The 111431-nt window shown below is 62.4% G+C and carries 114 protein-coding genes and 1 other RNA gene (2 of these 115 cut by a window edge); 87 read left to right on the top strand and 28 right to left on the bottom strand.

Features of this window, described 5'->3' with window-relative positions:
* The 25 genes from JF545_RS00560 to JF545_RS00675 all read left to right on the top strand — a co-directional run.
* A protein-coding gene (locus tag JF545_RS00560; protein ID WP_242520548.1) for a LexA family protein crosses the window boundary here: on the top strand, window positions 1-103 show its 3' end. The gene continues 683 nt to the left of window position 1, outside the view; only the last 103 of its 786 coding nucleotides appear in the window; the start codon falls outside the window, past its left edge; it ends in the stop codon at window positions 101-103.
* A 619-nt stretch (window positions 104-722) separates the two neighbouring features.
* On the top strand, window positions 723-1208 hold the full coding sequence (locus JF545_RS00565; protein WP_206937058.1) for a hypothetical protein: 486 nt from the start codon (window positions 723-725) through the stop codon (window positions 1206-1208).
* A 483-nt stretch (window positions 1209-1691) separates the two neighbouring features.
* Window positions 1692-1874, top strand: coding sequence for a hypothetical protein (locus JF545_RS00570; RefSeq protein ID WP_206937060.1), 183 nt, complete (start codon window positions 1692-1694; stop codon window positions 1872-1874).
* A gap of 85 nt (window positions 1875-1959) precedes the next feature.
* Entirely contained in the window at window positions 1960-2232 is a 273-nt protein-coding gene (locus tag JF545_RS00575; protein ID WP_206937063.1) for a hypothetical protein, read from the top strand.
* Window positions 2229-2480: a hypothetical protein gene (locus JF545_RS00580; RefSeq protein ID WP_206937065.1), complete on the top strand. Its 252-nt coding sequence runs from the start codon at window positions 2229-2231 to the stop codon at window positions 2478-2480. Before JF545_RS00575 ends, JF545_RS00580 begins: the two co-directional genes overlap by 4 nt.
* Window positions 2481-2490: 10 nt before the next feature.
* Window positions 2491-2637, top strand: a complete 147-nt coding sequence (locus tag JF545_RS00585; RefSeq protein ID WP_206937068.1) for a hypothetical protein — start codon at window positions 2491-2493, stop codon at window positions 2635-2637.
* A 63-nt stretch (window positions 2638-2700) separates the two neighbouring features.
* The gene (locus JF545_RS20045) at window positions 2701-2835 is read left to right on the top strand and encodes a hypothetical protein (protein ID WP_277987363.1); all 135 of its coding nucleotides are present in this window, start codon (window positions 2701-2703) and stop codon (window positions 2833-2835) included.
* Window positions 2832-3473 (top strand): AAA family ATPase, encoded by a 642-nt coding sequence (locus JF545_RS00590; protein WP_206937070.1) that lies wholly within the window; start codon window positions 2832-2834, stop codon window positions 3471-3473. The genes JF545_RS20045 and JF545_RS00590 overlap by 4 nt, the downstream gene beginning before the upstream one ends.
* Window positions 3470-4129: a hypothetical protein gene (locus tag JF545_RS00595; RefSeq protein WP_206937073.1), complete on the top strand. Its 660-nt coding sequence runs from the start codon at window positions 3470-3472 to the stop codon at window positions 4127-4129. Before JF545_RS00590 ends, JF545_RS00595 begins: the two co-directional genes overlap by 4 nt.
* 63 nt (window positions 4130-4192) lie before the next feature.
* Complete coding sequence (locus JF545_RS00600; RefSeq protein WP_206937076.1) at window positions 4193-4690, top strand: siphovirus Gp157 family protein; 498 nt, start codon at window positions 4193-4195, stop codon at window positions 4688-4690.
* 231 nt (window positions 4691-4921) lie between these two features.
* On the top strand, window positions 4922-5527 hold the full coding sequence (locus tag JF545_RS00605) for a hypothetical protein (RefSeq protein ID WP_206937079.1): 606 nt from the start codon (window positions 4922-4924) through the stop codon (window positions 5525-5527).
* Between the two features lie 339 nt (window positions 5528-5866).
* Entirely contained in the window at window positions 5867-6187 is a 321-nt protein-coding gene (locus JF545_RS00610; protein ID WP_206937082.1) for a hypothetical protein, read from the top strand.
* Window positions 6184-6402: a hypothetical protein gene (locus JF545_RS00615; RefSeq protein ID WP_206937085.1), complete on the top strand. Its 219-nt coding sequence runs from the start codon at window positions 6184-6186 to the stop codon at window positions 6400-6402. Before JF545_RS00610 ends, JF545_RS00615 begins: the two co-directional genes overlap by 4 nt.
* Before the next feature lie 94 nt (window positions 6403-6496).
* On the top strand, window positions 6497-6844 hold the full coding sequence (locus tag JF545_RS00620; RefSeq protein WP_206937087.1) for a hypothetical protein: 348 nt from the start codon (window positions 6497-6499) through the stop codon (window positions 6842-6844).
* Complete coding sequence (locus JF545_RS00625) at window positions 6837-7142, top strand: hypothetical protein (protein ID WP_206937089.1); 306 nt, start codon at window positions 6837-6839, stop codon at window positions 7140-7142. Before JF545_RS00620 ends, JF545_RS00625 begins: the two co-directional genes overlap by 8 nt.
* Window positions 7135-7410 (top strand): hypothetical protein, encoded by a 276-nt coding sequence (locus tag JF545_RS00630; protein WP_206937092.1) that lies wholly within the window; start codon window positions 7135-7137, stop codon window positions 7408-7410. Before JF545_RS00625 ends, JF545_RS00630 begins: the two co-directional genes overlap by 8 nt.
* 45 nt (window positions 7411-7455) lie before the next feature.
* Complete coding sequence (locus JF545_RS00635) at window positions 7456-7671, top strand: DUF4224 domain-containing protein (protein WP_206937095.1); 216 nt, start codon at window positions 7456-7458, stop codon at window positions 7669-7671.
* The gene (locus JF545_RS00640; RefSeq protein WP_206937098.1) at window positions 7668-8678 is read left to right on the top strand and encodes a tyrosine-type recombinase/integrase; all 1011 of its coding nucleotides are present in this window, start codon (window positions 7668-7670) and stop codon (window positions 8676-8678) included. Before JF545_RS00635 ends, JF545_RS00640 begins: the two co-directional genes overlap by 4 nt.
* An 86-nt stretch (window positions 8679-8764) precedes the next feature.
* Complete coding sequence (locus JF545_RS00645; RefSeq protein ID WP_206937100.1) at window positions 8765-9568, top strand: class II glutamine amidotransferase; 804 nt, start codon at window positions 8765-8767, stop codon at window positions 9566-9568.
* A 158-nt stretch (window positions 9569-9726) separates the two neighbouring features.
* Window positions 9727-11403, top strand: a complete 1677-nt coding sequence (locus JF545_RS00650; RefSeq protein WP_206937103.1) for an AMP-binding protein — start codon at window positions 9727-9729, stop codon at window positions 11401-11403.
* A 246-nt stretch (window positions 11404-11649) separates the two neighbouring features.
* Window positions 11650-15588 (top strand): ATP-dependent RNA helicase HrpA, encoded by a 3939-nt coding sequence (gene hrpA, locus JF545_RS00655; protein ID WP_242520595.1) that lies wholly within the window; start codon window positions 11650-11652, stop codon window positions 15586-15588.
* Between the two features lie 156 nt (window positions 15589-15744).
* Window positions 15745-16872 (top strand): beta-ketoacyl-ACP synthase III, encoded by a 1128-nt coding sequence (locus JF545_RS00660; protein WP_206937105.1) that lies wholly within the window; start codon window positions 15745-15747, stop codon window positions 16870-16872.
* Window positions 16873-17196: 324 nt separating this feature from the next.
* On the top strand, window positions 17197-17967 hold the full coding sequence (locus tag JF545_RS00665) for an MlaA family lipoprotein (RefSeq protein WP_206937108.1): 771 nt from the start codon (window positions 17197-17199) through the stop codon (window positions 17965-17967).
* Window positions 17968-17979: 12 nt separating this feature from the next.
* A complete protein-coding gene (locus JF545_RS00670; RefSeq protein WP_206937111.1) occupies window positions 17980-19173 on the top strand; it encodes a PP2C family protein-serine/threonine phosphatase in 1194 nt (397 codons plus the stop codon).
* Complete coding sequence (locus JF545_RS00675; RefSeq protein WP_206937113.1) at window positions 19160-19669, top strand: STAS domain-containing protein; 510 nt, start codon at window positions 19160-19162, stop codon at window positions 19667-19669. Before JF545_RS00670 ends, JF545_RS00675 begins: the two co-directional genes overlap by 14 nt.
* 265 nt (window positions 19670-19934) lie before the next feature.
* On the opposite strand, the gene tal is transcribed toward JF545_RS00675, so the two are convergent.
* Window positions 19935-20873, bottom strand: a complete 939-nt coding sequence (gene tal, locus JF545_RS00680) for a transaldolase (protein ID WP_206937116.1) — start codon at window positions 20871-20873, stop codon at window positions 19935-19937.
* 242 nt (window positions 20874-21115) lie between these two features.
* Between tal and JF545_RS00685 the strand changes: the two genes are divergently transcribed.
* The 6 genes from JF545_RS00685 (at window position 21116) to pstB (ending at window position 27763) form a co-directional block, all read left to right on the top strand.
* Window positions 21116-22315: a Bcr/CflA family multidrug efflux MFS transporter gene (locus JF545_RS00685; protein WP_206937119.1), complete on the top strand. Its 1200-nt coding sequence runs from the start codon at window positions 21116-21118 to the stop codon at window positions 22313-22315.
* The gene (locus JF545_RS00690) at window positions 22312-23070 is read left to right on the top strand and encodes a sulfite exporter TauE/SafE family protein (RefSeq protein ID WP_347401293.1); all 759 of its coding nucleotides are present in this window, start codon (window positions 22312-22314) and stop codon (window positions 23068-23070) included. Before JF545_RS00685 ends, JF545_RS00690 begins: the two co-directional genes overlap by 4 nt.
* A 258-nt stretch (window positions 23071-23328) precedes the next feature.
* Complete coding sequence (locus JF545_RS00695; protein WP_206937121.1) at window positions 23329-24342, top strand: PstS family phosphate ABC transporter substrate-binding protein; 1014 nt, start codon at window positions 23329-23331, stop codon at window positions 24340-24342.
* A gap of 107 nt (window positions 24343-24449) precedes the next feature.
* Window positions 24450-25706: a phosphate ABC transporter permease subunit PstC gene (gene pstC, locus JF545_RS00700; protein ID WP_206937123.1), complete on the top strand. Its 1257-nt coding sequence runs from the start codon at window positions 24450-24452 to the stop codon at window positions 25704-25706.
* 17 nt (window positions 25707-25723) lie between these two features.
* The gene (gene pstA / locus JF545_RS00705; protein ID WP_206937125.1) at window positions 25724-26890 is read left to right on the top strand and encodes a phosphate ABC transporter permease PstA; all 1167 of its coding nucleotides are present in this window, start codon (window positions 25724-25726) and stop codon (window positions 26888-26890) included.
* Window positions 26891-26953: 63 nt separating this feature from the next.
* Window positions 26954-27763, top strand: coding sequence for a phosphate ABC transporter ATP-binding protein PstB (pstB, locus tag JF545_RS00710; protein WP_206939114.1), 810 nt, complete (start codon window positions 26954-26956; stop codon window positions 27761-27763).
* A 314-nt stretch (window positions 27764-28077) separates the two neighbouring features.
* Here pstB and JF545_RS00715 read toward each other — a convergent pair whose 3' ends face one another.
* Both JF545_RS00715 and JF545_RS00720 read right to left on the bottom strand, forming a co-directional pair.
* Window positions 28078-29247 carry an MFS transporter gene (locus tag JF545_RS00715; RefSeq protein ID WP_206937128.1) on the bottom strand — a complete coding sequence of 390 codons (1170 nt, stop codon included), beginning with the start codon at window positions 29245-29247 and terminating at the stop codon, window positions 28078-28080.
* A 125-nt stretch (window positions 29248-29372) separates the two neighbouring features.
* Complete coding sequence (locus tag JF545_RS00720) at window positions 29373-30557, bottom strand: acetyl-CoA C-acyltransferase (protein ID WP_206937131.1); 1185 nt, start codon at window positions 30555-30557, stop codon at window positions 29373-29375.
* Window positions 30558-30792: 235 nt separating this feature from the next.
* Here JF545_RS00720 and JF545_RS00725 point away from each other — a divergent pair, with 235 nt between their 5' ends.
* From JF545_RS00725 to JF545_RS00765, 9 genes are all read left to right on the top strand, one after another.
* Window positions 30793-31359, top strand: a complete 567-nt coding sequence (locus tag JF545_RS00725; RefSeq protein ID WP_206937134.1) for a TetR/AcrR family transcriptional regulator — start codon at window positions 30793-30795, stop codon at window positions 31357-31359.
* A gap of 402 nt (window positions 31360-31761) precedes the next feature.
* Window positions 31762-33414 carry an AMP-binding protein gene (locus tag JF545_RS00730; RefSeq protein ID WP_206937136.1) on the top strand — a complete coding sequence of 551 codons (1653 nt, stop codon included), beginning with the start codon at window positions 31762-31764 and terminating at the stop codon, window positions 33412-33414.
* An 84-nt stretch (window positions 33415-33498) separates the two neighbouring features.
* Window positions 33499-34266, top strand: a complete 768-nt coding sequence (locus tag JF545_RS00735) for an SDR family NAD(P)-dependent oxidoreductase (protein WP_206937139.1) — start codon at window positions 33499-33501, stop codon at window positions 34264-34266.
* 309 nt (window positions 34267-34575) lie between these two features.
* Window positions 34576-36387 carry an acyl-CoA dehydrogenase C-terminal domain-containing protein gene (locus tag JF545_RS00740; protein ID WP_206937140.1) on the top strand — a complete coding sequence of 604 codons (1812 nt, stop codon included), beginning with the start codon at window positions 34576-34578 and terminating at the stop codon, window positions 36385-36387.
* 311 nt (window positions 36388-36698) lie between these two features.
* The gene (gene siaA / locus JF545_RS00745; RefSeq protein ID WP_206937151.1) at window positions 36699-38759 is read left to right on the top strand and encodes a biofilm regulation protein phosphatase SiaA; all 2061 of its coding nucleotides are present in this window, start codon (window positions 36699-36701) and stop codon (window positions 38757-38759) included.
* Window positions 38747-39277, top strand: a complete 531-nt coding sequence (gene siaB, locus JF545_RS00750) for a biofilm regulation protein kinase SiaB (RefSeq protein ID WP_206937166.1) — start codon at window positions 38747-38749, stop codon at window positions 39275-39277. The genes siaA and siaB overlap by 13 nt, the downstream gene beginning before the upstream one ends.
* Before the next feature lie 15 nt (window positions 39278-39292).
* Window positions 39293-39685, top strand: a complete 393-nt coding sequence (gene siaC / locus JF545_RS00755) for a biofilm regulation phosphoprotein SiaC (RefSeq protein WP_242520549.1) — start codon at window positions 39293-39295, stop codon at window positions 39683-39685.
* A complete protein-coding gene (locus tag JF545_RS00760; RefSeq protein ID WP_206937169.1) occupies window positions 39682-40467 on the top strand; it encodes a diguanylate cyclase in 786 nt (261 codons plus the stop codon). Before siaC ends, JF545_RS00760 begins: the two co-directional genes overlap by 4 nt.
* Window positions 40464-41057: a GNAT family N-acetyltransferase gene (locus tag JF545_RS00765; RefSeq protein WP_206937172.1), complete on the top strand. Its 594-nt coding sequence runs from the start codon at window positions 40464-40466 to the stop codon at window positions 41055-41057. The genes JF545_RS00760 and JF545_RS00765 overlap by 4 nt, the downstream gene beginning before the upstream one ends.
* Window positions 41058-41114: 57 nt before the next feature.
* Here the strand turns inward: JF545_RS00765 and JF545_RS00770 are convergent, their stop codons facing one another.
* Complete coding sequence (locus JF545_RS00770; protein WP_206937174.1) at window positions 41115-42020, bottom strand: cation diffusion facilitator family transporter; 906 nt, start codon at window positions 42018-42020, stop codon at window positions 41115-41117.
* A gap of 81 nt (window positions 42021-42101) precedes the next feature.
* The gene (locus JF545_RS00775; RefSeq protein ID WP_206937177.1) at window positions 42102-42407 is read right to left on the bottom strand and encodes a winged helix-turn-helix domain-containing protein; all 306 of its coding nucleotides are present in this window, start codon (window positions 42405-42407) and stop codon (window positions 42102-42104) included.
* Window positions 42408-42608: 201 nt separating this feature from the next.
* On the opposite strand from JF545_RS00775, the gene JF545_RS00780 reads away from it, so the two are divergent.
* From JF545_RS00780 to JF545_RS00795, 4 genes are read left to right on the top strand one after another with little or no spacing between them, the layout of a single operon-like run.
* Window positions 42609-43148 carry an iron transporter gene (locus JF545_RS00780; protein ID WP_206937180.1) on the top strand — a complete coding sequence of 180 codons (540 nt, stop codon included), beginning with the start codon at window positions 42609-42611 and terminating at the stop codon, window positions 43146-43148.
* 16 nt (window positions 43149-43164) lie between these two features.
* Window positions 43165-43563 carry a cupredoxin domain-containing protein gene (locus tag JF545_RS00785; RefSeq protein ID WP_224852041.1) on the top strand — a complete coding sequence of 133 codons (399 nt, stop codon included), beginning with the start codon at window positions 43165-43167 and terminating at the stop codon, window positions 43561-43563.
* On the top strand, window positions 43560-44399 hold the full coding sequence (locus tag JF545_RS00790; RefSeq protein WP_206937182.1) for an FTR1 family iron permease: 840 nt from the start codon (window positions 43560-43562) through the stop codon (window positions 44397-44399). The genes JF545_RS00785 and JF545_RS00790 overlap by 4 nt, the downstream gene beginning before the upstream one ends.
* 2 nt (window positions 44400-44401) lie before the next feature.
* Entirely contained in the window at window positions 44402-45829 is a 1428-nt protein-coding gene (locus JF545_RS00795; protein WP_206939120.1) for a 4Fe-4S binding protein, read from the top strand.
* 27 nt (window positions 45830-45856) lie between these two features.
* On the opposite strand, the gene bioA is transcribed toward JF545_RS00795, so the two are convergent.
* The 13 genes from bioA to JF545_RS00860 form a co-directional block, all read right to left on the bottom strand.
* Entirely contained in the window at window positions 45857-47131 is a 1275-nt protein-coding gene (gene bioA / locus JF545_RS00800; RefSeq protein WP_206937185.1) for an adenosylmethionine--8-amino-7-oxononanoate transaminase, read from the bottom strand.
* 95 nt (window positions 47132-47226) lie between these two features.
* Entirely contained in the window at window positions 47227-47751 is a 525-nt protein-coding gene (locus JF545_RS00805; protein WP_206937188.1) for a hypothetical protein, read from the bottom strand.
* A gap of 63 nt (window positions 47752-47814) precedes the next feature.
* Window positions 47815-48084, bottom strand: coding sequence for an HPr family phosphocarrier protein (locus JF545_RS00810; protein ID WP_206939121.1), 270 nt, complete (start codon window positions 48082-48084; stop codon window positions 47815-47817).
* A 2-nt stretch (window positions 48085-48086) separates the two neighbouring features.
* Window positions 48087-48968 carry an RNase adapter RapZ gene (gene rapZ / locus JF545_RS00815; RefSeq protein WP_206937190.1) on the bottom strand — a complete coding sequence of 294 codons (882 nt, stop codon included), beginning with the start codon at window positions 48966-48968 and terminating at the stop codon, window positions 48087-48089.
* Window positions 48969-49199: 231 nt separating this feature from the next.
* A complete protein-coding gene (gene ptsN, locus JF545_RS00820; RefSeq protein WP_206937193.1) occupies window positions 49200-49682 on the bottom strand; it encodes a PTS IIA-like nitrogen regulatory protein PtsN in 483 nt (160 codons plus the stop codon).
* 6 nt (window positions 49683-49688) lie between these two features.
* Window positions 49689-49997 (bottom strand): ribosome hibernation-promoting factor, HPF/YfiA family, encoded by a 309-nt coding sequence (gene hpf / locus JF545_RS00825; protein ID WP_206937196.1) that lies wholly within the window; start codon window positions 49995-49997, stop codon window positions 49689-49691.
* A gap of 180 nt (window positions 49998-50177) precedes the next feature.
* Window positions 50178-51590: an RNA polymerase factor sigma-54 gene (locus JF545_RS00830; protein ID WP_206937198.1), complete on the bottom strand. Its 1413-nt coding sequence runs from the start codon at window positions 51588-51590 to the stop codon at window positions 50178-50180.
* A gap of 192 nt (window positions 51591-51782) precedes the next feature.
* Window positions 51783-52508 carry an LPS export ABC transporter ATP-binding protein gene (gene lptB, locus JF545_RS00835; protein WP_206937201.1) on the bottom strand — a complete coding sequence of 242 codons (726 nt, stop codon included), beginning with the start codon at window positions 52506-52508 and terminating at the stop codon, window positions 51783-51785.
* On the bottom strand, window positions 52508-53038 hold the full coding sequence (gene lptA / locus JF545_RS00840) for a lipopolysaccharide transport periplasmic protein LptA (RefSeq protein WP_206937203.1): 531 nt from the start codon (window positions 53036-53038) through the stop codon (window positions 52508-52510). The genes lptB and lptA overlap by 1 nt, the downstream gene beginning before the upstream one ends.
* Before the next feature lie 44 nt (window positions 53039-53082).
* Window positions 53083-53658: an LPS export ABC transporter periplasmic protein LptC gene (lptC, locus tag JF545_RS00845; RefSeq protein ID WP_206937206.1), complete on the bottom strand. Its 576-nt coding sequence runs from the start codon at window positions 53656-53658 to the stop codon at window positions 53083-53085.
* On the bottom strand, window positions 53655-54221 hold the full coding sequence (locus JF545_RS00850) for a KdsC family phosphatase (RefSeq protein ID WP_206937209.1): 567 nt from the start codon (window positions 54219-54221) through the stop codon (window positions 53655-53657). The genes lptC and JF545_RS00850 overlap by 4 nt, the downstream gene beginning before the upstream one ends.
* Before the next feature lie 84 nt (window positions 54222-54305).
* On the bottom strand, window positions 54306-55313 hold the full coding sequence (locus JF545_RS00855; protein ID WP_374107028.1) for a KpsF/GutQ family sugar-phosphate isomerase: 1008 nt from the start codon (window positions 55311-55313) through the stop codon (window positions 54306-54308).
* 33 nt (window positions 55314-55346) lie between these two features.
* The gene (locus JF545_RS00860) at window positions 55347-56288 is read right to left on the bottom strand and encodes a calcium/sodium antiporter (RefSeq protein WP_206937222.1); all 942 of its coding nucleotides are present in this window, start codon (window positions 56286-56288) and stop codon (window positions 55347-55349) included.
* A 247-nt stretch (window positions 56289-56535) separates the two neighbouring features.
* Here JF545_RS00860 and JF545_RS00865 point away from each other — a divergent pair, with 247 nt between their 5' ends.
* The 9 genes from JF545_RS00865 (at window position 56536) to hisD (ending at window position 63578) form a co-directional block, all read left to right on the top strand.
* Complete coding sequence (locus JF545_RS00865) at window positions 56536-57345, top strand: ABC transporter ATP-binding protein (protein ID WP_206937225.1); 810 nt, start codon at window positions 56536-56538, stop codon at window positions 57343-57345.
* Window positions 57342-58124 carry a lipid asymmetry maintenance ABC transporter permease subunit MlaE gene (mlaE, locus tag JF545_RS00870; RefSeq protein ID WP_206937228.1) on the top strand — a complete coding sequence of 261 codons (783 nt, stop codon included), beginning with the start codon at window positions 57342-57344 and terminating at the stop codon, window positions 58122-58124. Before JF545_RS00865 ends, mlaE begins: the two co-directional genes overlap by 4 nt.
* A gap of 17 nt (window positions 58125-58141) precedes the next feature.
* Window positions 58142-58606: an outer membrane lipid asymmetry maintenance protein MlaD gene (gene mlaD, locus JF545_RS00875; RefSeq protein ID WP_206937232.1), complete on the top strand. Its 465-nt coding sequence runs from the start codon at window positions 58142-58144 to the stop codon at window positions 58604-58606.
* A 33-nt stretch (window positions 58607-58639) separates the two neighbouring features.
* Window positions 58640-59290 (top strand): MlaC/ttg2D family ABC transporter substrate-binding protein, encoded by a 651-nt coding sequence (locus JF545_RS00880; protein WP_206937234.1) that lies wholly within the window; start codon window positions 58640-58642, stop codon window positions 59288-59290.
* Window positions 59287-59622, top strand: coding sequence for an STAS domain-containing protein (locus JF545_RS00885; protein ID WP_206937237.1), 336 nt, complete (start codon window positions 59287-59289; stop codon window positions 59620-59622). The genes JF545_RS00880 and JF545_RS00885 overlap by 4 nt, the downstream gene beginning before the upstream one ends.
* Window positions 59623-59883: 261 nt before the next feature.
* The gene (locus tag JF545_RS00890; RefSeq protein ID WP_206937239.1) at window positions 59884-60138 is read left to right on the top strand and encodes a BolA family protein; all 255 of its coding nucleotides are present in this window, start codon (window positions 59884-59886) and stop codon (window positions 60136-60138) included.
* Window positions 60139-60151: 13 nt separating this feature from the next.
* A complete protein-coding gene (gene murA, locus JF545_RS00895) occupies window positions 60152-61414 on the top strand; it encodes a UDP-N-acetylglucosamine 1-carboxyvinyltransferase (protein WP_206937242.1) in 1263 nt (420 codons plus the stop codon).
* Window positions 61415-61488: 74 nt separating this feature from the next.
* Window positions 61489-62139: an ATP phosphoribosyltransferase gene (hisG, locus tag JF545_RS00900; protein WP_206937245.1), complete on the top strand. Its 651-nt coding sequence runs from the start codon at window positions 61489-61491 to the stop codon at window positions 62137-62139.
* 125 nt (window positions 62140-62264) lie between these two features.
* Complete coding sequence (gene hisD, locus JF545_RS00905; protein ID WP_206937247.1) at window positions 62265-63578, top strand: histidinol dehydrogenase; 1314 nt, start codon at window positions 62265-62267, stop codon at window positions 63576-63578.
* A 302-nt stretch (window positions 63579-63880) separates the two neighbouring features.
* Here hisD and JF545_RS00910 read toward each other — a convergent pair whose 3' ends face one another.
* Window positions 63881-65131 carry a Do family serine endopeptidase gene (locus tag JF545_RS00910; RefSeq protein WP_206937248.1) on the bottom strand — a complete coding sequence of 417 codons (1251 nt, stop codon included), beginning with the start codon at window positions 65129-65131 and terminating at the stop codon, window positions 63881-63883.
* Between the two features lie 113 nt (window positions 65132-65244).
* Between JF545_RS00910 and JF545_RS00915 the strand changes: the two genes are divergently transcribed.
* Window positions 65245-66006 (top strand): Nif3-like dinuclear metal center hexameric protein, encoded by a 762-nt coding sequence (locus tag JF545_RS00915; protein WP_206937261.1) that lies wholly within the window; start codon window positions 65245-65247, stop codon window positions 66004-66006.
* Window positions 66007-66177: 171 nt separating this feature from the next.
* On the opposite strand, the gene JF545_RS00920 is transcribed toward JF545_RS00915, so the two are convergent.
* Window positions 66178-66609 carry a YhcB family protein gene (locus JF545_RS00920; RefSeq protein WP_206937263.1) on the bottom strand — a complete coding sequence of 144 codons (432 nt, stop codon included), beginning with the start codon at window positions 66607-66609 and terminating at the stop codon, window positions 66178-66180.
* Window positions 66610-66813: 204 nt separating this feature from the next.
* Here JF545_RS00920 and zapE point away from each other — a divergent pair, with 204 nt between their 5' ends.
* The 8 genes from zapE to JF545_RS00960 all read left to right on the top strand — a co-directional run bounded on the left by zapE (window position 66814) and on the right by JF545_RS00960 (window position 73941).
* Window positions 66814-67980: a cell division protein ZapE gene (gene zapE, locus JF545_RS00925; RefSeq protein ID WP_206937266.1), complete on the top strand. Its 1167-nt coding sequence runs from the start codon at window positions 66814-66816 to the stop codon at window positions 67978-67980.
* Between the two features lie 242 nt (window positions 67981-68222).
* Window positions 68223-68651, top strand: coding sequence for a 50S ribosomal protein L13 (rplM, locus tag JF545_RS00930; protein WP_206939133.1), 429 nt, complete (start codon window positions 68223-68225; stop codon window positions 68649-68651).
* A gap of 13 nt (window positions 68652-68664) precedes the next feature.
* Window positions 68665-69054, top strand: a complete 390-nt coding sequence (gene rpsI / locus JF545_RS00935; RefSeq protein WP_206937268.1) for a 30S ribosomal protein S9 — start codon at window positions 68665-68667, stop codon at window positions 69052-69054.
* Window positions 69055-69745: 691 nt separating this feature from the next.
* Window positions 69746-70345, top strand: coding sequence for a ubiquinol-cytochrome c reductase iron-sulfur subunit (petA, locus tag JF545_RS00940; protein WP_206937271.1), 600 nt, complete (start codon window positions 69746-69748; stop codon window positions 70343-70345).
* A complete protein-coding gene (locus JF545_RS00945; RefSeq protein WP_206937274.1) occupies window positions 70345-71604 on the top strand; it encodes a cytochrome b in 1260 nt (419 codons plus the stop codon). The genes petA and JF545_RS00945 overlap by 1 nt, the downstream gene beginning before the upstream one ends.
* Window positions 71604-72374, top strand: coding sequence for a cytochrome c1 (locus tag JF545_RS00950; protein WP_206937276.1), 771 nt, complete (start codon window positions 71604-71606; stop codon window positions 72372-72374). Before JF545_RS00945 ends, JF545_RS00950 begins: the two co-directional genes overlap by 1 nt.
* 180 nt (window positions 72375-72554) lie before the next feature.
* Window positions 72555-73181, top strand: coding sequence for a stringent starvation protein SspA (sspA, locus tag JF545_RS00955; protein ID WP_206937280.1), 627 nt, complete (start codon window positions 72555-72557; stop codon window positions 73179-73181).
* Between the two features lie 232 nt (window positions 73182-73413).
* Complete coding sequence (locus tag JF545_RS00960; protein WP_206937282.1) at window positions 73414-73941, top strand: ClpXP protease specificity-enhancing factor; 528 nt, start codon at window positions 73414-73416, stop codon at window positions 73939-73941.
* A gap of 130 nt (window positions 73942-74071) precedes the next feature.
* Here JF545_RS00960 and JF545_RS00965 read toward each other — a convergent pair whose 3' ends face one another.
* From JF545_RS00965 to JF545_RS00980, 4 genes are read right to left on the bottom strand one after another with little or no spacing between them, the layout of a single operon-like run.
* Entirely contained in the window at window positions 74072-74662 is a 591-nt protein-coding gene (locus JF545_RS00965) for a BON domain-containing protein (protein WP_206937285.1), read from the bottom strand.
* 12 nt (window positions 74663-74674) lie between these two features.
* Window positions 74675-75268, bottom strand: a complete 594-nt coding sequence (locus JF545_RS00970) for a phosphoheptose isomerase (protein ID WP_206937288.1) — start codon at window positions 75266-75268, stop codon at window positions 74675-74677.
* 46 nt (window positions 75269-75314) lie between these two features.
* Window positions 75315-75695 (bottom strand): YraN family protein, encoded by a 381-nt coding sequence (locus JF545_RS00975; protein ID WP_224908759.1) that lies wholly within the window; start codon window positions 75693-75695, stop codon window positions 75315-75317.
* Window positions 75676-77454, bottom strand: coding sequence for a penicillin-binding protein activator (locus tag JF545_RS00980; RefSeq protein ID WP_206937291.1), 1779 nt, complete (start codon window positions 77452-77454; stop codon window positions 75676-75678). Before JF545_RS00980 ends, JF545_RS00975 begins: the two co-directional genes overlap by 20 nt.
* A 46-nt stretch (window positions 77455-77500) precedes the next feature.
* Here JF545_RS00980 and rsmI point away from each other — a divergent pair, with 46 nt between their 5' ends.
* The 17 genes from rsmI (at window position 77501) to lpxC (ending at window position 96568) form a co-directional block, all read left to right on the top strand.
* Window positions 77501-78355, top strand: coding sequence for a 16S rRNA (cytidine(1402)-2'-O)-methyltransferase (rsmI, locus tag JF545_RS00985; RefSeq protein WP_206937294.1), 855 nt, complete (start codon window positions 77501-77503; stop codon window positions 78353-78355).
* A 32-nt stretch (window positions 78356-78387) separates the two neighbouring features.
* An RNA gene (gene rnpB / locus JF545_RS00990) (RNase P RNA component class A) lies at window positions 78388-78740 on the top strand.
* A gap of 140 nt (window positions 78741-78880) precedes the next feature.
* The gene (rsmH, locus tag JF545_RS00995; RefSeq protein WP_206937297.1) at window positions 78881-79837 is read left to right on the top strand and encodes a 16S rRNA (cytosine(1402)-N(4))-methyltransferase RsmH; all 957 of its coding nucleotides are present in this window, start codon (window positions 78881-78883) and stop codon (window positions 79835-79837) included.
* A gap of 9 nt (window positions 79838-79846) precedes the next feature.
* On the top strand, window positions 79847-80170 hold the full coding sequence (ftsL, locus tag JF545_RS01000; protein ID WP_206937299.1) for a cell division protein FtsL: 324 nt from the start codon (window positions 79847-79849) through the stop codon (window positions 80168-80170).
* Window positions 80171-80223: 53 nt separating this feature from the next.
* Entirely contained in the window at window positions 80224-81891 is a 1668-nt protein-coding gene (locus tag JF545_RS01005; RefSeq protein ID WP_374107030.1) for a peptidoglycan D,D-transpeptidase FtsI family protein, read from the top strand.
* Window positions 81892-81914: 23 nt separating this feature from the next.
* Window positions 81915-83417 carry a UDP-N-acetylmuramoyl-L-alanyl-D-glutamate--2,6-diaminopimelate ligase gene (locus JF545_RS01010; RefSeq protein ID WP_206937305.1) on the top strand — a complete coding sequence of 501 codons (1503 nt, stop codon included), beginning with the start codon at window positions 81915-81917 and terminating at the stop codon, window positions 83415-83417.
* 2 nt (window positions 83418-83419) lie between these two features.
* Complete coding sequence (locus JF545_RS01015) at window positions 83420-84790, top strand: UDP-N-acetylmuramoyl-tripeptide--D-alanyl-D-alanine ligase (RefSeq protein ID WP_206937308.1); 1371 nt, start codon at window positions 83420-83422, stop codon at window positions 84788-84790.
* Between the two features lie 9 nt (window positions 84791-84799).
* Window positions 84800-85882, top strand: coding sequence for a phospho-N-acetylmuramoyl-pentapeptide-transferase (mraY, locus tag JF545_RS01020; protein WP_206937310.1), 1083 nt, complete (start codon window positions 84800-84802; stop codon window positions 85880-85882).
* A gap of 7 nt (window positions 85883-85889) precedes the next feature.
* Window positions 85890-87305, top strand: a complete 1416-nt coding sequence (murD, locus tag JF545_RS01025) for a UDP-N-acetylmuramoyl-L-alanine--D-glutamate ligase (protein ID WP_206937313.1) — start codon at window positions 85890-85892, stop codon at window positions 87303-87305.
* On the top strand, window positions 87302-88546 hold the full coding sequence (gene ftsW / locus JF545_RS01030) for a putative lipid II flippase FtsW (RefSeq protein WP_206937315.1): 1245 nt from the start codon (window positions 87302-87304) through the stop codon (window positions 88544-88546). The genes murD and ftsW overlap by 4 nt, the downstream gene beginning before the upstream one ends.
* Window positions 88543-89628 carry an undecaprenyldiphospho-muramoylpentapeptide beta-N-acetylglucosaminyltransferase gene (murG, locus tag JF545_RS01035; RefSeq protein ID WP_347401294.1) on the top strand — a complete coding sequence of 362 codons (1086 nt, stop codon included), beginning with the start codon at window positions 88543-88545 and terminating at the stop codon, window positions 89626-89628. Before ftsW ends, murG begins: the two co-directional genes overlap by 4 nt.
* Window positions 89629-89710: 82 nt before the next feature.
* Window positions 89711-91141: a UDP-N-acetylmuramate--L-alanine ligase gene (gene murC, locus JF545_RS01040; RefSeq protein ID WP_206939136.1), complete on the top strand. Its 1431-nt coding sequence runs from the start codon at window positions 89711-89713 to the stop codon at window positions 91139-91141.
* Window positions 91138-92064 (top strand): D-alanine--D-alanine ligase, encoded by a 927-nt coding sequence (locus tag JF545_RS01045; protein WP_206937318.1) that lies wholly within the window; start codon window positions 91138-91140, stop codon window positions 92062-92064. Before murC ends, JF545_RS01045 begins: the two co-directional genes overlap by 4 nt.
* 1 nt (window position 92065) lies before the next feature.
* Entirely contained in the window at window positions 92066-92791 is a 726-nt protein-coding gene (locus tag JF545_RS01050) for a cell division protein FtsQ/DivIB (protein ID WP_206937320.1), read from the top strand.
* A 231-nt stretch (window positions 92792-93022) separates the two neighbouring features.
* Window positions 93023-94312 carry a cell division protein FtsA gene (gene ftsA, locus JF545_RS01055; protein WP_206937323.1) on the top strand — a complete coding sequence of 430 codons (1290 nt, stop codon included), beginning with the start codon at window positions 93023-93025 and terminating at the stop codon, window positions 94310-94312.
* A 34-nt stretch (window positions 94313-94346) separates the two neighbouring features.
* Window positions 94347-95534 carry a cell division protein FtsZ gene (gene ftsZ, locus JF545_RS01060; RefSeq protein WP_206937325.1) on the top strand — a complete coding sequence of 396 codons (1188 nt, stop codon included), beginning with the start codon at window positions 94347-94349 and terminating at the stop codon, window positions 95532-95534.
* Between the two features lie 122 nt (window positions 95535-95656).
* Window positions 95657-96568 carry a UDP-3-O-acyl-N-acetylglucosamine deacetylase gene (gene lpxC, locus JF545_RS01065; protein WP_206937328.1) on the top strand — a complete coding sequence of 304 codons (912 nt, stop codon included), beginning with the start codon at window positions 95657-95659 and terminating at the stop codon, window positions 96566-96568.
* 338 nt (window positions 96569-96906) lie between these two features.
* Here lpxC and JF545_RS01070 read toward each other — a convergent pair whose 3' ends face one another.
* Window positions 96907-97374 (bottom strand): DUF721 domain-containing protein, encoded by a 468-nt coding sequence (locus JF545_RS01070; protein ID WP_206937330.1) that lies wholly within the window; start codon window positions 97372-97374, stop codon window positions 96907-96909.
* Window positions 97375-97469: 95 nt separating this feature from the next.
* Between JF545_RS01070 and JF545_RS01075 the strand changes: the two genes are divergently transcribed.
* The 4 genes from JF545_RS01075 to JF545_RS01090 all read left to right on the top strand — a co-directional run bounded on the left by JF545_RS01075 (window position 97470) and on the right by JF545_RS01090 (window position 103004).
* Window positions 97470-97817, top strand: coding sequence for a hypothetical protein (locus JF545_RS01075; protein ID WP_206937333.1), 348 nt, complete (start codon window positions 97470-97472; stop codon window positions 97815-97817).
* A gap of 77 nt (window positions 97818-97894) precedes the next feature.
* Window positions 97895-100621 (top strand): preprotein translocase subunit SecA, encoded by a 2727-nt coding sequence (gene secA / locus JF545_RS01080; protein WP_206937335.1) that lies wholly within the window; start codon window positions 97895-97897, stop codon window positions 100619-100621.
* Window positions 100622-100695: 74 nt separating this feature from the next.
* Window positions 100696-101913, top strand: a complete 1218-nt coding sequence (gene argJ / locus JF545_RS01085; RefSeq protein ID WP_206937338.1) for a bifunctional glutamate N-acetyltransferase/amino-acid acetyltransferase ArgJ — start codon at window positions 100696-100698, stop codon at window positions 101911-101913.
* Between the two features lie 140 nt (window positions 101914-102053).
* Window positions 102054-103004, top strand: a complete 951-nt coding sequence (locus tag JF545_RS01090) for a Nudix family hydrolase (protein ID WP_206937340.1) — start codon at window positions 102054-102056, stop codon at window positions 103002-103004.
* 108 nt (window positions 103005-103112) lie between these two features.
* On the opposite strand, the gene JF545_RS01095 is transcribed toward JF545_RS01090, so the two are convergent.
* Together JF545_RS01095 and JF545_RS01100 are read right to left on the bottom strand one after the other, a co-directional pair.
* On the bottom strand, window positions 103113-104015 hold the full coding sequence (locus JF545_RS01095; RefSeq protein WP_206937343.1) for a carbon-nitrogen hydrolase: 903 nt from the start codon (window positions 104013-104015) through the stop codon (window positions 103113-103115).
* Window positions 104012-105061 carry an agmatine deiminase family protein gene (locus JF545_RS01100; protein ID WP_206937346.1) on the bottom strand — a complete coding sequence of 350 codons (1050 nt, stop codon included), beginning with the start codon at window positions 105059-105061 and terminating at the stop codon, window positions 104012-104014. Before JF545_RS01100 ends, JF545_RS01095 begins: the two co-directional genes overlap by 4 nt.
* A gap of 140 nt (window positions 105062-105201) precedes the next feature.
* Here JF545_RS01100 and JF545_RS01105 point away from each other — a divergent pair, with 140 nt between their 5' ends.
* Both JF545_RS01105 and JF545_RS01110 read left to right on the top strand, forming a co-directional pair.
* Window positions 105202-106443 carry a lipoprotein-releasing ABC transporter permease subunit gene (locus JF545_RS01105; RefSeq protein ID WP_206937348.1) on the top strand — a complete coding sequence of 414 codons (1242 nt, stop codon included), beginning with the start codon at window positions 105202-105204 and terminating at the stop codon, window positions 106441-106443.
* Window positions 106436-107170: an ABC transporter ATP-binding protein gene (locus tag JF545_RS01110; RefSeq protein WP_206937351.1), complete on the top strand. Its 735-nt coding sequence runs from the start codon at window positions 106436-106438 to the stop codon at window positions 107168-107170. Before JF545_RS01105 ends, JF545_RS01110 begins: the two co-directional genes overlap by 8 nt.
* A 195-nt stretch (window positions 107171-107365) precedes the next feature.
* Here JF545_RS01110 and JF545_RS01115 read toward each other — a convergent pair whose 3' ends face one another.
* Window positions 107366-107899 carry a DUF2062 domain-containing protein gene (locus JF545_RS01115; protein WP_206937354.1) on the bottom strand — a complete coding sequence of 178 codons (534 nt, stop codon included), beginning with the start codon at window positions 107897-107899 and terminating at the stop codon, window positions 107366-107368.
* 242 nt (window positions 107900-108141) lie between these two features.
* On the opposite strand from JF545_RS01115, the gene JF545_RS01120 reads away from it, so the two are divergent.
* Window positions 108142-110586 (top strand): DNA internalization-related competence protein ComEC/Rec2, encoded by a 2445-nt coding sequence (locus JF545_RS01120; RefSeq protein WP_206937356.1) that lies wholly within the window; start codon window positions 108142-108144, stop codon window positions 110584-110586.
* A gap of 70 nt (window positions 110587-110656) precedes the next feature.
* Window positions 110657-111431, top strand: partial view of a lipid A export permease/ATP-binding protein MsbA gene (gene msbA, locus JF545_RS01125; RefSeq protein ID WP_206937359.1) — the 5' end (the start) only. Its footprint extends 1121 nt past the window's final position; the window shows 775 of its 1896 coding nt (coding positions 1-775); it begins with the start codon at window positions 110657-110659; its stop codon lies beyond the right edge, outside the window.

Consider the following 111431-nt stretch of genomic DNA (forward strand, 5'->3'; position numbering starts at 1 on the left):
GCCGCTGAACCCGTCCTACCCGGTCATCCCGATCAACGGTAACTGCGAGATCGTTGGGGTGGTGGTCGAGGCAAAGATGAAGCTCCGATTCACGACCCACTAAGCGAACGCGCCGCATCACAAGAATCCGCCGTCCTGGCGGATTTTTTTTGATCCATAATTCCTAAACGTATCAATATCTTACCCCTTAAGAGGCAAAATCATGTGTTTTCCAATGCGCAAAATCATTGACGGAATCAATACGCCTGAGTATTGTTTGAAGCGTGGACAGGGCAGCAGCCCGCCACAGGCCACCTGGCCACGCTCTTTAACAATCTGACCGACCAGCCGCCCGTAGGGGATTGCATCTCCGAGAGGTCGCTGGGAGTACGCCGACCGGGGCTGTCGAAGTACCGGAAGATATTTCAGGCGATGCGTGCCGCAGCTTTCGAGCGTGCGGATCAACCATCCATCGCCAACCTCGCTGGTCGTGCCACTACAAGCTAGGGCACAGGGCTGCACTGCCGGCGTTGTAATGGCCCTTCGAAGGGCGGCAATGCGATTGAGCCGTCTGGAGGGAAGCCCAAGCCCAACACGAGGAATGACCTGATCGCCTGCCATCGCAAGCGGGTGAGACGGCGCGGGTACTGCGAGAGTGCCATCGGGCTTTGCCACGGCAGAGTCAATCCGAAAGCGGTGAATGCGTAGGCTGATGCGCTGGTTATCTGCCGTGACTGACCAGGATGAACCGTAACGAGTCACGTACCGAGAAAGTATCCATGCCGGAGATAAGCACCGGCCACCGCTTTCGGATGACAACGGGAGGGATCATGAAAAAGACGATTACAGCATTTGCCATTGTGACCGCCACCGCTATCGCAGGGTGCTCTGACGACGCTCGGATCGCCAGCCGAAACCTAAGCAAGGCTGCTGACAATTTTGAGATCGAGCGCCGGGTGGTTTTCTACAACGGCATCACCAACCAATACATCCTTGAGGTGACGGGGCGCTGCTCCATCACCGACGAGGGCAACCAGCTAGAGCTGACCTGCAAGACCGGGCCGAGCAGCTACAAGAAGCACTTTCTCGGGCTCAGCGACAACGTGACGTACTTCGCTGAGCAGCTGGATGCGGCAGACGTAAGCGTTTACCACTACCGCGTAACGTTCAAGCCCGAAGCGATCATTCCGGCGATTGATCTACGGACCAGCCTGGACGATCAGGGCTGACAACGGAGCCTAAGAGCGAGGGGGAGTGATGAATACATGGCCGGGCGGCCATTGCCACGCGATGAGCCAGAGTGATCACGAATCATGGAATGCTGATAACTATCCTGGCACCCGACAGCTCTGCTGTGACTGCGACGAGCCGACAGGCCGTTGCGAAGAAGACAGCATCTATGCAGATGACGAGGGTGAGCATGGCCCGCTCTGCGAGGAGTGTTGGGGACGCATCAAGCCCAGCGACTGAGCACCACGCGATCCGCTGCGAAGTGCGGCCCAGCGCCCCGGCAGAGGCTGACAGTATCTGCCCATCGGAGAGGGTTGATGAAAGACTCGTTAGGGTGTCGAGCTAACCAGTGCCCTGTGGGGGCGCTCCTTCACTCAAGTGCCGGAAATGAGCACCGGCCAGCCCTCCCCGATGCACCCGCATCACCATCTGTTCCCTGCATTGCCCGCCATCGAGCGGGCTTTTTTCTTCCAGGAGGTCGCATGACCGCAGACACAGCACGACGCCGCCTCGGACTGCGGCCTCTCATCGGCGAGCACTGGGCCGACAAGATCATCACGAGCGAGCACCGCAAAAAGTGGGCTCGTAAAGAGCGTTACGAGAAGCGCAAACGAATGGCGGCCAAGGGCGTGACGCCGCCTGTCGAGATTTGGAGGGCGGTATGACTCCCAACGATAGCTGGCTCGTCATCGCGGCGGGCCTGATCACTCTGGCCATCATCGGCGCCGCTTGGTGCAGCAGGAGGTGAGCATGAGCTATCAACGCTACGTAGATGCCCGCAGCGATGCGCAGTGGCTGATTACTGCAGCTGGCCAGCCCGACTCGCAGCCAGCGACAGACGCCATTGAGGCGGCGATCACGCATGCCGTTCACACCGGCAGCTTGGGCGATCTGGCCTACGCCCTGGAGCGAGTGGCCACCAGCGAGGGCCACAGCGGGGGCGACAACGCCTATCGGTGTGTCATCGACCTGCTGGCTGATTGGCTGCACGCCACAGGCACACAGGGGAGGGCAGCGGCATGACGTTTATGACCACCGTTGCCGGTATCCCGTGCCGGTGCCAGGTGACGCTCTACAGCCCTGGGGTGCCGATGCGCGCCACTGGATTTGGATTCGGTGACGCTGATCCACCAGAGCCGGAGGAATTCGAGTTCGACATCCTCGACCGCCGCGGTTATCCGGCGGCATGGCTCGAGGCCAAGCTCACCGACGAAGACAGCGACCGACTGCTCGAGGAGTACCGCAGAGAGCGGGACGCCTGGGTGGCATGAGGAGGGAAGCATGCGCGCACTGATTTTGATCACCGTCCTGGCCTTGTCTGGCTGCAGCAGTCAGCCGATTGATCAGGAATTCGGACACCGCCACGGCTATGACGCCATGCGGTCGATGATCCAGTCCACCGGGACGATTCATCACGGGATTGACTGACGAGAAGCCCCAGCCGATGGCGGTCGGACTGGGGCGGATACCAACAGTATCGAGGGTAAGACTATGAGCTACGAACAGGCACTGCAAGCGCTTCGTGAGCAGCGAGAGCGTGGCGAGATCGACGCAGAGCAGTACGAACTGGAGCGCCAGGGGCTGGAATATGCCCATGGCGAGGCTATGAGCGGGAGGGCGTCATGAGCATCGCAACGTTGGTGCTTGGCCAGTCGGGCACCGGAAAGACGGCCAGTCTGCGGAATATGGACCCGAGCCAGGTGGCGCTGATTAAGGCCACAGAAAAGCCCCTGCCGTTCCGATCAGCAGGGTGGCAGCAGGTGACTTCCGACCAGTGGGGCAAGCTGATCCGCACGGCCCAGGTCGCAGTTGATCGTGGGCGGCCGATCATCGTGGTCGATGACTTCCAGTACCTGATGGCCAACGAGTTCATGCGCCGGAGTGACGAGAAGGGATTCGACAAGTTCACCGAGATTGCTCGGCACGCTTGGGAGGTGATCAACGCCCTTTCGGCCCTGCCTGCTCACGTTCGCGTGTACATCCTGAGCCACACCCAGGACGACGATTATGGGCGCACCAAGATCAAGACCATAGGCAAGATGCTGGACGAGAAGATCACGCTCGAGGGCATGTTCACCATCGTGCTTCGCACCCAGGTGACTGATGGGCAATACCAGTTCCGCACCGTCAACAACGGCAGCGACACCGTAAAGGCCCCGATGGGGCTGTTCGAGGCCGAGGTGATCGATAACGACCTCGCCGCGATTGATCAGGCCGTTGTCGATTACTACGGCATTACCGACCAGCAGGAGAAAACAGCATGACGACCGCATTCACCTACAACGAAGACCAGGCTGCCGCCGCTGATGGTGGCGGCAGTGAGTACCTGCTGGAAAGCTGCGTGGTTCGCGGAACGATCACTGCGGCGCGATGGACCATGGCCAACAACAGCCGATCCGAGTTCCTTCAGTTCGACTTTGAAACCGAGAATGGAAAGAAGGCCAACTACATCAACCTGATCTTCAGGGACAGGAACGGACAGCCCTTGCAGTTCGGTGAGGAACGTATCCATGCGCTGATGGGCTGCACTGGCGTGCAGAGCCTGACGCGGGTGCAGAACGGCCAGGAGGTCGCTTGCCCGGAGCTCGCGGGCCGCAAGGTCGCCCTCGCTCTAGAGATTCGCTACTTCGCCAAGAGCGGCAGCGACAAGCCCGGATTTGGCTTCGACGTGAAAGCTATCATGTCCGCGAAGTCTGGCATCACCATTGGTGAGCACAAGGCAGGCAAGGGGCCGGAGAGCAAAGAGTATTGGTCTGCTCAGTTTGCCGCCAATCCTCATGGCAACAAGGCCGCGGTGGAGTCTAAGGCTGCCCAGGGAGGCGGGCAGTACGGAGGATATGCGGCAGATCCATACCAGGGGGCCGGCCACTTGCCGCCGGCCAGCGACGGCGATTCGTTCGACGACGAGATCCCGTTCTGATCCATCAGTGACGCACCACCAGGCCGCCATCGAGCGGCCTTTTCTTTATCCCGGAGACCCATCATGCAAACCCTTTACGACCTCGCCGCCGAACACCAGCAACTCGTTAACCTGGCGGCGGACAACGACGAAGACTTCGCCGCCGCGCTGGCCGACACGCTGGACGCAAACGACCAGCAGATTGACGACAAGATCGAGGCCACCGTAATCGTGGCCCGCCAGCTCGAGAGTGACGCCGAGGCGTGCAAGGCCGAAGCCAAGCGGCTATCGGAGCGCGCCAAGACCCTGGAGCGCAATGCCGGTGCCTGCAGGGAGCGCGTCATGTGGTGCATGGAGAACATCGGCAAGAAGTCGATCAAGCGCCCTCTGTTCACTATCACGCGCCAAGCAGGCCGACAGATCGCCGCCATCGACAGCGTGGACGATCTGCCGGACGACTACCTCGTCACCAAGACCACCACCGCGCCGGACAAGAAGCTGATCCTTGAGCGGCTCAAGGCGGGCGAGGCAGTGCCTGGCTGCCATCTCGACAGCGGCAAGCCGTCGCTCCGAGTTTCCTGAATAAATGCGCCGTGCCCGGTGGCGCCGAATGACCGGAGCCCAGCCCAGGCGGAGGTGGCGATATAACACCGTCAGCCACTCGGGCGCCGTCCTCCCTTGCTATCTGGTGCAAGCCAGACGTGAGTACCGCCGAAAGCGGGAGGCGTCAGGGGTGGCCGGGTGCCGCACGTGAAGCGGCAATTCATCTTCAGCCTCGGCACACGCCGGGGCTTTTTCATGAGGGCGTGAGTTATGGACTTGAAGGCATATCACGTTCAGGAGGACTTCGAGGCCTCTTGCTGCATTGTTTTCGCCACGAACGGTGCATCTGCACGACGACAAGGCGCACTGGAGCTAGGGGTTGAGTGGGAGGACGTCGAGTTCTGTCGACGAGCCCATTGGGCTGACCAGTATGTCGATCAAAGAGAGGTGCCTCCACAGGTGTTGATCGAGCAAGGCTGGAGGGTCACGTGCGGTTGCTGTGGCAACTGGATCGACCAAGACCTGATTGACGAATCAGAGGACGGCTGCGCGCCGGTCTATGTCGGTAGGTGGGCTTATTTCAACCTGTCGCACCATGACCAGATGGTGGCTGATATGAAGGCGCGCTATGAGCTGGAGGCTGCTTTGAAATCAGAGGCAGAAGCACGTTTCCCAGGTGTTGAAGTTGTCCGGCACTTTGATGGCAAGGGCTCCAGCAACTCGCCCGGCGTCACGATGAGGGTGCCCGGCTTAACTGGGACAGTCGACTGGCAGCGCGACGAAAGCTTCGTAACCGTCGAAAGCTTCGTAACCGTCGAAAAACGTGACCTCGAGGCATGGAAGTCTTACCAGTCACGGATAAAGCAGTCCGCATGACACCAGGCGAGTGGATCAACGACATCGAGGTATGGGGCGAGGTCGGCGCCAGGGCTATCGAGCAGGCGCTGGCCGAACGCGAATGGAGGGAGTGGGTATGCAGCGAGTAGACAGACTGCGCGGCCTGGTGTCCGTGCACCAAGAGGTCAGGGTACGGGAAGGGTTGCCGGTGCGGTTCAGCGCCAGGCACGTCGCCGCAAGCCTCACCGCTGTTGTCAGCAACGCACGATCGGTCCGCGTTCCCGAGGCTGCTCAGGAAGCCATACGGCAGTGGCATGACGATGGGCGCATACAGCGGGACGGCACGCTTGACGGGATACCGGCATGGAGGAAGGCGGGATGAGTGACTTCGAACATATTCGGGCCTTCTACCAGGTGCCGGCCTGCGTGGGGCGGCGCGTCATGGTGGATGGGCGGCCAGGAGTTATCGCAGAGGACCAGGGCCATTGCATCGGCGTGCTGTTCGACGCCGACAAGCCAAGCTGCATTTCCAGGTGCCACCCCACGTGGCGGGTGGAATACCACGGTCTGGGGCGTGTACGTCGCATGACGGCCAGCCAGCGTCGATACAAGCGCTACCTGGAATATGGCGATTGCTTCGAAACCTTCCTCGATTTTTGCCGTTGGGACGCGGAGCCCGACCGGAGCTGGAACGCATGAAACTGACACAGCAGCACATCAAGAAGCACCCCGAGAAGTTGGAGCGGTTCGACCGCGTGCGGATCTGGTCTGGCGAGTGGCACATGTGGTGGAGGCCAGCTGGTTGCGGCTACACCGGCGATGAAGCAGAGGCGGGTGTCTATGAGCCGAAGGATGCCTGGGAGTACGTGTCGCACTGCGGCCCCGAGAAGAAGATCAGCCTGGTGGCGGCATGATCGCTGCCATCATTCTCGGCGTGCTGATTATGGCTGGCATTGCGCTGGTCCTGCGAGAAGCGAGGCGGGCGTATAGAGAGCAGAGGAGAAGGTTATGAGCAGCACCTATTGGCAGACTCAATACCAGAGTGCGAGGCGGAAAGTGCAGGAGCTGGAAACCGAGAGGGACGCGCTGGCGGCGCATGTGGAGAAGGCGGCTCAAATCATCGCCCAGTGGGGAGAGCATGAGGTATCAGACAATGACGCTGCTCTGGCTCTCGCCGAGTGGTGTGAAGACATGCCCGCCACCAGCCTCTCCCGCCGCGATGCGCGGATGAAGGCGGAGGCGTTGGAGGATATTACATCCCGGCCGATCTGGTGCACCGTGTATGCCGCCAAAGCAACGATGCTTGAGATCGCAGGAATGCACCGCCAACAGGCCGAGGTAGGTGGCGATGAGTAGGCAGGCCGGGTGGTACTGGGTAAAAGAGGATGCACTCTCCCCGCGGTGGGAAGCGGCGGAGTGGTGCCCGGAGTTCAATGGCTGGAGCGTGTCAGCCAATGAGGAGTGGGTGCGCGACGAGAACCTCTTGGCAGTTGGAGACCGCATCCCAACGCCGGACGAGCCCTGGCAGTGCGTGCCGGTCGAAGCGACCGCCGACATGCTGGATGTTCTCACCCTTGGTCACCTTGTGACGGCGCCGAGGCGATGGCGAGAGGCGCTCGCAGCGGCGCCGAAGCCGGGAGGTATCAATGAGTGATACAGGGCTAACCGGCATCAACCGCGTCCGCCTGGCGACAAACGAGTACGGGAACCCTGACGGGTCTGTGCGGCAGGTCGATCAGATCGAGGTCCACGTGATGGACATGTGGCTGCGCAAGGACATCAACTGCGCCAGAGACATCTACCTCGCCGAACGTTTGGCCGATGAAGCGGGCGTGGTGCTGGAGCATTGTAACCAAACAGATAGCCAGGCTCGCGCCGATGTCCTTCGATGCCTGCCAGGCCTAATGAATCCCGGACCATAACCGCCGCCCACTGAGGCGGCTTTATTTTGCGCAGGAGGTAATGCTATGGGACTGGTATTGTCTCGAGATGAGGTCCGTGAGGTGACGGGCTGCGCACAACGCGAGTCGCAGCGCCGCCACCTTGTCGCCATGGGCATTCCGTTTGCCGTTAGAGCCGATGGCTGGCCGGTAGTGGACCGTCGGGCATATGATCATGTCATGGGCGTCGAGGCGGCCAACGAGGAGCAGCCTGTGGCGAGACTGAATCTGGAGCAGCTATGAAAGGCATGCCGACGCGCTGGGCTTTCAAGCACGGCGCCTACTACTACAGGCCTCGTGAAACCGAGCGCGAGGCATTCGACGGGAAGGCATGGTTTCGCCTTGGGGCGAGCTATGGCGAAGCATTGCGGGCGTTTGCTGATCGCATGGACGTTCAAGCAAGTGACCAGCTGTCGAGCCTAATCGACCGTTACAGCATCGAGGTCATGCCTACCCTGAGCTACAGCGCTCAGTGCAGCTACCGGCAAAGCCTCGACAGGCTGCGTAGAGTCATGGGCGATAACCCTGTCGGCGTTATCGTGCCTCGTGTCGTCTACAGGTACATGGATGAGGTTGCCACCAAGAAGACTATGGGCGTGGCCAACCAGGACCTGAAGGTGCTGAATCGCGTGCTCGACTTTGCTGTCAGGTGGGGTGTCATTGACCGGCATCCAACCAAGGGTGAGGTCAAGGCATACGGAATCCGTGATGGGCTCCGGAAAGCTAGGGACCGATACATTGATGACTGGGAGCTCGCTGCCTGGCAGAGCGTGGCAACGCGACAGCAACGAGCGTTCGCAGCGATCATACTGCTCACCGGCATCCGCAAGTCGGACTGCCTGCGAATCATGGAGAACCACGTCAGCGACGCCGAGTTGTCTGTCAATGTGGCCAAGACGGGCAAGTCGCTGTCGTTTGTAATGACTGAAGCGCTATCGGCAGCCGTGGAGGAGGCTAGGTCGTGCAAGCCCAGGCCTTCCTTGTACCTGCTGCCCAACCACCGCGGTCGCTGCTACGTCAACGACAAAGGGCTGACGCAGACATGGGATGGCCGTTGGGCCGACACCATGAAGCGTGCTCTGGAAGACACGGACCTAGAGCAGACTTTCACACAGCATGACCTGCGCGCCAAGGTGGGTAGCGACGCAGAGAATGATCAGCGCGCCCAAGAGCTTCTTGACCATACTAGTGTCAGCGTGACCCGTCAGCATTACCGTCGCAAGCGTCGAGCAATCAGGCCAGTGAAGTAGTACCCTGTGAGACAGATCAATTATCCTGAGACAGAGAGTCGCACAACTTATGGATTTTAAAGGTGAAATTTGGTGGGAGGAGTTCCATGTGTGAGCTTCTGGGCATGAGCGCCAATGTGCCCACCGACATCTGTTTCAGCTTTACCGGGTTTCTCCATCGCGGCGGTGGTACCGGGCCACATCGTGATGGTTGGGGCATCGCATTCTATGAAGAAGGCGGTTATCGCGAATTTCGCGATCCCCACCCCTCCGTGCATTCACGTATTGCCCGATTGATCTGCGAATACCCGATCAAGTCGCATATCGTGATCAGCCATATTCGTCAGGCCAATGTGGGGCAGGTAAAGCTCGCCAATACCCATCCCTTTGTGCGCGAAATGTGGGGGCAGCCTTGGTGCTATGCCCATAACGGGCAGTTGACGGACTGGCAGCAACTGGAGCTCGCCAGCTATCGACCGGTGGGCTCCACCGACAGCGAACATGCCTTCTGTCATTTATTGGGTGAGCTGCGTCGACACTACCCGGATCCACCCGAGGATCGCCGTGGGCTGTGGCAGACGCTTCATCAGCTTTGCGAGAAGTTGCGTGGCCTTGGTGTGTTCAACCTGCTGCTGGCAGATGGGGAGTATCTGTATACCTTCTGCTCAACCAAGCTGGCGCACATTACCCGGCGCGCCCCGTTCGGCGAGGCGAATCTCTCCGATGCGGATATGGTGGTGAACTTCATCGAGCATACGACCCCTAATGACGTGGTGTCGGTGCTGGCCACCGAGCCGCTGACCGACAATGAAAAGTGGACACGCATGCTGCCGGGTGAGCTGCTGGTCTGGCGTGACGGCGAAATCGTGGCGCGCTTTCTCAGCGAGCTGGACTCCGCAGAGCACGAATAAGCGACGTTAATCTGCCTGGTTTTAAACGAAAGTTTGAATCGGTTGTATTACAGTTTGTTGCGATCCTGGGCTATGGTAGCCATAGTCAAGCAAGCGCTGAATCAGGCGCTGAAGTTCGATAATAAGCAGGAGGCCATGTCCTCCAGTGGAGAACGCCCATGAGTGAGAACGCCGCTGCATCGATCGTCCGGGGGGAGGCTCTGGAAGGGCTTGATGATTACCACTCGGTGATGGACATCTTCCATCGCTCCGTCAAGCGGTATGCCGACAAGGTGGCATTCTCATGCATGGGCAAGTCATTGACCTATGCGGAGCTGGATCGATTGTCCGGTGACTTTGCCGCCTGGTTGCAGAACGAGACCCAGCTGCAGCCCGGTGATCGCGTCGCCATTCAGCTGCCCAACCTGCTGCAGTTTCCGGTTGCCGTATTTGGTGCCATTCGCGCTGGCATGGTGGTGGTCAATACCAACCCGCTCTACACCGAGCGGGAGATGGCGCACCAGTTCAAGGACTCCGGTGCCAAGGCCATCCTGATCCTGGCGAACATGGCCGACAAGCTGGAAAAGGTACTCGACAAGACCGATATCGAGCATGTTGTGATCACCGAGATTGGTGATCTGCACGACTTTCCCAAGCGACCTCTGATCAATTTCGTGGTCAAGTACGTCAAAAAGATGGTGCCTCGTTATTCGTTGCCCAAGGCGATCGGCCTGCGGCAGGTGCTCAAGCGCGGCGCAGCGCTCGAGCACGCGGAGGCGGACGGCAAGCTCGATGATATTGCCGCCCTGCAATACACCGGCGGCACGACGGGGCTGGCGAAGGGGACCATGCTCACCCATCGCAATCTTGTGGCCAATATGCTGCAGGCCAAGCAGATCATCGGGACAGGGCTTGGTGAAGGATGCGAGGTGGTCGTGGCGCCGCTGCCCGTTTATCACATCTACACCTTCACGGTGAACTGCCTGTTCATGCTGGAAGGTGGGAACCATTCCCTGCTGATCACCAATCCGCGTGACCTGGATAACTTCGTCAACGAGCTCAAGAACACCCGCTTCACCGGGTTCGTGGGGCTCAATACCTTGTTCAACGCGCTGTGCAATCGCGACGACTTCAAGGCGCTGGACTTTTCCGACCTGCGCCTCACCATTTCCGGTGGCATGGCGCTGACCAAGGCGGTGGCCAAGCGCTGGGAAGAGGTGACCGGCTGCCCGGTGGCCGAAGGCTACGGCTTGACCGAGACATCGCCGATTGTCAGCTTCAATCCGGTCGAGGCGATTCAGCTGGGGACGATTGGTCGTCCTGTCGCGGGTACCGAGCTCAAGCTGTGCAACCCGGATGGCGGTGAGCCACAGCCGGGTGAACCGGGAGAGCTGTGCGTGCGAGGGCCTCAGGTGATGAAGGGGTACTGGCAACGTGACGACGAGACCGCCAAGGTGATCGATGCCGACGGCTTCTTTCACACCGGCGATATCGCGGTGATTCAGGATGATGGCTACGTGCGTATCGTCGACCGCAAGAAAGACATGATCCTGGTGTCGGGCTTTAACGTGTACCCCAACGAGATCGAAGACGTGGTGGCGGCGCACCCCAAGGTGGTGGAGTCCTGCGCCGTCGGGGTGCCCGACGAGACCAACGGCGAGGTGATCAAGCTGTTCGTGGTGGCCAAGGACAGCACGCTGACCACCGAGGAGCTGCGTAGCTGGTGCAAGAAGGAGCTGACCGCCTACAAGGTGCCCAAGCTGGTGGAGTTCCGTGATGAGCTGCCCAAGACCAACGTCGGCAAGGTGTTGAGGCGCCAGCTGCGCGATGAAGGTAGGGGTGGCGAAGCCGCTTGACCCTCGCTGCAGGGTTGGCAGCGGCCGCTTGAGCGTTACAATAGTGTGTTTTGCGCGCCCTTTGCGGCGACGCCTCCTGCAAGGGATGGCGTTGTCTCGCGAAGGGCGCCGTCGTCCTGACCGGAGCGACGCTCACGCCCACCTGGAGCCTGCGACCCTATCGTGTGTAGTTCGACGTCCACTTCCCAGCAAGATACCACTGCCGCCGCGCGACTCGAACGCCTGAGCTCAGGCCTCGATGAGGTGATGCTGCGCGACCGGCCCGTGTTGACCAAGCGACTGTCTGGCCTGGCGCGTCGCTTGCGCGACGACAAACCCATTGACCGCGGCCTAGGGGAGCTGGAAGCCCAATGGCAGCGTTCCAACCGCACCCTGCAACAGCGCCGCGAGCGTCCAGTGACGCTGGAGTATCCCGAAGCACTTCCCGTCGCCGAGCGTCGGCAGGACATCCTGGAGGCGCTGGCCTCGCATCAGGTAGTGGTAGTGGCGGGCGAGACCGGCTCTGGCAAGACGACCCAGCTGCCCAAGCTGTGTCTTGAGCTGGGCCTCGGTCGTCGAGGTTTGATTGGACACACGCAGCCAAGGCGTCTGGCGGCGCGCTCCGTCGCCACGCGCCTGGCGGAAGAGCTCCAGGTGCCCGTCGGCGAGCAGGTAGGGTATCAGGTCCGCTTCACCGATCAGACCAACGATGACACCCTGGTCAAATTGATGACAGACGGGATTCTGCTGGCGGAAACCCGGCAGGACCCTGACCTGCTGCGCTACGACACGCTGATCATCGACGAGGCTCACGAACGTAGTCTCAACATCGACTTTCTGCTGGGGTATCTGAAGCGACTGCTGTCTCGCCGCAAGGACCTCAAGGTGATCATCACGTCGGCCACCATCGATGTGGAGCGTTTCAGCCAGCATTTTGCGACTCGTCATGCCGACGGCTCTGTCCAGCCTGCCCCTGTGGTGGAAGTGTCGGGGCGTACCTACCCGGTGGAAGTCCGCTATCGCCCCTTGATCAGGGACGCCGAGGACGAAGAAGACCGGTCTCTCAGCGAAGGCATACTCCACGCGGTGGAGGAGATTGAAGCCATCGAGCGGGAAAAGCGCTGGTTTCATGGGCCGCGAGACATTCTGGTGTTTCTGCCGGGAGAGCGTGAGATCCGCGAAACCGCCGATGTGCTCAGGCGTGCCGACCTCAAGAGCACCGAGGTCTTGCCGCTTTACGCCCGCCTTTCCAATGCTGAGCAGAATCGCGTGTTTGCGCCCCATGGTGGACGCCGCATCGTGCTGGCCACCAACGTGGCAGAAACGTCGCTGACGGTGCCAGGCATTCGCTACGTCATTGATCCGGGCCTTGTTCGGATCAGCCGCTACAGCTACCGCGCCAAGATTCAGCGCCTGCCGGTAGAGGCCGTCAGCCAGGCCAGTGCCAATCAGCGAATGGGGCGTTGCGGGCGCGTCGCGGAAGGCGTCTGTATTCGGCTGTATGACGAAGAAGATTTTCTGGCGCGCCCGGAATTCACGGACCCTGAGATTCGCCGTACCAATCTGGCGTCGGTCATCCTGTCGATGCTGTCGCTCAAGCTGGGTGACATCCAGGCGTTTCCGTTCGTCGATCCGCCTGATTCACGTTTTGTCACCGATGGCTTCAAGTTGCTGTTCGAACTGGGCGCGGTCGATGACAAGGGGCGGCTGACGCCGATCGGTCGGCGCCTGGCGCGACTCCCCATCGACCCCCGTCTTGCACGGATGGTGCTGGCAGGCGACGAGCATGGCAGCCTGCGGGAGGTGCTGGTGGTGGTCTCCGCGCTGGCGGTGCAGGACCCGCGTGACCGGCCCGCGGACAAGCGTGAAGCGGCGGACCAGGCGCATCGGCGCTGGCAGGATCCGGAGTCGGACTTTGTGGCTCTGCTCAACCTCTGGCAAGGGTTCGAGACCGCTCGGGACGAACTGTCCGGGAATCGCCTGCGCCGGTGGTGTCGCGATCATTACTTGAATTACCTGCGCCTGCGGGAATGGCATGACACCTTCCGTCAGCTGCGCCAACTGCTGCGTGACATGGATATTCAGGTGCCACCGCCGCGACAGCAGCTACCGGCTGAGTCCGATGAGGCAGACCAGCGCGAGCATGAGGCTCAACGCGCGCAGACCGTTGCCATGCACAAGGCACTGTTGACGGGACTGCTCAGTCACCTGGGGACGCTGAACGAAAACCGGGAATACCTGGGCGCGCGCAATCGCAAATTCATGATCCATCCCGCATCGGGGCTTTCCAAGAAGACCCCGAAATGGGTCATGGCGGTGGAATTGGTGGAAACCTCCAGGCTGTTTGCGAGAACCGTGGCCAAGGTGGATCCCCAGTGGATAGAGCCGCTGGCAGGTCATCTGGTCAAGCGCAGCTACAGCGAGCCTCACTGGGAAATGAAACGTGCTCAGGTGGTCGCCTTTGAGCAGGTCACACTGTTTGGCCTGCCCATCGTCAGTCGTCGCAAGGTGCACTACGGCCCCATCGCCCCGGCCGAGAGTCGCGAGCTGTTCATTCGCCGCGCGCTGGTCGAAGGTGAGTTTCGCACCAAGGGCAGTTTCTTTGCGCATAACCGTGCCTTGATCGACGAGGTCGAGGATCTGGAAGATCGCGCCCGGCGGCGAGACATTCTGGTCGACGAAGAGCAGCTGTTTGACTTCTACGACGCGCGTCTGCCCGAGGATATCGTCAACGGCAAGGGGTTCGAGGCCTGGCGACGCAAGGCGGAGCGTGATGACCCGCAACTGTTGAAGTTCGACCGACAGGCGTTGCTGGCCAGGGACGCCTTGGATGTGACCGGCGAGGCCTATCCGGATGAGCTGGTCATCGAGGGCGTGCGCTATCCCTTGAGCTACCATTTTGCTCCTGGTGCCAAGGACGACGGCGTGACCATGACCGTGCCTGCGGCGATGCTGTCCCAACTGGATCCGGCTCGACTGGAATGGCTCGTGCCAGGCCTGTTGCGCGACAAGTGCATTGCGTTGCTGAAGTCGCTGCCCAAGTCGATTCGCCGTCAGGTCGTGCCGATTCCGGATTGGGTCGACGCTGCCCTGGAGGCGCTGGTACCCGGTCAGGGGAGTCTGACCGAGGCGCTTGCGGACTTTTTGCGGGTCAAGACAGGGGTGCGCCTGACCCAGGATGATTGGCGCTGGGACCAGCTTGAGGATCATCTGGTCATGAATCTCAAGGTGGTGGACCACGCTGGCAAGGAACTGGGGCAGGGCAGAGACCTGCGCGCGCTGGAGCGCCGTTTTGAGCAAGCTGCCAGCGAGGGCGCCAGGGCATTGGCCAAGAGTGTGGAAGAACAGGTCGAACTCACGACCTTTCCCCGCGATGCACTCAGTGAGTCACGGGTGACCCAGCAGGCGGGTATTCGGGTCGAGGCCTTTCCGGCGCTGGTGCCTGGGGCAGAGGGCCTGAGGCTTGAGCTGTTCGACCATCCTGACAAGGCGCGAGAAGCCCATCGCCTCGGCGTGGTCAAGGCCGCCATGGACCTGTGCCCATCGCTGGTCAGGGCCATCGAGCGGACTCAAGGGCTTTCAACTTGTGCTCTACTGTTCGCCAAGGTAGGCAGCAAGCGCGCACTGACGGAAGATGTGGTGACGGCGGTGTTTGCCCAGGTGGTGGCGGTAGATCCACTGCCTCGCAGTGCGGCCGCGCTGGAAGAACGCATCGCCGCTGTCGAGCAGGACATGCTACCCCGTGCCGAGAGCATGGTGGCGGTGCTGGAGCGAGCGCTCAAGGGCCATCTGGCAGTGACCAAGGCGTTGAAGGGCAATCTCAGCCTCTCGCTGGCACTGGTATACAGTGATCTCAAGGCACAGATGCAGCGCCTGGTGCATCCTGGGTTCGTCACGGCGGCAGGACCATGGCTGGAGGCGTATCCGCGCTATATGGAGGCGGCTCTGGTACGTCTGGAGAAGGCCCCAAGGGAGCGTTCTCGGGATCAGATGCTGATGCAGGTGGTGCAGGACTTCGAAGCGAAACTGGACGCCAGGCGTCAGGCGGACAAGCGCGGCGATGTCGAAGATCCTGCGTTGGTGGAATTCCGCTGGTGGATCGAGGAACTGAGGGTGTCGCTGTTTGCCCAGCAACTCGGTACCGCCATGCCAGTCTCAGAAAAACGCCTGGCGAAGCGCTGGGCAGAGCTGACAGGCCGGGCCTGATTCGGTCCGACATGAGCGCCAGCTCGAGTAGTGAGCCAATGACGTTGCTTCGTGCAGGCGTTGGCCGCAACGAGGGAGCGTGACGTGAATCTAAGCGGTCGTTGATAGGCCGCGACAGCAAGGTGGCATGCAAGCTGCCCGATGAAGGAGAAAGGCATGACCCCAGCGAAGGTGCTGATTACCGGCAGCGGACTCTATACGCCGCCAAATGCCATCGATAACGATGCGCTGGTGGCGTCGTACAACGCCTGGGTGGATGCCGAGAATGCGCGCCATCAAGCTGCCATCGACGCCGGAGAGCGGGAGCCGCTTGCCCATTCAAGCAGCGAGTTCATCGTCAAGGCATCCGGTATCCAAAGCCGCTATGTGCTCGATGCCGAGGGCATCCTGAATCCCGAACGGATGCGTCCCCAGTTGGACGAGCGTGCCAATGACGCCCCGGGTATCCAGTGCGAGATGGCCCTTGTGGCGTCCCGTGAAGCGCTGGATAGCGCGGGTGTCGCAGCGGCGGATATCGATCTGGTGATTGTGGCCTGTTCGAACCTTGAGCGCGCTTACCCCGCGGTGGCGGTGGAGCTGCAGCAGGCGCTAGGTGCAGGAGGGTACGCGTTCGACATGAACGTTGCCTGTTCATCAGCGACCTTCGCCATCGACAATGCCGTCAATGCCATCCGCGGCGGGGGCGTGCGGCGCGCACTGGTCGTCAACCCCGAGGTGTGCTCCGCCCATCTCAACTTCCGCGATCGCGACAGCCACTTCATCTTTGGCGATGCCTGCACCGCGCTGGTCCTGGAGAGTGAGGACGTGGCAACCGCTGCGTCCTCCTTCGAGGTGGTCGGTACCCGGCTGCTGACGCGGTTCTCCAATGCGATTCGCAACAATGCGGGTTTCCTCAATCGGGTGACCGACAGCGATCCGCTGGCGGTGGACAAGCTGTTCGTGCAGGAGGGGCGTCGGGTGTTCAAGGACGTCTGCCCGATGGTCGCCGAACTGATTCGAGATCACCTGTCCAGTCTGCAGATCACGCCCTCGTCGGTGTCACGGCTATGGCTGCATCAGGCCAACCGCCATATGAATGATCTCATCGCACGTCGTGTCCTCGGCCACGAGCCTGAGTTGGATCAAGCGCCGATCATCCTTGATCGTTACGCTAATACAAGCTCTGCTGGTTCGGTCATCGCTTTCCATTTGCATCATCAGGATCTCGAACCGGGTGCCTTCGGGGTGGTGTGTTCCTTCGGCGCGGGCTACAGTGCGGGCTGCGTCGTGATTCGACGACGCTGAGATAAGCCCTTGCCAGGACGGCAAAGGTGGAGTGCCGCGGCGACCACCTGGCCCCGATGGCGGTCGCCAACCCCTGGATCCGACGGCGGATGCTGGTAGCGGTCCAGGTGGCTGGTCACAGGGCCCGTAGCGCGACAGTAGAAGACGCAGGGAAACAATAATCGGTAGTGTGCCTCGACGACACGGCATGCTACGGGTGAATGGCAAGCCTGTCTGGCGATGCCACATGCTGTAGGAGGGTGCGCCAGGTCAGGCGGTGATGTCGAGCGCTGGCGCCCTCAAAGTGATGATGGTGACATGGACAGGCAATGGAGGCAGTCGAAAATGAACGCTAATGAATGCGGTGTCCTGAGTAAAAGTGCGCCGAAGGGCGTTGTGGTACTTGCAGCCGCACTGGCGGTCAGTGGATGCGCCAGCAGCGGTGTGAATAGTGAGCCTAACCCGGCGGATCCCTGGGAAGGCTTCAACCGCCGCGTGTTTGCCTTCAATGATGTCCTGGATCGGTATGCGCTGAAGCCGGCTGCTCAGGGCTATCGCTATATCACCCCGGACCCGCTGGAGCGGGGGGTGAGCAACTTCTTCGACAACCTCGGTGAAGTGCGCACGGTGCTCAACAGCCTGCTGCAAGGCAAGCCCGCCAATGCCGGCAATTCGAGCATGCGGTTCTTGATGAACACCACCTTCGGCCTCGGTGGCCTGCTCGACCCTGCCAGCCATGCCGGCTTTACGGCCGATACCGAAGACTTCGGCCAGACACTGGCGGCCTGGGGTGTCGGCGAGGGGCCTTACGTGGTGCTGCCGTTCCTTGGACCAAGCACGGTGCGTGACACGGCAGCGCTGCCGGTGGACTGGTATTCGTATCCACTGACCTATGTGGAAGACGACACCGTGCGCTATTCGCTGCGCGGGCTCGAGCTACTGGACGCCAGGGCGCAGCTGCTTGACCAGGAAGACCTGATTCGTGGCGACCGGTACAGCTTCATTCGAGATGCCTGGCTGCAGCGCCGCATGTTCGAGGTCAATGATGGCCAGCTGGGTGAGGACAACTTCATCAACGATGATTTTGACTACGACGAAGATGCGTTCGCCGAGTAAGGCCGCGTGACCATGCTAGCTGCCAAGCCCCTGATCGGTGTCATCGACCATCCGGGCCGTCATCGCGACGCCCTGGTGGATGCCATTGCACGAGACGGCCTGGCGGTGTTCGCCGCGGCGAGTGCAGCAGAGCTGCCTGAGACGACGGCACTGGTGGTGGCCCATTCGCTGGCGGTGCCGAGTCGCGAGTGGATGACCCTGGCCGAGCGCTGGCCGACTCTGGTGGTGAGCGAAGATCGTCGCGACGACGACCTGCTGAAGGCGGTGGATGCCGGACTGATCGATTACGTGATCGAGCCCCTGCGTCACGCTCACTTGCTGCGGCGCATGATACGTCGGGTGGTCGATGTCAATCGCCTGGCCCGAGAGCGCGAGCAGGACCGGCTGCGTCTGGAAGAGCTCAATGAAAGCCTGGAGACGCACCTGGCCATGCTGCGGCTGGATCAGCAGGCGGGGGGGCAGATTCAGCGGCGAATGCTGCCCGTGCGTCCACAGCAGCTCGGCAGGGTGGGGTGTGACTACTGGTTGGCACCATCGCTTTATCTGTCCGGCGACTTTCTGGATATCCAGGCGTACAATGAGCGGTATACGTTATTCTACTTTGCCGACGTGTCGGGTCACGGTGCTTCTTCCGCCTTTGTCACGGTGTTGCTCAAGTACCTGTTCAACCGATGGCAAGGCGAGTGGAACGGAGAGGCCCCAGAGGCCTTGCCGCCGAGGTGGCTGGCGCAACTGAACCGGGAACTGCTGGATACCGGGATCGGCAAGCATGCCACCCTGTTTGTCGGCGTTATCGACCAGCAGAAGCGTTATCTACACTATTCATTGGGGGCCCAGCTGCCGATGCCATTGCTGAAAACGAGCGAAGGTGTGGTGACGCTGGAAGGAGAAGGCATGCCAGTCGGGCTGTTTCCTGACGTGTGCTACCCGACGCTTGGCTGTGACCTGCCGAGCGATTTTTCTCTATGGCTGTGTTCTGACGGCGTGCTGGAGTGTTTGCCGGGGGCTAGCCTGGAGGCGAGATTGGGCGAATTGCAGCAGCGGGTCGCCAGCAGCGATTCATTGGATACGCTGCGACGAGGCTTGGCCTTGGGCACCTTGTCCAGTGATGAAGAAGCGCTCGCCGACCCCACCTCGGGTCGCGAAGAGCTGCCTGACGACTTGACGATCATGTTGGTGAGCGGGTTTGGCGATGAAAGTGCATGAAGGCCGCCTGAAGGCAGCATTTGATTCTGGTGTGTTCGTGCTCAAGCTGTGTGGCGATGTCCGCCTCACGCTGTGCGCAACACTGGACCATCAAGCCCAGCAACTGGCACAGACGCCGGGGCTGACGGCTGTCATGATTGACCTGCGGGATGCGAGCAATGTGGACTCCACGGCGCTGGGCTTTCTCGCTAAGGTCGCCATGGCCCTGCGGGGCAAGCTCGAACAGTCTCCGACCATCGTGGCCGACAACCCGGACGTCAAGCGCATGCTGGAGGTGATGGGCTTCGGCAGCTTCTTTACCCTGGTCGAACGGCCCATTGCTGAAGTCGACGAACTGCAGGAATTGCCCGAGGTAGCGGCTGATGAAGAAGGGTTACGTCAGCGCATTCTCGAGGCCCATCGTATTCTGATGCGCATGAACGAACACAATCAGGAGCAATTTCAGCCCCTGGTAGAAATGCTCGAAGCGCAGAGCGAGAGCGCGCACAAGGCCTGATGTCGGCGCGTCAACGGGTAGCCTGTTATTCGCAGGGCTGGTGTCGCAGCCCCAGTGTCTAAACGTGAGTCTGGGGCTGGTGTGTTGCCAATTGGCGTGCCCAGGGTGTCACGCAGCCCGGTTTGGTACCAGAACCAGAGCCAGAACCACAAGCGTTTCAGCGTTGAGCCTGCGAGGGCGTAGCTCGACCTGCCGTGGGCCAGCGCCCCGGACTTTCGCTCATGTCCTTGAACGACTTCCGGAGCGTTGGCCACATACGGCCGGATCAGCTGCTGCGCAGGTCAGCGAGCAGGGTTTCCAGCTTGCGCTGATCGGCCATGAACTTGCGAATGCCCTCTGCCAGTTTTTCGGTTGCCATGGCGTCCTCGTTCATCGCCCAGCGGAAGTCGGCCTCGGACTGCGGTTCCGGCGGGCGGGTCTCGGCGTCACTGGCGGTCAGTCGACGAGGCAGGTCGCCTGATGCACTCTGCAGTTCTTCCAGCAGGTTGGGCGAGATCGTGAGGCGGTCACAGCCTGCCAGCGCCTTGACCTCATCGGTATTGCGGAAGCTGGCACCCATCACGATGGTGGAGTAGCCGTGCCCCTTGTAGTGGTCATAGATGCGCTTCACCGACTGAACGCCAGGATCGTTGTCGCCGGAGAAGTCGGCGTCGGGCTGCTGCGCCTTGTGCCAGTCCAGAATGCGGCCGACGAAGGGGGATATCAGGGTGACACCGGCGTCGGCGCAGGCTTGAGCCTGAGCGAAGCTGAACAGCAGGGTCAGGTTGGTTCGAATGCCTTCGCGCTCGAGTACCTTGGCGGCACGAATGCCTTCCCAGGTCGATGCTACCTTGATCAAGATGCGCTCGGCGCCGACACCGTGGCGGCCATAGCGTTCGATCAGTGAGTGAGCGCGCGCCAGGGTCGCATCGGTGTCGAACGACAGCCGTGCGCTGACCTCGGTAGACACATAACCGGGTACCAGCTCACTGATTTCACTGCCGATTTCGACCGCCACCGCATCCAGGGCGTCGTCAATGTCGTTGGCTTCCTTGGCAATCGCGGCCAGACGTGCGCGTCGGTCGTCGTGGCCGGCGGCCTGCAGGATGAGCGAAGGGTTGGTGGTGGCGTCGGTGGGCTGGAAGCGACGGATGGCGTCCAGGTCCCCGGTGTCAGCGACCACGGTGGTCATCGCTTTCAGTTGATCGAGCAGATTATCTGCCATGCAGCTCTTCTCCAATGTCAGAAGGTGTCGGTGGGCTGGTGTTACTGTATCAAGCGGATGAGATTGACAACAGCCGCGAGCGCTGCCGAGCGCGAGGGAGTGAGGCCTTCGGCACATGGCCTGGCCCTGGTGCGACCCACCGGTCGTCGCTGCGGCATATGGGTTGTCCTGTCATCTATCATCGTCTTGCGACGGCGAAACGCCTCGTCGTCTAGACGTCTTTCTATTGTCATGGAGTGTCCGTGTCTTTGAATGCTCGACGAGTGGCGCTGCTGGTCGCCGCCAATACTGCACTTGCCCCCTTTGCGATCGATGCGTATCTGCCCGCCATGCCGGCGCTTGCAGAGACGGTCGGGGCCAGTGTTCACCATACCGAGCTGTCACTCAGCGTTTTCATGGTGGGATTTGCCGTAGGTCAGCTGACCTGTGGCCCTCTGTCGGATCGGATCGGGCGAAAGCCGGTATTGCTGGCAGGGCAGATCCTGTTTCTTATCGCCAGTCTGGTGATTGTCAGCGTCGATTCGCTGACCGAACTGCTGGTGTGGCGGTTCGTCCAGGCGCTGGGGGGAGGGGCGTGTGTGGTCAATTCCGCGGCGATCGTGCGGGATTGCTTCAGTGGCCGCGAAGCCGCCAAGGTGATGTCGACCATGGCCATGATTCTGATGCTGGCGCCTCTGGTAGCGCCCATGGTCGGCAGTCTGCTGTTGTATGTGGCGGACTGGTGGCTGATCTTTGTCTTCCTGGCCGTCTATGCCGCCTTCCTGATGTGGCTGTTGGGTGCCTTTCTGCCAGAGACTCGCCCAGTGGACGCGCCGGTGGCATCGCCACGGCAGGTGCTGCGCAACTATCTCAGTGTGCTGATCGATCGTCGGGCCATGGGCTACATCCTTGCTGTCGCGGCATCCTTTGCGGGAATCTTCGCCTTTGTGACGTCGTCGCCCTTCCTGTACATGGAACACTATGGGCTGTCGCCGGCAGCCTACCCCTTTGTGTTTGGAGCGAATGTCGTGATCATGGCGCTGTCGAATCGCGTCAATATCCGGCTGCTGCGCAGGCGCACCCCACAGCAGAATCTACGGCTGGGCCTGGCGATTCAGCTGGTCGCGGCCTGCGGCTTGATGGCCTTGGTCGCCACCGGACTGGACTCGATCTACACGGTCGTGCCGCTGGTGATGACCTTTCTTGGGGTGGTCGGCCTTATTTCCCCCAACGCCATCTCCTCGCTGCTGGAGCGTTTCAGTCATATGAGTGCCACGGCCACGGCGCTGCTGGGCAGCATCCAGTTCAGCAGCGCCGCACTGTCCGGTGCCTTGGTCACGGCCTTTGAAATCGACTCGGCCTGGCCGATGGTCATCGCCATGGTCACGGTCGCCTTGATCGGGAATGTGGGGCTGCGTGTGCTGGCGGGACGGCCCCCCAAGCTCGATGAGGTGGTGTCGTGATCGATGCAGCATGGAGCTGCCTGCTGCAGTGGTGGGCGCTCAGTGAATTGACCTTTGGTACCTGGCTGTGGGTCGGCGGGGTGCTGGCACTCGGGTGTTTCGTACAGCGCACCACCGGGTTTGGCATGGCGGTGGTCGGGGCGCCACTGATACTGCTGAAGGCTCCCGCCATGGTGCCGGTGGTGCTGGTGGTCTACGGCTTTCTGGTGTCGTGCCTGGTGGTCAGGCGCTATCGTCGCGAAGTGGCGATGGGCGACATCTCCATGGCGCTGGTCGGCAAGGTGCCGGGCACCTTGCTGGGGGTGTGGTTGCTGTTGATCGCTCCCATGGCAACCCTTGAAGTCATGATCGCCGCCATCGTGCTGTTCGCCGTGCTGGTCACCCTGTTCAAGCTCCGCCTGCCGGTCAACCGCAGCTCGCTGTTCGGTGCGGGATTTCTCTCGGGAATCTTTAGCGCCGTCGCGGCGATCGGAGGTCCTCCCATCGTCCTTTTGATGCATGGCATGCCGATGGATCGGTTGAGGGGCAACTTGGCGGCCTTCTTCCTGATATCGTCGCTGATGACGCTGGCAAGCCTTGCCGCCGTGGGCAAGGTGCCGCTGTGGTTGCTGGCGGTCAGCCTGAGCTTTCTGCCGATGGTGTTGGTGGGCCATGGGCTGGGGGCCGCGCTGGCGCCAAGACTGCCGAGACGGCTGTTGCAAGGGGCATCCTTGACCCTATGCGCTGCGGCGGCGATTGGACTGCTGTTGAGCTGATCCCCTCTGATCGCGCCGGCGACAACGCCGCCCGCTGCCGCAAGGCGACGGGCGGCGTTTTTTTAGGGGAGGGCGGAGGAAGTGTGGCGACCGGTGTCTCGGGAGCCGAGACGGAATGTCAGCCGTTGGGACACGCCTGTCAGGTATTGCGTGGTAGGGCATATTGCGTTTCGAGGTGAGCTGTCATGAAGCTGTCATTTTTCTGCGGCATTGTGTGCATCGCGAAGGTTGACCATCTCATCATCAGGAGACTTCTCCATGAATCGCATCCTCAAGACCACCGCTATCGCTGCTGCCGTCATGGGCGTGGTGGGTGTCGCTCAGGCACGTGACCAGGTCCGCATCGTGGGCTCCAGCACTGTCTATCCGTTCGCCAGCTACGTGGCGGAAGAGTTCGGCGCGACTACCGACTTCCCGACGCCGGTCATCGAATCCACCGGTTCCGGTGGTGGTCTGAAGCTGTTCTGCTCCGGCGTGGGTGACGATACCCCGGATATCACCAACGCCTCGCGTCGCATGAAGACCTCCGAGTTCGAGACCTGTGAAGCCAACGGTGTGACCGACATCACCGAAGCCTTCATCGGTTATGACGGCATCGCCTTCGCCCAGTCCGCCCAGAATGACGCCATGGACGTGACTCGTGAGCAGATGTTCCTGGCCCTGGCCGCCAAGGTGCCGGTCGATGGTGAGCTGGTCGACAATCCCTATACCAAGTGGAGCGAGATCGACCCGTCCCTGCCGGATCGCGAGATCGCCGTCTACGGCCCGCCCACCACCTCCGGTACTCGCGATGCCTTCGCTGAGCTGGTAATGGAAGCGGTCTCCGAGGAAATGGACGCCTACGGTGGTGAGGGATACACCGACATCCGTGCTGATGGCGCCTTCATCGACGCCGGCGAGAACGACAACCTGATCGTTCAGCGCCTGGCCGAGAACACAGCGGCCTTCGGCATCTTCGGCTACTCCTTCCTGGAAGAGAACGCCGACACCCTGATCGGCTCCAACATCGACGGTGTCGCACCGACCCCCGATGCCATCGGCAGCGGTGAGTACCCGGTGTCACGCTCGCTGTTCTTCTACATCAAGAACCAGCACGCCGATGACGTGCCGGCGATGTACGAATACGCCAACACCTTCATGAGCGAGCAGATGGTCGGTGACATCGGCTACCTCAAGGGTATTGGCTTGATTCCGGCCCCTGAGGCGGATCGTGCAGAGGCTCGCAGCGTCGTCGAGAGCCAGACTAGCCTCGAGCTGGCCGACCTGAAGTAAGGGACCCGGGTCCCGATCACGCCGGCCGGCATCCTCGACAGGGTGTCGGCCGGTACACGTTCCAGCGAGTATGCGCTCGTTTTGGCACATAACTCCGAGAGACACCCATGCAGACCAATCAACTCCTGGCGATGTTCAGCGGCTCGCTGCTTCTGCTCGGTCTGATCGCCTACTTCCTGGCCCGCGGCAAGGCGGCCAGGGTCCGAGCCTCAGGCACCTCCATGTACGCCCAGCCCGATCAGTACGGCTGGTTCACCGTCATGTCCACGGCGGGTCCGGCTCTGGCGGTAGGCGCTGTCGGTAGCTTTGTGATGCTGCTCGTGGGCGCCGAGATTCCGCCGCTGCTGTTGCTGGCAGGTAGTCTGGTCGTTGCCTGCGCCGGTCTGGTGATCGGTGTCGCCATGGTGCGTCCCGACTTTCACGCGCGTCAGGCGATCGAGCGGGTGATCCGTTTCTTTCTGGCCGGCGCCGCGCTGATCTCCATTTTCACGACCCTGGGGATCCTCTTGTCGATCGTCTTCGAGGCGATCCGTTTCTTCCAGATGCAGAGCTTCTGGGACTTCATTACCGGTACGACCTGGAATCCGGGCGCCAGCTTCCTGGCGGCGGCGGGTCGTGCAGAAGAAGGCGCCAGCGCCGCGCAGTTTGGTTCCGTGCCGCTGTTTGCCGGCACCTTCATGATTACCTTCATCGCCATGCTGGTGGCGATTCCCATCGGCCTGCTGGCTGCCATCTACATGGCCGAATATGCGCCGCCCAAGGTGCGTACCTTCGCCAAGCCGGTGCTGGAAGTCCTGGCCGGTATCCCCACGGTGGTGTACGGCTTCTTCGCTGCCATCACGGTGGCGCCGATCATCGTCGGGATTGCTGGCTTCTTCGGTGTAGAGGCGTCGTTCAACAATGCCCTGGCCCCGGGGATCGTCATGGGCATCATGATCATTCCGTTCATTTCCTCGCTGTCGGATGACGTCATCAACTCGGTCCCCAACAGCATGCGCGAAGGGTCGCTGGCACTTGGCCTGACCAAGGGCGAAATGATCCGCGATATCGTCGTCCCGGCAGCACTCCCCGGGATCATCTCGGCGTCGCTGCTGGCGGTGTCCCGCGCCCTGGGCGAAACCATGATCGTGGTCATGGCAGCCGGCATGCGCCCGAACCTGACGGCCAACCCCCTCGAGGACATGACGACCGTGACCGTGCGCATCGTGGCCGCGCTGACCGGTGACCAGGAATTCGCCAGTGCCGAGACGCTGTCTGCCTTTGCCCTTGGCCTGGTGCTGTTCGTCGTGACGCTGAGCCTTAACCTGGTGTCGGTGATCATGATTCGTCGCTTCCGCGAAAAGTATCGCGTCAACAACCTGTAAGCCGTGGAGCCCAAGCAATGAGACAATCCTTCGACGACATCAGCGCCCAGCTCCGCGCACGCCACCGCAAGTCGGCTCGGCTGAAGTGGATTTCCATGGGGGCACTTGGCCTGGCGGCACTGTTCCTGGTGCTGTTCTTCGCCGACATGCTGGTCAAGGGGCTGCCCGCCTTCCAGCAGGCCAAGATCCAGGTGGAAGTGGACTATTCCGAGCAGGCGAGCCAGATTCCGCTGGCGGCGGTCAATGAGGACGTTCGACCGCTGGTCAGCCGTGGATACCTGCGCCTGATCCCCGGGCGCATGCGTGACAATCCGGACCTGCTGGGAACGACCCGCATGGAGTGGGTGCTGGCAGATGGCCAGGTGGACCAGTATCTCAAGGGACACCACGCCAGGCTCAGCGACAAGGAGAAGGCGGTGGTCGATCGCTTGAAGGAAGAGGGCCGAGCGGAGCTTCCGTTCAACACGACCTTCTTCACCAGCGGTGACTCCAAGATGCCTGAACTGGCGGGTATCGCCTCTGCGGCCATGGGCACGGTGTTGACCTTGCTGGTCACCCTGGCGGTGGCATTCCCCATCGGCGTCATGACCGCGGTGTACCTGGAAGAGTTCGCCCCGGACAACCGCTTTACCCAGTTGATCGAGATCAATATCAACAACCTGGCGGCCATTCCGTCCATCCTGTTTGGCCTGCTGGGCCTGGCCATCTTCATCAATTTCTTTGGCGTGCCACGCTCGTCTCCGGTGATTGGTGGCCTGACCCTGGCATTGATGACACTGCCGGTGATCATCATCGCCACCCGTACCGCTCTGCGCAGCGTGCCAGACTCGATCCGCCACGCCGCCTTTGGCGTGGGATGCTCTCGCTGGCAGATGGTGCGTGACCATGTGCTGCCGCTGGCACTGCCCGGCATCATGACCGGTTCGATCATCGGCCTGGCCCAGGCCATGGGGGAAACGGCGCCGCTGATCATTGTCGGCATGGTGGCGTTCATTCCAGATGTGACCACTTCGTTTACCGACGCAGCGACCGTGCTGCCGGCGCAGATCTTCACCTGGGCGGGTGAGCCGGATCGTGCCTTTATCGAGAAGACGTCGGGCGGCATTCTGGTGCTGCTGGCTGTTCTCATCACGCTCAACGCCACCGCTGTGGTGCTGCGCAAGAAATTCGAGCGGCGCTGGTAAAGCGGCCCCCAAACAGGATACGTTGCCATGAACATGAAAGTTGCCCAGCGCGGAGAGAACGTGATGAAGCAGGATCAGCCCGGCCAGCCGGTCACTCGCAACGACGACGCCAATCATGAGTTGAGCGTTCGGGTGAGAGACCTGGACCTGTGGTACGGCGACTTCCACGCGCTGAAGTCGATCAACATGGATCTCTACCAGAAGAACGTGACGGCACTGATCGGGCCGTCGGGTTGTGGCAAGTCGACCTTTCTGCGCTGCTTGAACCGCATGAACGATCTGATCCCCAGTGTGAGCATCAAGGGTCTGATCGAAATGGACGGTCGCGACGTGAACGAGTCGAAGATGGACGAAGTCGCCTTGCGTCGCAGGGTCGGCATGGTCTTTCAGAAGCCCAATCCGTTCCCCAAGTCGATCTACGACAACATTGTCTATGCCCCCAAGATGCATGACCTGGTAAGCCGCAAGGCCGATCAGGATGAGCTTGTCGAGCGTGCGCTGCGTGACGCGGGCCTGTGGGAAGAGGTCAAGGACAAGCTGCATCAGCCGGGGACATCGCTGTCCGGTGGACAGCAGCAGCGTCTGTGTATTGCACGGGCGATTGCCGTGCAGCCTGACGTGATTCTTATGGATGAGCCGACGTCGGCACTGGATCCGATCTCTACTGCCACCATCGAAGACTTGATGGATAAGCTGAAGCAGCAGTTCACCATCATCACCGTGACCCATAACATGCAGCAGGCGGCACGCGTGGCGGACTACACCGCGTTCTTCCATCTGGGTGAAGTAGTTGAGTACAACGACACCAAGACCATGTTCTCGACGCCGCATACCAAGAAGGCCGAGGACTACATCACAGGCCGCTACGGCTAAACCAGTGATGATGGTAGCTCTGGCGCACTGACCGACCCCGCGTGATCCCGGGAAGACGTCATCAAGCACAGACAAGCGTCAGCAGACCATGACATCCGTGAGGGAGGCCCAGGGGCCTCCCTCATTGTTTTAGGCGATCATGACGCAGTGACGCTCTACGCTATCGTTCTGCGCGGTGATGTCGGTCGGAAGGCATGCACGGTGATGCTCAAGCCATGCGCCACGAGGGAGGCGAGACAGCCACGCCGGTAGAGAAGAGCCTCGCCAGTAGATAGCCATTCCTGTAACCAGCCATGCCCGTCAGGCACCGCCAGTCACGCAGGTCTGGCGACCCCTCGCATGCACAGCAGACCCAGTAGCGGGCCAGGCAGCAGCAGCCACAGCACGGCCACATCCAGGGTCTGCCACAGGCTGGCGCCAAGCCAGATGCCTGGCAGTGTCAGGCTGAAGCCGATGGCGTTCATCACAGACAGGGTGGCACCAATACGTTCTTTGGGGGCTGCACTCGAAGCCAGTGAAGAAAATTGCGCCGAGTCCGCAATGACGCTAAAGCCCCACAGCATCAGCAACAGCATGAGCAGGGCCGGGTTGACGTTGGCCAGCAGGGGGTAGAGTAAGCACAGGCTGCCAGAGGTGGCCAAGGCGAGATTGGCCGCCCTGGCACTGCCGTAATGCCGGCTGTAGGCACCGGCGGCAATACAGCCCAGGGCACCCACCGCGATCACCGCAAAGCTGAGCCAGGGGGTCCAGTGGCTGGCCACCGCAAGTCGTGTTACCTCGCGGCTCACCAGCAGTGGCACCAGCATCCAGAAGGCGTAGAGCTCCCAGCAATGACCAAAGTAGCCCCCGGCCACACGCAGGAAGTGGCGGTCACGAAAGGCCGCCAGCCCGTCGCGCAGCGACGCCCGTCCAGAGGTGTGCGGCAGATGGGGGCCATCCCCCAGCAGGCCGACAGCAAGCCCGCCAAGGACCGCCAGCAGAGACGCCAGCGCCAGGGTCCACGCCCAGGGAAGGTCAAGGGTCGCGCCTCGCAGTAGATGCGGCATGGCCGTGCCCAGGGTCAACATGCCGACCAGCCAGGCCAGCGCTGCGCCGGTGTGCTTTGGGGTCCAGCCGATGACCAGCTTCATGCCCAGCGGGTAGATGCCGGCGAGGCAAAGTCCGGTGGCAAAGCGCAAGGCGACGGCGAGGGCAGGGCTCGAGGCCGCGAGGACGAACGCCAGGTTGATGGCGGCCCCTGCCAGGCTCGAACAGAGAAAGATACGGCTGGCTCGGTGGCGGTCCGCCAGACCGGAGCCCGCGATGACCAAGGTGCCCACGATGAAGCCGAGTTGGACGGCGAGAGTTAGCAGACCGATGTCGGCTTCCTGCAAGCCCAGGTCATCGCGAAGGGATGCGGCAACGCCGTTGACGCTGAACCAGAGCGAGGTGCCACACCACTGGGCCAGTACGATCAGTGGCAGGGCGAGTCGAGAGCGGTCCATCCATGGTTCCTGTTAGGGGAGGCATAGGCCGAAAGCACCTGCGGCGCCTTGGGCCTATGTCGATGAATGACGGGTCACACACATGGGCACGCATGACCGCCTCGTTCTCAGTGAGTGAGGCGGTATCAGTCGATCAGCTCTACCGCGACGGCCGTCGCTTCGCCGCCACCGATGCACAGGCTGGCGATACCGCGTTTGCCGCCCTTGGTGCGCAGGGCATGGATCAGGGTAGCAATAATCCGGGAGCCGGTAGAGCCCACCGGGTGGCCCTGGGCGCAGGCGCCACCGAAGACGTTGACCTTGTCGTGGGGCAGTCCGAGATCATCCATGGCCATCAGCGTGACCACCGCAAAGGCTTCGTTGATCTCGAACAGGTCAACATCGTCGACCTTCCAGTCAAGCTTCTTCATCAGGCTGTCGATGGCCCCGACCGGGGCGATGGTGAACTCGCTCGGATGACGTGAGTGGGTGCTGTGTCCCACCATGCGAGCCAACGGCACAGCGCCGAGTCGATCGGCCGCTGCCCGAGTCGACAGGATCAGCGCAGAGGCGCCATCGGAGATGGAGCTGGCATTGGCGGCGGTAATGGTGCCGTCCTTGGCAAAGGCCGGTCGCAGGGAGCGGATCTTGTCGAGGCGAGCCTGGAAGGGTTGTTCGTCCTGCTCGACCAGACTATCGCCCTGGCGGCTGGTGATGGTCACCGGAGCCATCTCGGCGATCAGGTGTCCAGCCTTGGTGGCCTGCATGGCGCGCTCAAGAGAGGCGATCGCGAAATCGTCCATGCGTTCCCGGTCATAGCCGCGCTCATTGGCCACGTCCTGGGCAAACCCGCCCATCAGGCGACCGGTCTCGGCGTCCTCGAGCCCATCAAGGAACATGTGATCCTTGAGTTCGCCATGGCCAAGGCGATAGCCGCTGCGCGCCTTCGTCAAGACATGAGGTGCGTTGGACATGGACTCCATGCCTCCGGCCAGCATCACCTCGGCCGTGCCGGCCTTGATCAGGTCGTGGGCCAGCATGGTGGCCTTCATGCCGGAACCACATAGCTTGTTGATCGTGGTGGCGCCGCGCTGGTCGGGAATGCCTGCCTGACGCATGGCCTGACGCGCTGGCCCTTGCTTGACGCCCGCCGGCAGAACGCAGCCAAAGATGCCTTCTTCAATGGCGTCGGGGGGAATGGCGGCTCGTTCGATAGCCGCGGCGATCGCGCAGGCGGCCAGTTCTGGAGCGGTCTTGCTGGAAAGAGAACCGAGCATGCCGCCCATGGGCGTACGGGCGGCGGCAAGAAAGACGATGTCGTTCGGGTGCATGGCGTGCCTCCTGTGACCTTGATGGCCTGGCCCGTTAAGGACCGGCCATGACGGTATTGTGGTTGTTGGCTATCGCGAGCTGGCGCCTGCGGAAGACCTTCAGTGTGGCCCAGCCCGGCGAGATGCGCTTGCGGGTCCCTGGCGTTGACAGGATCACTCGGCGTTGACCCTGAGGGTGCGCTATGCTTCCCTCATCAAAACCAAGCAAGCGCTAGTGTAACTGTCGATGAATGTAATGAATGACTCGCCTCGCCGCAAGGAGCTGATCCGCCTCGCTGCCCAGCTGTTTGTCCAGGAAGGCTTCGATCGCACGACCGTGCGCATGCTGGCTCAGGAAATGGGTATCAAGTCGGGTAGCCTGTTCCATCACTTCAGGGACAAGCAGGAAATTCTGGCCGCTGTCATCGAAGAGGGGACGCAGAATGCCTTGACGCTGGCTCGCGCGGCCCTCGACGACGCAGGCTCAGACCCCTTGTCTCGGCTGCATGTCATGGCGCGTGCCCATCTGGATACGCTGTTGACCGATCGCAACGCCCACGTCGTCGCACTCTACGAATGGCGACGTCTGGACGACGCTGCGCGGGATCATCTGACCCACCTGAGGGACGCCTACGAGAGGCTGTGGAACGACGTCATCGATGAGGCCATCGAAGCCGGTCTGGTGGCCGGTGATCGAGCACTGGTCGCGCGTTTTGTGCTGGGGGCACTGAACTGGACCGTGCGCTGGTACGATCCGGACGGTCCGCGCAGCCCAGAGCAACTGGCCGATGAATTGGTCAATATGCTGACCCGCCGGAGCTGAGCGTCACCTTTCCAGCGTCTTGGAGCGCTATCCCGGGGTAGGGGGCTCAGGCGAAAGGCTCCCCCTCCAGTGATCCCCACTCAATGAGTTCATCTCATTGGTCCTCACTCCGTGAGCTCCTTTCAATGAGCGCCTCTGGGTGACTCCCTTCTGTTCACTCGCATTGCCTTTGCTCATCTCCCCTCTTTCGTTGGCATGAGTTTCCCCCTGAATCCTGTCTGCAGCGGCGCTGATATCCTGGCGGCGGTGTCAGGCTAGACGATGGTCTATCCCGGTTGTGCTTGTCACTCCTGTACGAAGGATCTAGTTTTCACCCTAGCGCTTGCTAGGTTTACGCTTACGTCAACGGAATGCTTGGGCCAGGGCAGCGCTCTCCAACAATCACAACGTAAGAGGCACGTCATGAGCCATGCCACACTCCCATCGGCCGAGTCCTATCGCGAGACGTTTGATATACAGCAGGTGATTGACCGCTTGGACGATCATGGTGACGGTTGCCTCAACGCTTACTATGCCTGCTGTGGGCGTCATGTAGCGCAGGGCCGTGGCGAGGTTCTGGCGTTGGTGCACGAAGCACCGGATGGGTCCGTTACACGCCTGAGCTATCGCGAACTGGATAGCCTGAGCGCACGTCTCGCCGCTTGGATGTCGGCCCAGGGGCTGGCAGCAGGGGACCGTATCGCCTGCATGCTGCCGCGCTCGCCCCAGCTGTTGATCGCAGTGTTGGCGAGCTGGCGGCTGGGGGCCGTGTATCAGCCATTGTTTACAGCATTTGGCCCGGATGCCGTGGACTATCGTCTCGGGCGAGCCGATACCAAGCTGGTTATCACCGATGGCGCCAATCGTCACAAGTTTGACGGTCTGGCGTCCTGTCCCCCGGTGCTGGCGCTGGGGGGCGCCAGCGAGGCGCATCCGCAGGATCTCGACTGGGATCACGCCCTGTCCAGTGAGCCATCGTCGGCTACGCCACCGCGCCTTGGCCCTGAGCAGCCGTTCCTGCAGATGTTTACGTCAGGCACGGTCGGCAAGCCCAAGGGGGTTGCCGTGCCGCTCTCCGCGATGCCTGCCTTTGCACTGTATATGGAGCTGGCCGTCGACCTGCGTGGGGAGGATCGCTTCTGGAACATGGCAGATCCCGGCTGGGCCTATGGCCTCTATTACGCGATCACCGGACCCTTGCTGTTGGGCGTGACCACGCATTTTTGCGAGGCCGGCTTCAGTGCCGAAGGCGCACTGGCCTTCATGCAGCGCCATGACATCACCAACTTTGCCGCCGCTCCGACCGCCTATCGTTTGATGAAGGCGTCCGGGCTCTTTGATCAGGCGCACGAGACACTGTCGTTGCGGGCGGCGAGTTCCGCCGGGGAGCCGCTGAATACCGAAGTGGTCAACTGGGTCGAAAGGGCGCTGGGCTGCGCGGTGATGGATCACTATGGCCAGACCGAAACGGGCATGACCTGCAACAACCATCATTGTCTCGACCATCCTAAGCATGTCGGCGGCATGGGCGTGCCAATGCCGGGCTATCGCCTGGTGATTCTTGATGCGGAATATAACGAGCTGCCGCCGGGCGAGCCCGGTGTGCTTGCCGTCGACGTGGCGAGGTCGCCGGCGCATTTCTTTCCCGGCTATACCTGGCAGGAAAAGCATCCGTTTGCCGAGGGCTACTACTTGACGGGAGATGTGGTCATCCGCAACGACGACGGCAGTTTTCAGTTTGCCGGAAGAGATGACGACATCATCACTACCGCAGGTTATCGGGTAGGCCCGACCGATGTGGAAAACTCGGTATTGACCCATCCTGCCGTGGCGGAGTCGGCTGCGGTGGGGCAACCCGATGATATTCGTGGGGAAATCATCAAGTCCTACGTGGTGCTCCGGGAGGGCTTCGAGGCCAGTGATGAGCTTGCCGAGGATATCCGCCAGCAGGTCAGAGAGCGCCTGTCGACCCACGCCTTTCCAAGGGTGATCGAGTTTGTCGATGAACTACCCAAGACCCCCAGTGGCAAGATTCAGCGTTTCAAGTTGAGGGCCGATGCTGCCGCCAAGGCGTGACGCCTGGCGCCATCTTCTGACGCCCCGAGGGAGCCCTCGGGGCGTGTGTTGTCAAGCACGTCTGGTAAAGAGAGAGAACACTTCATGGATATCAACGATGCCACCTTTGTGATCACCGGCGCTGGCTCCGGGCTTGGTGCTGCCTGTGCCAAGAGACTGGTGGCAGCCGGAGCCCAGGTGGTGCTGTGCGACCTCAGTGACAAGATCGACCAGCAGGCCAAGGACCTGGGTGAGAGTGCTATCGCCATGCACGCCGACGTCACCTCAGCAGACGACATGCAGGCGGTGTTCGATGCGGCACGTCAGCATGGCGAGCGCGAGGGGGTCGACGGCGTCATCCACTGCGCCGGCGTGGTCAGCGTGGCCAAGCTGGTGGATCGCCATGGCCTTCCTGCCGACCTGGAGGCCTACGCCCGGACCATCCAGATCAATCTTGTGGGGACCTTCAACGTGATGCGCCTGGCCGCGGCGACGATGGTACACAACAGCCCAGGTCAGGACGGTGAACGGGGGGTCATTATCAATACCGCGTCCGTGGCCGCTTTTGACGGCCAGGTAGGGCAGTGTGCCTATAGTGCGTCCAAGGCAGGGGTGGTCGGCATGAGTCTGCCCGCCGCCAGGGAATTGTCACGCCATGGGGTGCGGGTAATGGCGATTGCCCCAGGGGTATTCGAGACGCCGATGATGGCCGATATCCCTGAGGACGCCGTCGCAGCGCTGTCGCAAGCCGTGCCGTTTCCCAAGCGGCTGGGCAAGCCGGATGAGTTCGCCCGGCTGGCCGAGCAGATCATTACCAACAGCATGCTCAATGGCGAGGTCATTCGCCTGGATGGCGGTATTCGCATGCAGTAATGCGCAGTGTGCCGGCTAGGCGCGGGCGACGGCCGTCTCGTCGGCTGTCACCCACAGGGTGATGGCGTAGCGTCAGTGACCAAGATGCCTGTGGTGCCAGTACGACCGACGACAGGACGGGTGATCAAGGCATGGCTGACCATGGTGCCAGGGACGATCGTGCCATCGACACTCAGTGTCTCTGGGATGCCAAGGGTTCAAACGAACGCTTGACTTGTGGTCGGTTGCGCCGCTATTTTCAAACACATGTTTGAAAGCCCGATGAGCCATGGTGGCACGGGCATCGCCTCGGATCGACAGGAGTGACCCATGCCAGATTATCAGGCACCGCTGCGCGACATGCGCTTCGTGATGGATGAGCTGTTCGACTATCCGGCTCATTACGCCCGCTTGCCCGCTGGCGACGACGTTTCGCCAGACGTGGTGTCTGCCATTCTGGACGAGGGAGCGCGCTTTGCGCGTGAAGTGTTGCTGCCGTTGAATCAGAGCGGAGACAAGCAAGGCTGCCGTCTGCAAGACGGCGATGTAAAGGCCCCCGACGGCTTTCGTGACGCCTATCGTCAGTACGTCGATGGCGGCTGGCCCGGGTTGGCCGCAGAGCCCGAGCATGGTGGCCAGGGCTTGCCGCCGTCTCTGTCGATGCTGTTGTCGGAAATGATCTGTGCAGCCAACCTCTCCTGGGGCATGTATCCCGGCCTGTCTCACGGTGCAGCAGATGCGCTGCGCCATCACGGCACGCCGGAGCAACAGCGGGTCTATCTGACCAAACTGGTGGAGGGCAGCTGGACGGGCACCATGTGCCTGACAGAGCCCCATTGCGGCACAGACCTTGGCCTGATCAAGACCAAGGCTACGCCGGACGAGCAGGGCGGCTACCGCATCAGTGGCACCAAGATCTTCATTTCTGCGGGCGACCACGATCTTTCCGACAACATCGTGCACCTGGTGCTGGCCAAGTTGCCGGATGCGCCGGAGGGTTCCAAAGGCATCTCGCTGTTCCTCGTCCCCAAGTTTCTGCCCGATGCCGCGGGTGAGCCCGGTCAGCGCAATGGCGTGACCTGCGGTTCGTTGGAACACAAGATGGGGATTCACGGCAATGCCACCTGCGTCATGAATTTCGATGGCGCCACGGGGTACCTGATCGGAGCTCCCAACAAGGGACTCGCCTGCATGTTCACGATGATGAATGCGGCCCGGATCGGGGTGGGCATTCAGGGGCTGGGCCTGGCCGAGGCCAGCTTCCAGAACGCGCTGAGCTATGCCCGTGAGCGGCTGCAGATGCGCGCGCTATCTGGGCCCAAGGCGCCGGAGAAGGCCGCGGATCCGATCATTGTGCATCCCGACGTGCGGCGCATGCTGTTGACCCAGAAAGCCATCGCAGAAGGCGGTCGGATGCTGGTGCTGTATACCGCTCAGCTGATCGATGTGGTCGAACAGACGTCGGCAGGGGAAGAGCGGGAGCGCGCCGAAACGCTGTTGGGGTTACTGACGCCCATCGTCAAGGCATTTCTGACCGAGCTGGGCTTCGAGGCAACCAATGAAGGCGTACAGGTCTTCGGTGGACACGGTTTCATTCACGAGTGGGGGATGGAGCAGCTGGTGCGGGACGCCAGGATTACCCGTCTCTACGAGGGCACCACTGGCATCCAGGCCCTCGATCTGCTTGGACGCAAGGTGCTGATGAACCAAGGCGAAAGCCTGAAGGTGTTCACCAAGGAGATCCATCTGTTCTGCAAGGCGGAAGCAGACAACGAGGACATGGCCGCCTTTGTTGCTCCTCTGGCTAAGTTGAACAGTCAGTGGGGCGAACTGACCATGGCGATCGGGATGAAGGCGATCAATGATCGGGAGGAAGTCGGCGCGGCGTCGGTGGACTACCTGATGTATTCCGGCTACATCACCTTGGCCTATCTGTTCGCCAAAGCGGTGAAGGCATCCCGCCAGGCGCTGGCACAGTCGCCAACCGATGCGGCCTTCTACGAGGCCAAGATCCATACCGCCCGTTTCTACTTCGAGCGCCTGTTGCCGCGCACCAGAGCCCACGCCGCGCAGATGCAGTCAGGTGCAGAGAGCCTGATGGGATTGGATGAAGGGGCCTTTGGCCTGGGCTTCGAGCGGTAGTCGTAAACCGTACCGGCCTCTGCGTGTCGTCGCTGCGGTCGGTCAATCGAGCTCTCTCGGTCAGGTGACTGATCGTTGGCGGCGAGCCTGGCTCGCCGCTTTTTTTATCTGTTGTCGATCGACTGGCCAGCGCCTGTATCGGTCTGTGAGTTATCTGATATCAGTGAAGTCATAAACATCAGACTACACTGATAAGCGCGTTCATTAGCGGACATAGGGGTTTCATGGCATGATGCGCCGTACTGCATACTCCTTAAGTGAAAAAGCATGGAAGATTTGTTTCGTCTCTGGATATCTGCCAAGGAGGCACGATGAGCCGGCACCTCGGCCTGGGCGTAAAGTCTCTGTTGATCCCCCTGTTGTCTTTTCTGGTGGCGTTGGCGCCGGTGCTATGGATCGGTAGCCACGCCCTGGAGGACGTCGAGCGCTACTTTGGAGAGCGCTTCGCAGAGCAGTACAGTCAGTTGCATACCCAGCGCATGCTGACCCCGCTGTCGACAGAGCTGGCCCTGGCGAAACGCTTCGGTGATCTGACGGTGACGCGAGAGTGGCTGTCGGATATCGGTAACGAGGAACGCAAGGCACGCTTCTTTGCCGAGTCAGAGGGGTTCCGGGAGCAGTTTGACGGTGACGATTACTTTGTTGTGCACCATGCCAGCGGTCAGTTCTACTTCAACGACGGCAAGATGAGCCCGAGCCGTGATCCGCGCAATATTCTCAGTCGCGATGATCCACAGGACGCTTGGTACTTTCGCATGTTGGATAGCGGGGCGCCTACACGAGTGCAGGTAGCCTACAGCCCTGCTCTGGACACTACCCGGGTGTGGATCAACGTTCGTGTGGATGGCGATGACGGACCGCTTGGCATGGTTGGTGGTGGTCTCAACTTCGAGCGTCTCCTTGCCAGCAGCTTCGATGATCAGCCAGAAGGTGTGTCGTCCTATGTGCTGGGGCGCGGCGGCCAGCTACTGGCGGTGGCCGAAGATGGCCGTTTGATCCCCAGCGACCTCAGCAACCAGAATAATAGTGGCGGTAAACTGGAGGCTGCAGTAGGGGACCCTGAGGCGTTGGCCGAGATGTTGGCGAGCGCACGTCAAGGGCAGAGCAAGGTGGTCATGCGCCTCCTGCCGTGGTCCGGCGAGGAGCGCGTTGTGGCGGTTGGCTACCTGCCAGAGCTCGACTGGTGGCTGGTTTCTGCTATCGACCCTTACGCCACCACCCTGCTGGAAAAGCGCTGGCTATGGCCGTTACTTTTCACTCTGCTGGGAAGTCTGGTGGTGGTTCTGCTGATCGTGGTGATCGCGTTGAGGCGGCTCATCGTCAAGCCGGTACAGAGCCTCAGCCGCTCTGCCCAGGCGCTGGCGAGGGGGCACTACGATGTCGAGCTGGACAGCGACAGGGGCGACGAGATCGGCGATCTGTCCCGGGACTTTCAGCGCATGGCAGACCAGGTCATGGCGCATACCGAAGAGCTAGAGGAGCGTATTCGGCACCGCACGGCGGCACTAGAGCGGGCCAATCATCAGATGAGCGAGGCCAAGCGCCAGATCGATGATTCTCTGGAGTGCGCCAGAGCCCTGCAGCAAGCGATACTTCCCCGCCGTGACCTGACCCAGTGCGCCGGACTCCATCACGGCGTGCTGTGGAATCCGCGGGATGCCGTGGGCGGCGATATCTTCGTCTTCCGCAATGCGGGCCACGGCTACCTGCTGGGCGTCATCGACTGTGCGGGTCACGGGGTTCCAGGGGCGTTGATGACCATGCTGGCACGTGCGGCCTTCGACAACTCCGTGCATCAGGTGGGGCCAGAGGATCCGGCGGCGATCCTGACAGAGATGGATCGTCGTATACGGCGTACCTTGCTTGGCGAGGCCGAGGCCGAGGCCGTTACCCCCCATATGGATGTTGGGTTGGTATGGGTGGAGGCCGACGCGCGACGGTTGACCTATGCCGGTGCCAAGTTGGATCTCTATGTCACCGACGGCAGCCAGCTTCAGGTATTGGCGGGAGGGCGCCGCGCATTGGCTTACAAGCGTCCAGGTGAATATCGTAATCAAACGTTGGAAGTTGCCCCTGGCTGGTCCTGTACCCTGTGCAGTGACGGTTTTCTGGATCAGGCGGGGGGCAAGGATGGCTTCGGCTTTGGCAAGCGTCGCTTCGAGGCCATGCTGATGACTCACGCTGCGCTGACGCCAAGCGCTCAGGCGGCGGCATTCCTGCAAGAGCTCGAGCACTTCCAGGGCGACCAGCGCCAGCGTGACGACATCACATTGCTGTGCTTCCAGCCTGTTGCTGCCACATCAGAGCCGTCAGCTGAGGCGACCACCCACATCTCCCATGGTCTTGATGAGGACACCCCATGGACCTCTTGACGCTACGCGAGCAGTTCGACCAGCAGCGCGTTCTGCTTAGCTTCAATGGCCCGATTTCTCATAGCCTGATCGAAGAAATCGGCAAGGCCATTCGCAATTACCTGAACAGTGAGTCGGCAGAGCCGTCGGCGGCGATGGACGTCTTCTCGACCTACATCGAGATGACGCAGAATATCAGCCACTACGCTATCGCCATGGGCTACGACGACCATCGGGCGACGGCCACGGTGGCCGTTGCGCGCAGTCCAGAAGGGCACTATCAGGTGTCCGCGGGCAACGTGGTCGAGCATGCCGATGGTGAGCGCTTGATGGCTACCGTCGGCGAGCTGAGCGGCCTGGACGCGAGTGAGTTGAAGCGGGTCTACAAGCAACAGCTGAGGAAGCCTCGGGAAGAGGGCTCCCGGGGTGCAGGCCTGGGGCTGATCGACATGGCACGCAAGTCCTGTCAGCCGCTGCGGTCCACGCTCAAGCCGATGTCGGACCAGCAAAGTTTCTTCTGCATTACCGCTACCATTTGACGGAAAGTCATCACCATGATTAACGACCTCGCGATTGACGGAACCCAGTCGACACCAGACATCCGCTCTGACTGGGAAGCCGGGCGCCTGACGATGCGCGGCGACTCGTATCCGGAAAACACCTTCGAGCTCTACAGCAGCGTCCTGAGCTGGGTGGATGCCTACCTGCGTTCCGGCGATAAGCCGCTGTGCGTGCAGCTCGACCTGGTGTATCTCAACACCAGTTCGGTCAAGGCCATGATGGATATCTTTGACCTGATGGAAGAAGCGCATCAGGAAGGCACCGCGTGCAGCGTCGACTGGCGCTACGATGTGCGAAATGAACGCATCGCCGAACTTGCCGAAGAGTTCAAGGAAGATTGCAGTTTTCCGTTCGCGATCACCCCGATCGAGGAAGTCACCCCATGACGGAAAGGGATCGTCAGCTGCTTCGCGACATCGAGGAAATGCTGGCGTCACCGGAGTACTCAGAAAACCCTCTGCGCGCGCCGCTGGAGGCGCTGTACCTGCGGCACACCGATCAGCTCGAGCGGCTGGAGCGTATGGCCGCCATCTCAGATGGCTTTCAGCGGGGTGTGAAGTCGGATCTTACCACCGCCGAGCGGCGGCTCGAGCGCCAGCAGCGGCGCCAGCGCAAGCTGTCGCGCATCGCCGATGGCTATCAGGAGCTGCTGTTCGAGCGTAACCAGACCCTGGAAAGTGAGGTGATGCTGGACCCACTGACCAAGATTCCCAATCGTCGTGGTCTGCATACCGAGCTGCGACGGTTGATGGCGGCCAATCGGCGTCAGCAGAGGCCGTTCACCTTGGCCATGGTCGATATCGATCATTTCAAACGTTTCAATGATGACCACGGCCACGATGTGGGGGACCAGGCCCTGCTGACGGTGGCGCGGGTGCTGAGCGACACCCTGCGCGGCGGCGACATTGTCGGTCGCTGGGGCGGGGAGGAGTTTCTGCTGGCCCTGCCTGGTGCTTCCTTGTGGGCGGCAGAACCTCTGTTTGAGCGGCTGCGCGGCAACCTCAAGGAAACCCGCCTGATCGAGGGCAGTGATCTGACCGTGACGGTGAGTATCGGTGCCGCCGAGCACCGGGGTGACGAAACCTACGAGCAGACCATGAACCGCGCGGATCAGGCGCTGCTGGAGGCAAAGCGCAGCGGTCGCGACCGCTGGCAGGCGGCACCATGAGCCGTCCGTCGCTGGCATCTCTGCCCGTCTCCAGCCAGCTGTGGCTAGAGCCGCTGGCGGCGGTCCACGGTGACGGTATCTGGCAGGCGGTGGAACACAGCCGTGACTCGCTTGGCCCATGGCTGCCCTGGGTGGATACGACCGTATCCCCCACGGATTGTGAGGTCTTTGTCACTGCAGCCATGGCCGAGCGACGACTGGGCATCGCCCGTCATTTCGCCCTGATGGAAGGCACTGAAGGTGGCGGCAGCGAGCTGATCGGGGTGGTCGGCTTCAATCGGATCGTCGAGGGTCACCGCTGGGCGACGATGGGTTACTGGCTGCGGCACGACAGGCAAGGCGCCGGGCGCATGGCAGCGAGTGTGTCTGCGTTGGTGGCCTACGGCTTCAATGAACTGGCGCTGCATCGCCTCGAAATACGCTGTGCCGAATATAACACCCGCAGCCGTGCCATTCCCGAGCGACTCGGGTTCAGGCAAGAAGGTGTCTTGCGCGACTGCGAATGGGTTCGAGGCCGCCCCCTTTGCCACGTGGTCTACGCCATGCTGGCCGTCGATAGGATTCCTGAGGGTCTTACCCCGGCGAGGTAGGAGGGTGACATGGGCATGCCACCCAGCTTTCACGCTGGCTCAGTGCATGATGAAGCGCTATGCCCAGCGCTCCTCAGCGGTAAAGGCCACGATAAACCAGCGTCGCTCCGGCGGAATGCTGAGTCGGCGCGAGATATCCTCGCGAATCTCGTCCATCTCGACCATACCGCGCCCGCTGGCAAAGTGGGGCGCGGTGACAATATGGATTTCAATGCGGTGGCCTCGGCCACTCTTCGCCACATGGCTGTAGTAGTGGCTAAGCCCTTCTCGCTGCATGACCTCGGCCATGGCGGCGTGGACTTCACGATCGATCGCGCTGGGTGCCATCAGGAAAATGTCCTTGGCGGCACGACGGATGATACCGACCGGTACCGGGATGAAGACCAGGGTCAGCACCACCAGTAATGCGGAGTCGACGTAGGGCGTCCAGTGGTCCAACGCGGTGTCCTCCAGCAGCAACGCGATCACGAAGGCGACCAGCAGCGCCCCGGTGATCAGTGCTGCCATCAGCCAGTTCTTTTGATCAATACGCAGAAATTCCGATCTCGCCCGACGATTGATCCTCTTCAGGTAGATGGCCATGGTGCTGCAGATGACCAGTACCGCCACGGCGTAAAGCGTCGCCGCGCCGAAGGCCAGGGCGTGTCCCCCGCTGAGCAGCTCGCGTAGGGCGTTGAGAAACGCATAAAAACAAAGTAGCAGCAGAATCGCGCCATTCAGCGCAGCGACCATGGGCTCAAAGTGCCAGAAGCCATGCTGGAAGCGCTGTGTCGCTTCACGCATGACCAGCCGTGACACCGCCAAGGCCAAGGTCGACATGGCAGCGTCGATGGTCGAGAAGACCCCGTCGAACAAGATCGCTTGTGAGCCGGCCAGAAGGCCAAAGATGACCCCAAGCAGGGCCACACCGAGGGTCGTGATGATCGAGAGGGTCAGCGCCCGCTGCTCAAGTCTGGCATCCATGATGTGAAGTACCGTCAAGTAAGACTGGGTCAAGAACGTAAGAGGAGTGCCAGGATGACGCCGGCTACAGAGTGGGGTGGGTCAGCTCATTGCCGGGTAGCCGAGCGTCTGGCGCAGCCGCTCGGCGTGTGAGGCTAGCCAGGTCGCGTCGATGGGGCCCCAGTCGACGATGCGGTAATGGCCGATATTGTGGGGTTTGCCTTGTTCATGCTCGAAGTGGCATTCGATGTCCAGCTCTTCCAGTGCGGACAGGGTGTCCTGAGCGGTGCGACGTGGCATGCCGGTCGCTGTCGTGATGGCGGGAACCGTATCGACGCCGCTGGCGATGAGGTGGGCGACATATAGCCGACGGTAGAAGCTGGTGCGGGTCTTGCTCAGAGTCGCCATGGAGTGTCTGCTTGATATCACTTAAAGGTGAGTAAGCGTTACCCAATCGTAGGTGTGGTGCAAGTCGTCACGTCTAGTTTGACGCACGTCAGTAGTTGACGACAGGGCCCGACGTACAGTGGCACGGCGCCAAGGGATAATCATTCGTAAATGAAGGTCCCGAGGCGAGCCATCCCTGTCATCTACGCCTTGAGGTTCGTCATGTCCCCACTTGCTCTCCCTGCCCGAGCCTGTTCCCTCGTCGCGGCTGTCGCTTTCGTTGCCGTCTGTTCGTCCGCCTCCGCGCTCGAGTACCCCATCGGAGAGCCAGCCCTGATCAACGGCATGGAGGTGGCGGCGGTGTATCTGCAGCCAGTCGTCATGGAGCCGGCCGGTGCGCTGGTTGCCGGGGATGCCGATATTCACCTCGAAGCGGATATTCACGCCCTGGAAGATAACGCCAATGGCTTTGCTCCCGGGGCATGGATCCCTTTTCTGCATATCGACTATCGCCTGCAGAAGGAAGGTAGCGACAGCGTGATGGAGGGATCACTGATGCCGATGATTGCCAGTGACGGCACTCATTATGGCAGCAATGTGGCACTGGATGGCGCGGGAGCCTATCACCTGACCTTTCACGTGGAAGCCCCGGAGTTGATGCGCCACGTGGACAAGGAGACCGGGGTCGCGCCCTGGTATGCGCCCTTCGACGTCGAGTATGACTTCGTCTATGCCGGCGTCGGCAAGAAGGGCGGATACTGAGAAGGGAACTCACATCATGCTGTTGTTACGTCGTTCACCGTTGGGGGAAGCCCTCGTCAGAGGGCCGTTGGTGGCCCTGTCGCTGATGTCGCTGTGGGCCGTTGCGGGAGAGGGCCTGGCCGAGGGCCTGCCCAGCTATCGATTGACGCTTGATGACGGGCGTCTCGAGCCTACCCCGTTGCTGGTCAGAGCGGGGGAGCGGTTCAAGCTGGAGTTGCACAACAGCGGGGCCACCCCGGTCGAGTTCGAAAGTCGTCGCTTGCGCCAGGAGAAGGTGATGGGCCCTGGCGTCCACTCCTTTGTGGTCATCCATCCGCTCAAGCCAGGCCGCTATGAGTATTTCGATGAATTCCACCTGCCCGAGGCGCAGGGCGAAATCATCGCGGTTGCCCCAGATGAGCAGGCTGCACCATGAATGGAGCGGCCTTCGTGGTGGTGTTTCGTGAAAGCATGGAAGCCATTCTGGTGCTGGGTGTCCTCTACACCTGGCTGGTTCGCGCCGAGCGCCGTGATGCCCTGAGGTGGCTGTGGGCGGGAGCCATGGCGGGCATCGCGCTGGCCATCTCGTTAGGCGCGGCCTTGATGGGCGTCGGCGACGTGCTGAGCGGAGACGCCCAAACGCTGTTTCAGGTGATCATGTCGGCCGTGGCGGCGCTTCTGATCGTGCATATGGCGGCGTGGATGCGGCGTCATGGCGCGACGCTCAAGGGGGTACTTGAGCGCGACGCCCAGCGCTGCCTGGCACCGGTCCGTCAGTGGGGTATCGCCAGCCTGGCGGCGCTGGCGGTCGCCCGGGAAGGCGCCGAGACACTGGTATTTCTCTATGGCATCGGTGTCGCGCAATGGCATCAGGGCACGCGCTGGGACTTTGTCCTGTCCGCCGGCCTGGGGCTGGTGATGGCAGCGCTATGTTTCTGGGCATTGCAATGGACGTCGCGGCGCTTTGCCTGGCGCCTCTATTTTGTGATCAGCGAAGCATTGTTGCTGCTGGTGGCGGCCGGTCTTTGGGTGTCGGCGCTGGAAGGGTTGATCAATCTGGGCTGGTTGCCCGCTGGCATGGATCCGCTCTGGGATACCAGTCAGTGGCTGGACGACGGTCAGGGAGTAGGGGGGATGTTAGCCTCCATCGCTGGCTATCGGGCCTGGCCGCCCTCCACCCTGGTGTTGGGCTACATCGCGTATTGGTGGCTGGTCATCATGTACCTGCAGGTTCCCCTGCGTAGGCAGAGCAGAGATCGGGTGGCATCGTGAGCATGCGTCGCTGTCTGTCCGCATCAGTCAAGCGCGGCGACGATGAGCGCTCGCGCCTGGATCAGCTAGGACATTGGCTGGCCGATCATCGTCGAGCGGTGCTGGGGCTGCAATGGAGCGTCGTGCTGTTCTATGCAGTGTTGCTGCTGATACCCCCCCTGTTGCCGCTGCCCGACTACCAGTCTCACATCTTGGGACACCTTACCGTGTTCGCCGAATTCGTTTTCTGGGGTATCTGGTGGCCCTTCGTGATGGTCAGCATGGTCGTTGCGGGGCGGCTGTGGTGTGGCCTGCTGTGTCCTGAAGGGGCGATATCGGAGGCGGCCAGTCGCGTGGGTCTGGGGCGTGCGATACCGCGCTGGATGCGCTGGGGAGGCTGGCCCTTGGTGGGTTTTGTCATGACCACCGTGTATGGCCAATTGATCAGTGTCTATCAGTACCCGAAGGCGGCACTGCTGGTGCTGGGAGGCTCAACCGTAGCCGCCGCCCTGGTGGGGGTGGTCTACGGCAAGGGCAAGCGTGTCTGGTGTCGTCATCTGTGTCCCGTCAGCGGCGTCTTCGCACTGCTTGCCAAACTCTCGCCGCTGCACGTTCGCACCGAGCCAGCCAGCTGGCACCGCTATGGCCAAAGACGGCGCAGGGGCGAGGTCGCTCGCCAACCGGCTCCAGACTGTCCCGTGCTGCTTCCACTCAAGCAGCTGGACAGCGCCAGTGATTGCCATCTGTGCTCACGCTGCACCGGCTACAAGAGCGCGATTCATCTAGAGCTGCGTGCCCCCGGGGCTGAGGTGATCGCTCCCCCTCCCCAGCGGCCGGCCACCGTGTGGGAGTACCTGCTGGTGGTGTTTGGGCTGCTGGGTGTGGCGGTGGGTGCCTTCCATTGGTCTGCGAGTCCCTGGTTCGTGGCGGCCAAGCAATCGAGCGCGGTGTGGCTCTATGGTCATGGTGCGGGCTGGCTGCTGGATGCCACGGCACCCTGGTGGCTGCTGACCCGCTACCCTGAGCAACACGATGTGTTCAGCCTGCTCGATGGCGCTCTGCTGTTGGGCTATATCGGTGTGACGGCGCTGACCCTGGGAGGCTGGACAAGCGCGCTGCTGGGGTTGGCCAATCTGCTGCTGGGCAGGTGGTCCTGGCGGCGCCTGTGGCACCTGTCCTATGCGCTGATTCCTCTGGCCGGCGGAGGTGTGTTTCTGGGGCTGTCGATGACCACCCTGACGCTGCTGCGTGGGGATGGCTGGCAGCTGCTGTGGGCCGATGATGTGAGAGCGCTGCTGTTGACCCTTGTGGTGGTGGTCAGCGCTTGCTTGAGCTGGGGCCTGCTCGGACGTTACGTATCAGGCATGCGGCGTGGCCTGGCCATGGGGCTGATGGTGCTGGCCCAGGCGCCCGTGGTGGGCGCCTGGTGGTTGCTGTTCTGGGGCTGGTGATGCCGCTATCGCGGGAGTGCGACAGGACTAGGCGGCATCCAGGAAGGGCGCCTTCATGGCGTCGATGATCTGGCGCATCTCCTCGTCGGAGGTGATGTAGGCGGGCATGGTATAAAGCCATCGGCCGAAGGAACGCAGCCACACTCCGCGTGAGCGGGCGATGTCAGCCGCATGGGCAAGAGCGGAGGCATCGTGCACTTCGATGACTCCGGTAGCTCCCAGCACGCGCACGTCAGCGACAGCAGGATGCTGGCGCAGACTGTCGTCGCCGGCCAGCTCGCGGGTCAGGATGGCATTGAGGTGCGAGATCTTGCCCAGGTAGTCCTCCTCCTCGAACACTCGCAGGCTCTCCAGCGCAACCCGACAGGCCAGCGGGTTGCCCATGAAGGTGGGGCCATGCATGAAGGCATGCAGCTGGCTGTCACCGATGAAGGTGTCATGGACGCGGGTGGTGGCCAGGGTGGCGGCATGGCCCAGGTAGCCGCCGGTCAAGCCTTTGGACAGCACCATGATGTCGGGCGTGATATCGGCATGGTCGGCGGCGAACATCTTGCCGGTGCGGCCAAAGCCGGTGGCGACTTCATCGAACACCAGCAGGACATCAAACTCGTCACACAGCGCTCGTGCGCCGCGCAGATAGTGCGGTGACGTCATGTTGAGACCACCCGCCGCCTGCAGCAGGGGTTCCATCAGCAGGGCGGCTATCTCGTGGTGGTGCTGCTCAAGCACGCTGCGTAGCGCCGCCAGATCCGCCTCGACCTGTTGCGCAGTGGCGCCATAAGGCGCCTTGGGTGCCGGCGCGAAGTGGTGTTCGGGCAGGTAGCCGGCAAACAGCGAGTGCATGCCTTCCTCCGGGTCGCACACTGCCATGCAGCCGGCGGTGTCACCGTGGTAGGCCTTCATCAACGACAGCATCCGGCGCTTGCCCGAATGGCCACGCAGATGGTGGTACTGGACGGCCATCTTCATGGCCACTTCCATGCCGACGGAACCGCTATCGGAGAAGAACACGTGCTCGAGTCCGTCGGGTGTGAGTCGCACCAGCTCCCGCGCCAGCTGATCGGCGGGATCGTGGGTCAGCCCGCCCAGCATGACATGGCACAGGGTGTCAGCTTGTTGCTTGATGGCGTCGACCAGGCGCGGATGACCGTAGCCATGAATCATGCACCACCATGAGCAGGTCGCATCGAGCAGAGATTCGCCGGTGTCCAGGGTGAAGCGGGTGCCGCGCCCGCCGACCACCCTGGGTGCGGCGGCTTGTGTCTTGAGGTGGGCGTAGGGGTGCCAGACGGGAGAGGGCATCTCGGCTCCTGAGGGTTTAGTAAACCAAAAATATTTCGTCGAGTTTACCATTGCTCCCGCGGCTCCCACCAGCCGGGTAGGCTCCGTCAGGCTATTCAGGGATGCTGGGCGTCGACGCGCTTGAGGAAACGCTCGAACAGAAAGGACTCCTCGTTCTTGAGGGACCGGCTGAGGCAGTCGATGAACTCCCGGCGTGGATAGGTGAAGACGCGCGGGGCCTTGTAGGCATCCAGATCGATGGCGATGATCGTACCGTCGACCACCAGGAAGTTGTCGGTATGCAGGCCTCGACAGTGAATGCGGTCACGATACAGCGCTTCCAGGATGTCCAGGTAGCGCTCCTGCAAGGCGGGATCATCGAGTACCAGCTGTTTCAGCGCCACACCATGGACGTTGGCGGTGACCAGACGGTAGCGCTGAGCGTCAAGAATGGTGGGCGTGTCGATTCCCAGGCGCTCCAGGCGACGGGCTACGTAGCGAAAGTTGTGTCCCGGGTAGCGGCGAATGCCCAGGCGGTAGCGCCAGCGATCGCTCGCCTTGGGTGTGAAGGTCTTGATAAAGGCATCCTGGTCCGGGTCGTAGTGGACCTCGGTGTACTTGCCAGTCTGGATAAGCTGCATGATGTCCTTTGAAGCGAGGCGAAATCGAAGGGTAGGGCAGGGTCAGCGCAGTGGCCGAGGGCCTTAGGCGTCTTCGTCGAAGCGTGCGACGAACAAGGCCTCAAGGGCGTCGAGCACCGCATCGGCGTCGGGACCTTCTGCTTCCAGGGTCAACACGGTGCCGCAGGGGGCCGCCAGCATCAGCAGGGACATGATGTTGGCGGCATCCCCACAGCGCTGACCGTGGTGCACGGTCACGGAGGCGTCGAACGTCTGACAGCAGGTGACCAGGCGAGTGGCCGCCCGAGCGTGCAGCCCGCGGCGGTTGGTAAGGGTCAGTTCGCGTCTGGCCACGCTCATTGTGCCCCGCTGTCCAGACGACGTTGCTGGCCAAGCTCGCGGTGGCGCAGGCGTATTCTCGGGTGGTCATCGACCAGCGCCGCGGCGATGCTCTCGGCCAGATAGACCGAGCGATGCTGACCCCCGGTGCAGCCTACGGCCACCGTCAGATAACTGCGCTGGCTGGCCTGATAGCGTGGCAGCCAGTTGCGCACCCAGGTCAGGATGTCGCGCTTCATGTCGGCGACGTCCTGATAGTGCTCAAGGAAGGTGATCACGCTTTGATCGCAGCCGTTGGCATCCCGCAGCGATGGCTCCCAGTAGGGGTTAGGCAGGCAGCGTGCATCGAACACGATGTCGGCGTCGGGGGGCACGCCACGCTTGAAGCCAAAGGACTCGATGGTCAGGCTCAGCTGGCCGCTGCGATGATCGGCCACCTGCTCGGCGATGCGTGAACGCAGCTCATGTACGGACAGGCGGGAGCTGTCGATGATCAGATCTGCCAGGTCGCGAATGCCAGACAACGCCTTCTGCTCGGACTCGATGGCCTCGGCCAGGGTCATGTCGGTATTGCGGGTCAGCGGGTGGCGGCGTCGAGTATGGGAGTAGCGTTCCAGCAGAATCCGCGCGTCGCTGGTGAGATAGACGACCTGACAGTCGATGGGACCTTGCTTCAGCGCCGTCAGCTGCGCGGGAAAACGCTCCAGCGCCTCGGGCAGATTGCGCGCATCGACACTGACGGCAATGCGCTGTGAATGTCCATTCTCCAGCTCTTCGACCAGTGACCCCAGCAGCGTCGCTGGCAAGTTGTCGATGGCGTAGAAGCCCAGGTCTTCGAGAGCCTGAAGCGCCACGGACTTTCCCGAGCCAGAGCGACCACTGATGATCACGAGCTGCATGTCCTGTCTCCTTGGCAGGGGGCGATAAGAGGGCAGTTGGTGTCAACCGCGCGGTGACGGCCAGATCACGCTCGATCAGAGCGTACTATCTAGCTAGATGGTAATCAGCTAGATGGCAATCAGCTAGAGGTTAATCAGCGAGATCCCCATCAGCGAGGCGCCATTCTTCAAGGCGCCAGGCAAGGCGTGCGCCATCAAGGCATAGGATCAAGGCGCTTTCGCTGCGTGCCGTCAGCTCGTGGCGTCGCCCGGGGCTTGCTGGCGAATCGCTTCCTGCAAGCGCTCGTGCAGCTCGCGCTGGGACGTCGCGTGGCGCAGGCGATGTCGGGTATCGGCGTCATTCATGACCCCGGCCACCTGTCCCAGCAGGGCAAGGTGAGCATCATCCGCTTCCTCAGGCACCAGCAAGACAAATACCAGGTCCACCGGTTCGCCGTCGATGGCGTCGAAATCAATCGGCTCTGCCAGCTTGAGAAAGCCAGAGATAGGGGCCTTGCAGTGAGGGTTGCGAGCATGCGGAATGGCCACGCCATTGCCGATGCCGGTGCTACCCAGACGTTCGCGGCCGATCAGGCGACTGAAGACTTCCTGGCTATCCAGGCTTGGTGTGTTCTGCGCAATGAAGGTGCTGAAAAATTCCAGCACCCTCTTCTTGCTGCCCCCCGGGACGTCAAATAGCGTGCGCTCGGGGGGGAGAATGGCATCCAATGTCATGAGAGGTCAGCGAATTCCGGCGCCTTGGGCGCGGGCTTGGGATTTTTCCTTGTGCTTGACGAGCTGGCGGTCCAGCTTGTCGGCAAGGGCGTCGATGGCGGCGTACATGTCGCCGTCCTGGGCTTCTGCATGCAGGTCTGCACCGGCAGCGTGAAGCGTACAGGCAGCCTGTTGGCGCTCCTTCTCCACCGAGAGGGTGACCTGCACATTGGTGATGTTGTCGTAGTGGCGCTCCACACGGGCGAGCTTCTCTTGTACGTAGTCACGCAGGGGATCGGTCAATTCGACGTGGTGGCCGGTAATGTTGACTTGCATGACAAGGCTCCTTGCTCTTGCGGGTGGTAGCCCGATTGTAACCCTTTTTCCGATCCTGCAAACCCCCCTGCTTCTAAGCATTAAGACGCAGATGTCGTGCGATATTTCAAGCGCTTGCGCTTTTCATGTAACTGCGCTACGCGCTCTGCTCGCCGCCTGTCTCGAGCCATCTGACCGGGCTCAGCGCAGGCGCTTGCGCTCGCTTGAAGAGGGAATATTCATCGCTTCTCGATACTTGGCGACGGTGCGTCGGGCGACGTTGACACCGTCTTCGGCGAGCAGCTCCACCAATTTGCTGTCAGACAGCGGTTTGCGAGGCGGCTCCTGCTGGACCAGCGACTTGATCATGGCGCGTATGGCAGTGCTGGAATGGGCATCCCCATCCTGGCCCACCTGGCTGGAAAAGAAATACTTGAGCTCGAACACTCCCCGTGGCGTATGCACGAATTTCTGGGTCGTCACCCGGGAGATGGTCGATTCGTGCATCTCCACCTTGGCCGCAATGTCTGCCAACACCAGTGGTTTCATGGCGGCTTCACCCTGCTCGAGGAAGTCGAGCTGCCGCTCCATGATTTCGCGTCCGACCCTCAACAGGGTGTCGTTGCGGCTTGCCAGGCTCTTGATCAGCCAGCGCGCCTCCTGCAGGTGGTCCTTCAGAAACTGGTTGTCCTGGCTCTTGTCGGCCCGTCGGATCAACGCCGCATAGTCGGGTTGAATGCGCAGGCGTGGCATCGCCTCAGGGTTCAGCTCGACGCGCCAGCCTTCTTCGGTGTGGCGGACCACCAGATCGGGAATGACATAGTCGTTGTCGCTGTCGCCGTACTGGCTGCCAGGCCTAGGGTCGAGGCCACGGATCAGTTCGATGACATCGTCCAGCTGCTCTTCGGTCAGGCTCAGGCGGCGCTTAAGCAGACGACGATCACCGCTGGCCAGCGCCTCGAGAAACTGGCGTACCAGTCTTCCCGCCTGGGGCAGAAGGGGGGTGTCACGCGGCAGGCTGTCCAGTTGCAGCTGCAGGCATTCGCGCAAATCTCGGGCAAATACACCGGTAGGTTCGAATTGCTGCAGCCTGGCCAGCACCGACGCCACGTCCTGCAGGGGCGGGGCAGCAGCGTCGTCATCGGCCAGGCCCTGGGCGATATCGTCAAGGTGTCCCACCAGGTAGCCATCGCCGTTGACCGCGTCAATCAGGCACTCTGCGATGCGCCTGTCATTATCATTGAGGTCCAGCAGGGCCAGCTGCCAGCTAAGGTGGCCATGCAGGGATTGCCCGCTGGCCTGGCGCTCGAAGTCGGGCGCCTCGGCGCTGCCGGCCGGGGCGGTGCCAAGGTCTTGATAGGTATCGGACCAGTCGCTGTCGACCGTTAGCTCGGAGGGGATCTCGTCGGCCCAGTCATCGTCCTTGCTGTCCTTGACCTGCAGCTCGCCGAATTCATCCTCCAGCTCGAGCATCGGGTTGGCCTCGAGCGCCTGCTGGACTTCCTGGCGCAGGTCCAGCGTGGAAAGCTGGAGCAGGCCAATAGCCTGTTGCAGCTGAGGGGTCATGGTCAGCTGGGTGCCGATCTTCAGCTGCAGTGACGCCTTGAGGGCCATGATGTGACTTCCGTTCGTGGAGCTGAAAAGCCTTACCCTAACGGCGGGTCAGGTACCATGCAAGCTTCTTGCCAACTTGTGGGCGGGGCGCGGCGCGCAGGGCTTGCTGTGCTCCGCATGCGCGTCAGTGCAAGGTCGAGCGGGCGCCATGAAGACCCTGCCAACATAGCGGCCCGGCAGCGCCCATGGTGGTTAAAGGCGAAAGTTTTCGCCGAGATAGACTTCCTTGACGCGCTGGTTGGCAAGGATCGACTCGGCACTGCCTTCGGCGATGATCTGGCCGTCGCCGACAATGTAGGCGCGGTCACAGATGTCCAGCGTCTCGCGCACGTTGTGGTCGGTGATCAAGACGCCGATGTCACGAGCCTTGAGCTGGCGAATGATCGACTTGATCTCGCCGACGGAGATCGGATCCACCCCGGCAAAGGGTTCGTCGAGCAGAATGAAGGCGGGTTCTGTGGCCAGGGCTCGGGCGATCTCGACCCGACGTCTTTCCCCGCCGGACAGGCTCATGCCCGGGTTGTCGCGAATGTGGCTGACATGGAAGTCTTCGAGCAGTTGCTCAAGGCGCGCCTGGCGACCTTCCCGGTCGAGGTCCTTGCGGGTCTCGAGGATCGCCATGATGTTGTCGGCTACGGACAGCTTGCGGAAGATGGAGGCTTCCTGTGGCAGGTAGCCAATACCCGCCAGTGCCCGCTGGTGCATGGCCGCGCGGCTCAGGTCGTCATCGTCGATGCTGATGGTGCCAGCATCCGCCCTGACCAGTCCGACGATCATGTAGAAGGAGGTGGTCTTGCCTGCGCCGTTGGGGCCCAACAGGCCCACGATGCTGCCCTGTTCGATGGACAGGCTGATGTCCTGGACGACGCGGCGCTTCTTGTAGCTCTTGGCCAGATGGCGAGCGTGGAGAGTCTTCATCAGTTTCCTTGGCTTTCCGGCTCGAGGGTCATGCGAATGCGCTGCTGGCCGTCGACACCCTGTGCGCTGGAGCGAGCCTGGACGACGCGGCGATCCAGAAAGTACTCCAGGTAGGCGCCGTCGAAGGTGTCATTGGCCTTGTGCAATTCCGCCTGGTCGATGAGTTCCATGCGGCGCTCGGCAACATGGTAGACCACCTTCTTGCCCCAGCCCTTGACCACCGGCTCTTCCGGCGAAGGCTGCTGCTCCAGATAGGCACGGGAGCCAGTCGCCGTGGCGCGGGACAGCTGACCCTGGTCGTTGCGCTGAATTTCCACACGCTCACCGGTCAGCAGCATGCTGCCCTGCTGAATACGCACATCGCCGGTATACACCGCTGTGCCTGCGCGGTCATCCAGGTCCAGCTGGTCGGCCTCTACCTGAATGGGGGCGCTGCGGTCGCTTTCCAGCGCCAGAGTGACGGTGCTGGTGGCGACGCTCGTCAGGCCCAGGGCCAGGGCGAGCAGTAGCGCGGGACGGGGACGCATCATGGAAGTGACTCCTTGTTAGGGCTCGGGCTGAGAGCGGCTCTGGCTTATTGAGGCTCTGGCGGATGATAGCCGGTGACATTGTCGGTCAGACGGGCGGTATTGTCATGGATCCAGGCATCGAAGCGCTCGCCTCGCATTTCCTGGGGGGGCTGACGCAATACCGCAGGCGTCTCACTCCAGGCGTGGCCTGAATCGCTGTCATAGACCAGCACCTCGGTATCCAGCTGCCAGCGCTCGGCAGGGGCCTCGAGGTGGGCATCTCCGGTCAGTGTCAGAGGGTTGCCGTCCGGGCCAAGTTCGCCGTCGGTGGCAGTGGCGATCCACAGGCGGCCGCTGTCATCGACAAGCTCCATGTCAGGTTGGTCGACGCGGGTGATGTCATCCAGCGGGGTGTGCACCAGACGTGGGGTCGTGATGCGTTGATGGGGCGCACCCTCGGTGTCGAAGCGCGTCAGGGTGGCATCGATCAGGTAGTAGTCCGGCTCGCCGGCCTGATCGTCGGTGATCAGGTCGGGCACAGTGCCGTCCCGCGGGTCGAGCAGGGCCAGACCGCCGCCCAGCACCAGCAGCAGGATGACCAGCCAGAAACGGAAGCCGGGCCGCAGTGAGCGCCATGTCATATCAGGGGTCCGTCCTTCAGGTAGCTGTCCACCACGCCGTCGAGTCGCCCTTGGGCAGCCAGCAAGGTATCCGTGATGTCGCGCACTGCGCCATGGCCGCCGTCGCGCTCGGTGACCCAGCGGGCGCGTTCGCGAATGTAGAACGGGGCGCCTGGCACGCTGATGCCCACGCCACAGCGGTCAATGCACGGCAGGTCGGGCAGGTCGTCTCCGCAATAGGCCACCTCTTCCAGTGACAGCGACAGCTCGGCGCACAGCGATTCCAGCGCCGGCAGCTTGCGTTCGACACCTTGCTGGACGTGCTGGATGCCCAGCGCCTTGGCGCGCTGGGAGACCATGGGTGAACTACGCCCGGTGATCAGAGCGACGTCGATTCCCGCGCGCCTGGCCAGCTTGATACCGTGGCCATCAAGGGTGTTGAAGGCCTTCAGTTCTGTACCGTCGGCATGAAAGATAAGCTGCCCATCGGTCAGCACGCCGTCCACATCCAGCGCCAGCAGCTTCACGCGGCCAAGTCGTTGCACCAGGTCAGGGGAGAGTGAGGCAAGTGGGTCGTGGGCCATCATGGCGATCCTTGATGTTGAGTGGGCAGAAGGAGTGACGGCAGCTGCCCGGCGGTAGCGCCCGGAGTGCCGCCAGGCCAGGCGTCAAATGACACCTGCTGCCAGCAGGTCATGCATGTGTAGCGCGCCAACCGGGCGCTGCTGGTCATCCACCACCGCCAAAGCGGTGATGCGACTGTCTTCCATCAGCTTGACGGCTTCCGCCGCCAGGGTGTCGGGACGGATGCGCCGTCCGGGACTGGTCATGACATCGTCCACGCTCAGGGTGCTGAAATCCTGGTGGCGGTCAAGGGTTCGGCGCAGGTCGCCATCGGTATAGACGCCCGCCAGGGTGCCGTCATCGGCCACTACGCAGGTGAAACCGAGGCCCTGGCGAGTGATCTCGAGCAGAGCATCTCTGAGCGGTGAGCCAGTCGCCACGACGGGAAGTCTGTCGCCGGTATGCATCAGGTCTGCCACCGTCAGCAGCAGGCGTTTGCCCAGGCTGCCACCGGGGTGGGACAGCGCGAAGTCTTCCGCGGTAAAGCCGCGGGATTCAAGCAGTGCGACGGCCAGGGCGTCACCCAGGGCAAGCGCGGCCGTGGTAGAGGACGTGGGGGCGAGATCGAGCGGGCAGGCCTCGCGTTCGACGCCGGCATCCAGATGGGCCTCGGCGTGGCGCGCCAGGGTCGACCCGGGCCTGCCGGTCATGCTGATCAGCGGAATGCCCATACGCTTCAATAGAGGCAGCAAGGCGGTAACTTCGGCAGTCTCGCCGGAATTGGACAGCGCCAGGACCACGTCACCTGGGGTGATCATGCCAAGGTCGCCATGGCTGGCTTCACCGGGATGAACGAAGAACGCCGGGGTGCCGGTGCTGGCCAGAGTGGCGGCGATCTTGCCGCCGATGTGGCCGGATTTGCCCATGCCTGTCACCACCACCCGTCCTTGGCAGGCCAGGATCAGCGTGCAGGCGCGCTCAAAGGCCTCATCGAGGCGCTGAATCAACGCATCGACCGCGTCGCGCTCCAGTTCCAGCGTGCGTCGGGCGATAGCGCGAACATTGATGGGTGTCGAGGGCGACGCCCCGTCGGGAAATTTGGTCATGGCCATGATTGTTGCCGTTTACCACCGTTGTCACAAGGGTCAGGCTGTCAGGGAGGTACCCAGCCAGAACAGATAGAAGGCGTAGCTGGCTGCCAGCAGCGCGCCGACGATGCGTCCGACGCGCCCGCGGCGCTGCCACAGCAGGATGGCCGCCAGTGCCAGCGTCAGGCCGAGCATGACCGGAAAGTCGCGCCCCGCGGCGTCAGGGTCGGTGGCCCCCGGTGCCAGCAAGCCAGGTACGGGCAGCACGGCCAGCATGTTGAACAGGTTGGAGCCGATGACATTGCCGATGGCGAGGTCGTGGTGACGCTTCAGGGCGCTGGCAACACAGGCGGCAAGCTCGGGCAGGCTGGTGCCGATAGCGACGACGGTCAGGCCAATGACCAGCTCGCTCACCCCGAAGGAGCGTGCCAGCTCGGTTGCGCCCCAGACCAGCCCGCGGGAGCTGGCGATCATCACCGCCAGGGTCACGACCAGCCAGACAAGGGCCTTGCCCAGCGCCATGCCGGGGATCTCGCCGGCGACGTCCTGTTGCCCTTCGTCTGCGCGAAACAGCCACCAGATGCTGAACACCAGCAGGGCCAGCAGCAGGGCCGCGTCGACGCTGTTCAGCTGGCCATCGGCCAGGGCATAGCCGGCCAGTCCGGTCGCGCCCAGCAGTAGTGGCAGTTCGCGACGAACGATGCTGAAACGCACCGGAATCGGCACGACCAGGGCGGTCACGCCCAGTACCAGCGCGATGTTGGCGATGTTGGAGCCGAGTGCATTGCCGGTAGCAAGGTCAGGCGTGCCATCCAGTGATGCCATCACCGACACGACGATCTCCGGGGCGGAGGTGCCGATGGAGACGATGGTCATGCCGACCAGCATGATGCTCATGCCGGCGCGATACGCGGTTGCAGCGGCCGCGCCAACGAAGCGATCGGCGCTCCATAGCAGGCCAACAAGACCAAGAGCGACAGCGACGAGCGGTAACAACATGCGGACAACCTGATGGTGAATATCGAGGGCGCCCATTGAACCCTGCCAACATCCTGCGCGCAAGCGCGCAGCCGCTGCACTGGCGTGGCATGTTTCAGTTAAGATACGATGTTCGAAAACCGAGCGCATGGCAACGCGCTCTATCATGTTTCCTGGTTCCATGGTCGTGGCGGAGCCCGTCTGCGTTTTGCAGCGAGCGAGGCAGCGGCGTTTGTTTCATGGCGACCATCATTGTTTGGGGACTGCGATGACGGCTTCCTCCTTGGTGGAGGTGGAGAACCTGCATTTCACGCGCGGCGATAGAGATATCTTTCGTGGCGTGGATCTCTCCATTCCCCGCGGCAAGATCACGGCCATCATGGGCCCCAGTGGTACCGGCAAGACCACTCTGCTGAAGCTGATCGGCGGGCAGCTGGCGCCGAGCGCCGGCAGGGTGCTGATCGACGGGCACGATGTGCACCGACTGTCGCGCAAGGATCTATTCCAGATGCGGCGACGCATGGGCATGCTGTTCCAGAGCGGTGCGCTGTTCTCCGACCTTAGCGTGTTCGAGAACGTGGCGTTTCCCCTGCGCGTGCATACGGATCTTCCGGAGAGCATGGTGCGCGATGTGGTGCTGATGAAGCTCGAAGCGGTCGGGCTGCGTGGTGCTCGCGATCTGATGCCTTCGGAGCTGTCTGGCGGGATGACGCGGCGAGTGGCGCTGGCGCGTGCGGTGGCCCTCGACCCTGAGCTGATTCTGTATGACGAGCCATTCGTCGGTCAGGATCCGATCTCGATGGGTGTGCTGGTTCAGCTTATTCGTCGTCTCAACCAGGCTCTGGGCTTGACCTCGGTGGTGGTCTCCCATGATATCAAGGAGACCTTGTCCATTGCCGATTATGTCTATGTGGTAGCGGACGGAAGAGTCATGGCCCACGGTACGCCCGCTTCTCTGGACGTCGAGCAGGACCCCCGCGTCAGCCAGTTTGTGCATGGCGAGCCGGATGGGCCTGTCCCGTTCCATTACCCGGCCAATGATTTCTATGACGATATTCTGGGGCAGGAGGAAGCATGATCGAGCGGATCAGTCGCCTTGGGCGGCGTGGCTGTGACCTGCTCGAGGCAGTGGGCCGGGCAGGGCTATTTCTAGCGCAATCGATGTTTGGCCGTCCCACCATGGGGGGCATCAGTCTGTGGATTGCCCAGGTCTACATGGTCGGTGTGCTGTCGCTGGCGATCATTCTTGTATCTGGCCTGTTTATCGGCATGGTGCTGGCGCTGCAGGGCTACACCATTCTGGTCGACTTTGGCGCGGCGGATGCGCTGGGGCAGATGGTCTCCCTGGCCTTGCTTCGCGAGCTGGCGCCGGTGGTGGCGGCACTGCTGTTTGCGGGACGCGCGGGGTCAGCGTTGACCGCCGAGATTGGCCTGATGAAAGCCACTGAGCAGCTGACCAGCATGGAAATGATCGGCGTCGATCCGCTGCGTAGAATCGTGGCGCCCAGACTGTGGGCTGGCTTTGTCTCGCTGCCGCTGTTGACCATCGGTTTCAGCGTAGTGGGCATCTATGGCGGTTATCTTGTCGGCGTCGAGTGGCTGGGGGTGTTCGAGGGCTCCTATTGGGGCAACATGCAGGCCAGCGTCGGGTTCTTCAACGACATTGGCAACGGCATCGTCAAGAGCCTGATGTTTGCCTTGGTGGTGACCTGGATCGCCGTGTTTCAGGGTTACGACCTGATCCCGACCTCCGAAGGTATCTCGCGGGCGACCACCCGGACCGTAGTGTATTCCTCCCTGGCCGTACTGGGCTTGGATTTCGTGTTGACCGCCGTGATGTTCGGCGGGCTTTCCTGATTTTTCGGAGACTGCCCATGAAGCGCAGCAAGACAATGGAATTGAGTGTTGGCCTGTTCATGCTGGCCGGCATATTGGGCCTGGTGTTCCTGGGGCTCAAGGTCAGCGGGCTCGACCTGCAGCGCGCCGACGACACCTTCGAGCTACGTGCCAACTTCGCCAACATCGGCGGTCTCAAGCCGCGGGCGCGGGTGACCATGGCGGGCGTTACCGTGGGTCGGGTCGAGAGCATTGACCTGAATACCGAGTGGTATGACGCCGAAGTCGTGATGTCTCTCGATAACGAACTTTCCGGCATGCTGCCGGACGACAGCACGGCCGCCATCTTGACGTCCGGCCTGCTGGGCGAGCAGTACATCGGTTTGTCCGTCGGCGGATCGCCGGAGATGATCGAGGACGGCGGTGTCGTGCGAGACACTCAGTCCGCGCTGGTGCTAGAGGAACTCATACAGCAATTCGTGTCCAACCTGACGAAAGACTGATCCGGCAGTTTCCGGACTGACAAGGAGGCTTCAATGACCCGTTCTCTGCACGCCATGGTTCAGCTGCGGCGCTGGATGGTAGCGCTGATGATGGTGCTGGTCAGCTTGCCCGCTCTGGCCCAGCAATCTCCCGAGCAAATGATTCGCGACAGCATCGATGGCTTGATGGGCAAGATCGATGGCCGTGAGTCGTACTATATGGAGCACCCTCAGGAGCTCAAGCAGGTGGTGGACGATAGCCTGCGCGGTGTTGCCGACTTTCGCTACATAGGCGCCAGCGTGATGGGGCGGTACTTCAACAACGCCACCTCGCAGCAGCGCTCTCGCTTCGTCGACGTCTTCAAGCAGACGCTGCTGGATACCTATGCCAAGGGCCTGGTGACGTTCGAGTATGACTCCATTCGGGTGCTCGACAACCAGTCGGCGGCTCGCTACGAGGATCAGGCCAGCGTCGACATGGAGGTGGTGGCGACCGATGGCACGGTTTACCCGGTCAGCTACACGCTGCGTCAGTCCAACGGCAAGTGGCAGGTGGTCAATGTGATCGTCAATGGCATCAACCTGGGCCTGACATTCCGCAATCAGTTTGACCAGGCGATGCGCCAGTACAACCGCGACTACGACGCAGTCATCAACAACTGGAGCCCCGACGTGGGTGTCGACGAGCTGGAGCGTGGTGCGTGAGCGTATTGATCGAAGTGGCGTCGGCCCGGTTGCTTGAGGACGAAGGCACCCTGAGGGTCTGCGGCAAGGTCAACTTCGAAGGCGCTGCCGAAATGGCGGAAGCAGGGCGTGAGTGGCTCGAAGAGCGGGCGCAGGGCTCCCCCGTGTGTCTCGACCTCAGTGAGGTCGAGCACGTGTCCAGCGCCGCGCTGACGATGATGCTCGAATGGGCGCGAACCATGCGTCGCGCAGGACTGTCGTTGAACAGCATCAAGCTGTCGCCTCCGCTATGGCAGTTGACGGAGCTTGCGGGGCTCGACGATCTATTGCCTTCGACCTGCGCACGCGCCTGACCGCTGTCGTCACTATCGTGCATGCCGCGCCCCCGAATGCGATGCGTATTCGGGGGCGCGCTGCTTTCGGAAGTCATCAGCGACAGGCTCCGTCGTGCCGTAGCCGGCTTGACCGCCGGCGGCACGTACCGAGCCTGGGGAAAGTGTCTACGTCATCGCCAAGCGCGTCGCTTTTCTTTACCATATGCCCTTTGTGTTTTTTCGGGCGCGGCGCACCCTCGTCGGCGCACCGTGTCTTACGCCAGTTGAAGGAGCAGGGGCATGCAACCCAGCGACGTTAAAGCGCTGCTCGAGAGCCGAGTCGACGGCTGCGAATTTCATATCCAAGGTGAAGGCTGCAACTTTCAGGTCATCGCCGTGGGCGAACGCTTCGCCGGACTGACGCCGGTCAAGCGTCAGCAGGTTATCTACGGCGCATTGTCAGAGGAAATTGCCTCTGGTGCCCTTCACGCCGTCAGTATCAAGACGTTTACCCCTTCCCAGTGGCAATCGGCCGCTGAGAACACTGGAGCCTGATGGTAGCGCCCGCATGGACAAATTGATCATTACCGGCAACGGACCCGCCGAGGGCGATGTCTGGGCCAGCGGTGCCAAGAACGCGGCTCTGCCGATTCTGTGTGCCACCTTGCTTTCCGAAGAGCCGGTAACCATCGGCAATCTTCCTCATCTTCAGGACATCACGACCACGCTTGAGCTGCTTGGCCATATGGGCGTGCAGGCCGTGATGGGCGAGAAGATGTGTATCCAGCTCAATGGGGCTCAGGTCAGCGATTGTCATGCGCCCTATGAGCTGGTCAAGAAGATGCGTGCATCAATTCTGGTGCTGGGTCCGCTACTGGCCCACTTCGGCAAGGCGGATGTGTCGCTGCCAGGTGGCTGTGCGATCGGCTCGCGTCCGGTGGACCTGCATATTCGTGGCCTGGAAGCCATGGGTGCCGACATTCGGGTCGAGGGCGGCTACATTCGCGCCAGCAGTGATGGACGGCTGAAGGGTGCCACCATCTTTTTCGATGTGGTCACCGTCACCGGCACCGAGAACCTGTTGATGGCGGCGACGCTGGCCGAAGGTACCACCATTCTGGAGAACGCCGCCAAGGAACCCGAGGTGGTGGATCTTGCCGAGTGCTTGATCAAGATGGGTGCGCGTATCCGCGGTCATGGAACCGACACCATCGTGATCGAAGGTGTCGAGCGCTTGCACGGGGCGCATCATGATGTGATGCCTGACCGTATCGAGACCGGAACCTTCCTGGTGGCAGCGGCGTTGAGCCGAGGTCGCGTCAGGGTCCGGCGTACCCGTGCGGACATCCTCGAGGCGGTGCTGGCCAAGCTTGAAGAAGCCGGTGCCAAGATCACCACCGGGGACGACTGGATCGAGCTGGACATGCAGGGGCGGCGACCGCGAGCCGTCAATATCCGCACCGCGCCTTACCCGGCTTTTCCCACCGACATGCAGGCCCAGTTCGTGGCCATGAATGCCGTTGCAGAGGGTTCCTCGCGGGTGGTGGAGACGATCTTTGAAAATCGCTTCATGCACGTACAGGAACTGAACCGCATGGGCGCGAACATCGCCCTTGAGGGAAATACCGCGGTGATCACCGGCGTCGAACGTCTGTCTGGCGCCCCGGTAATGGCCACCGACCTGCGCGCCTCGGCGTCGTTGGTCATCGCTGCGATGATGGCAGAAGGTGAGACCCTGGTGGACCGGATCTACCATATCGACCGCGGCTATGAGTGCATCGAGGAAAAGCTGCATCTTCTGGGTGCACGCATCAAGCGCGTTCCAGGTTAATGCGTTGGCGGGGGCGCCCCCGCCCCACGCGCGACACGCCACCTCGACATCCATCCCGACAACCGGGCGAGATCATGAGTAAGCAATTGATAGTGGCGCTCTCCAAGGGGCGCATCCTCGACGAGACCCTGCCGTTGCTGGCCGATGCGGGCATTCGTCCGGCGGAAGACCTGCGCAAGAGCCGTAAGCTGTTGTTCGACACCAACCTGCCGGACGTCAAGCTGGTGGTGATTCGAGCCACCGACGTGCCCACCTATGTCCAGCTTGGGGCTGCCGACCTTGGCGTCGCCGGCAAGGATGTGCTGCTTGAGCATGGGGCTGAAGGGTTGTACGAGCCGCTGGACTTGAACATTGCGCGCTGCAAGCTGATGACGGCAGGCATCCAGGGGGCTGAGCCTGCTCGGGCCAGGCGCCGGGTGGCGACGAAATTCGTCAATGTGGCGCGACGTTACTATGCCGAGCAGGGTATCCAGGCAGAGGTGATCAAGCTTTACGGGGCGATGGAGCTGGCGCCGCTGATGAACCTTGCCGACGAAATCGTCGATATCGTCGATACCGGCAATACCCTGCGTGCCAACGGCATGGAGCCCAGGGAGCTGATGGCGCATATCAGCACCCGTTTGGTGGTGAACCAGGCCTCGATGACGATCAAGCATGATCGGATCAAGCCGTTGATCAAGCGCCTGAGTGATGCGGTGGACGCGCGTCGGCAAGCCGCTGGCTGATCGGCGGGCTTGAGCGCCGGGATCAGGTGGTATGCCCCTGCTGACACGGTGGCAAGTGACGTGATAAAGCGTGACACGAAGGCGGGTGAGAGAAGGTGGTTGGACAAGACTGCGGAGATGACCAGATGGCCCAGCAAGCGCCGATAGTGGCAAGACTTTCGACCAGTGATGGCGATTTCACAGCGCGGCTTTCCGAGCTGCTGGCGTGGGAGGGGGTATCCGACCATCAGGTGCAGCAGACGGTCAGCGATATCATCGCCCAGGTACGCGAACAGGGTGATGAGGCGCTGGTAGAGCTCAGTCGGCGCCTGGATCGTCTCGAGGTGTCGAGCATGTCTGAGTTGCTGCTCGGGCCGGACCGCCTGCAGGCGGCCTACGACGGCCTGGAGAGCACTCAGCGAGATGCGTTGACCACCGCTGCCGATCGCATCCGCCGCTATCATGAGCGCCAGAAGCCAGAGTCGTGGCAGTACACCGAAGCCGATGGCACCGTGCTGGGGCAGAAAGTCACTCCGCTGGATCGTGCTGGCGTCTACGTGCCTGGTGGCAAGGCAGCGTATCCCTCATCGGTGTTGATGAATGCGGTGCCTGCCAAGGTGGCGGGTGTGGGCGAAATCGTCATGGTCGTTCCTACCCCGGATGGCGTGGTCAATGACCTGGTGCTGGCAGCTGCCCATCTTGCTGGGGTCGACAAGGTGTTTACCCTGGGTGGCGCCCAGGCGGTGGCTGCGCTGGCCTACGGCACGGCCAGCGTGCCCAGGGTCGACAAGATTGTCGGGCCAGGCAACATCTATGTCGCCACCGCCAAGCGCGCGGTGTTCGGGCAGGTCGGCATCGACATGATCGCTGGCCCCTCGGAAATCCTGATCGTCTCGGATGGCAAGACGGACCCGGAGTGGCTGGCCATGGATCTGTTTTCCCAGGCCGAGCACGACGAGATTGCACAGGCGATTCTGGTCAGCTGGGACGAACAGCACCTGGCCGAGGTAGAGCAGGCCATGCAGCGCTTGCTGCCCACCCTGGAGCGGGAAGAGATTGCCAGGGCGTCTCTGGCCAACCGCGGTGCGCTGATTGCCTGTCGTGATGAGGCGGAAGCGATTGAGCTGATCAACCGCATTGCCCCCGAACACCTTGAGCTGTCGGTGGAGAAGCCGGAGCTGATGGTCGACCAGGTGCGGCATGCGGGGGCGATCTTCATGGGACGTCACACGGCAGAAGCGCTGGGAGATTACTGTGCTGGCCCCAATCACGTGCTGCCTACCTCCGGCACGGCCCGCTTCTCCTCGCCGCTAGGGGTCTACGACTTCCAGAAGCGGTCGTCTCTGATCCAGTGCTCGCCAGAAGGGGCGTCAGTACTCGGTGAGACGGCGTCGGTGCTGGCCCGGGGCGAGTCGCTGACGGCTCACGCGCGCTCGGCAGAGTATCGCATCAAGCGCTGATCCTGGCGTCCAGGCAGGCGCTGCTCTGCTTGGTGGTAGAACGCAAAAGGCCCGGAATTTCCGGGCCTTTTGTGTTCTTGGGCGTTGTTGCCTGGGCGTTGTGGTCAGAGCTTTTTATCAACGTCTTGTTGTCAGCGCTTTGGAGGGGGCAGGGCGCCCTGGGCAGACGCTGGGGCTGTTCCAGGGGCGGTCCGCGCGGTTCTCCACAACGAATTTTCCACAGCGGCCTTTCCACGTCCGGCCCAGATAGCGACTGCCCGCACTGGAGGTTCAGAGAGCAGAGGGGTGCCGGCAAGCCCCCGTCAGTTGTCGGTGGCGGTTTCCTCATCCTGCAAGGCCTGTGACTGTGGTGTGGGGCGCTCGCCGACTTCCAGCGTGACGTTCAGTCGCTGACCCTTGCGTGCGACGCTGACGCTGAGTTCGGTTCCCGGTGCAACGGCGGCGATATCGCTCATGGTCCGCCGGGGGTCGATAACGGCGCGTCCGTCGACCTCCAGCAGCACATCCCCGGGCTTGAGACCCGCCTGATCGGCAGGGCCGTCGGAGACGACGCCGGCGATGATGACCCCAGCGGGGACCTGCAGTCCGAAGGAGGTCGCCAGCTCCTGGTTGAGCTCCTGGGCCTCGATGCCGAGCCAGCCGCGGATCACGCGACCGTGGGTCACCAACTCATCCAGGATGCTGCGTGCCAGATTGGCAGGGATAGCGAAGCCGATGCCCTGGGAGCCTCCGGAACGCGAAAAGATGGCGGTATTGATGCCGACCAGTGCCCCTTCAGGATTGACCAGGGCGCCCCCGGAGTTTCCTGGATTGATAGCCGCGTCGGTCTGAATGAAATCCTCGTAGGCATTGAGCCCCAGATGACTGCGTCCTGTGGCACTGATGATGCCCATGGTAACGGTCTGGCCTACTCCAAAGGGATTGCCGATCGCCAATGAAACATCGCCCACCGCCACTTGGCGTGAGTCGGTCAGCTCGATCACGGGCAAATCGTCGAGATCGATCTTGAGCACCGCCAGGTCGCTTTCCGGGTCGGTGCCAATGACCTGGGCCAGTGTCTCGCGGCCATCGCGCAGGGCCACCTGTACCTGGTCCGCGCCGCTGATGACGTGGTGATTGGTCAGGACGTAGCCGTCGGCGCTGACGATAACGCCAGAACCCAGGCTCGACAGCATGCGCTGACGGGAAGGGACGTCATTGTTGCCGAAGAACTGACGGAAGAAGGGGTCCGACATGAGTGGGTGTGTGTCGCGCTCGACCACCCGAGACGAGTACACATTGACCACCGCGGGCGCCGCTTTTTCGACCGCTTCGGCGTAGCTGACCGGTCCGCCCTCGCGGCTGAGGGGCGCTGCCTCGCGCACTTCTGGCGCGGGCCGCGGGGACGTCGTCGGCTCGACCGAGAGGGGTTGTTCGGGTGGGGTCAGTACCGGCGGCGATGTCAGCGTGGAGGGCGTGCGGCCCAGTCTCTCCGGGAAGGCATTGATCAGCACAATGGCCAGGAGGATGCCGATGAGGACTGGCCAGAAATAGAGGGAAAGGGTGCGTCGCATGCGGCGGAGGTCCTTGTTTGGCGGTCGCGGGCTGGCGAGGCGGTGCGTACAATGTGCGGCATTGTAGCATCGCTGAGGTGATGCTTGTCTGGACCTGCTTCAGGAGAACCTGCATGACGCAACGTGATGAGCTGGTGGCGGCCTGTGACCAGCTGCTGAATGTGTCCCGCTTCAAGGACTACACGGAGAATGGCCTGCAGGTCGAGGGCCGTGCCAGCGTTACCCGGGTCATGTCAGGCGTGACCGCATCCCAGGCGCTGGTCGACGAGGCAGTGCGCTGGCAGGCAGATGTGCTGCTGGTGCATCACGGCTACTTCTGGAAGAACGAGCCGGTGGCGATTACCGGCATGAAGCGCAAGCGGTTGGGTGCGCTGCTGGGCAGTGACATCAATCTGCTGGCGTATCACCTGCCGTTGGACGCTCACCCTGAGCTTGGCAATAACGCCATGTTGGCGCACCGACTCGGCCTTAGCGTGGCGGGCACCCTTGATGCCCCCATGGGGGAAGGGTTGCTGTGGCACGGGCAATTGAAGCGTCCGTCGACGATCGCTGAGCTGGCTGGGGCAGTGGGTCAGGCGTTGGCGCGGGAGCCCTTGTTGGTCGAGGCACCGTCCCAGGCGCCGGTCAGTCGGGTCGCCTGGTGCACCGGTGGTGCGCAGGACATGATTGCTCAGGCAGCGGCGGCGGGGGCCGAGGTCTTTATCTCGGGTGAGATCTCCGAAAGAACCACGCATATGGCCCGAGAGTTGGGTATCCACTACTTGGCGGCAGGCCACCATGCCACCGAGCGTTATGGGGTCGAGGCGCTTGGGGAGTGGTTGAAGCAGCGCTTCGGGGTGGAGCACCGCTTTGTGGATATCGACAATCCTGCCTGACGCCATGTCGTAACAGGAAAGATAGCAAGGGATGCGCTGCATAAGCGTCTGGGTGGACCATGTGGTGCGGGCCCGGCGTCACCCTCGGCTGATGTCGACAGCCCTGCGCAAGAGCCCGCATTATGCGGGCTCTTGCTGTTATGCGGGCGGGAGTGCGGTTAGCAGCTAGGGTCAGAAACGAGGCGGACGCGGCTCGTCCTCATTGGCGCTGCGCAGGCCGAAGTCTTCGGACAGTGTGCCACGGTTGCCGTCGGCGTAATCGCGAGGAATCGATAGATCTTCCTCGGCGGCAGCGGTGGGCTGCACGGTGTTCTCCTGGCTGATGGCCGTGCTGCCCAGCTGTTGGGCGGAGTCATGCAGCTGGCGGTTCAGTGCCTGTGCGTCCTGGCAGACTTTTTGTGTCAGCTGCTCCATGCGCTGAAGGTGCTCATCAACACCGTCCTTCCACTCGGTCAGCTGGCGTTCGCGTTCGGTCAGCTTGAGGCGCATGCGCTGGGCGCTTCGGGCGCCACCATTGAGCAGGTGGTAACCCAGTGCGCCGAGGCCGATGCCTGCCACCAGGCAAGCCGCTGCCAGGATCATGTTGAGGTTGCTTGGTTCCACTTGGTTCTCCCTGAGCACTTTCTGACGGCCGGGCGTCTCGCCCCGGGCGTCGGGCCATTATAGAGGCTTTGTCTCATAAAGGGTCAATGCCGTGTCCTGACCGTGGGCCCCGCCTGGGTGGTTCCGCTCAGCACGGCGGTCCTGCCATTCTGTCGTGGTCTGCGTATAATGCGGCTCCGAACTTGTTGACAGCCAGGACGCTACATGAGCTCTTCTGTGTCGAGCGCAGGCCGCCCAGAAACCCCGCAGGAACGCTATCAGCGTGATCTGCAGCGCGCTGATTTTACCGAAGACGCCGCCCAGGCCAACGCAGTGGCGCAGCTGCAGCGGCTGTATGACGAGCTGGTCGCGGCGCCGACACCGCGAGCACCTCAAGCGGCGCAGCGAGGTCTGACATCGCGTCTCAAGGGATTGTTCGGGCGTGACCAGGCGCCGGAGAAGCCGCCGGTGCCCGACATTCGCGGTCTGTACTTCTGGGGAGGCGTCGGCCGCGGCAAGACGTATCTCGTCGATACGTTTTATGAGGCCTTGCCCTTTCCGCAAAAGATGCGGACGCATTTCCACCGGTTCATGCAGCGCGTCCACAACGAACTCGACCATTGCAAGGGCGAGAAGAACCCGCTGCGGCTGGTCGCCGGCAAGTTCGCGGAAGAGGCGCGAGTGATCTGCTTTGACGAGTTCTTCGTCAAGGACATTACCGATGCGATGATTCTGGCGAATTTGCTGGAAGCGCTGTTTGAGCGGGGGGTGGTGTTGGTGGCCACGTCCAACATCGTCCCTGATGACTTGTACAAGGACGGCTTGCAGCGGGCCCGTTTCCTGCCGGCGATCGACTTGCTCAATCGCCACTGTGAGGTGGTCAATGTCGATTCAGGCGTGGACTACCGTCTGCGTGCGCTGGAGCGGGCCGAGATCTTCCATCATCCCCTGGACGATGCGGCAGATCAGGAGCTTGAGCGCAGCTTTCGCGAGATCGCAGGCCAGGAGGGTGAGCATCAGGTGCCCGTCGAGGTCAATCATCGGGTTCTGCATGCCCGTCGTCTTCACGAGGACGTTGTCTGGTTCGACTTCCTCGAGCTATGCGACGGACCGCGCAGTCAGAACGATTACATCGAGCTGGCGCGCGAGTTCCACACGGTGCTGGTGTCCTGTGTGCGCAAGATGGACGGTGCCACCGACGATCAGGCTCGCCGGTTTATCAACATGGTCGACGAGTTCTATGATCGCGGCGTGAAGCTGCTGATGTCGGCTGAGGTGGAGGCCGAAGCGCTGTATCACGGGGGTAAGCTCGAGTTCGAGTTTGAGCGAACGCTGTCGCGGCTGCAGGAAATGCAGTCACGTGAGTATCTGGCCTTGCCGCACAAGCCGTGAGCCAGTGTCGTTGGCTGTCAGGAAAAGACCCCGCTGGAGAAACAGAGGGTGACGTCGAGCGTGTGGTTGTGTAGAATGCGCGCTCGCTCGACCGTTGTGCCGACACCCCGGTGGGTTGTGGTGTCGGGCAACCAAGAAAAATAGGGATGATCTCTGCACGGTGCTGCCTGGTGTCGCGAGTATTCAAGCGCTATCAGGAGAAGAGCCGGGAGATCCAACACATCGAATTGGTGATTTCATCCATGAAGACGTTCAGTGCTAAGCCGCAGTCCGTCCAGCGCGACTGGTATGTCGTCGATGCCGCGGACAAGACGCTCGGTCGTCTGGCTACCGAAATTGCTCGCCGCCTGCGTGGCAAGCACAAGCCGGAATATACTCCCCATGTGGACACCGGTGACTACATCGTCGTCATCAACGCCGAGAAGGTGAAGGTGACTGGCAACAAGGCCAGCGACAAGATGTACCACCGTCACACCGGTTACCCGGGTGGCCTGCGCTCCATGACCTTCAATCAGCTGATCGACCACGCTCCTGAGCGTGTCATCGAAGGCGCCGTCAAGGGCATGCTGCCGAAGGGCCCGCTGGGTCGTGCCATGCACGCCAAGCTCAAGGTCTACGCCGGTTCCGAACATCCGCACGCTGCCCAGCAGCCGCAAGAACTGAACATCTGAGGGAATCTTCGCCATGACACAGCAGTATTACGGTACCGGGCGCCGCAAGACCTCTACCGCGCGCGTCTTCCTGAAGCCGGGCACCGGCAAGATCACCGTCAACAGCCGTGACCTGAACGAATACTTCGGCCGCGTTACCGGTCGCATGGTGGTTCGTCAGCCGCTGGAACTGACCGAGACTCTCGAGCAGTTCGACGTCTACGTCACCGTCAAGGGCGGCGGCGGCAGTGCCCAAGCTGGCGCTATCCGTCACGGCATTACCCGTGCCCTGATGCAGTACAACGAAGACTTCCGCAAGCCGCTGCGCGCAGCTGGCTACGTCACTCGTGACGCACGTGAAGTCGAGCGTAAGAAGGTCGGTCTGCGCAAGGCGCGTCGTCGCCCGCAGTTCTCCAAGCGTTAATCGATACGCTTGCCGATCGCACAGCGCCCGGGCCAATGGCCCGGGCGCTGTCGTTTTCGGATGCGGTTTTGGCGCGTGTGCGCGTGGCGTCTACGTCGGTAGCGAGCCCGAATTTGCTCCCAGGGGCTGTCGCTCCGTGCGTTTCTCGTGTCCTCTCTGCGTCTCCCGCTTCTTGTCGCTCTTCTTGTGCTTCTTCTTGTGTCTCTTCCTTTTATCCCTTCCTGTCGCTTTTTCTCTAGCTCGACCTCTGATGGTCTCCTTGCGCTGCCCCCTTCTTGCTAGCGTGCCTCCCTCTTGGTTTCCAGTGCGCTACCCCTTTTACCACGCTGCGTCTGCCGCGAGTGCTGTACTCGGCCAGGCCGGGCGTGTGCCTGGCGTGTTCCGCGATGCGACCGTTGGTGACGGGGCTCCGGCGGTGACTTTTGTGCTGATCCGCTAGCCGTCCTGTGAGGCTGGAGTTGCGGCCTTGATGCGCTTGAGGCCCTTCTTTTGCCGCAGGGCGCTCGGGCACATCGTCATAAAGTTGTTCCATGTCAAATGTATGGGGCTTGCACGGGGTGTCTTGCCCGGAGGTCTTCTTGTGCGGGTGGGGGGGATTTCCTAACATACAAGCCACTTGTATCCGTGGTCACGGACATTCAAGGGACCGTGAAAACAACAACGGATAAAGTCTGATGGGAGAAACCAGATCATGGCAGACAACGGCGTGAACAAGGGGCGGCGCCGTTTCCTCGTGGGTGCTACCTCCGTGGTTGGGGCGGTCGGCACTGTCGGGGTAGCGGTTCCCTTTGTGGCATCCTGGCAGCCGAGTGCCAGAGCGCGGGCGGCAGGGGCTCCCGTTCAGGCGGATATCTCGAAGCTCGAGCCGGGGCAGAGAATGACCGTCGAGTGGCGCGGGCGGCCTGTATGGGTCATCAATCGCACTCCAGAGATGATTGAGCGCACCGAGGCGCTGGGAGAAGACGTGCTGGCCGACCCCGAGTCTGCCAAGCCGCAGCAGCCCGGCTATGCCGGAGGCCATTTGCGCTCCATTCGACCTGAGATCGGGGTGCTGGTAGGGATCTGTACGCACCTTGGCTGTTCGCCGCTGTTCAAGCCCGAACCCAATGCCGAAGGGGTGGGGGTAGTAGACTGGCCGGGCGGCTTCTTCTGTCCTTGCCACGGTTCGCGTTTTGATCTGGCGGGCAGGGTCTTTCGCAACGTTCCCGCTCCCGTGAACCTGGAGGTTCCGCCCTATTACTTTGTCAACGAGTCGGTCATCGTGGTCGGTGAAGACGGGGAGGGTGCGTAATGGCAAATCCCAACAAGGCCAAGGCCGAGCGCGGTCTCATGCGCTGGATCGACGATAGATTCCCGGCGACCCAGATGTGGCAGGAGCATCTGTCAGAGTACTACGCGCCCAAGAACTTTAATTTCTGGTACTTCTTCGGATCCCTCGCTCTGCTGGTGCTGGTCAATCAGATTCTGACCGGCGTCTGGCTGACCATGAGTTTCAACCCCAGCGCCGAGGGCGCCTTTGCCTCCGTCGAATACATCATGCGGGATGTGGAGTACGGCTGGTTGATCCGCTACATGCATTCCACCGGCGCCTCGGCATTCTTCCTGGTGGTCTATCTGCATATGTTCCGTGGTCTGCTCTACGGCTCCTACAAGGCGCCCCGTGAGCTGGTCTGGATCTTCGGCATGGCGATCTATCTGGCGCTGATGGCCGAGGCTTTCATGGGTTACCTGCTGCCCTGGGGGCAGATGTCCTACTGGGGCGCTCAGGTCATCATTTCCCTGTTTTCCGCCATCCCCGGTATCGGTCCGGACCTGGCCCAGTGGGTACGCGGAGATTACTTGATCTCCGGGATTACCCTGAACCGCTTCTTTGCCCTGCACGTGGTGGCGCTGCCGATCGTGATCCTGGCATTGGTGGTGCTGCACATCATTGCTTTGCATGAAGTGGGCTCCAACAATCCTGATGGCATCGACATCAAGGCCAAGAAGGATGAAACCGGCAAGCCGCTGGACGGGATACCCTTCCATCCCTACTACACGGTCAAGGACATCGTGGGTGTCGCCGTGTTCCTGTTTGTCTTCTGTGCGGTGATCTTCTACTTCCCCGAAGGTGGCGGGTATTTCCTCGAGAAGCCCAACTTCGAGCCGGCGAATCCCTTGAAGACCCCGGACCATATCGCTCCGGTCTGGTACTTCACGCCGTTCTACGCCATCCTGCGCGCGATTACCTTCTCGCTGTTCGGTCTTGATGCCAAGTTCCTCGGTGTCATCTTCATGGGCGCAGCCATTGCGGTGCTGTTCGTGCTGCCCTGGCTTGACCGCTCGCCGGTGCGTTCCATTCGCTACAAAGGCTGGATCTCGAAGATCATGCTGGTGCTGTTTGCCATCAGCTTCGTGATTCTTGGTGTGCTTGGGGTATTGCCGCCCACGGCAGGCCGCACGTTGCTCGCCCAGGTCTGCACGGTGATCTACTTCGCCTTCTTCCTGTTGATGCCGATCTATACCCGGCTGGAGAAGACCAAACCCGTTCCTGAAAGGGTGACTGGCTAATGAAAAAGCAACTGTTCGCACTGCTCTTCGCGCTAGTCCCCATGGCCGCCTTGGCCGCGGGTGGAGAGGGGGTGCATCTGCGCAGCATGTCGCCGGACCTGGAAAACCAGGCGTCTCTGCAGAGCGGGATGAAGCTGTACGTGAATTACTGCATGGGCTGTCATTCGCTCGAGTACCAGCGGTTTTCACGGGCTGCAGAAGACCTGGATATGCCTCAGGTTCTGGTCGAGGATAATCTGATCTTTTCGCCGGATCTCGGCTACAACGATCAAATGCACAAGGCCATGAGCGCCGAGGATGCAGAAGTGTGGTTCGGCAAGGCGCCACCCGACCTGACCTTGGAGGCAAGGCTGCGGGGCACCGATTGGATCTACACGTACCTGCTGAGCTTCTATCGCGACAGCGAGCGGGCGACCGGGGTGAATAATGTGGTGTTCCCGTCTGTGGGCATGCCCAACGTGCTGGAGCCTCTGCAGGGGGTTCAGGAGCAGGTCTGCGCGGCGTCTGATCATGCGGTAGGCGACGCCGAGCTGGACCCGCTGACGGGCAAGTTCCAGTCCTGCGAGACGCTGCAGATTACCTCGCCCGGCAGCATGGAGCCCAAGGAGTTCGAGCAGGCCGTGTATGACCTGACCAACTTCCTTGCCTACGTCGGCGAGCCGTCCAAGCTTCATGCCCAGGCGCTGGGCCCCAAGGTGCTGATCTTCATATTTTTGTTCGGCATCGTGGCGTACTTCCTCAAGCGTGAGTATTGGCGCGACATTCATTGAGGCAGTGGCGGCACGGCGGGCGTATGGGAGACCATGCGCCCGCCGTGCGTTGTGCGCTATGATGTGTCGCCCCGTGTGGCGAAAACGCTCGCGCGAGGGTGAAAGATGTCCCCTTCTTGCCCCCCGTACAGGGGGTTGTCGTGTTATCATCCCGGCTTGAACTGATGCGAGGATTGTTTCATGGGTGTAGTGGCCAAGCGGTCGTCGATGATCTTCTATTCCGGTGGCGAGGACCATTTCAGTCACCGTGTGCGGATCGTGCTGGCTGAAAAGGGCGTCGCAGTGGATATTGTCGAAGTGACTGACGACAAGCATCCCGAGGAGCTTGCGGACCTGAACCCGTACAACAGCGTGCCGACGCTGTTGGATCGTGACCTGGTGTTGTACGAGTCCAAGGTCATGATGGAGTATCTGGACGAGCGTTTTCCGCATCCGCCGCTGCTGCCGGTCTACCCCGTTGCGCGTGCTCAGAGCCGTCTTTGGATGCACCGCATCGAGCGCGAGTGGTGCCCGATGGTCGATCGCATCCTGTCCGGCAGCAAGAAAGAAGCCGACAAGGCGCGTAAGGAGCTGCGGGAGAGCCTGATAGGGATCTCGCCGATCTTCGAAGACATGCCGTTCTTCATGAGCGAAGAGTTCACTCTGGTGGACTGCTGCCTGGCGCCGATTCTGTGGCGTTTGCCCGCGCTCAACATCGAGCTGCCGGAGAAGCAGGTGCGTCCGTTGATGAGCTACATGGAAAAAGTGTTTGCTCGTGATGGCTTCCGCGCTTCTCTGTCCGAAGCCGAGCGCGAAATTCGTCCCTGAAGGCAACCTGCCCGGTGAGAGTCGGTGCTGGGTGGCGACGCGCCGTTCGGGGCCGCGAGCGGTCCCGAAAGAATGACGGCGAGAGCGCTGCGGCCTCTCGCCTTTCTGCATGTTGCCGCGGTGCGGCTGCCTGGTTGCAGGCACGGAGTACGTCCAGCGTGGCGACACCCCGGGTAGCCGGCCTCGGTCGGGACGATCCGAGTTCCCATTTGCCAACCAAGAGGGCCAAAGTATGAAGTCCAGTCGACCCTATCTGGCCAGGGCGCTCTATGAGTGGCTGCTGGATAACGAATTGACCCCCTATATCGTCGTTGATGCCGAGTACGACAATGTCGAGGTGCCGAGACAGTTTGTCCAGAATGGACAAATCGTGCTGAACCTTGGCCCAAGTGCAGTGCGTGACCTGCATATGGGCAATGACATGATTCGGTTTTCCGCGCGTTTCAGCGGCAAGTCAGAGCTCCTCTTTGTTCCCATCCCTGCATTGATCGCGCTGTACGCTCGCGAAAACGGTGTGGGCATGGTGTTTGGTCATGAGCCTGAGTTGCCGACGGATGAGGCCAACGATGTCGATGAGGCGCCTGTGCTTGAGAGTGTCAAGCGCCCACAGGCAGACGCCGAGCCGTCGGACCAGAACGCTGAGTCCAGTGGCGAGGAAGAGCTGACCTCGGCGGCAGAGGCTGACGAGACCGACGCCAAGAGTGATGGGCAGGCGAAGCCTCCGCGCAAGGGGCGGCCATCGTTGCGGGTCATCAAGTAACGCTGGGGCTCACCCCCGGTAGAGCGCTGCGCTGTCACCATGGTGTGGGTATCAGGCGGTAGCGCTGGCCTTATCGTCAAAAAAACGGCGTCCCCATGGGGACGCCGTTTTTTTCGCGGTGTCGGCAGCATCAGTCGATGTAGTCGAATACCTTGACGATGCGCTCCATTCCGCCCGCGTTGGAGACAATATTTACCGCGCGGTCCGCCTCGGCGTGGGTAACCAGTCCCATCAGATAAACGGTGGCGTTTTCCGTCACCACGGTGATTCTTCCGGAGTCCACCTGATCGCTGGTGGCCAATGCGGTGCGTGCCTTGGTGTCGAGCCAGGCGTCATTGAGGCGCTGGCTGGTGGGCAGGTTTGCTGCCACGGTCAGTTCGTTGTGCACGCGGCGCACGTTGCGCACTTGGCTGACCACCTCTTCGGCGCGCTGCTTGAGTTCAGCACTGGGCACCTGGCCGGTCAGCAGGACCACGCCGTTGTAGCTGTCGACGTTGATACGGGCGTCGGCCAGTCGAGCATCGGTGCGTCCCAGGTTGTGAGCCGCCTTGGTCTCGATGCTCTCGTCTTCCACCGTGGCACCCAAGGTGCGTTCGCCGTAGTCCTCGTCAATGGTGCCGGGGTTGGTCACCGAGGTGACGGTGGTGCATCCCGCCAGGGCAACGGAGAGCAGCAGGGCGGCCAGCAAGGGGTGTGTGGGACGGGTGTGGGGTTGTTTCATGATATTCACTCGTTACTCGCTTGCACCAAAAAGTTGTTCGTCGATCAGATCGCACAGGCAATGGATGACCAGCAGGTGCACCTCCTGGATGCGCGCCGTGGACGTCGCTGGGACGCGAATCTCGCAATCATCCTGTCCCAGCAGCGAGGCCATGTTGCCGCCGTCGCGGCCAGTCAGGGCCACAACGGTCATGTCGCGATCATGGGCCGCCTGGATGGCCTGGATGACGTTGGCGGAGTTGCCGCTGGTAGAGATGGCCAGCAGCACGTCGCCGGGCTGTCCCAGGGCGCGAATCTGCTTGGAGAAGACCTCGTTGTAGCTGTAATCGTTGGCAATGGAGGTCAGCGTCGAGGTGTCAGTGGTCAATGCCAAGGCTGGCAGGCTGGGACGTTCGCGCTCGAAGCGGTTCAATAGCTCAGATGAGAAGTGCTGGCTATCACCAGCGCTGCCGCCATTGCCGCAGGCCAGGATCTTGCCGTCGGTGACCAGGCACTGGACCATCATCTGGCTGGCTACCTCGATGAACGGAGGAAGCACTTCGCTGGCATAGGTCTTGGTGTCGATGCTGTCGTTGAATTGTCCGAGAATTCGGCTCTGGAAATCCATGCTGCCTTCCTGGTCCATGGGGGCATCCGCGGGGACGCCCGGTGTGTCAGTTCGCTTCGAATGCATTGGCCAACCACTCGGTCTCAAGCTGTGGCGGGGCGCCGGTGATCGCCAGAACATCGAAGCGGCAGGGACATGATAGCCCGTTGTGCTGCAGATAAAAACGCGCCGCCCGGACTAGGCGGCGCTGCTTGGTCGTCGTGATGGTTTCCGCGGCCGAGCCGTGGCGGGCGGTGCGGCGATGGCGAACTTCCACGAAGACCAGGGTGTCGCCATCGCGCATGACCAGATCGAGCTCTCCTCCCGGAAAGCGCTGGTTGCGCGCTACCGGGAGCAGGCCTTGCTGCTCAAGCCAGTCTTGTGCGTAGCGCTCGATGGCCTGGCCGCGCTGAACGGCGTCCCTGGGGTCAGGGGGTCGCATTGTCATTGCTGGCGCCAGCGCTATCGCCGAGTCCGTCGCTGAACACCGGGGCCGGCACGCCGTCGCTGAACTGTGCCCATGGCAGCTCACGGTAGATGCGGCCGTCACCTGTGGTGCTCAGGGTGCCGGTAGCGCCCTGAATCCGCGAACCAGGCAGTGCCTGGATCTGGGGCATGCGACGAGCCAGCTCATAGGCGTCGACGCCCATGGCCATCAGGCGGAACATGGAGGGTGATCCTTGTTCCTTGAGTTCGCGGTAGCTGTCGTAGTAAGGCAGTGCCTCGGCGCCGCCCACCGCTGCGTCGGGGATGTTCCAGGGAATATCGGCGAATTGAACGCCGTTGAGGTCCTTGTCGAGGCGCGGCTGAGGGGAGCCTTCGTACAGGTGGGACGTCGCGTATACCGGCAGGTTGGAGGCCGAATAGTACTCCATGGTCGGCGGAACCTGGCGCGCGTAGTCTGGTAGAGCCAGCAGGAACAGCATGTCCGGACGCGGATTGCTGATGGCGCGGCGGGTGCTGTCGGTGGCCGGCGCCCCCGGGTTGTAGCGAACCGCGGTGGCAATGTCGCCGCCGAGCTCGCTCCAGGTGTTCCAGAAGGCTTCGCCAACACGCTGCCCCCAATCGTTGTCAGGCACCAGCATGGACGCACTGCGATGGCCATCCTGCCAGCCCCGGCGAGCCGCCTGGCGCGCTTCGTCTTCGGCAGACAAGCCGTACTCGTACAGGTTCTTGGTCTGGTTGGCGGCGGATTGACCGTAGTTGAGGGCCAGAGTGGGCAGCGGCAGCTCGGCCCGGCTTTCCAGCTGAGTCACGTCGCTCTTGTCGAGCGGACCGATCACCACCTGGGCACCGCTGCTCTGGGCCTGCTGGTAGAGTTGGTCGAGGCTTGCGCTGGAGGCATCCAGGAAGCTCAGCTGGGCACCGTTGCCGCCACCGTTGACAACGTTGGACTGCTGGGTGCGGATGCCTTGCTCGATGGCGTCGGCAACTCCCGCCAGCGGGCCGGATTCAGGCAGCAGGACGGCGATATTCTGCACGCTCTGGCCGCGCAGTTCGCGTAGCTTGCCAATCTGGCTGGGCAGGCGGCGATTGGCCGGGTGGTCCGGGTTGGCGACGCGCCAGTCATCAAGGCGGGCAAAAAGCCCCTGGATGTCGCCGCCGCTGCTGTTGACCAGGCGGGTCAGCTCCAGCCAGCCCGTCACGATGGCGTTATCGGGCTGGGACAGGGCGTCCAGTTGGCGGTTGTTGAGCGCGCTGAGCTGGTCCCAGATGGCGTCGTTGATGTCTTCCCGGCCGGTATCGCTCTGCACCTGCATCAGCGCTCGGGCTGCCTCCTGGGGCTGGCCCAGCTGACCCAGGGCGAGTCCCTGGCGCAGGCGCAGCAGGTTGGCATCGTCGCTTGCCAGCTGCAGGTCATCCAGCACGCCAGCCGCCTTGATCACCGCCTGGGGGTTGCCCTCGCTGTCACCCAGCTCAGAGAGCAGCATCGCCCAGTCACGCAGGCTCTCGCCAGAGAGCTGGCTTGCGTCCAGGTTGTTCAGCACCTCGAGCGCCTGGGGGCGCCGCCCGGAGCGTGCTAGGATATCGCCCGCTCGCAAGCGGGTCTCGGCGGCTTCTGTGCCTTGTTGCTGTGCGGCCTGAGCAAGAAGCTTATCCGGGTCGTCATCCATGGCCCGTTGCACGATGCTTGGTGTGAAACTGCAGCCGGCCAGAGAGATGGCCAGTACAGCAGCGGCCACGGGGCCGCGAGTCAAAGTCCTCATGAATCCTTCCTTGTCCGTGTTCCGGATGGCAGCCCAGGGAGCCAAGATGTCAGAAGTGAAAGCCGGTTCATTGTACGTGGTCGCCACGCCAATTGGGAATCTGGAAGATTTGAGTCCGCGAGCAGCGGCGGTGCTGGGGCGGGTGGCCCTGGTAGCTGCAGAGGATACTCGGCACAGCGCGCGCTTGATGCGCCACCTCGGTGTCGCGCCTGCGATGGTCTCCGTGCATGACCATAATGAGGCGTCCCGGGTAGAGCTGCTGAAGCGCCGCCTGCTCGACGGTGATGACGTGGCGCTGATCAGTGATGCGGGGACTCCCCTGATCAGTGATCCGGGGTTCGTGGTGGTGCGCGAGCTGCGCCAGCAGGGCTTCTCGATCGTGCCGATTCCCGGTCCCTGTGCCCTGATTACCGCCTTGAGCGCCGCGGGGCTGCCCACCTCCTCCTTTACCTTTCATGGCTTTCTGCCCGCCAAGGGCAGCGGTCGGCGAGCCCGGCTCGAGACCTGGCGCGGCGATACAGGTACGCAGGTGTGCTATGAATCGCCACACCGCATCAAGGATCTGCTGGCGGACCTGGCCGCGTTGCTGGGCGATCGTCAGGTAGTGCTGGGGCGTGAATTGACCAAGACCTTCGAAACCTTCCTCGATGGCACGGCGGCGGAGCTTCTTGCGGTGATCGAGGAAGATCCCAATCAAGCCCGCGGCGAGTTCGTGGTGATGGTGGCCGGAGCGACTGAGGTGGCGTCCGCAGGGCAGGCGGTGGAGGAAGATACCTTGCTGCGAGCGCTTCTCGACGAAGGTGTCGGTGTGAAGCAGGCGGCGGGTGTCGCCGCGCGGGTGCTGGGCGGAGCCAAGAAGACATGGTATGCCAAGGCCCAGTCACTGAAGGACGGGGATTGAGGGGGTGGCGGGGCACTGGTATGCTTGCCGCGGGAGTTGGCCAGACAGTCGCCGCCGCCGCAAGGCGGGGGAGGAAAGTCCGGGCTCCATAGGGCAGAGTGCCAGGTAACCCCTGGGCGGCGTGAGCCGACGGAAAGTGCAGCAGAGAGTAGACCGCCTACGTCTCCTCAGGGAGGCCGGCAAGGGTGAAAGGGTGCGGTAAGAGCGCACCGCGCGCCTGGCAACAGTGCGTGGCACGGTAAACCCCACTCGGAGCAAGACCAAATAGGAACCCGTTGGCGTGGCCCGCGCTGGGTTCGGGTAGGTTGCTTGAGGGCAGTGGTGACACTGCTCCTAGAGGAATGGCTGTCCTCGACAGAACCCGGCTTATCGGCCGACTCCCCCAGATGTTCTGTGCTCGGGCCTGCGGCCCGGGCATTGCCTCATGAATCTGTGCGGCCAGGAGCCCAGTGGCGAGAGAGTTCCACCGCTGACGGCGTCGTTGGCTGGCCGCGCGTTGGAATATCATCGTCGAACGAGAGCTGCATGCCGTCACCCTCCTCAGAAACGTCCGTGCGCGGCTTCGCCCATGAAAGCGTCTTGCTCGACGGTGCCGTCGATGCCCTGGTACATGATGCCGGTGGTACCTACCTGGACGGCACGTTTGGGCGTGGCGGACACTCCCGCGCCATCCTTTCGCGATTGAACGATAGTGGCAGCCTGCTGGCGCTGGACCGTGATCCCCAGGCTATCGCCGAAGCTGCGTCCATCGATGACCCTCGTTTCAGCATTGAGCAGACCGAGTTCGCGCGGCTCAGGGAAGTGGCCCAGGCGCGCGGCCTGGATGGTCGTCTGTCGGGCATTTTGCTGGATATCGGGGTGTCGTCGCCTCAGCTGGATGATCCCGAGCGGGGTTTCAGCTTTCTACGCGATGGTCCGCTGGACATGCGCATGGATCCGACCCAGGGCGAAAGTGCTGCTGACTGGTTGGCGCGCGTTGATGAAGCCGAGATGAGCTCGGTGTTCAAGCGCTATGGTGAGGAGCGTTTTGCGCGACGCCTCGCCAGGGCGGTGATCGAGCGCCGTCAGCAGCGTCCCTTCACGCGCACAGCTGACCTGGCCGAGGTGATCAAACAGGCCCATCCGGCCTGGGAAAAAGGCAAGCATCCGGCCACCCGGGTGTTCCAGGCCATGCGCATCCACGTCAATGGCGAGCTGGATCAGCTTGAACTCGCCCTTGACGCCGCACTCGAGGCGTTGGCGCCGGGTGGCCACCTGGTGGTGATCAGCTTTCATTCGCTGGAAGACCGTCGGGTGAAGCGCTTTATCCGCGACCACGTCAAAGGGGATACCAATGTGCCCAAAGGTATTCCGTTGCGGGATGATCAGATCGCTCGTCGACTGGAATCCGTGGGCAAGGCCTTGAAGGCGAGCCCGCAAGAGGTCGAGGCCAACCCGCGTGCGCGCAGTGCCGTGATGCGTGTGGCGCGCAAGCGCTATTGAGGAAAGCAGATGGCTCAAGGACGACAGGATCTCAACGCCTTTGGCTGGCCGCTGCCGACAGCGCTGTCACCGAGGCTGTTGCTGGTGGCCGCGCTGCTGCTGGCGTGCCTGATGTCGGCGCTTGCCGTCATCAGCGTCAGTCATCAAACTCGCCAGCACTATGCGACCCTTCAGGAGCTCGAGCGAGAGCAGCAGCAGCTGCAGACCGAATGGGGGCAGCTGTTGCTGGAAGAGAGCGCCTGGTCGACTCCTTCGCGGATTGAGCGATTGGCGGTAGAGCGGCTCGAGATGCGCTTGCCGGATATCCATGACATCGAGGTGATTGGGCCATGACCGCGGAGCTCCCTCGGGGTGTGACGCCGCGACGACCTCCGCCCATGGAGCCGATGGGTCGTGCGCGCTACATCGTCATGATGACGCTGATCCTGGTCGGGCTGGGGCTACTTGCCGGACGCATCGTCGACCTGCATGTGATCAATCGAAACTTTCTGCAGGTGCAGGGCGACGCGCGTACCCTGCGCACCGACCCGATACCCGCCCACCGGGGCATGATTACAGATCGCCACGGGGAGCCGTTGGCGATATCCACGCCGGTTGTCACGCTCTGGGCCAATCCCCAGGACCTGCCGGATGACAACATCCAGCGACTGAGGCTGGCTCAGGCACTGGGCCAGGACCTGGATGCGCTCAACGATCGCATCGAGCGGTATAGCGAACGAGAGTTCATGTATCTGCGGCGTCGGATGACCCCAGCCCAGGCCGAGGAAGTGCTGAAGCTGAGGGTGCCCGGGGTCCATGCCCGGGAAGAGTACAAGCGCTACTACCCGGCGGGAGAGGTGATCGCCCAATTGCTGGGTGTGACCAACGTCGACGATCAGGGGCAGGAGGGGCTGGAGCTGGCCTATCAGTCCTACCTGTCGGGAGAGCCCGGCAAGCGCCGCGTGCTCAAGGATCGTCGTGGCCGCCTGGTGCGGGATCTCGAGGTTCTTCAGGAAGCCGAACCGGGCGGCAACCTCACGCTCTCCATCGACCAACGCCTGCAATACATGGCATACCGCGAGCTTAAGGCTGCGGTGGATGAAAACGATGCCGACGGCGGCGTGCTGGTGATGATGGACGCACGCACCGGCGAAGTGTTGGCCATGGCCAACCAACCCTCGTACAACCCTAACAATCGCGCAGGACTGGATCCTCAGGGCTTGCGCAACAGGGCCATGGTGGACGTGTTCGAGCCGGGATCGGTGATGAAGCCCTTGGCCATGTCGGCGCTGCTGGAAACCGGCCGGTTTCCCCCCGACCTGGTGGTGGATACCTCCCCCGGCTGGATGCGCATCGATCGCTACACGATCCGTGACGTGTCCAACAATGGTGCCTTGACCCTGGCGGGTATCCTGCGCAAGTCCTCCAATATCGGCATGGCCAAGCTGACCTTGCAGCTCGATGATCCGGTGGTGCCTGACCGCTACCGCGCACTGGGCTTCGGGCAGGCGCCGGGCACCGGCTTTCCCGGCGAGGCCACGGGCAACATGCCGGCTCCCGCGGTCTGGTCGAGCAGTCAGTGGGCGGCCTTGTCCTACGGTTACGGTCTGTCGGTCACGGCGCTGCAGTTGGCCAGCGCCTATACCTCCATTGCCAATCACGGCGAACGTCTTCCGCCCTCTCTGCTGCGCCTCAGTCGCGAGCCCCAGGGGGAGCAGGTGGTCCAGCCGGACGTGGCTGACCGCGTCCTGGCCATGATGGATGAAGTCGTGGCACCGGGTACCGGCGCTCGCCGGGCCCTGGTTCCCGGTTACAGCGTGGCCGGCAAGACCGGTACCGTGCGCAAGAGCGGCAGTGGCGGTTACGAGCAAAATGCCTACCGCGCGCTGTTTGTCGGCATCACGCCGGTGTCGGATCCGCGGATCATCACCGTGGTCATGATTGACCACCCACGGGGCGACGCCTATTACGGTGGTGCCATCGCCGCGCCGGTATTCTCGCGGGTGGCCGGCAGCGCCCTGCGAATTCTCGACGTACCGCCAGATCGCCCCGATGAGGAGGCCGGTACCCCATGATGCAGACCTCGACGGAGCCTGGCATGACCCTTTCTCTGGCACGCCTCAAGGGCGTGCTGCTGCAGTGTTGGCAAGACCTGCCGCTGACGCAGGACGATCAGGACGAGGCGCTGGCGGTGACGCTCAGCACCGACAGTCGCGAGATCGCCGAAGGCGATGTCTTTATCGCGATCCCTGGCGTGGCGGGCGACGGTCGAGCCTTTGTCGATCAGGCTCTGGCCCAGGGGGCACTGATGGTCCTCGCCGAGGCGAAGGAGGGCCAGCCCAGGGTCGATGGTCGAGTGCTGTGGCTGCCAGAGCTCGCTGACAGGCTCGGCGAGTTTGCTCGCAGCGTCTACCAGGTACCCGACAGCCTGGAGTTGATCGGGGTGACCGGGACCAATGGCAAGAGTTCAGTGACCCATTATATTGCCGAGCTGTCAGCGGCCATCGGTGTCGACTGCGGGGTGATCGGCACCTTGGGTCACGGGCGCCCTGGCGCTCTTGCGCAGGGCATTCACACCACCCCCCAGCCCTTGGCGCTGCAGCGCCAGCTGGGTGAGTTGGCGGCCTCGGGGCTGCAACGGGTGGCCATGGAAGTGTCCAGCCACGCTCTCGAGCAGGACCGCGTGGCGGGATGTCGCTTCCATGCCGCCGTGTTCACCAATCTCAGTCGCGACCACCTGGACTATCACGGCAGCATGGTGGCCTATGCGGCAGCCAAGGCAAAGCTATTCAAGCGTCCTGAGCTCGGGCTGGCGGTCGTCAATGGTGACGATCCTCTGGCGCGATTGATGCTGGCCGGGGTGTCCCGTGATACCCGCGTACTGGCCTGCGGTGAGGCGTCTGACGTGTCGCTGCGAGTGCTGGACGTGGAGCCGCATGCCAGCGGCCAGCGCGCGCTGATCGCGACCCCCGACGAAGAGCGGGTGCTGCAGCTGCCATTGTTGGGTCGCTTCAATCTCGACAACGTGCTGCTGGCGATGGCCAGCCTCTATGGGCTGGGCGCGGGCATCGACGAGCTGGTGGCTGCCGCTGAGCGCTTGACCCCTGTGCCCGGGCGGATGCAGGCCATCCTGCGCGAGCATGCACCGGTGGTGGTCATCGACTACGCCCATACGCCAGATGCCCTGGACAACGCACTGGCAGCGCTCAAGGCGCATCTGCCTGGGCGTGGCAAGCTATGGTGTCTGGTAGGCTGCGGTGGCGACCGTGACAGCGGTAAGCGCCCGTTGATGGCACAGGTGGCTGCCCGTCACGCCCAAGCTGTGGTGATCACCGATGACAACCCGCGCAGCGAGGATCCTGCTGCCATCCGTGAGGCCATGCTGGAGGGGCTGACCGCCGAACAGCGCGCCAGCGCCTGGAATATTGCTGGTCGTGGCTTTGCGATCGCCCGAACGGTGGCGGAAGCGGGTCCCGATGACGTCATTCTGGTGGCCGGCAAGGGGCACGAGACCTACCAGGAAGTGCTTGGCGTCCGCCATGACTTTTCCGACCTGGATGAGGCGCAAGCCGCCCTCGACCAGCGCCCAAGGAGGCTCTAAGCATGCGTCGTGATGAGCTCACCACGCTGTCAGGCGTCTGTCGTGCGCTAGGCCTGTCAGAGGCGGATGTTGAAGACAGCGAGATGGCTTCGATCGTCACCGACACGCGTCAGCTGGTTCCCGGCTCGCTGTTCGTGGCGTTGCGAGGGGAGCGCTTCGACGCTCACGACTTTGTGTCCCAGGCGCGCCAGGCCGGTGCGATCGCGGCGGTGGTCGAGCGCGCGGTGGACGATCCGCTGCCACAGCTGGTGGTGGGGGATACGCGGATGGCGCTGGGGCTGCTGGCCAGAGCCCATCGTCGGGCCTGGAAGGGTCCCATCGTCGCGGTGACGGGTAATAGCGGCAAGACGACCGTCAAGCAGATGCTGGCGACGCTGCTCGGCCGCGCAGGCTCGACCCTGGCGACCCAGGGCAATCTGAACAACGATATCGGCGCTCCACTGACGCTGCTGCGGTTGGCGCCCGAGCACCGCCAGGCGGTGGTGGAGCTTGGGGCCAACCATCTCGGCGAGATTGCCTGGACAACGGCACTGGCCGAGCCCCAGGTGGCGGTGATTACCAATGTGACGGGTGCCCACGTCGGTGAGTTTGGTGGCATGGGACGGATAGCTCAGGCCAAGGGGGAAATCCTGGCCGGGCTGGCAGCCTCCGGGATCGCCGTGCTGAATCGCGATGATCGCTACTTCTCGATGTGGTCAGCCTTGGCGGCGCCGCGCGAGGTCATCGGTTTCGGCTTGACCCGAGAAGCACGCATGAATGCCTCGGAACTGGTCTGTGATGAGCTCGGGCGCTATGCTTTCACGCTGAATTTCGATGGCAGTGTGCTGGGGCGGGTGCAGCTCCCCCTGATGGGCCTGCACAATGTGTCAAACGCTCTGGCAGCCGCCGCAGCGGCCATGGCAATGGGGCTTTCCGGGGAAGAGGTGGTGGCTGGTCTTGCGCTGGTCACCCCGACGGCCGGGAGACTGACGGTCGAGCAGGGGCTGCGTGACAGTCGGCTGCTGGATGACACCTATAATGCCAACCCAGGGGCAGTCAAGGCGGCGATCGATGCGCTGTTGGGTCTGCCTGGCCCTCATTGGTGTCTGCTCGGCGCCATGGGTGAACTGGGAGCCGCGTCCGATGAGCTGCATGCGGACATCGGGCGCTACGCGCGGGAACGCGGTATCACATTTCTCGGCACCCTGGGAGAGGCGGCCAACCCTGCCGCCCAGGCCTTCGGTGAAGGTGGGTGCCATTTTTCTGATCAGGCGGCGATGGTCCGCCACGTGCAGCAACATTTGCCCCAAGGCGCCAGCGTGTTGGTGAAGGGCTCCCGCTCTGCGGGGATGGAGACTGTCGTGGCAGCCTTGCGCCCAGATGTTTCAAGGTGAACCTGATACATGTTGCTTTTCCTGGCTGAAGTGTTGGCGAACTATCAAAGCGCCTTCAACGTCTTTGGTTATCTCACTCTGCGGATGATTCTGGCGACCATCACGGCGCTGGTGCTGTGCCTGTGGTTCGGGCCGCTGATGATCCGCCGGTTGGTCGAACGTCAGATCGGGCAGGCGGTTCGCGATGACGGTCCGCAGTCGCATCTGTCCAAGGCGGGGACGCCGACCATGGGCGGTGCGATGATCCTGATGGCCATGGCGGTGAGCACGCTGTTGTGGGGGGACCTGACCAACCACTATGTGTGGGTGGTGCTGCTGGTGACCCTCGGCTTCGGTGCCATCGGTTGGGTCGACGACTATCGCAAGGTCGTGGAGAAAAACCCGCGGGGCCTGCCTGCTCGCTGGAAGTACTTCTGGCAGTCGGTGATTGGTCTGGCGGCTGCGGTGGTGCTGTACGTGACGGCGGCATCGCCGGTGGAAACCAGCCTGATCCTGCCCCTGTTCAAGGACTTCGTCCTGCCCCTGGGCCTGTTCTATATCCTGTTGACCTATCTGGTGATCGTCGGTGCGTCCAACGCGGTGAACCTGACCGATGGCCTGGACGGCCTGGCGATCATGCCGACGGTCATGGTGGCCATGGGGCTTGGGGTGTTTGCCTATGCCAGCGGTAATGCGGTGTTTTCCAGCTACCTGCAGATTCCGATGATTCCCGGTGCCGGTGAACTGGCCGTGTTCTGCGCCACCATCTCCGGCGCTGGCCTCGGTTTTCTCTGGTTCAACACCTATCCCGCCCAGGTCTTCATGGGCGACGTGGGCGCGCTGGCCCTGGGGGCTGCGCTGGGTGTGGTCGCGGTGATTGTGCGCCAGGAGGTGGTGCTGTTCATCATGGGCGGCGTGTTCGTCATGGAAACCGTGTCGGTCATACTTCAGGTGGGCTCCTACAAGCTGACCGGGCGGCGGATCTTCCGCATGGCTCCGCTGCACCATCACTTCGAATTGAAGGGATGGCCTGAGCCGCGTGTGATCGTGAGGTTCTGGATCATCACCGTGGTGCTCGTGCTGCTGGGTCTCGCAACCCTCAAGATTCGCTGAGGCTGACATGAACGCGAGTCGCTCACGCTTGCCGCAGCACCTGGTGGTGCCGGCGTCGATGACGGTTGTGGTGGGTCTTGGGGTATCGGGGATGGCTATCTGTCGTCATCTGGAGCGCCTTGGCCGAGAGTTCATGGTGGTGGATACCCGCGACGCCCCGCCTGGACTCGATGCGTTTCTGCGTGAGTTTCCCGAGGTGCCGTACCGCCTAGGCCCACTAGCGGGGCTCGTCCTCGATCACGCGCGGGAAGTCGTGCTCAGCCCTGGTGTCGACCCCCATCAGCCGTGCTTTGCAGCCCTTGCCGAGGATCGCCGGGACGATACGGGAGAGCCACGGCTGATCGGCGAGATTGCACTGTTTTGCCGCGCCTGCCAGGCACCGATCGCCGCCATCACCGGCGCCAATGCCAAGTCCACGGTGACCACCCTGGTAGGCGAGATGGCGCGTGAGGCCGGTTGCAAGGTCGCGGTGGGAGGCAATCTCGGTACCCCGGCCCTCGACCTGCTGATACAGGAGCCGTCGGCGGACCTCTACGTGCTGGAGCTGTCCAGCTTTCAGCTCGAGACCACCCCTTGGCTTGGCGCCGAGTCCGCTGCCTTTCTCAACCTGAGTGAGGATCACCTCGATCGCCATGGTGATATGGCGGGCTATCGTCGAGCCAAGCAGCGGATTTTCCGCGGTGCCTCCCATGGGGTCATCAATGCGGAAGACCCTGAGACCTGGCCGCAGTCGTCACTGCCTGCGGTGTCGCGCTTTGGGGTCGTGGATCCCGCGCCCGAGCATGATGACTGGGGCGTGGCAGAGCACCAGGGCGAGCCGTGGTTCATGCATGGCCCGCGCCCGTTGTTTCCGGTTTCCCGCATGCGTCAGGTAGGACGCCATCATCAGGCCAACGCCTTGGCCGCCATGGCCATGGGGTATCGGCTCGGATTTCCGCTGGAGGACATGGCCAGGGTGCTGGAGAGGTTTACCGGGCTTGCGCACCGCAGTGAGTGGCTGGCAACGGTAGGCGAGGTCGACTGGATCAATGACTCCAAGGGCACCAACGTCGGCGCCACGCTGGCCGCCATTGCCGGTCTCGGGCCGACCCTCAAGGGGCGGCTCATCCTGCTGGCCGGCGGTGTGGGCAAGGGGGCTGACTTCAGTCCCTTGGCGCAGCCGCTGGGGCACTACGCACGGGAGGCCGTGCTGTTTGGTCAAGACGCGCCGCAGCTGGCACAGGCGTTGGCCGAGCGGGTGCCGGTGACGCGGGTCGACGATCTACGCGCTGCGGTTGAGCGTGCCCGGCACATCGCCGAGCCGGGAGACGTGGTGTTGCTGTCGCCTGCCTGCGCCAGCCTCGACCAGTTCCCCAACTATCTGGCTCGCGGCGAGGCCTTCCGCTCGCTTGTTCACGCTCTGGCCAATGGAGGCCGTACATGAGTCGCCTGTCCCGAACCCGGCATCGTTTCGGTGTCCTGCGCGAGCACCTGTCGACTCGTGATCACAGCTTTGATGGCTGGTTGCTGGTCGCCACCCTGTCGCTGCTGTTGATGGGTTGGATCATGGTGACCTCGGCGTCTACCGAAGTAGCGACCAGCCTGACCGGCAATGCCTGGTACTTCAGTATTCGACACGGCATCTTTGTGCTGGGTGGCCTGACGGTTGGCGCTCTGGCGCTGCGAGTGCCGCTGGCCTGGTGGAAGGCCAATGGCCCGCTGCTGCTGCTGGTCGGGCTGGTGCTTTTGCTGCTGGTGCTGCTGGTGGGGCGTGAGGTCAATGGCAGCCGTCGCTGGCTGTCGATTCCCGGAGTGCCGTTCAATTTGCAGGCTTCCGAGGTAGCCAAGCTCTGCCTGATCACCTACATGGCCGGTTATCTTGAGCGGTTCTTGCCCCAGGTGAGGCGTCAGTGGGGAGCGTTCCTGCGTCCTCTGGTGGTGGTGGGCGTGGTCGCGGTGCTGCTGATTCTCGAGCCGGATTACGGCGGTGTCGTGGTCATGACCAGCTGTGTCATGGGGATGCTGTTGATGGCGGGGGCGCCCTGGGGGCGTTTCATTCTGCTGTTTATTCTGGTGGGGTCTCTCGGCGCCATCCTGGCGGTGGCCGAACCTTACCGGATGGCACGCCTGACCAGTTTTATCGATCCCTGGGCGGACCAGTTCGCCAGTGGTTATCAGCTGACCCAGGCGTTGATCGCCTTTGGGCGCGGCCATTTGATCGGCATGGGCCTGGGAAACAGCGTGCAGAAGCTGTTCTACCTGCCGGAAGCACACACCGATTTCGTGTTTGCGGTGCTGGCTGAAGAGCTCGGCATGATCGGGGCCATCGCCGTCGTTGGCCTGTTCGCCCTGCTGGTATGGCGGGCAATGGCGGTGGGTCGCCGGGCTGAGCTTGCCAGAATGCCCTTCGCTGCGTACCTCAGTTATGGCATTGCGCTGGTGATTGGCGCCCAGGCATTTATCAATATTGCGGTCAGTACCGGCATGCTGCCGACCAAGGGGTTGACCCTGCCGCTACTGTCCTACGGCGGGTCCAGCCTGGTGGTGAGCTGTGTCATGGTGGCACTGCTGCTGCGGGTGGATGTCGAGACCCGCGAGCGATTGCGCCGGCAGTCTCCGACAGCCAAGCGCGAGTCGGGGCGCAGGGCGCCGAGACGAACCCAGGCTGCAGGAGTGAAGCCGTGAGCGAGCAACAGGGAAGGCGAGCATTGATCATGGCCGGCGGCACCGGGGGACATGTTATTCCCGCACTGTCGCTGGCGCGGGGCCTTCAGGCTCAGGGCGTTGAGGTGGCCTGGCTGGGTAGCCCCAGGGGCATAGAGAATCGTCTGGTTCCGGAGGCGGGCATCCCGCTTCACCAGATCGCTGTCAGCGGCTTGCGCGGTAACGGCGCTGCCGGCTGGTTGTTGGCGCCGGTGCGGCTGTCCCGTGCAGTGTGTCAGGCTCGCCAGGTCATTCGTGAATACGACCCCCAGCTGGTGGTAGGGCTGGGCGGCTTCGCCAGCGGCCCCGGTGGGCTGGCGGCGAAGTGGTGTGGCAAGCCACTGGTGATACATGAACAGAACGCGGTCGCCGGCTTGACCAACCGCGCGCTGTCGCGCTTGGCGCGGCGCGTCTATGCCGCCTTTCCCCAGGCCTTTGGCGGCAGGGCAGAGGTGATCGGCAATCCCGTGCGTGAGGATATTGCCGCGCTGGGCGACACCCTGCGACAGGCCAGCGAGATGCGTGGCCGACGACTGCGCCTGTTGGTGGTGGGCGGATCCCTGGGTGCCTTGGCGCTCAATCAACAGATGCCCGAGGCGCTGGCCTCGCTCCCGGAAGAGATGCGTCCCGAGGTCCGCCATCAGGCGGGGCGCGACAAGGACCAGGCGACCCGCAAGGGCTACGCCGCCAGCGGCGTCGAGGCACAGGTCAGTGACTTTATCGCGGATATGGCGGCGGCCTATGACTGGGCCGACCTGGTGGTCTGCCGTTCCGGTGCCCTGACCGTGGCCGAGCTGGCTGCGGCGGCAAAGCCAGCCTTGTTCGTGCCATTTCCCCATGCGGTGGACGATCACCAGACGGCCAACGCCCAGGCATTGGTCAGCGCTGGCGCGGCGGCACTGATTCAGCAACGAGACATGAACCCGACGTCTCTGGCACAGCGCCTTGAGACGTTGCTTGAGCCCGACACATTGGCGAGCATGGCGAGCAAGGCACGGGCTGAGGCCCATCTGGACGCCGTGGATCGACTGGTAGCGGGCTGTATGGAGACAGGCTTTGAGTAATCAGACCCAAGGGCCGGTACCCGGCCAAGTGACCCCATCTCCTCTTGCCGGACAAGGCCCGGCCCCCGCACGTGGCCTGGGCATGCGCCGGATTCGTCGCATTCACTTTGTGGGTATCGGTGGCGCCGGCATGTGCGGTATCGCGGAGGTGCTGGCTAACCAGGGCTATCACGTCAGCGGCAGCGATCTGCGCCGCTCATCCGTGGTAGCTCGCCTGGAAAGCTGCGGCGCGCGGGTGTTCATCGGACATGCCGCGGAGCACGCCGATGGCGCGGACGTGGTCGTCGTGTCCACCGCAGTGGCCGAGGACAACCCAGAGCTCAAGTGGGCCCACGAACACCGTGTTCCGGTAGTGCGCCGGGCGGAAATGCTGGCCGAGCTGATGCGCTTTCGGCACGGCATCGCGGTCGCCGGCACCCACGGCAAGACCACCACGACGAGCTTGACGGCTACCCTGCTGGGTGAAGGCGGGCTGGATCCCACCTTCGTTATCGGCGGCAAGCTGACCAGTGCTGGCACCAACGCCCAGCTAGGCCAGGGTGACTACCTGGTGGCCGAGGCGGACGAATCTGACGCATCCTTCCTGCACTTGCAGCCCATGGTCAGCATCGTGACCAATATCGATGCCGACCATATGAGCACCTATGGTGGAGATTTCGAGCGGCTGAAGCACACCTTTATCGAGTTTCTGCACAACCTGCCGTTCTACGGCCTTGCAGTATTGTGCATCGATGATGACAACGTGAGAGGTCTGCTGGACCGTATCAATCGCCAGTTTGTTACCTATGGCTTCTCTGCTGACGCTGACTACCGCATCGAGAACTTCGAGCAGAGTGCTGGTGAAGTCCGTTTTACCGCGGTGCGCCCGGGGGATCTTGAAGATCTCGAGGTAAGGCTGGCCATGCCGGGCCGTCACAACGCGCTGAATGCACTGGCCGCGATTGCCGTGGCGACGGATGCCGGGGTCGAGGCTGGCGCTATCCTCCGAGGGTTGGCCGGGTTTGCCGGTGTCGGGCGTCGGTTCCAGGTTCACGGCAACTTCCCTGCACCCCGGCGTGAGGGTGACGGCCAAGCCGAAGCAGACGTTATGCTGGTCGATGACTATGGCCATCATCCCCGTGAAGTGGAGATGGTGATCAAGGCGGTGCGTGATGGCTGGCCCAGCCGTCGTCTGGTCATGGTGTACCAGCCACACCGTTATTCCCGTACACGGGATCTCTACGAGGACTTCGTGCGCGTGCTGTCCAGCGTCGACACCCTGGTGCTGCTCGACGTCTACAGCGCTGGTGAAGCGCTGCTTCCCGGTGCCGACGGGCGCAGCCTGGCCGGATCGATCCGCCAGCGCGGAGAAGTGGACCCGATCTTTGCCCAGGACAAGACGGAGCTGCCGGCGTTGCTGGCCAAGGTGGTCAAGCCTGGCGACATTCTGATCACTCAAGGCGCGGGCGACGTGGGGGGTATTTCCCAGCGACTGGCCGATGCTCTGCTGCAGTTTGATGAGGTGACACTGTGAACCAACACGCGCAATCCCTTGGCCATGTTGTGGTTGTCTATGGCGGCCACAGCGCCGAGCGTGAGGTCTCCCTGAAGAGTGGTGCAGCGGTGCTGGCCGCTTGTCAGCGCCTGGGTCTGAACGTGACCGGCTACGACCTCGCCGACGGCGGCGTCGCCGGGCTTGAGGCGCTGAGCCCTGACCTGGTGTTCATCGCTCTGCACGGCCGGGGCGGTGAGGACGGCTGTCTGCAAGGGGCGCTGGAACTGGCAGGCATTCCCTACACCGGTAGCGGCGTGCTGGCGTCGGCGCTGGGCATGGACAAGATGCGCACCAAGGCGCTGTGGCAGGCGCTGGGGATGCCCACCCCCGAGAGCGTACTGCTGACACCCTCAGCCGACTGGGATGAGGTCGTCGCGAAGCTGGGTCTGCCCCTGGTCGTCAAGCCAGTGCATGAGGGATCGACCATCGGCATCAGCATCGTCAAGAGCCGTTCGGAGCTCGAAAATGCCTATCACGAGGCCGCCAGATTCGACGCCCGAGTGATGGCCGAGCGTTTTGTGAGCGGAGACGAATTTACCTTGTCGGTTCTTGGCGACAAGGCGCTTCCGGCCATTCGCGTCGAGGTGCCCAGCGGCTTCTATGACTATGAGGCCAAATACCTGTCCGACGAGACGATCTACCACCTCCCGTGCGGCTTGAGCGAGGCCGAAGAGACGGCGCTGGGCGAGCTGTGCGTCGCCGCTTTCGAAGCCATTGGTTGCCAGGGCTGGGGGCGTGTCGACGTGATGCGGGACAGCGACGGGCGTTTCTGGCTGCTTGAGGTCAATACAGTGCCGGGCATGACCGATCATAGTCTGGTGCCTCAGGCGGCAGCCCACGCCGGGATGAACTTCGACCAGTTGGTACTGGGGATCATCGATACCGCCAGGGAGCGCGGCTGACATGACCCGACGCGGCTCGTCGCTTGGCATCTTTCTGCTCGTCGTCCTGCTGGGGGCGGGCGGTCAGGCGTTATGGCTATGGCTTGATCGTCCCATCGAAAGAGTGTCCATTGGAGGTGAGCTGCATCATGTGGACGCCTCTTATCTCAAGCGACAATTGGCACCCTTGGTACAGGGCAAGACCTGGCTGTCGGTGGATCTGGAGGCCCTGCGGGAAGAGGCGCTCAAGGTCGGCTGGTTGAAGGAAGTGCGCATTCGTCGCGAGTGGCCGAATGCGCTCACCTTCGAGCTGGAAGAGCAGCGCCCGGTGGCCCGTTGGAACGATGACAAGCTGTTGAATGCCGAGGGCGAGCCCTTCGCCTACGCTCCGGTAGCGCCCCCTGACGGTCTGCCGGACATGGCGGGTCCGGTGGGGGCGGGCGCAGAGGTGCTGGCCTACTTCGCCACCCTGGAGCAGCGCTTGGAGCGGATGGGGCTCGACGTGCAGCAGCTGCGCCTCGAGCCACGCGGTGCATGGCGCTTCCAGTTGGCCAGTGGGGTCTGGATCATGCTCGGGCGTGGCGATCTCGAAGCACGCCTCGGGCGTCTCGAAGCCGCTTGGCGAGGTGAGTTGGGCAGTGTGGCGTCGCACATTCGCTACATCGATCTGCGTTACCCCAACGGGGTCTCCGTGGCCTGGCATGGTGAGACGGAGCCGGTCGATGGGGCCGAATCGTCCAATGGCTGAGCGTCGCCTTTAATCGACAAAAGAACGACGGCGATTAAAAGTGGCGACACTCTTGCTGCTCAAAGACAGGTTTTCGAGGTTTCTTTTGTTTAAATGAGCCCGTATCGTGGAATGAATGAACGTCCTGGGCTGGCCGAACAAGTGCACTTGTTTCTATAATCGTCCCAGGTTTTTTTATAACAGCGGCAGGTTCCAAGGTTACGGAATCCGTTCAAGGAGATTTCCCGGCTCATGGCAGGTCCATCCAACGTGTCCAATATGGTAGTCGGGCTGGATATCGGAACATCCAAGGTCGTAGCGATCGTGGGTCAGCCCACCGACGATGGTGGCATCGAAATCGCCGGTATCGGCTCTCACCCTTCCCGAGGTATGAAAAAGGGAGTGGTGATCAATATTGAGTCCACGGTTCAGTCTATTCAGCGTGCGGTGGAAGAAGCGGAATTGATGGCAGGTTGCGACATTCATTCCGTGTATGTCGGCATTGCAGGAAGCCATATCAGTTCCATGAATTCCGACGGGGTCGTGGCCATCAAGGAGCGGGAGGTCGCGCCATCGGATATTGATCGCGTCATCGACTCCGCCAGGGCCAGGGCTATCTCAGAAGGGCAGCGTGTCCTGCATGTATTGCCCCAGGAATTCGCCATCGACACCCAGGGCGGAATTCGCGAGCCGCTGGGCATGTCCGGTGTGCGCCTGGAAGCCCGTGTTCACCTGGTCACCGCGGCGCTCAATGCGGTGCAGAATATCGAAAAGTGTGTGCGTCGCTGTGGCCTGGATGTGGACGCCATTATTCTCGAGCAGTTGGCGTCCAGTCATGCGGTGCTGACCGAAGACGAACGCGAGCTGGGTGTGTGCATGGTGGATATTGGTGGCGGTACCACCGATATTGCCGTATTCACCGAAGGCGCCATCCGTCATACTGCAGTGATTCCGATTGCCGGTGACCAGGTCACCAACGATATCGCCATGGCGCTGCGCACACCCGCGCAGTACGCCGAGGAGATCAAGGTCAAGTATGCCTGCGCTCTGACTCAGCTGGCCTCCAGCGACGAGATGATCAAAGTGCCGAGCGTTGGCGACCGTCCTGCACGGGACCTGTCACGCCAGTCCCTGGCCGAGGTGGTAGAACCTCGCTACGAAGAGCTGTTCACCCTGGTGCGTGACGAACTGCGCCGCAGCGGCTTCGAGGATCTGGTGGCTGCTGGCGTCGTGTTGACCGGCGGAACCTCGCGCATGGAAGGTGTGGTGGAGCTTGCCGAAGAGATATTTCACATGCCGGTCAGGGTGGCCTGTCCGCAGAATGTGAGAGGTCTCGCCGATGTGGTGCGAAATCCGATTTATTCGACGGGTGTCGGTTTGTTACATTACGCTCTACATGAAGCCCGTCAGGGTCGTGCTCACCAAGGGCAGGGTGGCACCACCTCGGCGCAACCGAGGCGCGAGGACGTCTCCCGGCGTGGACCAGAGGAAAGGATTCCGGCGCTGGAAAAGATAAAAGGCTGGTTCAAAGGAAATTTCTGAAAGGGCCGCTCAAGCGGCTCAGGAGACGGGGCAAATGTTCGAAGTCGTAGATAGCGCGCCCTCAAGCAGCGCGGTCATAAAAGTCATCGGTGTCGGTGGCGGCGGCGGCAATGCTGTCAATCACATGGTCGAGAGCAGCATCGAAGGGGTGGAGTTCATCTGCGCCAACACTGATGCTCAGGCGCTCAAGCGGGTGTCAGCCAAGACCGTTCTGCAACTCGGTGGCGAGATCACCAAGGGGCTCGGCGCCGGTGCCAATCCGGAAGTCGGCCGTCAGGCGGCCATGGAAGACCGTGAGCGCATCGCCGAGCTGCTTGGCGGTGCCGATATGGTCTTCATCACGGCTGGCATGGGTGGCGGTACCGGCACCGGTGGCGCGCCAGTGGTCGCCCAGGTGGCCAAGGAACTCGGCATTCTGACCGTTGCCGTGGTCACGCGCCCGTTCCCCTTCGAAGGTCCCAAGCGCATGCGCGCAGCCGAAGAGGGGATGAAGGAGCTGTCCGAGCACGTCGACTCGTTGATCACCATCCCCAACGAAAAGCTGCTGTCCGTTCTGGGCAAGAGCGCCACTCTGCTGACCGCCTTCAGCGCCGCGAATGATGTGCTGCTGGGTGCGGTTCAGGGGATTGCCGAGCTGATCACCAGTCCGGGGATCATCAACGTCGACTTTGCCGACGTCAGAACGGTGATGTCAGAGATGGGTATGGCGATGATGGGAACCGGTGGAGCCACCGGTGAAAATCGTGCTCGCGAAGCCGCCGAGAAGGCCATTCGCAGCCCGCTGCTGGAAGACATCGACCTTCACGGCGCCCGGGGCATTCTGGTCAACATCACGGCAGGGCCAGATCTCTCCATTGGCGAGTTCAACGACGTCGGTGCCACTGTCCAGGAGTTCGCTTCCCAGGACGCCACCATCGTCGTGGGTACTTCCATCGACATGGACATGACCGACGAGTTGCGCGTTACCGTGGTGGCAGCGGGCCTGGATGCTCAGGTGTCGCGTCAGCAGAAGCCTGCCAGCCAGCAGCAGACTCGACGTCCTGAGGCGCGTCAACGCCCCCAGCAGGGTGCGATCAATCGCAGCCAGGGTGGCGCCGGCGTCGCTGCAGCGAGCAAGCCTGAGCCGCAGGAGTCCGCGCGACCCCAGGCCGAGAAGCGCAAGTCACAAGAGCTCGACGATTATCTGGATATCCCGGCGTTCTTGCGTCGGCAGGCGGATTGATCGAAACGAGCGTAGGGTTTTCCGGGTGCGGGCATCGGAAGGCAAGGTTTTTTTGTTGAAACGTCCGTTCGGTGTTATAGTGAACGGTGTTTCATAACCAACGACTGCCTGGCGACTGCACAATGATCAGACAACGCACCCTGAAAAACGTCATCCGCGCGACGGGCGTGGGACTGCACTCCGGCAAGAAGGTGTATCTTACCCTTCGTCCTGCGCCGGTGGACACGGGCATTGTGTTCGTGCGCACCGACCTCGAGCCGGAAGTTCGCATCCCGGCCCAGGCGATAAACGTCACCGACACTACCCTGTGTACTGCCCTGTCCCAGGATGGTGAAAAAGTTGCGACGGTGGAGCACCTGATGTCCGCCTTCGCGGGTCTCGGTATCGACAATGCCTACGTGGATGTCAGCGCGCCGGAAGTGCCCATCATGGACGGTAGCGCCGGACCCTTCGTGTTCCTGATCCAGTCTGCGGGCATTCAGGAGCAGAATGCGGCCAAGAAGTTCATCCGCATCAAGAGCGAGATCAAGGTCACCGAAGGCGACAAGGAAGCGATCTTCCTGCCCCACAAGGGGTTCAAGGTGTCCTTCGCGATCGATTTCGACCATCCTGTGTTCGAAGATCAGAAGCAGACGGCCATGGTGGACTTTTCCACCACCTCGTTCGTCAAGGAAGTGTCCCGCGCGCGGACCTTCGGCTTCATGCGTGATCTCGAGTATCTGCGGTCCAACAATCTGGCCCTTGGCGGTAGCCTCGACAACGCCATCGTGGTGGATGACTACCGCATCGTGAACGACGGTGGTCTGCGTTACGACGATGAATTCGTCAAGCACAAGGTGCTGGATGCCATCGGCGACCTGTACCAGCTGGGACACAGCCTGATTGGCGAGTTCCGCGGCGTGAAGTCCGGGCATGCGCTCAACAATCAGCTGTGCCGTGCCCTGATCGAGCAGCCGGAGGCCTGGGAAATCGTGACCTTCGAGAGCGAGGCCGAGCCCGCTCCGATTTCCTACGCAGCGCCCGCCATGGCGTGATGTCGCGGGTGGCAGGGTGATGTGAGCGTCCCGCAGATCGCCAGTCTCACCTCGCTTGCCATTGCCTGTTGTTGCCCGTGTCCGTACCCGTGACCTGCATCGACGCCGCCCCCAGGGGCGGCGTTTTGCTGTTTGAGAGTTCCGTGTCGAAGGGAGAGTTCCTTGTCGAAGGGGGCGGGCGAGCAATGCCGCAAACCGAGTGGACGTCACGCGCGTACGTTGCGAGTGTACGTTGCGAGTGCGCGTCGAGCGTGCTTGCCGCGGCTGGTCGCTAGCGCAGTGTGGTAGGTGGGGTGGCCGGTCGATGGGTTCGTTGCGCGGCCGTTGGCGACACGCTGCTAGCGGTCGGAGCGGGCTTCTGCATGGGCGGCCAGCCGTTCGAGGGCACGCTTCAGGCGAGGGTCTTCGATGTCTGCCGCACAGCTCGACAGCTCATCTCCGGCCTCGGCTGGCAGTCGCCTGACCTGTCGGGGGGCGACCTTGGCAGGGCGTACCGGGCGGACCTTGAAGTGAAAGCCGGTGACCGCCTGAAACTCCGGCAGCTGGTGCAGGCTCTCCAGAAGTCGTGGCTGTTCGTAGCGCAGTCGTGTGAGCCAGGCCGCGCCATCGGTGATCAGGGTCAGGCGTCCGTCACGAAAGCCGCCGACAAACAGATGGTCGGCCAGGGGGGCTGTCAGCTCGCTACGCAGGTGTTCCTGGGCACGCTCGATCAGTCGTGCCATGCGCATCAGTCCGCCCAGTTCCCCGCGGCCTCCAAGAAGGCCGGTCATGGACTGGGCGCGGAACCGCTTAACCTTTATACTCATGAGCTTGTGTCTTGGGGTTTCCCAGGATCAATGGAGAGTGTGTCGTTGCCAATGGGTGGCACCGAGACTAGCACGCGACGGAGTTGCCCGACAGCATGACAGCCCTGGAATCACATCGTAGCTGCCCCCGCGAGGCGAGTGCCCGGCGTGTAGCGCGGTGGTGGCTGGCCGGTTTGCTGGTAGGGTGTCTGTTACCGGCGAGCCTGGCGGCGGCCGAGTCGCCCAGAGCGACCGAGCGGCTGGTGCAGATATGTATCATGGCCCCGGCGGTCATACGCGCGCATACCATGCTCAAGGCCTGTCGGCATCGGCTGGCCACTCACCCTCGAGTCTCCCTCACCTATCACCCGGTACGCGCTGATCTGCGCTGGGATACCTTTTATTTGCCTGCGGTCGCTGCACTGGATGTACGCGCGCCAAGGGCTCCCCCTGTCGTTGGCTGACATCAAGGACGTCGTTATTGCTTGAGTTTTCCGATGAGCGGAGAGCTCACTTCAGCCAGTCAATGTCAGGAAGTGTCATGATCAATTCCCTGTTGCGTAAAGTGGTCGGTTCCAAGAACGACCGTGACGTCAAACGTATGTTTCGCCAGGTGCGCGCCGTCAACGAGCTCGAGTCGAGCCTGGAGAGCCTGGACGACGCTGCCCTGAGTGCCCGCACGGCGGAATTCCGTGAGCGTCTGGCCGGGGGCGAGTCGCTGGACGCGCTGCTGCCGGAAGCCTTTGCCACCGTGCGCGAGGCCAGTAAGCGGGTCATGGGCATGCGCCATTTCGATGTACAGCTCATTGGTGGCATGACCCTCAATCGCGGCCGGATCGCCGAGATGAAGACCGGCGAGGGCAAGACCCTGGTAGCCACGCTGGCGGTGTATCTGAATGCGTTGCCCGGCAAGGGCGTGCATGTCGTCACCGTCAACGATTATCTGGCACGGCGTGACGCCAACTGGATGCGCCCTCTGTATGAGTTTCTGGGGCTGTCGGTGGGGGTGATCTACTCCGGCCAGACGTCTGAAGAAAAGCGTGATTCCTACGCCTGCGACATCACCTATGGCACCAACAACGAGTTTGGTTTCGACTACCTGCGCGACAACATGGCGTTTTCGCTGGAGGACAAGGTTCAGCGTGACCTCTACTTCGCCATTGTCGATGAGGTCGACTCGATCCTGATCGATGAAGCTCGCACACCGCTGATCATCTCCGGTGCAGTGGATGAAAACACCGAGCTCTACAAGGTCGTGGATCGCCTGGCCCAGGAGCTTGCTCCGTGCACCGACGAGGAAGATCCCGAGAGCGGCGACTTCACTCTGGACGAGAAGCAAAAGCAGGTAGAGTTGACCGAGGGTGGCCACCATCGAGTGGAGGAGCTGATGCGGGCCCAGGGGCTGCTGGGCGAGGAGGACTCTCTCTACGCCGCGCAGAACCTCAACCTGCTGCAGCACATGCACTCGGCCCTGCGTGCACGACACCTTTACCACGTCGACGTGGACTATATCGTCAGTGACGGTCAGGTCGTGATCGTCGATGAGCATACCGGTCGTACCATGCCCGGCCGCCGCTGGTCGGAAGGCCTGCACCAGGCTGTCGAGGCCAAGGAGGGCGTGACGGTTCAGCGTGAAAGTCAGACGTTGGCCTCGACGACCTTCCAGAACTACTTCCGCCTGTACGAAAAACTGTCCGGCATGACCGGTACTGCGGATACCGAGGCCTTCGAGTTCCGTCAGATCTATGGGCTCGACGTGGTGGTCATTCCCACCAATCGCCCGCTGGCGAGAAAGGACATGAATGACCTGGTGTACCTCAGTGCTGAAGAGAAGTACGAGGCCATCATCGAGGACGTCAAGGTACAGGTCGAGGCCGGTCGTCCGGTGCTGGTGGGTACCGCATCCATCGAGACGTCGGAGTATCTGGCAGAGCTGATGCGCAAGTCGGGCATCGACTTCAACGTGCTTAATGCCAAGCAGCACCAGCGCGAAGCCGACATCATCGCCCAGGCCGGTCGTCCTGGTGCCGTCACCATTGCCACCAATATGGCCGGTCGCGGTACCGACATCATGCTGGGGGGCAACTGGGAGGCGGAAGCTGCCACCCTGGACAACCCCTCCGACGCCGATGTCGAAGCGCTCAAGGAGGCTTGGAAAGAGCGTCACGAGGCCGTGCTGGCGGCCGGTGGCCTTCACGTTATCGGTTCCGAGCGCCACGAGTCGCGGCGTATCGACAACCAGTTGCGCGGCCGCTCCGGTCGCCAGGGCGATCCGGGCTCCACGCGCTTCTTCCTGTCCCTCGAAGACAATCTGATGCGTCTGTTCGGCTCCGAGCGTGTGCAGAAGCTCATGCAGGCGCTGGGACTCGAGCGGGGCGAAGCCATCGAGCACAAGATGGTATCCAATGCGGTGGAGCGTGCCCAGAAGAAGGTCGAGGGTCGCAACTTCGACATCCGCAAGCAGCTGCTTGAATATGATGATGTGGCCAATGACCAGCGCCGTGTGATCTACGAGCAGCGCAACGAGATTCTGGCGGCCAGTGACGTGTCCGAGAATGTGATGGGCATTCGCGAAGAGGTGCTGGACGAGGCGATCAGTGCCTTTGTGCCGCCTCAGAGCCTGCCGGAGCAGTGGGACCTGGCCGGTCTTGAGGCTCACCTCAAGAGCGAGTACCAGCTCGAGGCGCCGGTGGTGCAGTGGGCGGAAGAGGATGACCGGTTCCACGAGGAGCAGCTGCGCGAACGCCTGCAGACTCAGCACCGCGAGACCTATCAGGCCAAGGTGGCCATCGCCGGTGAAGAGCTTATGCGTCGGTTCGAGAAGCAGGTCATGCTGCAGGTGCTGGACACTCGCTGGAAAGAGCACCTCCAGTCGATGGACCACCTGCGTCGCGGCATTCACCTGCGTGGTTATGCGCAGAAGAATCCGAAGCAGGAGTACAAGCGCGAGTCCTTCGAGCTGTTCCAGAATCTGCTGACCAACATCAAGGCTGACGTCACGCGTATCCTCAGTCACGTCCAGGTGCGTGCGCCAGAGGAAGTCGACGCACTCGAGCGTCAGCGGCGCGAAGCCTTGGCTCGGGAAAGCGCCCAGGCGGCCAGTCGGCATGATGAGGCGCCGGCAGCGGAGGACGATGGCCAGCGGCACGTGAATGAGATGGCTGACCAGCGTCCAGTGCGCCGCGATGCCCCCAAGGTCGGTCGCAACGACGCTTGCCCGTGCGGTTCTGGCAAGAAGTACAAGCAGTGTTGCGGCAAGCTCAGCTGAGCAAGCTGCACCGCCGATGATGACGACGACCCCGGGCAATGTCCCGGGGGCGTCTCGACAGCAGGAGACTAACGATGGCAGTGGGTGACAGCAGTTTTCCAGCAATGACGCCGATCGCTGGCGTGCGTCTCGGTACCGCCATGGCCGGGATCAAGAAGCCTGGCCGGCGGGATCTGGTGCTGATTGAGGTGGCCGAAGGGGCCTCTGTGTCGGGCACGTTCACCCGCAACGCCTTCTGCGCTGCGCCGGTGCATGTGGCCAAGGCGCATCTGGCCAGCGCGCCGGCAACTCGCTACCTGGTGATCAATACCGGCAACGCCAATGCGGGCACCGGTGAGATCGGCATGCGCGATGCCAGGGCCACCTGTCAGCAAGTGGCCGACATTGCTGGGGTGAGCAGCGAGCAGGTGCTGCCGTTCTCTACCGGTGTCATTGGCGAGCCTCTGCCCATGGAGCGCCTGCTTGCAGGCCTTCCTGAAGCGGTGGATCAGCTGAGCGACAGTGCCGAAGCCTGGCGCCAGGCCGCCGAAGGCATTCTGACCACAGATACCCGCATCAAGGGCGCCTCGCGCCGCGTGATGCTCAAGGGCGGCGAGGTGGTCATCAATGGGATCGCCAAGGGCTCAGGCATGATTCGCCCGGACATGGCCACCATGCTGGGGTTTGTCGCCACGGATGCGGCCATCGAGCAGGAGGCCCTGGATGCCTGGCTGCGGGATGGGGTGAAAAGGTCGTTCAACAGTATTACCGTCGACTCGGATACCTCGACCAACGACGCGTGCATGCTGATCGCCACCGGGCAAGCCGCAGCCGTGGCTGACGCCGAGGATGAGCGACGCTTTCGCCAGGCCCTGGATGAGGTGCTGGTGAGCCTGGCACAGGCGATCATCCGTGATGGCGAGGGCGCGACCAAGTTCGTCACGCTGGCGGTGTCCGGCGCGCGCAGCGTCGATGAAGCGCGTGAGGTAGCGTTTACCGTGGCCCACTCCCCACTGGTCAAGACCGCGCTCTACGCAAGCGATGCTAACTGGGGGCGTATCCTGGCGGCGGTGGGACGCGCCCAGGTCAGTGACTTTGACGTGGACCTGGTCACCATCGACCTGGGGCCGGTGCGCCTGGTGGAGCATGGCGGCAGGGCGACAGGCTACACCGAAGAGGCCGGTAGTGCGGTGATGGCAGGAGAAGAGATCACCATCGCCATCGATCTCGGTCGCGGCGAGGCGTCGGCAACGGTGTGGACATCCGATCTGTCCCACGATTATGTCTCGATCAATGCCGACTACCGTAGCTGATTCATCCGCAAGGTATGATCTGCGGATGAATCTCGCTGTCTGAATCGGTATCCTATGCCGACTTTTATCCTGGCCCACCCGACTGAAAACTGGCGCGGGCATGGCCCGCGAATCCAAGCTGGTAACGTTGAATGAACACTATGGTGAAGAGAAGGGTGCATGTGGCGGCGGCCGCCATCATCAGCCCAGACGGTGACGAAGTGCTGCTGGCCCGGCGTCCTTCCAATGTCGACCACGGCGGCCTGTGGGAGTTTCCCGGCGGCAAGCTGGCGCCCTACGAGACCGGCCTGGAGGCGCTCAAGCGTGAGCTGCATGAAGAGCTCGGTATCGAGATACGTCGTGCCCAGCCGTTGATCCGCATCCACCACGAATATCCGGACAAGCACATCCTGCTCGATGTGTGGCAGGTAAAGGATTTCTCTGGTGAGCCGTTCGGGCGTGAAGGGCAAGCGGTGCGTTGGGTGCCCATGGGTGAGTTGATCGGCTATCCCTTCCCGGCCGCCAATCTGCCGATCCTGCGGGCGGTGATGTTGCCGTCCGAGTACCTCATCAGTGACGAAGAGGCCGATGAGGAGGTATTTGCCGCTCGCCTGGAGCGTGCGCTGGTCGAAGATGCCGTGCGCCTGGTGCAGTTGCGTGCCAAGACGCTGGACACCGACGCCTATGTGGCGCGTGCCGAGCGGGCTCTGGAAATGTGTCGCCGCCATGGTGCACGGCTCATGCTCAATGGCGAACCCGAATTGCTCGACCGGGTTGATGCCGACGGCATTCACCTGACCAGCGAGCGCTTGATGGGCCTCGAGCGACGTCCGATTGCCGAGGGCAAGTGGTTGTCGGCGTCTACTCATGACAAGGCACAGCTGGACCAGGCCCACGTGATTGGCTGCGATTTCGTGACGCTGTCTCCGCTGCGCACCACCCCGTCGCACCCGGAAGTGGCGCCCATTGGCTGGCACGATTTCCAGCAGCTGGTCGAGCGTGCCGGCATGCCGGTCTATGCACTGGGCGGCATGACCCGCCATGATGCCAATCACGCCCGTGCCGTTGGCGCCCAGGGCATCGCCTCAATTCGCGATTTCTGGAAGTCATAGCGGGCCGTTGAGCACGCATCAGCGATAGCGACACCGTTGCTATCATCAAAGAGCCCCCGCAGGTCACTGGCCTGCGGGGGCTCTTGCATGATGCGCCGGGTGGCTGGCTCAGTCCCGGAAGCGGCGGGTCAACTCGCCATAGGCATCGATGCGGCGATCTCTCAGGTAGGGCCAGATGCGTCGCACCTGCTCGCCGTGAGCCAGGTCCAGGGTGACCAGCAGGGTCTGGGCCTCTTCGCCGGCGTGCGCCAGCAGCTCGCCCTGTGGGCCAGCGACGAAGCTGCCGCCCCAGAAGTCGATGCCCGGGCTGACGCCGGAGTGGTCCGGTTCGTGGCCCACCCGGTTGGCGACCAGAACCGGTACGCCATTGGCCACAGCATGGCTGCGCTGGATGATGGTCCAGGCGTCCTTCTGGCGTGTCTTTTCCGCGTCATCGTCATTCGGTGCCCAGCCAATGGCGGTGGGGTACAGCAGCACCTCGGCGCCGGCAAGGGCCATCATGCGTGCCGCTTCCGGATACCATTGATCCCAGCACACCAGGACGCCGAGTCGCCCGACCGAGGTATCGATGGGGGTGAAGCCCTGGTGATGTGCGGGGTCATGATCTCCCGGGGTGAAGTAGAACTTCTCGTAGAAGCCGGGATCATCGGGAATGTGCATCTTGCGGTAGTGACCCACAGCGCCCTTGGCGCCGTCGTAGACCACTGCCGTGTTGTGATAGATGCCGGGCGCACGACGTTCGAACAGCGAGCCCATCAGCACAATATCGAGTTCGCTGGCGAGTGCCGCCAGGCGTGTCCCGGTGGGCCCGTCCAAGGGTTCGGCGAGATCGAACAGGTCAGGATCTTCGTACTGGCAGAAGTAGTGGGTGGCATGCAGCTCCTGCAGCATCACCAGCTTGGCTCCCTGGCCGGCCAGGTCGCGGATGGCCTGTTCGCTGGCATCCAGGCTGCGTGCCTTGTCGGGCCAGGCTGGTTGTTGCACCAGGCCCACGGTCAATTGGCGCGTCATTGGTGTGCTCCTTCAAGGTTGAGAGTGCCGCGGGGCCACTGCATGGTCAGGCAGTGCAGGCTGCCATGCTGGGTGATGGCGGCGCTGGCATCGATGGGAATGATGTCATGCTCCGGGAAGGCGCCTGCCAGGGCGTTGAGCGCCGCCAGATCCTGTCGATCGCCGTACACCGGCACCAAAACGGCACCATTGATGATCAGAAAGTTGGCATAGGTAGCCGGTAGCCGATGTCCGTCGTCGCCATCCCGGCACGCGGCTGGCCAGGGCAGGGGGATCAGACGGTAGGGCGAGCCGTTGGCCTGGCGCAGCGTCGTCAATTCCTGCTCCATGGCGTGCAGGTCGGCGTAGTGGGAGTCGGCGGGATCATCGCAGCGCACGTAGGCAATGGTCTCGGCATCGCAGAAACGGGCCAGGGTGTCGACGTGACTGTCGGTATCATCCCCTTCCAGGTGTCCATGGCGAAGCCACAATACTCGCGTAAGCCCAAGCTGGCTGGCGAGCCAGTCCTCGACCTGTTGCCGGGACAGGTCAGGGTTGCGATTAGGGTTGAGCAGGCAGGCTTCGGTGGTCAGCAGGGTGCCTTGCCCGTCGGTTTCGAGAGCGCCACCCTCCATGACAACATCGCTGGTGGTGACGGGGCAGCGTATCCAGCCCGCCGTGACCAGCTGCTGCGTGAGGGTATTGTCGCGATCAGCGCGAAACTTGCCGCCCCAGCCGTTGAAGGTGAGGTCGTGGAACTGCACAGCGGCGCCATCCTGGCTGGCCAGTGGGCCATGATCACGGGCCCAGGTGTCGTCCGCCTCGACCACGACGAGGTGTACTCTGTCGGTAGCGGCACCTCGGGCCATCAGGCGCTGGCGCAGACCATCGCCGCAGGCAGGGTCGGGTACCCCGATGATGACATGCTGATAGCGGCTGATGACCAGCGCCAGCTGCTCCATCATGGCCTCGATGGCGGGCAGGGTATCGGCCCAGTCGCTGTCAGGGCGGGGCCAGGTCAGCTGGACGGCGTCCTGGGGATGCCACTCGGGAAGCAGGCGGTTCATGGCAGTGTCCTGGAGGTCGAAACGGCGAAATGTAGGCCTGCGAGCAGGAAGATGCAAGGATCTCGCAAATCCCATGCCGTGGCGATGCAGAGGCGTGCAAAAAACCGTACCATGGCGGCCTGCCGACAAGGAAAGAGTCCATGCTTGATCGATTGCCATTTCTGATCGGCTTGCGCTATGTGCGAGCCAAGCGACGCAACCACTTCATCTCCTTCATCTCGCTGACGTCCATGCTGGGGCTCACCCTGGGCGTGGCGGTACTGATTCTGGTGCTGTCAGTGATGAACGGTTTTGACCGAGAGCTACGCCAGCGGGTTCTGGGCATGGTGCCCCACACCCAGATCGAGCAGGCCGGTGGCATGACCGATTGGCAGCCCCTGGCCGAGCGTCTGACCCAGCGCGAGCACGTTATCGGTGCCGCGCCCTATATCCAGCAACAGGGCATGTTCTCCCAGGCCGGACGTAATCAGGGCGCCATGGTCAACGGCATTGATCCGCAGTGGGAAAGCCGCGTTTCCATTGTCGACGAGAACATGTCCCAGGGCTCTCTTGATGATCTGCAGCCGGGTGAGTGGCACATCGTGCTGGGGTCGATCCTTGCCAACAATCTGAGGGTCGATGTCGGCGACAGTGTCACCCTGCTGGTACCCGAAGCCTCGATCACCCCGGCTGGCGTATTCCCGCGTCTGAAGCGCTTCACCGTCAGCGGTATCTTCAGCGTAGGGGCCGACCTGGATGCCAACCTCGCGTATGCCAATATCGAGGACATGCAGACCTTGGCACGCATGGGCGATAGCGTTGGCGGCCTGCGTCTTGAGCTGGATGACCTGTTCCTGGCCGGTCAGGAAACCCAGGCCATCGTCAATGAGCTGGGCGCTGGCTATCGCGGCTACGACTGGACCTTTACCCGTGGCAACCTGTTCCAGGCCATCCAGATGGAGAAGCGCATGATCGGGCTGCTGCTGACGGTGATCATTGCCGTGGCCGCGTTCAATATCGTCTCTACCCTGGTCATGGTGGTGACCGACAAGCATGCCGACATCGCCATTTTGCGCACGATTGGCGCCACGCCTCGTTCGATCATGGGGATCTTCATGGTTCAGGGGATTGCCATCGGCGTGATCGGCATCCTGATAGGGGTTGCGCTGGGCATCTTGCTGGCGCTGACAGTGTCCGACATCATCGCTTTCGTGGAGTCCACACTGGGGATCCATTTCCTCGATGCCGGCGTCTACTTCATCAGCGACCTGCCGTCAGAGCTGATCTGGAGTGATGTGTATCAGATCGTTGCAGCCGCCTTTGTGCTGACCTTCCTGTCCACCCTCTATCCGGCGTGGCGAGCCGCCCGGGTCCAGCCTGCCGAGGTGCTGCGCTATGAGTGATGTTGTCAATCAGCCGGCAGCGACCGAGGCGCCGACTGCCCAGGCGCCCGGCAAGGTAATGCTGGAATGTCATCAGCTGTCCCGCGTCTACGACGAGGGGCCCGCCGACCTGGTCGTGCTGGATCAGCTGGAGCTCAAGGTGCACGCCGGGGAGCGCGTCGCCGTTGTCGGTAGCTCCGGGTCTGGCAAGACGACCTTGCTCAACCTTCTGGGTGGGCTGGATAGCCCCAGCGCTGGCGAGGTTCGTGTCGATGGAACGGTGCTGCATCAGTTGGGGGACGCCGAGATCGGCCGTTTTCGCAACCGCCACATCGGCTTCGTCTACCAGTTCCATCACTTGCTGGCCGAGTTCTCCGCGCTGGAGAATGTGGCGCTGCCGCTGATCATTCGCGGGAGTCGCAAGCGCGATGCCGAAGACAAGGCGCGGGCGCTGTTGCAGAAGGTGGGGCTGGGGCCGCGTGCGGATCACAAGCCCGGCGAGCTGTCCGGTGGTGAGCGCCAGCGCGCGGCCATTGCCCGCGCCCTGGTGACCGACCCCAGCTTGATGCTGATGGATGAGCCCACCGGAAACCTGGACAAGCACACCGCGGCCAGCATTCTGGCGCTGATGGATGAGCTGGCTGCCAGCGCGCGCTGCGCTTTCGTTATCGTCACCCACGACCCGGAGCTCGCCGCGCACCAAGACCGCGTGTTGCGCCTGGACAACGGCCGTCTCCAGCCCGATTGAATCGAGAGGCCGAGTCGATTGGCTGAAACAAGTGGCTTAGCCGAGTGACCTGGGTCGCATATGAATGGCCCCGCTGCATCGCAGCGGGGCCATTTTCTTTGCCAAGGTTGTCTTTGCCAAGGTTTTCTTTGCCAAGGTCTTGCGCAGGCCTCGCCAAGGCTGGGAGAGCGCGCCGGCAGCTGAGCGGGCGCTGCGTCAGGAGTGAGCGCGGGCCTGACGGCGGCGGCGCCGCCGCGCCTTCCAGCTGCGTGAGACCTGCCAGCGCCATAGCAGTCGAATGACCACATTGGCGAGGGCGCCGACAATGACCGCCGCCACCAGCGAGCCAAACAGCAGTGACGGCAATATGTCCATCAGCTGTCCTTGCAGCCACTCTGTGGTCAGGCGATGTGGGGCATGCAGTGCTGGTTGCTGCAAGAGCCATGCGCCAAGGCAGTAGTTGCCATAGAAGATGATCGGCATGGTCAGCGGATTGGTGATCCATACCAGGGCGACCGACAGCGGAAGATTACAGCGACCGAGGCGCGCGCCAAGTGCCGCTACCACCATTTGGCACGGAATAGGAAGCAGGGCGCTGAACAGGCCGACGCTGAATGCGTTGGCCACGCTACGCCGTGTCAGCACCCACAGCGCGGGGTCAGCAATCAGGTGAGCCATGAAGCGCAACGAGCGCTGCCGACGCAGGGCGTCTGGCGAGGGTAGATAGCGCTTTAGTAGTCGACGCGGCATGGAGTATCAGCTCAAGGCTGCGGATGCGTGGCTATTATCCATACAAGCCGATGCCCTTGCCATGACGTCGGCCAACGCTGTGCCTGAAAGACCTGACCTGGCCACCGGCTAGGTCTTGTTGGAGAGGAGCAAGTCGCTGTGCAGATGGGGGAGCTGAAAGGGCACTGAACAAGGGCGGCCACCCGCGCCTCAAGCCCGGGTGACGGGGACAAGGAAGGTCCACCAGCAGGAGTGCCATGGACATGACGGGCGGTCGGTCACTGTATTGGCGAGGCGCTGCCAAGGCGGGACAGCGGTCGCGCCAGAGGCGCGGTGGTGGGCCTGCGTGGCCATCACCGGCCGTCAGTCTAGCCAGCGGCGCCACCTTGGGCGGCGCGCTGATCGGCGTGGCGGAGCCTGCCATGTACCTTCTGCTCGCGGTCGCAGTGGCCAGCCTTGCCGCGCGACGCTGGCGACTGCTGCTGGGTGCATGGGTGGCGCTATGGGTGCTGCTGTCGCTGTTGCAGCAGCAAGGCGCGCGTCTTCCGGCGGGCCTTGCCGGAGTCACCTTGTTGGCCGATGTCCGTGTCAGCGCGGCACGTGAGCTGGCCGGGGCGCAGCGCCTGACGCTGGAGATCGAGCGCTGTGAACCGATGCTGGCTGACATGCTTGCCTGCGATCGCCTGGAGCGGGTTCGCGTCACCCATTACCTGGCGGCACATCAGGCAGCCGGTCTCGGCAGCCCGCTGCCGAGTGGACGCATGACGGTGGGCGAGCGCTGGCGCCTGGCGCTGCGCCTGCGGCCGCCAACAGGCGTGGCCAACCCTGGCCGCTTCGACTATGAACGCTGGCTGTGGCAGCAGGGCATTCAGGCGATCGGTGCCGTGGTATCGGAACCCCCGCCGTATCGCCGGGCGCTGGCACCAGAGGATCTGCGCGAGTCGCTGCTGGCCACGCTGGAGGGTCTGGCCTTGGCCGAGCGCACTCGTCGCTGGCTGGCGGCGCTGACGCTGGGTCGGGGCGAGCGCCTGGAGGCACAGGAGTGGCAGCTGCTGAACAGCACTGGAACCACTCATCTGGCGGTCGTGTCCGGGCTGCACGTTGGCTTGGTGGCGGTGCTCGCACTGGGCTGTGGGCGCTGGCTGTCTCGGAGGATTCAGCCTGGACGCTGGCGTCTGGTGCGCTGGCCATGGTGGTGGGCGGGAGGCTTTACCGCAGGCTTCGTCTGGCTGGTGGGTGCCGAGCCCCCGGCACTCAGGGCGCTGGTGATGATTGTCATCGCCCTATGGGTCGCCGGCGGTCGTCATGCGCCGTCGGCGTGGCAAGGCTTGGCGGTGGCCTGGACGCTGGTGGTACTTATCGATCCGCTGTCGCTCTGGCGTCCGGGGCTATGGTTGTCCTTTGGGGCGGTAGCCGCGTTGATCATCATGTGGCAAGGGCGCGGTCTGAAGCCGCACCAGCGGTCGGGCCGGGGCGTGCAGACGGCGTGGGTCACGCTGGTGCGTACCCAGCTTCTGCTGGCGCTTCCCATGGCGGGGCTGGTGCTGGCCTTTACGGGTCAAGTGTCGCTGGTGACGGTGCTGGCGAATCTGGTGGCGGTGCCGCTGGTGTCGCTGATACTGGTGCCGGCGGGCATGCTGGGTTGGGCGGTACTGCTCGTAGCTCCGCCGCTGGCACTGTGGTGGTGGAAGGGATGGGGGTGGGTGCTGGCGGCACTGCTTGAGCTGCTTGAGGGGCTGTCCTTGCCAGCCGCGACGGTATGGCTCGATGTCGATATCCGGCTCTCGCTGGCGTTGCTGCTGTGGGGCATTGGCGTCGTCATCTGTCTGCCCGGCATTGGGCGCGGTCTTAAGGGGGGCGCAGTGATCGCTCTGGGCGTTGCGCTGATCAGTCTGGCGCCGGCACGGCCCGACCCCCGTACCGTTCGCCTGGTGGTGTGGGATGTGGGGCAGGGCTTGATGGTCGAAGTCCATACCGCTGGCCATCGGCTGCTGTATGACAGTGGCCCACGCTATGCCTCCGGCTATGCCCCCATCGACGGTATCTGGCCGTCACCCCAGCAGTTTGACCAGGTCATTATCAGCCATGCTGACCTGGACCACTCGGGTGGCGTGGCGCGCCTGGTCGAACAGCATGAGGTGGCGCACTGGTGGCATCCCGCTGGACGGATACCCGGTTTACCTGCTGAGCAAGCTGCCGACGGCTGCCACTGGGGGCAGCAATGGCGCTGGGAGGGCGTCGACTTTCGTTTTCTATGGCCAGGCTCGGATGAGGCTGTCGCGACACTGGAGTCCAATGATCAGTCCTGTGTGTTGCTGGTCAGCTCCCCTGGAGGGAGTGTGCTGATTACCGGCGACGCCAGTCGCCGGGTCGAGCGCTACCTGATCGCTCAGCTGCCCTCGCCGCCGGCGGTGCTGGTGGTCGGGCACCATGGCAGCGACGACAGCACCGGCGCCGCACTGATCGACGCCAGGGCGCCGCAGTTGGCGGTAGCCTCCAGCGCCGCCTTCAACCGGTTTGGCCATCCCCATGATGATGTGATTCGGCGGCTTCGGCAGGCAGGCAGCTGTATCCTCGACACAGGGCTCGATGGTCAGCTGGTGATCGATCTGGACAGGGCCGGCGTGCATCTGGTCAGCAGTGGACGCCGACGTCATCTGCACGGCGGTGTCGAAGGTCTCTGCCATGGGGTAGAATCTCGCCACTGAATCTCGCTGCCCTGTGCAACCTGCTGGTGTGCCAGCGAGCTGGCGTCGTCAACAGGCTCGGTCGCGGCTGATGCCGAAGAGGCTGAATGCTGCGCTGATCGACGTGCTGGTGGTCGACGTGCTGGCAGTTGACCTGTTGGCAGTCGACCTGCTGGCAGAAACGCAGCAGGTGAACCCAGCCAGGCTGGGTCATGCGACAGGGCTGATTCCCCTTGCAACTGGAGCCAACGTGAGCGAATACTCCGGCTGGGCGCTGTACAAGCGCCTCCTTGGTTACGTCAGGCCGTTCTGGAAGTCCTTTCTTGTCGCGGTGATCGGTTACGCGATCTACGCGGCCTCCAGTACGGCGCTGGCCGAGATGATGAAGCGCCTGATCGACGGCATTCAGAATCCCGACGCAGCGTTTCGACTGTTTTTGCCGCTGTTTGTGGTGGGCATGTTCGGCGCGCGCGGTCTCGGCACCTTCCTCGGCACCTATTTCATGAGCAATGTGGCGCGCAATATGGTTCATCGGCTGCGCTGCGATGTGTTCAATCACATGCTGAGACTACCGGGGCGATTCTTCGACAATCACTCCTCGGGGCATCTGATCTCCCGCGTCACCTATCACGTGGAGCAGGTGACCGGTGCGGGCACCAAGGCCATTACGGTGGTGCTGCAGGAAGGCCTGTTCGTGCTCGGCCTGCTGGGCTATCTGCTGTGGACCAACTGGATGCTGACGCTGCTGTTCATGGCAGTGACGCCATTGATTGGTGGCGTAGTCAGCTATGCCAGCAAGCGATTTCGCAAGATATCCAAGCGCATCCAGCGCTCCATGGGAGATGTCACCCATGTCGCCTCCGAGG

Origin of the sequence: Halomonas litopenaei (assembly GCF_017303055.1) — a bacterium.
Classification (GTDB): domain Bacteria; phylum Pseudomonadota; class Gammaproteobacteria; order Pseudomonadales; family Halomonadaceae; genus Halomonas; species Halomonas litopenaei_A.

Bases quoted from the DNA above. Each gene is read 5' to 3' on its own strand.
- zapE (WP_206937266.1), top strand. From the start codon at position 66,814: ATGAGCTCTTCTGTGTCGAGCGCAGGCCGCCCAGAAACCCCGCAGGAA.
- JF545_RS00590 (WP_206937070.1), top strand. From the start codon at position 2,832: ATGAGCATCGCAACGTTGGTGCTTGGCCAGTCGGGCACCGGAAAGACG.
- JF545_RS00580 (WP_206937065.1), top strand. From the start codon at position 2,229: ATGACGTTTATGACCACCGTTGCCGGTATCCCGTGCCGGTGCCAGGTG.
- JF545_RS01005 (WP_374107030.1), top strand. From the start codon at position 80,224: ATGGGTCGTGCGCGCTACATCGTCATGATGACGCTGATCCTGGTCGGG.
- JF545_RS00865 (WP_206937225.1), top strand. From the start codon at position 56,536: ATGACGGCTTCCTCCTTGGTGGAGGTGGAGAACCTGCATTTCACGCGC.
- JF545_RS01090 (WP_206937340.1), top strand. From the start codon at position 102,054: ATGGTGAAGAGAAGGGTGCATGTGGCGGCGGCCGCCATCATCAGCCCA.
- murC (WP_206939136.1), top strand. From the start codon at position 89,711: ATGCGCCGGATTCGTCGCATTCACTTTGTGGGTATCGGTGGCGCCGGC.
- hisG (WP_206937245.1), top strand. From the start codon at position 61,489: ATGAGTAAGCAATTGATAGTGGCGCTCTCCAAGGGGCGCATCCTCGAC.
- ftsL (WP_206937299.1), top strand. From the start codon at position 79,847: ATGGCTCAAGGACGACAGGATCTCAACGCCTTTGGCTGGCCGCTGCCG.
- JF545_RS20045 (WP_277987363.1), top strand. From the start codon at position 2,701: ATGAGCTACGAACAGGCACTGCAAGCGCTTCGTGAGCAGCGAGAGCGT.
- JF545_RS00945 (WP_206937274.1), top strand. From the start codon at position 70,345: ATGGCAAATCCCAACAAGGCCAAGGCCGAGCGCGGTCTCATGCGCTGG.
- JF545_RS00740 (WP_206937140.1), top strand. From the start codon at position 34,576: ATGCCAGATTATCAGGCACCGCTGCGCGACATGCGCTTCGTGATGGAT.
- JF545_RS00665 (WP_206937108.1), top strand. From the start codon at position 17,197: ATGAACGCTAATGAATGCGGTGTCCTGAGTAAAAGTGCGCCGAAGGGC.
- JF545_RS01015 (WP_206937308.1), top strand. From the start codon at position 83,420: ATGCGTCGTGATGAGCTCACCACGCTGTCAGGCGTCTGTCGTGCGCTA.
- JF545_RS00765 (WP_206937172.1), top strand. From the start codon at position 40,464: ATGAGCCGTCCGTCGCTGGCATCTCTGCCCGTCTCCAGCCAGCTGTGG.
- hisD (WP_206937247.1), top strand. From the start codon at position 62,265: ATGGCCCAGCAAGCGCCGATAGTGGCAAGACTTTCGACCAGTGATGGC.
- JF545_RS00730 (WP_206937136.1), top strand. From the start codon at position 31,762: ATGAGCCATGCCACACTCCCATCGGCCGAGTCCTATCGCGAGACGTTT.
- JF545_RS00630 (WP_206937092.1), top strand. From the start codon at position 7,135: ATGAGTGATACAGGGCTAACCGGCATCAACCGCGTCCGCCTGGCGACA.
- JF545_RS00675 (WP_206937113.1), top strand. From the start codon at position 19,160: ATGAAAGTGCATGAAGGCCGCCTGAAGGCAGCATTTGATTCTGGTGTG.
- JF545_RS00950 (WP_206937276.1), top strand. From the start codon at position 71,604: ATGAAAAAGCAACTGTTCGCACTGCTCTTCGCGCTAGTCCCCATGGCC.
- rsmH (WP_206937297.1), top strand. From the start codon at position 78,881: ATGCCGTCACCCTCCTCAGAAACGTCCGTGCGCGGCTTCGCCCATGAA.
- ftsA (WP_206937323.1), top strand. From the start codon at position 93,023: ATGGCAGGTCCATCCAACGTGTCCAATATGGTAGTCGGGCTGGATATC.
- JF545_RS00880 (WP_206937234.1), top strand. From the start codon at position 58,640: ATGACCCGTTCTCTGCACGCCATGGTTCAGCTGCGGCGCTGGATGGTA.
- JF545_RS00790 (WP_206937182.1), top strand. From the start codon at position 43,560: ATGAATGGAGCGGCCTTCGTGGTGGTGTTTCGTGAAAGCATGGAAGCC.
- JF545_RS00770 (WP_206937174.1), bottom strand. From the start codon at position 42,020: ATGGATGCCAGACTTGAGCAGCGGGCGCTGACCCTCTCGATCATCACG.
- pstB (WP_206939114.1), top strand. From the start codon at position 26,954: ATGAAGCAGGATCAGCCCGGCCAGCCGGTCACTCGCAACGACGACGCC.
- argJ (WP_206937338.1), top strand. From the start codon at position 100,696: ATGGCAGTGGGTGACAGCAGTTTTCCAGCAATGACGCCGATCGCTGGC.
- JF545_RS00575 (WP_206937063.1), top strand. From the start codon at position 1,960: ATGAGCTATCAACGCTACGTAGATGCCCGCAGCGATGCGCAGTGGCTG.
- JF545_RS00620 (WP_206937087.1), top strand. From the start codon at position 6,497: ATGAGCAGCACCTATTGGCAGACTCAATACCAGAGTGCGAGGCGGAAA.
- JF545_RS01010 (WP_206937305.1), top strand. From the start codon at position 81,915: ATGACCCTTTCTCTGGCACGCCTCAAGGGCGTGCTGCTGCAGTGTTGG.
- JF545_RS00695 (WP_206937121.1), top strand. From the start codon at position 23,329: ATGAATCGCATCCTCAAGACCACCGCTATCGCTGCTGCCGTCATGGGC.
- JF545_RS00915 (WP_206937261.1), top strand. From the start codon at position 65,245: ATGACGCAACGTGATGAGCTGGTGGCGGCCTGTGACCAGCTGCTGAAT.
- lptA (WP_206937203.1), bottom strand. From the start codon at position 53,038: ATGATGCGTCCCCGTCCCGCGCTACTGCTCGCCCTGGCCCTGGGCCTG.
- JF545_RS00970 (WP_206937288.1), bottom strand. From the start codon at position 75,268: ATGGATTTCCAGAGCCGAATTCTCGGACAATTCAACGACAGCATCGAC.
- ftsW (WP_206937315.1), top strand. From the start codon at position 87,302: ATGAGTCGCCTGTCCCGAACCCGGCATCGTTTCGGTGTCCTGCGCGAG.
- JF545_RS00960 (WP_206937282.1), top strand. From the start codon at position 73,414: ATGAAGTCCAGTCGACCCTATCTGGCCAGGGCGCTCTATGAGTGGCTG.
- mlaD (WP_206937232.1), top strand. From the start codon at position 58,142: ATGAAGCGCAGCAAGACAATGGAATTGAGTGTTGGCCTGTTCATGCTG.
- JF545_RS00890 (WP_206937239.1), top strand. From the start codon at position 59,884: ATGCAACCCAGCGACGTTAAAGCGCTGCTCGAGAGCCGAGTCGACGGC.
- JF545_RS00605 (WP_206937079.1), top strand. From the start codon at position 4,922: ATGGACTTGAAGGCATATCACGTTCAGGAGGACTTCGAGGCCTCTTGC.
- JF545_RS00660 (WP_206937105.1), top strand. From the start codon at position 15,745: ATGACCCCAGCGAAGGTGCTGATTACCGGCAGCGGACTCTATACGCCG.
- secA (WP_206937335.1), top strand. From the start codon at position 97,895: ATGATCAATTCCCTGTTGCGTAAAGTGGTCGGTTCCAAGAACGACCGT.
- JF545_RS00595 (WP_206937073.1), top strand. From the start codon at position 3,470: ATGACGACCGCATTCACCTACAACGAAGACCAGGCTGCCGCCGCTGAT.
- JF545_RS00615 (WP_206937085.1), top strand. From the start codon at position 6,184: ATGAAACTGACACAGCAGCACATCAAGAAGCACCCCGAGAAGTTGGAG.
- JF545_RS00565 (WP_206937058.1), top strand. From the start codon at position 723: ATGAACCGTAACGAGTCACGTACCGAGAAAGTATCCATGCCGGAGATA.
- hrpA (WP_242520595.1), top strand. From the start codon at position 11,650: ATGCTGCGCGACCGGCCCGTGTTGACCAAGCGACTGTCTGGCCTGGCG.
- JF545_RS01115 (WP_206937354.1), bottom strand. From the start codon at position 107,899: ATGCCGCGTCGACTACTAAAGCGCTATCTACCCTCGCCAGACGCCCTG.
- lptC (WP_206937206.1), bottom strand. From the start codon at position 53,658: ATGACATGGCGCTCACTGCGGCCCGGCTTCCGTTTCTGGCTGGTCATC.
- rpsI (WP_206937268.1), top strand. From the start codon at position 68,665: ATGACACAGCAGTATTACGGTACCGGGCGCCGCAAGACCTCTACCGCG.
- JF545_RS00855 (WP_374107028.1), bottom strand. From the start codon at position 55,313: ATGGCCATGACCAAATTTCCCGACGGGGCGTCGCCCTCGACACCCATC.
- JF545_RS00795 (WP_206939120.1), top strand. From the start codon at position 44,402: ATGCGTCGCTGTCTGTCCGCATCAGTCAAGCGCGGCGACGATGAGCGC.
- JF545_RS00625 (WP_206937089.1), top strand. From the start codon at position 6,837: ATGAGTAGGCAGGCCGGGTGGTACTGGGTAAAAGAGGATGCACTCTCC.
- JF545_RS00830 (WP_206937198.1), bottom strand. From the start codon at position 51,590: ATGGCCCTCAAGGCGTCACTGCAGCTGAAGATCGGCACCCAGCTGACC.
- JF545_RS01070 (WP_206937330.1), bottom strand. From the start codon at position 97,374: ATGAGTATAAAGGTTAAGCGGTTCCGCGCCCAGTCCATGACCGGCCTT.
- rplM (WP_206939133.1), top strand. From the start codon at position 68,223: ATGAAGACGTTCAGTGCTAAGCCGCAGTCCGTCCAGCGCGACTGGTAT.
- JF545_RS00645 (WP_206937100.1), top strand. From the start codon at position 8,765: ATGTGTGAGCTTCTGGGCATGAGCGCCAATGTGCCCACCGACATCTGT.
- tal (WP_206937116.1), bottom strand. From the start codon at position 20,873: ATGGCAGATAATCTGCTCGATCAACTGAAAGCGATGACCACCGTGGTC.
- JF545_RS00570 (WP_206937060.1), top strand. From the start codon at position 1,692: ATGACCGCAGACACAGCACGACGCCGCCTCGGACTGCGGCCTCTCATC.
- siaC (WP_242520549.1), top strand. From the start codon at position 39,293: ATGATTAACGACCTCGCGATTGACGGAACCCAGTCGACACCAGACATC.
- JF545_RS00805 (WP_206937188.1), bottom strand. From the start codon at position 47,751: ATGCAGCTTATCCAGACTGGCAAGTACACCGAGGTCCACTACGACCCG.
- rsmI (WP_206937294.1), top strand. From the start codon at position 77,501: ATGTCAGAAGTGAAAGCCGGTTCATTGTACGTGGTCGCCACGCCAATT.
- JF545_RS00775 (WP_206937177.1), bottom strand. From the start codon at position 42,407: ATGGCGACTCTGAGCAAGACCCGCACCAGCTTCTACCGTCGGCTATAT.
- pstA (WP_206937125.1), top strand. From the start codon at position 25,724: ATGAGACAATCCTTCGACGACATCAGCGCCCAGCTCCGCGCACGCCAC.
- ptsN (WP_206937193.1), bottom strand. From the start codon at position 49,682: ATGACATTGGATGCCATTCTCCCCCCCGAGCGCACGCTATTTGACGTC.
- mlaE (WP_206937228.1), top strand. From the start codon at position 57,342: ATGATCGAGCGGATCAGTCGCCTTGGGCGGCGTGGCTGTGACCTGCTC.
- sspA (WP_206937280.1), top strand. From the start codon at position 72,555: ATGGGTGTAGTGGCCAAGCGGTCGTCGATGATCTTCTATTCCGGTGGC.
- JF545_RS00640 (WP_206937098.1), top strand. From the start codon at position 7,668: ATGAAAGGCATGCCGACGCGCTGGGCTTTCAAGCACGGCGCCTACTAC.
- JF545_RS00585 (WP_206937068.1), top strand. From the start codon at position 2,491: ATGCGCGCACTGATTTTGATCACCGTCCTGGCCTTGTCTGGCTGCAGC.
- siaB (WP_206937166.1), top strand. From the start codon at position 38,747: ATGGACCTCTTGACGCTACGCGAGCAGTTCGACCAGCAGCGCGTTCTG.
- JF545_RS00650 (WP_206937103.1), top strand. From the start codon at position 9,727: ATGAGTGAGAACGCCGCTGCATCGATCGTCCGGGGGGAGGCTCTGGAA.
- JF545_RS00635 (WP_206937095.1), top strand. From the start codon at position 7,456: ATGGGACTGGTATTGTCTCGAGATGAGGTCCGTGAGGTGACGGGCTGC.
- rapZ (WP_206937190.1), bottom strand. From the start codon at position 48,968: ATGCAGCTCGTGATCATCAGTGGTCGCTCTGGCTCGGGAAAGTCCGTG.
- JF545_RS00670 (WP_206937111.1), top strand. From the start codon at position 17,980: ATGCTAGCTGCCAAGCCCCTGATCGGTGTCATCGACCATCCGGGCCGT.
- JF545_RS00735 (WP_206937139.1), top strand. From the start codon at position 33,499: ATGGATATCAACGATGCCACCTTTGTGATCACCGGCGCTGGCTCCGGG.
- JF545_RS00785 (WP_224852041.1), top strand. From the start codon at position 43,165: ATGCTGTTGTTACGTCGTTCACCGTTGGGGGAAGCCCTCGTCAGAGGG.
- JF545_RS01105 (WP_206937348.1), top strand. From the start codon at position 105,202: ATGCTTGATCGATTGCCATTTCTGATCGGCTTGCGCTATGTGCGAGCC.
- pstC (WP_206937123.1), top strand. From the start codon at position 24,450: ATGCAGACCAATCAACTCCTGGCGATGTTCAGCGGCTCGCTGCTTCTG.
- JF545_RS00600 (WP_206937076.1), top strand. From the start codon at position 4,193: ATGCAAACCCTTTACGACCTCGCCGCCGAACACCAGCAACTCGTTAAC.
- mraY (WP_206937310.1), top strand. From the start codon at position 84,800: ATGTTGCTTTTCCTGGCTGAAGTGTTGGCGAACTATCAAAGCGCCTTC.
- siaA (WP_206937151.1), top strand. From the start codon at position 36,699: ATGAGCCGGCACCTCGGCCTGGGCGTAAAGTCTCTGTTGATCCCCCTG.
- JF545_RS00965 (WP_206937285.1), bottom strand. From the start codon at position 74,662: ATGAAACAACCCCACACCCGTCCCACACACCCCTTGCTGGCCGCCCTG.
- JF545_RS01095 (WP_206937343.1), bottom strand. From the start codon at position 104,015: ATGACGCGCCAATTGACCGTGGGCCTGGTGCAACAACCAGCCTGGCCC.
- petA (WP_206937271.1), top strand. From the start codon at position 69,746: ATGGCAGACAACGGCGTGAACAAGGGGCGGCGCCGTTTCCTCGTGGGT.
- hpf (WP_206937196.1), bottom strand. From the start codon at position 49,997: ATGCAAGTCAACATTACCGGCCACCACGTCGAATTGACCGATCCCCTG.
- JF545_RS00725 (WP_206937134.1), top strand. From the start codon at position 30,793: ATGAATGACTCGCCTCGCCGCAAGGAGCTGATCCGCCTCGCTGCCCAG.
- ftsZ (WP_206937325.1), top strand. From the start codon at position 94,347: ATGTTCGAAGTCGTAGATAGCGCGCCCTCAAGCAGCGCGGTCATAAAA.
- JF545_RS00980 (WP_206937291.1), bottom strand. From the start codon at position 77,454: ATGAGGACTTTGACTCGCGGCCCCGTGGCCGCTGCTGTACTGGCCATC.
- JF545_RS00610 (WP_206937082.1), top strand. From the start codon at position 5,867: ATGAGTGACTTCGAACATATTCGGGCCTTCTACCAGGTGCCGGCCTGC.
- murD (WP_206937313.1), top strand. From the start codon at position 85,890: ATGAACGCGAGTCGCTCACGCTTGCCGCAGCACCTGGTGGTGCCGGCG.
- JF545_RS00975 (WP_224908759.1), bottom strand. From the start codon at position 75,695: ATGACAATGCGACCCCCTGACCCCAGGGACGCCGTTCAGCGCGGCCAG.
- murA (WP_206937242.1), top strand. From the start codon at position 60,152: ATGGACAAATTGATCATTACCGGCAACGGACCCGCCGAGGGCGATGTC.
- JF545_RS00850 (WP_206937209.1), bottom strand. From the start codon at position 54,221: ATGGCCCACGACCCACTTGCCTCACTCTCCCCTGACCTGGTGCAACGA.
- lpxC (WP_206937328.1), top strand. From the start codon at position 95,657: ATGATCAGACAACGCACCCTGAAAAACGTCATCCGCGCGACGGGCGTG.
- JF545_RS00715 (WP_206937128.1), bottom strand. From the start codon at position 29,247: ATGGACCGCTCTCGACTCGCCCTGCCACTGATCGTACTGGCCCAGTGG.
- JF545_RS01120 (WP_206937356.1), top strand. From the start codon at position 108,142: ATGACGGGCGGTCGGTCACTGTATTGGCGAGGCGCTGCCAAGGCGGGA.
- JF545_RS01100 (WP_206937346.1), bottom strand. From the start codon at position 105,061: ATGAACCGCCTGCTTCCCGAGTGGCATCCCCAGGACGCCGTCCAGCTG.
- JF545_RS00910 (WP_206937248.1), bottom strand. From the start codon at position 65,131: ATGCGACGCACCCTTTCCCTCTATTTCTGGCCAGTCCTCATCGGCATC.
- JF545_RS01050 (WP_206937320.1), top strand. From the start codon at position 92,066: ATGACCCGACGCGGCTCGTCGCTTGGCATCTTTCTGCTCGTCGTCCTG.
- bioA (WP_206937185.1), bottom strand. From the start codon at position 47,131: ATGCCCTCTCCCGTCTGGCACCCCTACGCCCACCTCAAGACACAAGCC.
- lptB (WP_206937201.1), bottom strand. From the start codon at position 52,508: ATGAAGACTCTCCACGCTCGCCATCTGGCCAAGAGCTACAAGAAGCGC.
- JF545_RS00780 (WP_206937180.1), top strand. From the start codon at position 42,609: ATGTCCCCACTTGCTCTCCCTGCCCGAGCCTGTTCCCTCGTCGCGGCT.
- JF545_RS01110 (WP_206937351.1), top strand. From the start codon at position 106,436: ATGAGTGATGTTGTCAATCAGCCGGCAGCGACCGAGGCGCCGACTGCC.
- JF545_RS01075 (WP_206937333.1), top strand. From the start codon at position 97,470: ATGACAGCCCTGGAATCACATCGTAGCTGCCCCCGCGAGGCGAGTGCC.
- JF545_RS00720 (WP_206937131.1), bottom strand. From the start codon at position 30,557: ATGCACCCGAACGACATCGTCTTTCTTGCCGCCGCCCGTACGCCCATG.
- JF545_RS00760 (WP_206937169.1), top strand. From the start codon at position 39,682: ATGACGGAAAGGGATCGTCAGCTGCTTCGCGACATCGAGGAAATGCTG.
- JF545_RS00860 (WP_206937222.1), bottom strand. From the start codon at position 56,288: ATGTTGTTACCGCTCGTCGCTGTCGCTCTTGGTCTTGTTGGCCTGCTA.